Origin of the sequence: Ensifer adhaerens (genome assembly GCF_002007205.1) — a bacterium.
In the GTDB taxonomy this organism is placed as follows: domain Bacteria; phylum Pseudomonadota; class Alphaproteobacteria; order Rhizobiales; family Rhizobiaceae; genus Ensifer; species Ensifer adhaerens_D.
This window is the reverse complement of sequence record NZ_LAZS01000001.1, coordinates 1-113,706: the sequence shown is the minus strand read 5'-3', so window position 1 is coordinate 113,706 and position 113,706 is coordinate 1. Positions and strand designations below refer to the sequence as shown.

104 protein-coding genes (1 of these 104 only partly in view) are annotated in these 113,706 nt (G+C 63.6%); 51 read left to right on the top strand and 53 right to left on the bottom strand.

Annotated features, from left to right (window positions below; all coding sequences use genetic code 11):
- The 3 genes from XB14_RS00515 to XB14_RS00505 form a co-directional block, all read left to right on the top strand.
- Window positions 1–754, top strand: the 3' portion of a protein-coding gene (locus XB14_RS00515; RefSeq protein ID WP_077959683.1) for a WD40 repeat domain-containing protein. 236 nt of this gene lie to the left of the window's left edge; 754 of the gene's 990 nt are visible here — the last part of the coding sequence; the start codon falls outside the window, past its left edge; its stop codon occupies window positions 752–754.
- A gap of 10 nt (window positions 755–764) precedes the next feature.
- A complete protein-coding gene (gene cysE, locus XB14_RS00510) occupies window positions 765–1,592 on the top strand; it encodes a serine O-acetyltransferase (RefSeq protein WP_077959682.1) in 828 nt (275 codons plus the stop codon).
- 251 nt (window positions 1,593–1,843) lie between these two features.
- A complete protein-coding gene (locus XB14_RS00505; RefSeq protein WP_419178553.1) occupies window positions 1,844–2,980 on the top strand; it encodes an MFS transporter in 1,137 nt (378 codons plus the stop codon).
- A gap of 15 nt (window positions 2,981–2,995) precedes the next feature.
- Here XB14_RS00505 and XB14_RS00500 read toward each other — a convergent pair whose 3' ends face one another.
- The 3 genes from XB14_RS00500 to XB14_RS00490 form a co-directional block, all read right to left on the bottom strand.
- Complete coding sequence (locus XB14_RS00500) at window positions 2,996–4,183, bottom strand: ZIP family metal transporter (protein ID WP_077959680.1); 1,188 nt, start codon at window positions 4,181–4,183, stop codon at window positions 2,996–2,998.
- Window positions 4,180–5,307 carry a multicopper oxidase domain-containing protein gene (locus XB14_RS00495; protein ID WP_077959679.1) on the bottom strand — a complete coding sequence of 376 codons (1,128 nt, stop codon included), beginning with the start codon at window positions 5,305–5,307 and terminating at the stop codon, window positions 4,180–4,182. The genes XB14_RS00500 and XB14_RS00495 overlap by 4 nt, the downstream gene beginning before the upstream one ends.
- 309 nt (window positions 5,308–5,616) lie before the next feature.
- Window positions 5,617–6,063, bottom strand: a complete 447-nt coding sequence (locus XB14_RS00490) for a glyoxalase superfamily protein (protein WP_077959678.1) — start codon at window positions 6,061–6,063, stop codon at window positions 5,617–5,619.
- Window positions 6,064–6,331: 268 nt separating this feature from the next.
- On the opposite strand from XB14_RS00490, the gene XB14_RS00485 reads away from it, so the two are divergent.
- The 3 genes from XB14_RS00485 to XB14_RS00475 all read left to right on the top strand — a co-directional run bounded on the left by XB14_RS00485 (window position 6,332) and on the right by XB14_RS00475 (window position 8,146).
- Window positions 6,332–6,964: a LysE family translocator gene (locus tag XB14_RS00485; RefSeq protein WP_077959677.1), complete on the top strand. Its 633-nt coding sequence runs from the start codon at window positions 6,332–6,334 to the stop codon at window positions 6,962–6,964.
- Window position 6,965: 1 nt separating this feature from the next.
- Window positions 6,966–7,538, top strand: a complete 573-nt coding sequence (locus XB14_RS00480) for a hypothetical protein (protein ID WP_077959676.1) — start codon at window positions 6,966–6,968, stop codon at window positions 7,536–7,538.
- Between the two features lie 200 nt (window positions 7,539–7,738).
- Window positions 7,739–8,146, top strand: coding sequence for a VOC family protein (locus XB14_RS00475; RefSeq protein WP_077959675.1), 408 nt, complete (start codon window positions 7,739–7,741; stop codon window positions 8,144–8,146).
- A gap of 110 nt (window positions 8,147–8,256) precedes the next feature.
- On the opposite strand, the gene XB14_RS00470 is transcribed toward XB14_RS00475, so the two are convergent.
- From XB14_RS00470 to odc2, 3 genes are all read right to left on the bottom strand, one after another.
- Window positions 8,257–8,883 (bottom strand): LysE family translocator, encoded by a 627-nt coding sequence (locus XB14_RS00470; RefSeq protein ID WP_077959885.1) that lies wholly within the window; start codon window positions 8,881–8,883, stop codon window positions 8,257–8,259.
- 194 nt (window positions 8,884–9,077) lie between these two features.
- Window positions 9,078–9,668 (bottom strand): GNAT family N-acetyltransferase, encoded by a 591-nt coding sequence (locus tag XB14_RS00465; protein ID WP_077959674.1) that lies wholly within the window; start codon window positions 9,666–9,668, stop codon window positions 9,078–9,080.
- Window positions 9,669–9,756: 88 nt separating this feature from the next.
- Entirely contained in the window at window positions 9,757–10,896 is a 1,140-nt protein-coding gene (odc2, locus tag XB14_RS00460) for an ornithine/lysine decarboxylase (RefSeq protein WP_234803922.1), read from the bottom strand.
- Between the two features lie 452 nt (window positions 10,897–11,348).
- On the opposite strand from odc2, the gene XB14_RS32400 reads away from it, so the two are divergent.
- The 4 genes from XB14_RS32400 to XB14_RS00445 all read left to right on the top strand — a co-directional run bounded on the left by XB14_RS32400 (window position 11,349) and on the right by XB14_RS00445 (window position 14,299).
- Entirely contained in the window at window positions 11,349–11,570 is a 222-nt protein-coding gene (locus XB14_RS32400; RefSeq protein ID WP_143348166.1) for a hypothetical protein, read from the top strand.
- Window positions 11,571–11,591: 21 nt separating this feature from the next.
- Complete coding sequence (locus XB14_RS00455; RefSeq protein ID WP_077959673.1) at window positions 11,592–12,485, top strand: LysR family transcriptional regulator; 894 nt, start codon at window positions 11,592–11,594, stop codon at window positions 12,483–12,485.
- Between the two features lie 102 nt (window positions 12,486–12,587).
- Window positions 12,588–13,232 carry a DUF1007 family protein gene (locus XB14_RS00450; RefSeq protein ID WP_077959672.1) on the top strand — a complete coding sequence of 215 codons (645 nt, stop codon included), beginning with the start codon at window positions 12,588–12,590 and terminating at the stop codon, window positions 13,230–13,232.
- On the top strand, window positions 13,226–14,299 hold the full coding sequence (locus XB14_RS00445; protein WP_077959671.1) for a nickel/cobalt transporter: 1,074 nt from the start codon (window positions 13,226–13,228) through the stop codon (window positions 14,297–14,299). The genes XB14_RS00450 and XB14_RS00445 overlap by 7 nt, the downstream gene beginning before the upstream one ends.
- A gap of 15 nt (window positions 14,300–14,314) precedes the next feature.
- Here XB14_RS00445 and XB14_RS00440 read toward each other — a convergent pair whose 3' ends face one another.
- The 4 genes from XB14_RS00440 to XB14_RS00425 form a co-directional block, all read right to left on the bottom strand.
- Window positions 14,315–14,521, bottom strand: a complete 207-nt coding sequence (locus XB14_RS00440; RefSeq protein ID WP_034786975.1) for a hypothetical protein — start codon at window positions 14,519–14,521, stop codon at window positions 14,315–14,317.
- A gap of 41 nt (window positions 14,522–14,562) precedes the next feature.
- The gene (locus tag XB14_RS00435) at window positions 14,563–15,258 is read right to left on the bottom strand and encodes a GNAT family N-acetyltransferase (RefSeq protein WP_077959670.1); all 696 of its coding nucleotides are present in this window, start codon (window positions 15,256–15,258) and stop codon (window positions 14,563–14,565) included.
- 120 nt (window positions 15,259–15,378) lie between these two features.
- Window positions 15,379–16,092, bottom strand: a complete 714-nt coding sequence (locus XB14_RS00430; protein WP_077959669.1) for a tellurite resistance TerB family protein — start codon at window positions 16,090–16,092, stop codon at window positions 15,379–15,381.
- 205 nt (window positions 16,093–16,297) lie between these two features.
- The gene (locus XB14_RS00425) at window positions 16,298–16,936 is read right to left on the bottom strand and encodes a 2-dehydro-3-deoxy-phosphogluconate aldolase (protein ID WP_077959668.1); all 639 of its coding nucleotides are present in this window, start codon (window positions 16,934–16,936) and stop codon (window positions 16,298–16,300) included.
- 201 nt (window positions 16,937–17,137) lie between these two features.
- Between XB14_RS00425 and XB14_RS00420 the strand changes: the two genes are divergently transcribed.
- The 3 genes from XB14_RS00420 (at window position 17,138) to XB14_RS00410 (ending at window position 19,571) form a co-directional block, all read left to right on the top strand.
- Window positions 17,138–17,611 (top strand): CYTH domain-containing protein, encoded by a 474-nt coding sequence (locus XB14_RS00420; RefSeq protein WP_077959667.1) that lies wholly within the window; start codon window positions 17,138–17,140, stop codon window positions 17,609–17,611.
- Window positions 17,608–18,516, top strand: coding sequence for a CHAD domain-containing protein (locus tag XB14_RS00415; protein ID WP_077959666.1), 909 nt, complete (start codon window positions 17,608–17,610; stop codon window positions 18,514–18,516). The genes XB14_RS00420 and XB14_RS00415 overlap by 4 nt, the downstream gene beginning before the upstream one ends.
- 98 nt (window positions 18,517–18,614) lie before the next feature.
- Complete coding sequence (locus XB14_RS00410; protein WP_077959665.1) at window positions 18,615–19,571, top strand: rhodanese-related sulfurtransferase; 957 nt, start codon at window positions 18,615–18,617, stop codon at window positions 19,569–19,571.
- Between the two features lie 293 nt (window positions 19,572–19,864).
- On the opposite strand, the gene XB14_RS00405 is transcribed toward XB14_RS00410, so the two are convergent.
- From XB14_RS00405 to XB14_RS00390, 4 genes are all read right to left on the bottom strand, one after another.
- On the bottom strand, window positions 19,865–20,272 hold the full coding sequence (locus XB14_RS00405) for a GFA family protein (protein WP_234803921.1): 408 nt from the start codon (window positions 20,270–20,272) through the stop codon (window positions 19,865–19,867).
- A 113-nt stretch (window positions 20,273–20,385) separates the two neighbouring features.
- Window positions 20,386–21,162 (bottom strand): MetQ/NlpA family ABC transporter substrate-binding protein, encoded by a 777-nt coding sequence (locus XB14_RS00400; RefSeq protein WP_077959664.1) that lies wholly within the window; start codon window positions 21,160–21,162, stop codon window positions 20,386–20,388.
- 37 nt (window positions 21,163–21,199) lie between these two features.
- Entirely contained in the window at window positions 21,200–21,865 is a 666-nt protein-coding gene (locus tag XB14_RS00395) for a methionine ABC transporter permease (RefSeq protein WP_077959663.1), read from the bottom strand.
- A complete protein-coding gene (locus XB14_RS00390) occupies window positions 21,855–22,937 on the bottom strand; it encodes a methionine ABC transporter ATP-binding protein (RefSeq protein WP_077959662.1) in 1,083 nt (360 codons plus the stop codon). Before XB14_RS00390 ends, XB14_RS00395 begins: the two co-directional genes overlap by 11 nt.
- A gap of 414 nt (window positions 22,938–23,351) precedes the next feature.
- Between XB14_RS00390 and XB14_RS00385 the strand changes: the two genes are divergently transcribed.
- Entirely contained in the window at window positions 23,352–24,224 is an 873-nt protein-coding gene (locus XB14_RS00385; protein WP_077959661.1) for an NAD-dependent epimerase/dehydratase family protein, read from the top strand.
- A 79-nt stretch (window positions 24,225–24,303) separates the two neighbouring features.
- Here the strand turns inward: XB14_RS00385 and XB14_RS00380 are convergent, their stop codons facing one another.
- The 4 genes from XB14_RS00380 to xylA form a co-directional block, all read right to left on the bottom strand.
- On the bottom strand, window positions 24,304–25,671 hold the full coding sequence (locus XB14_RS00380; RefSeq protein ID WP_077959660.1) for a GH1 family beta-glucosidase: 1,368 nt from the start codon (window positions 25,669–25,671) through the stop codon (window positions 24,304–24,306).
- A 148-nt stretch (window positions 25,672–25,819) separates the two neighbouring features.
- On the bottom strand, window positions 25,820–27,001 hold the full coding sequence (locus XB14_RS00375; protein ID WP_043618457.1) for a Gfo/Idh/MocA family protein: 1,182 nt from the start codon (window positions 26,999–27,001) through the stop codon (window positions 25,820–25,822).
- 250 nt (window positions 27,002–27,251) lie between these two features.
- Window positions 27,252–28,304: a sugar phosphate isomerase/epimerase family protein gene (locus XB14_RS00370; RefSeq protein ID WP_077959659.1), complete on the bottom strand. Its 1,053-nt coding sequence runs from the start codon at window positions 28,302–28,304 to the stop codon at window positions 27,252–27,254.
- A 326-nt stretch (window positions 28,305–28,630) separates the two neighbouring features.
- Entirely contained in the window at window positions 28,631–29,941 is a 1,311-nt protein-coding gene (gene xylA, locus XB14_RS00365; protein WP_077959658.1) for a xylose isomerase, read from the bottom strand.
- 142 nt (window positions 29,942–30,083) lie between these two features.
- On the opposite strand from xylA, the gene XB14_RS00360 reads away from it, so the two are divergent.
- Window positions 30,084–30,446 (top strand): nuclear transport factor 2 family protein, encoded by a 363-nt coding sequence (locus XB14_RS00360; protein WP_077959657.1) that lies wholly within the window; start codon window positions 30,084–30,086, stop codon window positions 30,444–30,446.
- 35 nt (window positions 30,447–30,481) lie between these two features.
- Here the strand turns inward: XB14_RS00360 and xylB are convergent, their stop codons facing one another.
- The 5 genes from xylB to XB14_RS00335 form a co-directional block, all read right to left on the bottom strand.
- Window positions 30,482–31,936: a xylulokinase gene (gene xylB / locus XB14_RS00355; RefSeq protein ID WP_077959656.1), complete on the bottom strand. Its 1,455-nt coding sequence runs from the start codon at window positions 31,934–31,936 to the stop codon at window positions 30,482–30,484.
- A 62-nt stretch (window positions 31,937–31,998) separates the two neighbouring features.
- Window positions 31,999–33,036 carry a LacI family DNA-binding transcriptional regulator gene (locus tag XB14_RS00350; RefSeq protein WP_077959655.1) on the bottom strand — a complete coding sequence of 346 codons (1,038 nt, stop codon included), beginning with the start codon at window positions 33,034–33,036 and terminating at the stop codon, window positions 31,999–32,001.
- Window positions 33,037–33,199: 163 nt separating this feature from the next.
- Window positions 33,200–34,315, bottom strand: a complete 1,116-nt coding sequence (locus XB14_RS00345) for a metallophosphoesterase (protein WP_077959654.1) — start codon at window positions 34,313–34,315, stop codon at window positions 33,200–33,202.
- Between the two features lie 88 nt (window positions 34,316–34,403).
- Window positions 34,404–35,993, bottom strand: coding sequence for a DHA2 family efflux MFS transporter permease subunit (locus XB14_RS00340; RefSeq protein ID WP_143348165.1), 1,590 nt, complete (start codon window positions 35,991–35,993; stop codon window positions 34,404–34,406).
- 147 nt (window positions 35,994–36,140) lie between these two features.
- Window positions 36,141–37,352 carry an HlyD family secretion protein gene (locus XB14_RS00335; protein ID WP_077959652.1) on the bottom strand — a complete coding sequence of 404 codons (1,212 nt, stop codon included), beginning with the start codon at window positions 37,350–37,352 and terminating at the stop codon, window positions 36,141–36,143.
- Between the two features lie 190 nt (window positions 37,353–37,542).
- On the opposite strand from XB14_RS00335, the gene XB14_RS00330 reads away from it, so the two are divergent.
- From XB14_RS00330 to XB14_RS00320, 3 genes are all read left to right on the top strand, one after another.
- Complete coding sequence (locus tag XB14_RS00330) at window positions 37,543–38,208, top strand: TetR/AcrR family transcriptional regulator (protein WP_419178554.1); 666 nt, start codon at window positions 37,543–37,545, stop codon at window positions 38,206–38,208.
- Between the two features lie 111 nt (window positions 38,209–38,319).
- Window positions 38,320–39,159, top strand: coding sequence for an AraC family transcriptional regulator (locus XB14_RS00325; protein WP_077959882.1), 840 nt, complete (start codon window positions 38,320–38,322; stop codon window positions 39,157–39,159).
- A 113-nt stretch (window positions 39,160–39,272) separates the two neighbouring features.
- Entirely contained in the window at window positions 39,273–40,022 is a 750-nt protein-coding gene (locus tag XB14_RS00320) for a TerC family protein (protein WP_077959650.1), read from the top strand.
- 237 nt (window positions 40,023–40,259) lie between these two features.
- On the opposite strand, the gene XB14_RS00315 is transcribed toward XB14_RS00320, so the two are convergent.
- Window positions 40,260–40,640: a VOC family protein gene (locus tag XB14_RS00315; protein WP_077959649.1), complete on the bottom strand. Its 381-nt coding sequence runs from the start codon at window positions 40,638–40,640 to the stop codon at window positions 40,260–40,262.
- Between the two features lie 226 nt (window positions 40,641–40,866).
- Complete coding sequence (locus XB14_RS00310; RefSeq protein WP_077959648.1) at window positions 40,867–41,214, bottom strand: ArsR/SmtB family transcription factor; 348 nt, start codon at window positions 41,212–41,214, stop codon at window positions 40,867–40,869.
- Window positions 41,215–41,469: 255 nt separating this feature from the next.
- Here XB14_RS00310 and gltX point away from each other — a divergent pair, with 255 nt between their 5' ends.
- Window positions 41,470–42,927: a glutamate--tRNA ligase gene (gene gltX, locus XB14_RS00305; protein ID WP_077959647.1), complete on the top strand. Its 1,458-nt coding sequence runs from the start codon at window positions 41,470–41,472 to the stop codon at window positions 42,925–42,927.
- A 10-nt stretch (window positions 42,928–42,937) separates the two neighbouring features.
- Entirely contained in the window at window positions 42,938–44,434 is a 1,497-nt protein-coding gene (gene lysS, locus XB14_RS00300; RefSeq protein WP_077959646.1) for a lysine--tRNA ligase, read from the top strand.
- Between the two features lie 100 nt (window positions 44,435–44,534).
- On the opposite strand, the gene XB14_RS00295 is transcribed toward lysS, so the two are convergent.
- Window positions 44,535–45,194: a hypothetical protein gene (locus tag XB14_RS00295; RefSeq protein ID WP_077959645.1), complete on the bottom strand. Its 660-nt coding sequence runs from the start codon at window positions 45,192–45,194 to the stop codon at window positions 44,535–44,537.
- Between the two features lie 245 nt (window positions 45,195–45,439).
- Between XB14_RS00295 and XB14_RS00290 the strand changes: the two genes are divergently transcribed.
- The 11 genes from XB14_RS00290 to mnhG all read left to right on the top strand — a co-directional run bounded on the left by XB14_RS00290 (window position 45,440) and on the right by mnhG (window position 58,482).
- Window positions 45,440–46,393: a nucleoside hydrolase gene (locus tag XB14_RS00290; protein ID WP_077959644.1), complete on the top strand. Its 954-nt coding sequence runs from the start codon at window positions 45,440–45,442 to the stop codon at window positions 46,391–46,393.
- Between the two features lie 93 nt (window positions 46,394–46,486).
- A complete protein-coding gene (locus XB14_RS00285) occupies window positions 46,487–47,497 on the top strand; it encodes a ligase-associated DNA damage response exonuclease (protein ID WP_077959643.1) in 1,011 nt (336 codons plus the stop codon).
- Window positions 47,498–47,500: 3 nt separating this feature from the next.
- Window positions 47,501–49,120 carry a cisplatin damage response ATP-dependent DNA ligase gene (locus XB14_RS00280; RefSeq protein ID WP_077959642.1) on the top strand — a complete coding sequence of 540 codons (1,620 nt, stop codon included), beginning with the start codon at window positions 47,501–47,503 and terminating at the stop codon, window positions 49,118–49,120.
- A 78-nt stretch (window positions 49,121–49,198) separates the two neighbouring features.
- A complete protein-coding gene (locus tag XB14_RS00275; protein ID WP_077959641.1) occupies window positions 49,199–49,384 on the top strand; it encodes a DUF3008 family protein in 186 nt (61 codons plus the stop codon).
- Between the two features lie 132 nt (window positions 49,385–49,516).
- A complete protein-coding gene (locus XB14_RS00270) occupies window positions 49,517–52,156 on the top strand; it encodes an EAL domain-containing protein (protein ID WP_077959881.1) in 2,640 nt (879 codons plus the stop codon).
- Between the two features lie 283 nt (window positions 52,157–52,439).
- Window positions 52,440–55,391 (top strand): monovalent cation/H+ antiporter subunit A, encoded by a 2,952-nt coding sequence (locus tag XB14_RS00265; protein ID WP_143348164.1) that lies wholly within the window; start codon window positions 52,440–52,442, stop codon window positions 55,389–55,391.
- Window positions 55,391–55,738: a Na+/H+ antiporter subunit C gene (locus XB14_RS00260; protein ID WP_034787081.1), complete on the top strand. Its 348-nt coding sequence runs from the start codon at window positions 55,391–55,393 to the stop codon at window positions 55,736–55,738. Before XB14_RS00265 ends, XB14_RS00260 begins: the two co-directional genes overlap by 1 nt.
- On the top strand, window positions 55,731–57,347 hold the full coding sequence (locus tag XB14_RS00255; protein ID WP_077959639.1) for a monovalent cation/H+ antiporter subunit D: 1,617 nt from the start codon (window positions 55,731–55,733) through the stop codon (window positions 57,345–57,347). The genes XB14_RS00260 and XB14_RS00255 overlap by 8 nt, the downstream gene beginning before the upstream one ends.
- 3 nt (window positions 57,348–57,350) lie before the next feature.
- Entirely contained in the window at window positions 57,351–57,836 is a 486-nt protein-coding gene (locus XB14_RS00250; RefSeq protein WP_077959638.1) for a Na+/H+ antiporter subunit E, read from the top strand.
- Window positions 57,833–58,114, top strand: a complete 282-nt coding sequence (locus XB14_RS00245) for a K+/H+ antiporter subunit F (protein ID WP_077959637.1) — start codon at window positions 57,833–57,835, stop codon at window positions 58,112–58,114. Before XB14_RS00250 ends, XB14_RS00245 begins: the two co-directional genes overlap by 4 nt.
- Complete coding sequence (mnhG, locus tag XB14_RS00240; protein WP_077959636.1) at window positions 58,111–58,482, top strand: monovalent cation/H(+) antiporter subunit G; 372 nt, start codon at window positions 58,111–58,113, stop codon at window positions 58,480–58,482. The genes XB14_RS00245 and mnhG overlap by 4 nt, the downstream gene beginning before the upstream one ends.
- A gap of 34 nt (window positions 58,483–58,516) precedes the next feature.
- Here the strand turns inward: mnhG and cobM are convergent, their stop codons facing one another.
- Both cobM and cbiE read right to left on the bottom strand, forming a co-directional pair.
- Window positions 58,517–59,278 (bottom strand): precorrin-4 C(11)-methyltransferase, encoded by a 762-nt coding sequence (gene cobM / locus XB14_RS00235; protein ID WP_077959635.1) that lies wholly within the window; start codon window positions 59,276–59,278, stop codon window positions 58,517–58,519.
- 16 nt (window positions 59,279–59,294) lie between these two features.
- Window positions 59,295–60,536, bottom strand: coding sequence for a precorrin-6y C5,15-methyltransferase (decarboxylating) subunit CbiE (gene cbiE, locus XB14_RS00230; RefSeq protein ID WP_143348163.1), 1,242 nt, complete (start codon window positions 60,534–60,536; stop codon window positions 59,295–59,297).
- On the opposite strand from cbiE, the gene XB14_RS00225 reads away from it, so the two are divergent.
- A complete protein-coding gene (locus XB14_RS00225) occupies window positions 60,505–61,290 on the top strand; it encodes a cobalt-precorrin-6A reductase (RefSeq protein WP_077959880.1) in 786 nt (261 codons plus the stop codon). The two genes, cbiE and XB14_RS00225, sit on opposite strands and share 32 nt — an antisense overlap.
- Here XB14_RS00225 and XB14_RS00220 read toward each other — a convergent pair.
- The 6 genes from XB14_RS00220 to ung all read right to left on the bottom strand — a co-directional run bounded on the left by XB14_RS00220 (window position 61,269) and on the right by ung (window position 66,445).
- Entirely contained in the window at window positions 61,269–62,033 is a 765-nt protein-coding gene (locus XB14_RS00220) for a precorrin-3B C(17)-methyltransferase (protein WP_077959633.1), read from the bottom strand. The genes XB14_RS00225 and XB14_RS00220 overlap by 22 nt on opposite strands.
- On the bottom strand, window positions 62,030–62,767 hold the full coding sequence (locus tag XB14_RS00215; RefSeq protein ID WP_077959632.1) for a precorrin-2 C(20)-methyltransferase: 738 nt from the start codon (window positions 62,765–62,767) through the stop codon (window positions 62,030–62,032). The genes XB14_RS00220 and XB14_RS00215 overlap by 4 nt, the downstream gene beginning before the upstream one ends.
- Window positions 62,764–63,396 carry a precorrin-8X methylmutase gene (locus XB14_RS00210; RefSeq protein WP_077959631.1) on the bottom strand — a complete coding sequence of 211 codons (633 nt, stop codon included), beginning with the start codon at window positions 63,394–63,396 and terminating at the stop codon, window positions 62,764–62,766. The genes XB14_RS00215 and XB14_RS00210 overlap by 4 nt, the downstream gene beginning before the upstream one ends.
- A 2-nt stretch (window positions 63,397–63,398) precedes the next feature.
- On the bottom strand, window positions 63,399–64,760 hold the full coding sequence (gene cobG / locus XB14_RS00205) for a precorrin-3B synthase (RefSeq protein WP_077959879.1): 1,362 nt from the start codon (window positions 64,758–64,760) through the stop codon (window positions 63,399–63,401).
- 108 nt (window positions 64,761–64,868) lie between these two features.
- Window positions 64,869–65,639: a precorrin-6A synthase (deacetylating) gene (gene cobF, locus XB14_RS00200; protein ID WP_077959878.1), complete on the bottom strand. Its 771-nt coding sequence runs from the start codon at window positions 65,637–65,639 to the stop codon at window positions 64,869–64,871.
- 101 nt (window positions 65,640–65,740) lie between these two features.
- Window positions 65,741–66,445: a uracil-DNA glycosylase gene (ung, locus tag XB14_RS00195; RefSeq protein WP_077959630.1), complete on the bottom strand. Its 705-nt coding sequence runs from the start codon at window positions 66,443–66,445 to the stop codon at window positions 65,741–65,743.
- Window positions 66,446–66,678: 233 nt separating this feature from the next.
- Between ung and modA the strand changes: the two genes are divergently transcribed.
- From modA to modC, 3 genes are all read left to right on the top strand, one after another.
- A complete protein-coding gene (modA, locus tag XB14_RS00190; protein WP_077959629.1) occupies window positions 66,679–67,470 on the top strand; it encodes a molybdate ABC transporter substrate-binding protein in 792 nt (263 codons plus the stop codon).
- 165 nt (window positions 67,471–67,635) lie between these two features.
- Window positions 67,636–68,337, top strand: a complete 702-nt coding sequence (gene modB, locus XB14_RS00185) for a molybdate ABC transporter permease subunit (RefSeq protein WP_077959628.1) — start codon at window positions 67,636–67,638, stop codon at window positions 68,335–68,337.
- A complete protein-coding gene (modC, locus tag XB14_RS00180) occupies window positions 68,334–69,407 on the top strand; it encodes a molybdenum ABC transporter ATP-binding protein (protein WP_077959627.1) in 1,074 nt (357 codons plus the stop codon). The genes modB and modC overlap by 4 nt, the downstream gene beginning before the upstream one ends.
- Before the next feature lie 34 nt (window positions 69,408–69,441).
- On the opposite strand, the gene XB14_RS00175 is transcribed toward modC, so the two are convergent.
- On the bottom strand, window positions 69,442–69,840 hold the full coding sequence (locus tag XB14_RS00175) for a winged helix-turn-helix domain-containing protein (RefSeq protein ID WP_077959877.1): 399 nt from the start codon (window positions 69,838–69,840) through the stop codon (window positions 69,442–69,444).
- 184 nt (window positions 69,841–70,024) lie between these two features.
- Between XB14_RS00175 and XB14_RS00170 the strand changes: the two genes are divergently transcribed.
- The 6 genes from XB14_RS00170 (at window position 70,025) to XB14_RS00145 (ending at window position 77,947) form a co-directional block, all read left to right on the top strand.
- Window positions 70,025–71,356, top strand: a complete 1,332-nt coding sequence (locus tag XB14_RS00170) for an NAD(P)/FAD-dependent oxidoreductase (RefSeq protein WP_077959626.1) — start codon at window positions 70,025–70,027, stop codon at window positions 71,354–71,356.
- A 327-nt stretch (window positions 71,357–71,683) separates the two neighbouring features.
- Window positions 71,684–72,916, top strand: coding sequence for a 3-methyl-2-oxobutanoate dehydrogenase (2-methylpropanoyl-transferring) subunit alpha (locus XB14_RS00165; protein WP_077959625.1), 1,233 nt, complete (start codon window positions 71,684–71,686; stop codon window positions 72,914–72,916).
- 1 nt (window position 72,917) lies between these two features.
- Window positions 72,918–73,931 carry an alpha-ketoacid dehydrogenase subunit beta gene (locus tag XB14_RS00160; protein ID WP_077959624.1) on the top strand — a complete coding sequence of 338 codons (1,014 nt, stop codon included), beginning with the start codon at window positions 72,918–72,920 and terminating at the stop codon, window positions 73,929–73,931.
- Window position 73,932: 1 nt separating this feature from the next.
- Entirely contained in the window at window positions 73,933–75,231 is a 1,299-nt protein-coding gene (locus XB14_RS00155; protein WP_077959623.1) for a dihydrolipoamide acetyltransferase family protein, read from the top strand.
- Window positions 75,232–75,238: 7 nt separating this feature from the next.
- Window positions 75,239–76,633 (top strand): dihydrolipoyl dehydrogenase, encoded by a 1,395-nt coding sequence (lpdA, locus tag XB14_RS00150; RefSeq protein ID WP_077959622.1) that lies wholly within the window; start codon window positions 75,239–75,241, stop codon window positions 76,631–76,633.
- A gap of 132 nt (window positions 76,634–76,765) precedes the next feature.
- A complete protein-coding gene (locus XB14_RS00145; RefSeq protein ID WP_077959621.1) occupies window positions 76,766–77,947 on the top strand; it encodes an acetyl-CoA C-acyltransferase in 1,182 nt (393 codons plus the stop codon).
- Window positions 77,948–78,069: 122 nt separating this feature from the next.
- Here the strand turns inward: XB14_RS00145 and purU are convergent, their stop codons facing one another.
- The 5 genes from purU to hmgA form a co-directional block, all read right to left on the bottom strand.
- A complete protein-coding gene (purU, locus tag XB14_RS00140; protein ID WP_077959620.1) occupies window positions 78,070–78,954 on the bottom strand; it encodes a formyltetrahydrofolate deformylase in 885 nt (294 codons plus the stop codon).
- 190 nt (window positions 78,955–79,144) lie between these two features.
- Entirely contained in the window at window positions 79,145–79,783 is a 639-nt protein-coding gene (maiA, locus tag XB14_RS00135; RefSeq protein WP_077959619.1) for a maleylacetoacetate isomerase, read from the bottom strand.
- 29 nt (window positions 79,784–79,812) lie between these two features.
- Window positions 79,813–80,829, bottom strand: coding sequence for a fumarylacetoacetate hydrolase family protein (locus XB14_RS00130; protein ID WP_077959618.1), 1,017 nt, complete (start codon window positions 80,827–80,829; stop codon window positions 79,813–79,815).
- Window positions 80,830–80,898: 69 nt separating this feature from the next.
- Window positions 80,899–81,768 carry an MBL fold metallo-hydrolase gene (locus tag XB14_RS00125; RefSeq protein ID WP_077959617.1) on the bottom strand — a complete coding sequence of 290 codons (870 nt, stop codon included), beginning with the start codon at window positions 81,766–81,768 and terminating at the stop codon, window positions 80,899–80,901.
- Window positions 81,765–83,132: a homogentisate 1,2-dioxygenase gene (gene hmgA / locus XB14_RS00120; protein ID WP_077959616.1), complete on the bottom strand. Its 1,368-nt coding sequence runs from the start codon at window positions 83,130–83,132 to the stop codon at window positions 81,765–81,767. Before hmgA ends, XB14_RS00125 begins: the two co-directional genes overlap by 4 nt.
- Window positions 83,133–83,308: 176 nt before the next feature.
- On the opposite strand from hmgA, the gene XB14_RS00115 reads away from it, so the two are divergent.
- Window positions 83,309–83,773, top strand: coding sequence for a MarR family winged helix-turn-helix transcriptional regulator (locus tag XB14_RS00115; protein WP_077959615.1), 465 nt, complete (start codon window positions 83,309–83,311; stop codon window positions 83,771–83,773).
- A gap of 4 nt (window positions 83,774–83,777) precedes the next feature.
- Here XB14_RS00115 and XB14_RS00110 read toward each other — a convergent pair whose 3' ends face one another.
- Window positions 83,778–84,257: an Lrp/AsnC family transcriptional regulator gene (locus XB14_RS00110; RefSeq protein WP_065797834.1), complete on the bottom strand. Its 480-nt coding sequence runs from the start codon at window positions 84,255–84,257 to the stop codon at window positions 83,778–83,780.
- A 131-nt stretch (window positions 84,258–84,388) separates the two neighbouring features.
- Here XB14_RS00110 and hppD point away from each other — a divergent pair, with 131 nt between their 5' ends.
- The gene (gene hppD, locus XB14_RS00105; protein ID WP_077959614.1) at window positions 84,389–85,501 is read left to right on the top strand and encodes a 4-hydroxyphenylpyruvate dioxygenase; all 1,113 of its coding nucleotides are present in this window, start codon (window positions 84,389–84,391) and stop codon (window positions 85,499–85,501) included.
- A gap of 141 nt (window positions 85,502–85,642) precedes the next feature.
- Here hppD and XB14_RS00100 read toward each other — a convergent pair whose 3' ends face one another.
- From XB14_RS00100 to XB14_RS00070, 7 genes are all read right to left on the bottom strand, one after another.
- Window positions 85,643–86,599: a glycoside hydrolase family 26 protein gene (locus XB14_RS00100; protein ID WP_077959613.1), complete on the bottom strand. Its 957-nt coding sequence runs from the start codon at window positions 86,597–86,599 to the stop codon at window positions 85,643–85,645.
- 23 nt (window positions 86,600–86,622) lie between these two features.
- Entirely contained in the window at window positions 86,623–87,138 is a 516-nt protein-coding gene (locus tag XB14_RS00095; protein ID WP_077959612.1) for a DUF995 domain-containing protein, read from the bottom strand.
- Window positions 87,139–87,183: 45 nt separating this feature from the next.
- Window positions 87,184–89,148, bottom strand: coding sequence for a glycosyltransferase (locus XB14_RS00090; RefSeq protein ID WP_077959611.1), 1,965 nt, complete (start codon window positions 89,146–89,148; stop codon window positions 87,184–87,186).
- Entirely contained in the window at window positions 89,145–90,128 is a 984-nt protein-coding gene (galE, locus tag XB14_RS00085) for a UDP-glucose 4-epimerase GalE (RefSeq protein ID WP_077959610.1), read from the bottom strand. The genes XB14_RS00090 and galE overlap by 4 nt, the downstream gene beginning before the upstream one ends.
- 1 nt (window position 90,129) lies before the next feature.
- The gene (locus XB14_RS00080; protein WP_077959876.1) at window positions 90,130–91,155 is read right to left on the bottom strand and encodes a UDP-glucuronic acid decarboxylase family protein; all 1,026 of its coding nucleotides are present in this window, start codon (window positions 91,153–91,155) and stop codon (window positions 90,130–90,132) included.
- 553 nt (window positions 91,156–91,708) lie between these two features.
- Window positions 91,709–92,509, bottom strand: a complete 801-nt coding sequence (locus XB14_RS00075; protein ID WP_077959609.1) for a helix-turn-helix transcriptional regulator — start codon at window positions 92,507–92,509, stop codon at window positions 91,709–91,711.
- A gap of 1,049 nt (window positions 92,510–93,558) precedes the next feature.
- Window positions 93,559–94,485, bottom strand: a complete 927-nt coding sequence (locus XB14_RS00070; protein WP_077959608.1) for a siderophore ABC transporter substrate-binding protein — start codon at window positions 94,483–94,485, stop codon at window positions 93,559–93,561.
- 251 nt (window positions 94,486–94,736) lie between these two features.
- Between XB14_RS00070 and XB14_RS00065 the strand changes: the two genes are divergently transcribed.
- The 3 genes from XB14_RS00065 to XB14_RS00055 are packed head-to-tail and all read left to right on the top strand — an operon-like array spanning window position 94,737 to window position 97,394.
- Window positions 94,737–95,681, top strand: a complete 945-nt coding sequence (locus XB14_RS00065; protein WP_077959607.1) for an ABC transporter permease — start codon at window positions 94,737–94,739, stop codon at window positions 95,679–95,681.
- On the top strand, window positions 95,671–96,639 hold the full coding sequence (locus XB14_RS00060) for an iron chelate uptake ABC transporter family permease subunit (RefSeq protein WP_077959606.1): 969 nt from the start codon (window positions 95,671–95,673) through the stop codon (window positions 96,637–96,639). The genes XB14_RS00065 and XB14_RS00060 overlap by 11 nt, the downstream gene beginning before the upstream one ends.
- Window positions 96,636–97,394, top strand: coding sequence for an ABC transporter ATP-binding protein (locus XB14_RS00055; protein ID WP_077959605.1), 759 nt, complete (start codon window positions 96,636–96,638; stop codon window positions 97,392–97,394). The genes XB14_RS00060 and XB14_RS00055 overlap by 4 nt, the downstream gene beginning before the upstream one ends.
- Before the next feature lie 128 nt (window positions 97,395–97,522).
- On the opposite strand, the gene XB14_RS00050 is transcribed toward XB14_RS00055, so the two are convergent.
- Window positions 97,523–100,621: an efflux RND transporter permease subunit gene (locus XB14_RS00050; RefSeq protein WP_077959604.1), complete on the bottom strand. Its 3,099-nt coding sequence runs from the start codon at window positions 100,619–100,621 to the stop codon at window positions 97,523–97,525.
- A complete protein-coding gene (locus XB14_RS00045) occupies window positions 100,618–101,775 on the bottom strand; it encodes an efflux RND transporter periplasmic adaptor subunit (RefSeq protein WP_077959603.1) in 1,158 nt (385 codons plus the stop codon). The genes XB14_RS00050 and XB14_RS00045 overlap by 4 nt, the downstream gene beginning before the upstream one ends.
- Window positions 101,776–102,044: 269 nt before the next feature.
- Here XB14_RS00045 and XB14_RS00040 point away from each other — a divergent pair, with 269 nt between their 5' ends.
- A complete protein-coding gene (locus XB14_RS00040; protein WP_077959602.1) occupies window positions 102,045–102,644 on the top strand; it encodes a TetR/AcrR family transcriptional regulator in 600 nt (199 codons plus the stop codon).
- Between the two features lie 103 nt (window positions 102,645–102,747).
- Here XB14_RS00040 and XB14_RS00035 read toward each other — a convergent pair whose 3' ends face one another.
- Window positions 102,748–103,791 (bottom strand): class I SAM-dependent methyltransferase, encoded by a 1,044-nt coding sequence (locus XB14_RS00035; protein WP_077959601.1) that lies wholly within the window; start codon window positions 103,789–103,791, stop codon window positions 102,748–102,750.
- Window positions 103,792–104,104: 313 nt separating this feature from the next.
- On the opposite strand from XB14_RS00035, the gene XB14_RS00030 reads away from it, so the two are divergent.
- Window positions 104,105–106,105 carry a putative bifunctional diguanylate cyclase/phosphodiesterase gene (locus tag XB14_RS00030; RefSeq protein WP_077959600.1) on the top strand — a complete coding sequence of 667 codons (2,001 nt, stop codon included), beginning with the start codon at window positions 104,105–104,107 and terminating at the stop codon, window positions 106,103–106,105.
- Window positions 106,106–106,404: 299 nt separating this feature from the next.
- Entirely contained in the window at window positions 106,405–108,174 is a 1,770-nt protein-coding gene (locus XB14_RS00025; protein ID WP_077959599.1) for a hypothetical protein, read from the top strand.
- On the opposite strand, the gene XB14_RS00020 is transcribed toward XB14_RS00025, so the two are convergent.
- Window positions 108,175–109,326, bottom strand: coding sequence for an AI-2E family transporter (locus XB14_RS00020; RefSeq protein WP_077959598.1), 1,152 nt, complete (start codon window positions 109,324–109,326; stop codon window positions 108,175–108,177).
- Window positions 109,327–109,640: 314 nt separating this feature from the next.
- On the opposite strand from XB14_RS00020, the gene XB14_RS00015 reads away from it, so the two are divergent.
- Complete coding sequence (locus tag XB14_RS00015) at window positions 109,641–111,023, top strand: DUF3300 domain-containing protein (protein WP_077959597.1); 1,383 nt, start codon at window positions 109,641–109,643, stop codon at window positions 111,021–111,023.
- Window positions 111,024–111,044: 21 nt separating this feature from the next.
- Window positions 111,045–112,085: a DUF2950 domain-containing protein gene (locus XB14_RS00010; protein WP_234803920.1), complete on the top strand. Its 1,041-nt coding sequence runs from the start codon at window positions 111,045–111,047 to the stop codon at window positions 112,083–112,085.
- Window positions 112,086–112,289: 204 nt separating this feature from the next.
- Here the strand turns inward: XB14_RS00010 and XB14_RS00005 are convergent, their stop codons facing one another.
- Window positions 112,290–113,372: a sensor histidine kinase gene (locus XB14_RS00005; protein ID WP_077959596.1), complete on the bottom strand. Its 1,083-nt coding sequence runs from the start codon at window positions 113,370–113,372 to the stop codon at window positions 112,290–112,292.
- Between the last annotated feature and the right edge of the window lie 334 nt (window positions 113,373–113,706).

Genomic DNA, 113,706 nt, shown 5'->3' with positions numbered 1-113,706 from the left:
ACTCGTCGCCGAGGCGCCGCGCAAGTGGATCGCCCAGGTTGCCGCGGGTCCGCAAGGGGCGGTCGCCTATGCCTATGGCAAGACCACCCATGTGCGGCTCGCCGACGGAACGACGAAGGAATTTACCGAGGAGCGCACGGTCGAGGGCCTCGCCTTCGCGCCGAAGGGTCTGCGCGTCGGCGCGGCGCGCTACAACGGCGTGTCGCTGCACTGGGTCGGCACATCGGGCCAGCCGATCGATCTCGACTGGAAGGGTGCCCATACCGGTGTCACTTTCTCGCCCGACGGCCGCTTCCTCGTCACCACGATGCAGGAAAACGCGCTGCACGGCTGGAAGCTCGACGCCAAGCCCGGCGCCGAAGCGCGCCACATGCGCATGACCGGCTATCCGGCCAAGGTGAAGTCGCTCTCCTGGTCGGCCAAGGGCAAGTGGCTCGCCTCCTCAGGCGCTTCGGCTGCTATCGTCTGGCCCTTCCAGGGCAAGGACGGCCCGATGGGCAAGGCGCCGCTGGAACTCGGCACCCGCGCCGACATCATGGTGACCTCCGTCTGCTGCCATCCGGCCGAAGACATCGTCGCCATCGGCTATCAGGATGGCATGATCCTCGGCGCACGCTTTGCCGACAGCAAGGAAGTGCTGCTGCGCCGTCCGGGCAAGGGCGCCATCACCGCCATGGCCTGGAACAAGGACGGCCGGCAACTCGCCTTCGGCTCGGCCGAGGGCGACTGCGGCGTCGTCGATATCGCCGGATAACGGGTGGCGCATGACCGCATTGATTGAGACCCAGCACTACGAAGGCGCGCTCGCCGCTCCGCTCGCCGATGGCGATGCCTGGAAGCTGGTGCGCGCGGAAGCCCGCGCGCTGGCGGCGCGGGAGCCGGTCATGGCGCCGGCTCTGGCGCTGATCACCGATGCCCGGTCTGATGCCGAGCTGCTGGCAGGCGTTCTTGCCGCTCCGCTCGCTGTCGCGCGCGTCGACGAGCGGGCGCTTGCGTCCCTGCTGGCGGACGTTTTCAGCGCCAACCCGCAGCTTCTGCTCGCAACCGAAGCCGATCTCCAGGCGGTGAAAGAGCGCGACCCGGCCTGCCCGGGGCTTTTGCACGTCCTCTTGAATCTCAAGGGTTTCCAGGCACTGCAGACCTATCGGGCGGCACACCAGCTCTGGTCCGAGGGCCGCAGGGAAGTCGCCAGCTGGCTGTCCAACCTCGCCTCTCTGGTCTTCGGGCCCGACATTCATCCGGCCGCCTGCATCGGCAAGGCAGTCATGCTCGACCACGGATCCGGCATCGTCATCGGCGAGACCTCCGTCATCGAGGACCAGGTCTCGATCCTGCAGAACGTCACGCTTGGCGGTACCGGCAAGGAAACCGGCGACCGGCATCCGAAAATCCGCCGCGGCGTGATGATCGGCGCCGGCGCCAAGATCCTCGGCAATATCGAGGTCGGCGCTTTTAGCAAGGTCGCCGCCGGCAGCGTCGTCCTGAAATCCGTGCCGCCCCGCACCACGGTCGCGGGCGTTCCGGCAACGGTCGTTCGCATTCACCGGGTCGACGAGGTACCGGCGGCCGAGATGGACCAGACGATCGTCTGATCCGAGGCGAAGCCGCTTGCCGGCGTCGCGGGCTATGGCATGGCGACCGGTGGTCCGGGGAAGGCACCGCCCCAAATGCGCTGTGCCAGCCGGGTGCCCCTTTCCGTTTCGAGCAACACGAGATAACTGGAGTTCCTGACTTCCCGAAATCTCTGCCGCTTCGATCAGGATCACCGATGACGCTTGCCTCCCAACGCTCCCGTTCGGCTCCATCGATCCCAGGCACCGTTTGGTTGCTCGGGTTCGTCAGCATGCTCATGGATATCTCCTCGGAGATGGTCCAGACGCTGCTGCCGCTCTACCTCGTCAGCGGTCTCGGCGCGTCTGCCGCCATGGTCGGATTGATCGAGGGCCTGTCCGTTGCCGTCGCCACGGTGACGAAGTTCTTTTCCGGCGCCTTTTCCGACCTCACCCGCAACCGCAAGCACCTGGCGACCTTCGGCTATGGCCTGGCGGCGCTATCGAAGCCGCTCATTCCGCTTGCGGACTCACTGACGATGGTCGCAGGCGCAAAGTTCCTCGACCGGGTCGGCAAGGGCATTCGCGGCGCCCCGCGTGACGCGCTGATCGCCGACGTCACGCCGCCGGAGATCCGCGGCGCGAGTTTCGGCTTACGCAAGTCGCTCGACACCGTCGGCGGCTTCGTCGGCCCGTTGGTCGCGATCGGCCTGATGCTCTTAACCGGCGGAAGCTTCACCACCGTCTTCTGGATCGCGGTCATACCCGCCTTCCTCGCCGTCTTCCTGCTCGCGGCCGCCGTGCGCGAGCCGAAGGCCGCGGAGGAAGGAAAACGCAAGACCGGCCCCAGCCTCAAGGATATCGCCTTGCTGACGCCGGCCATCTGGCTCGTCGTTGCTGTCGCGTCCGTGTTGACCCTTGCCCGTTTCAGCGAGGCGTTCCTGCTCTTGCGCGCCGGTGACGTCGGATTCTCCATCGCCTGGATCCCGATCACCATGGTCGTCATGCATCTGGTCTATGGTCTCGCCGCCTATCCGGTCGGCATCCTCTCGGACCGCGTCGGCCGGCGCGGCCTGCTGGCCGTGAGCCTCGTCTTCCTCGTCGCGGCCGATCTCCTGCTGGCGACGACCGACAGCATCGGCCTCTTCCTGGTGGCGATCGTGCTCTGGGGCCTGCATATGGGCTTTTCCCAGGGCATTCTCGCCACGCTCGTTGCCGATACGGCGCCCGCCAATCTGCGTGGCAGCGCCTTCGGCCTGTTCAACCTCACGACCGGAGCAGCCGTGGTCGTCGCCAATCTCGCGGCCGGGCTGCTCTGGGACGGATATGGTGCGGCCGCGACCTTCGTCATGGGCGCGATTGTCAGCACTGCCGCGCTGCTTGCTCTTCCGCTTCTGCCGCGGAGCTATCGGAGCGTTCCGCACGCGTAGGCGAGGCGGAATGGCTCAGATCTTCACGAGCGCGGCGGTCAGGTACATGAAGGCAGCACCTGCCGCGAGCCCGGCCAAAACAGGCGGCGTCAGGAAGACGTCGGCCCGCCGATCGCTCTGGCGCATCAGATAGGCACCGACCTCGACGATCACCTGCAGGATCGCACCGGCCCCGACCGCGAGCGCCAGAGCCGACCACTGTGCCGAGGTCGCGAGGCTGCCGAGCCACATGCCGATGACGGCCGGTCCGCCGGCAAGCAATGTGAGCCCGACGAATACCCAGGCAGATGGCCTCTTCTTCAGGATCGGCGCGGCGATACCGATGCCTTCGGTGACGTTATGAAGCGCAAAGCCGAGCACCAGGAACGTGCCGAGCCCGGCCGAGCCGGCGGCAAAGGCGGCGCCGATCGCCAGTCCCTCGCCGAGATTGTGCAGGCCGATGCCGAGCGCGATGTAGGTGGAGAGCGCCAGTCCGGTCGGCGCACCGCTTCGCCGCCCGATCGCCATCAGAAGCAGGAAACTACCGAAGCCCGCCAGCACCACCATGACGGGCCCCTGGAAGATCGCCGCCGCCTCGCCGGCAAGTTCGAGCGCCTCGCCGCTGGCATCGACCAGCAGGAAGCCGAGCAGGCCGATCGTCAATGACAGCAGGAAGGCCATGCCTTCGCGACCGACGCCGCGCAGCACCGGGTAGAACATCAGGCCGACCGCCACCGGCACGATCCCGACGATGATCCCGACCACGGCCTGCAGCCGCAACTGGCCTGACGTCGCCTGCGGTGTCGGCACGGCGACGGCAATGTCGTGCGCAAAGGTGGCGCCGGAGTTGGTCACCACGTTCACGGCATGCGCCTCACCAACCATCCATGGGAATGGCAGCTTCAGCCACGCGGCCCTCCCCCGCGCGATCGGTCCCGGCGGGTCCTGGGTGAATTGCCAATAGGCGTCGTCCACCTGGACCTGCGCCACCGTCATCGGTTCCGATCCGCCGGCTCGAACAAGCAGACTGAGGCCGCTGTCGTCGAGCACGGTCCTTTCGAAAGTCAGGTTTTCGACGGGGGGCGCACCATTGCGGAAGCCCGACAACGGATCGGTCGACACGAGCCAGGCAACGGCGATGCCGAAGACGATGAGAGGCAACGCCAGCCACACCAGGTTGGTCTTTGCCGCGCGGATGGCGGCTCTCGGCAGGGTCTCGTTCATGCGAGCGCCTCCACCACATCGAACATGCCGACCCAGCCGAGTTCGGTGAACTCGGTCTGGTGCGGATGGAACATGTAGAGCCCGGCTTCGTGCTCGGCGAAGGTGAACTCCAGAATGCCGCGCTGCGCCTGGCACTGGGTGATGAGATCGACGGTTTTCAAGGTCGGCGTCAGCGTCGTGCCCTGATCGAAATAGTCGAAGAAATTGGCGTGCAGGTGGAACGAGTTGATCGGGTCGAACTCGATGACGTTGATGAGATAGATGCGCACCGGCTTGCCCTTCACGATCCGGATCGGCCGCTTCATGAAGGCGTGCGCGACGGTGTTGACGGCATAGAACTCGTTCTCGGCATCGAAATTGGTGTCGAAGGCGTTCATCACCATCACCAGTTCCTGCCAGCCGGCATTCTCCGGCGTGCCGAGCAGCCGGGAGCGGGCGACGTCGGCATGCTCCGGCCGGCGCTCCGGGTCCGGATCGATGACGAAGGCGCCGTACATGCCCTTGTGGATGTGCCGGCGCAACGGCATGGCGTGGCAATGATAGAGGTGGCAGCCGAAAGGCTTGGCATCGAACTCGTAAGTGAACTCGTCACCGGGATCGACCATGCCGGCGCCCGGCACACCGTCCATGCGCGCCGCGTGAATGCCGTGGAAATGGATCGAATGCGGATGCGAAGCGTAGTTGCGAAAGACGATCCGCAGCCGCTCGCCCTCCTTGGCCCGCAATGTCGGTCCCGGCACGCGGCCGTTATAGGTCCAGGCGGGAAACTTGATACCGGGCGCGATCTCGATCTCGCGATCCTCCGCCGTCATCTCGAAGGTGCGCAGCGTCCGCCCGTCCGGCAGCGTCGACACCGTGCCCGTGTCCCAATCGGTCAGCAGCTCCGTCGGGTCGAAGCCGTTGGCGGCGCTGTCGACATCGCCGACCGTCATCATCGCGCCATGCCCCATGGCCAGCATCGGAGCCTGCCCGGCCGTTTCCGCCTGAGCGGCATGGCCGGCATGGCTCGCCGGCTGCTGCCCCAATGCGGCGCTGGTGCAGATTGCCGTCCCGCCTGCCGCAGCAAGCCCGCCCATCAGCAGACTGCGCCTTCGCAGCAGTTCCGGTCTCGTCGGCTTGTCCATATTCCCCCCTCTCCTGCATCGGATGTCACGAGCGCCGGCCTGCGCCTGACCCAGGTCCGCAATGGCTACATGCTTCTGCAAATCATTTGCAACAACATCAATAATGCAAATGCAACTCATTCGCAACTAACTTGCAGGGCGCGCGATTTTCCGCAGGGGCCGGCAGGACCGCCCTGCCAACGCGCCGCCCTGTCATCGGCCCTGAAACGAAACCGTCCCCGGAAGGCGCTGGCCTCGGGGACGTTGAGCGGAACCTGGCACACGGACCGGAAAAGGGAGCCGTGCGGTTAGGGCGAGCGGGCGCCGGCCTCACCATTCGAGTTCGAGTTGCGACCGCCCGTTCGAGGTCTTCTCGACCGTTCGTCCCGTTTCGTCGACGGTCGCAACGACCCTCTGGCGAAAGGCCGAAAAGCTTTCGAAGGTGACGACATCGACCGGCTCGTCGAACTTCATCGTCAGGCGATAGCGTCCCGGCTGGGTCGCGATCGCATGGACGCCCAGGATCTCGCCCTCGAAGGGCTGGCCGAGATAATGGCCTCTCACCCGCGACCCGAGCATCCAGGGATCGAAGGCCGGGCGGTTGCCGACGGCCGCATGCAGCGTGTTCCAGTCGCGATAGCCGTATTGCGCGGCGATCAGTTCTAGCGAGCGGGAATGGCCGATGGTTTCGCCTTCGGATGCAAGGCGGGAGCGCAGGCGCTTGGCCTGGTCTTTCAGGGCGTCAAGTGAAGGAAGCGTGGTTGATCCGCGCGTCATGAGAAGGTCTCCTCAAGCGGCATGCATTCGTTGGAGATGGGAGCCCGCATTGCCACCGGTTCGCATGCCGTTTCGGCTGACCGTGTCTTAAAGAAGGACTTCACCAAAGCATGACGCTCGCGGACGGCAGGGACCTTCACCCTGACGCCTCCATAGGCGATGCCGCCCCGACTGTCAAACCTGCCGCGGAACTGGCACCCGCGCGAAAGACGATTGCGCACGCGCAAAAGCTGTGGGACGACTACCGGAGACCATGAGGGAGGACATCATGACCGACATGACGATACTCGCATTCGCGCTGGTTGCCTTCATCGGCATCGCGACACCGGGCCCGACGGTCCTGCTCGCGCTCACCAACGGCTCACGCTACGGCGTGCGGCGTGCAACCGCCGGCATGATCGGCGCCGTGCTCTCCGATTTCGTGCTGATCGGCGCGGTCGCGCTTGGCCTTGGCGCGCTGCTGGCGGCCTCCGAATTCTGGTTCACGGTCGTCAAATGGGTGGGCGCGGGCTACCTCGCCTTCCTCGGCATCATGCTGCTACGATCGAAAGGGACGATCCAGGTGGCGAACGAAGCCGGCAGTGCCGCTCCCGTTTCCTCTGCCGCGATTTTCCTCAAAAGCTTCCTGGTCGCTGTCACCAATCCCAAGGGCTATCTGTTCTTCACCGCCTTCCTGCCGCAGTTCATCGATCCTGCAGCACCGCAGGCGTCGCAATACGCCATGCTCGCGCTCGTCTTCGCCGCCGTCGATTTCATCGTGATGTTCGGCTACGCGCTGCTCGGCGCGAAAGCCGCAGCCTTCCTCAAGCGCTCCGGCGCCATCTGGCTCGACCGGCTCTGCGGCGGCGCGTTGCTGGCGCTCGCAGGCTCGCTCGCCCTCTATCGCCGCGCCACCGCCTGAGATGCTGTTTCGCCAGAACGTGCTCGCCGGCATCGCCAGCGGCGACGTGACCCTGGCCTTCCGCCGCTGGACCAAGCCGACGGTGAAGGCCGGCGGCAACTTGCGCACCGCAATCGGGGTTCTCGCCATCGATGCGGTAGACGAGATTGCGGAGGGCGCGATCACCGATGGCGAAGCCCGCAGGGCCGGCTTTGCTGACCTCGGCGCTCTTTTGAAAGAGCTTGCCGTTCGCGCCGAGGGCCGCTGCTATCGCATCGCCTTCCACCGGACCGGCGACGATCCACGCATTGCGCTACGGGAAACGGCCGACGTCGACAGCGAAGGACGGGCAGAAATCGACCGCAAGCTCGCGCGTTTCGACCAGAGTGCGGGCATTCCCTGGACAAGCCCGGTGCTGCAGCTGATCGCCGCCCGGGACGGGACGACGGCGGCCGAATTGAGCGCCGCCATCGGGATGGAGAAACTGAAGCTCAAGGCGCGCATCCGCAAATTGAAGGAACTCGGCCTGACCGAAAGCCTTGACGTCGGCTACCGGCTGTCGGCGCGCGGGCGCGCCTATCTCGACAACGACTAGCCCACATAAAAAGCGGATGGCGCCGAGAACACCGAGTTTGCGCATTCGCTGCAACGGGAAGCCGACCCGACGCAGGACTACAGCGCCAACACCATCGTCGCGCGGATCGGCGGATCCTTCTGATCCGATTGCCGCCCTTGCATGGCTGGAGCAGGTGTGAGACCACCTGCCTTCGAACCGGGCAAAGCGAGGAGACCAGCATGATCGGCTACACCATGGTCGGAACGACGGACCTGAGGCGCGCGGAGCGCTTCTACGATCCGCTGATGGAACTGATCGGCCAGGAGCGCTGCTATTGCGACCAGCAGGTTTCGTCCTGGGGCCGAAAGGACGACGGCAAGGCGCCGCGCTTCTTTGCGTGCCACCCCTTCGATGGGAAACCCGCCTCGGTCGGCAACGGCGCCATGACCGCATTCCTGGTGGAAAGCGCCGGCATCATCGACCGCCTGTTCGATATCGCCATGGAACGCGGCGGCAGCGAAGAAGGCAAGCCGGACTTCCGCCCGCAATACGGCGAAGGCTTCTACGCTGCCTATGTGCGCGACCCCGACGGCAACAAACTTGCCTTCGTCTGCTACGACGCCCGCAAGTCCGGCAGCACATCCTGACCCGCCCTAGAGCATGTCGCGCAAAAGTGCGCAGCGGTCTTGCGATAACGACATGCGACAAATCAATAACTTAAAGCGCTCGGAGCGAATCTGAAAGATCGTGACGCGCTTTAGCGGCGCGTCGACCAGCCGAACCAGATCGCCACGGCTGCCAGCAGCAATGCAAGCACGCGCCGCACCAGCCGTTCGCGTGACGGTGAGTTGAGCACCGGTTCCAATGCGCCTGCCAGAAGCACGATCGCGGCATGGACCGCGGTCGCGACGCCCACATAGATCGCCGCGAGCGTCAGGTTCTGGGGCAACAGCGGCCGGGCATCGTCGACGAAGGTCGGAAGCACGGTGACGAAGAACAGGGCCGCCTTCGGATTGAGCAGGTTGGTGATCAGGCCGCGCCGGAAATAGAAGGATGCGGGCTTGTCGCTCGGCCCCGCCTCCTCTCCATCGCCATTCCAGGCCTCGAAGGCGAGATAGAGCAGGAAGCCGACGCCCGCCCAGCGAAGCGCCCCATAGAGCACGTCCGACTGGCCGACGAACTCGGCAACCCCGAAGGAGGCGGCAAGCCCCACCAATGCCAGGCCGAGCGCCACGCCGGCAACGGTCGCCATGCCGGGCCGGCGCCCCTCCGAGGCCGCGACCATGGCGAGGTAGGCCATGTTCGGCCCCGGCGTCAGTTCGATGAGGAAGGATGTCAGCAGAAAGGGCAGCAGGGTCGCGGCCCCGAAAATGAACGGATCCATGCGCGAGATTTCCATCCGCCTGCAACGAGGCCTTGTCCGCAAGCACAGGGCAGCGCGGCGATGTTGTCAAGCGAGGCTGGCGATCCGGAAGGAGATGCCACTCCGATGGGCGCTTCTGCCCCCTCGCCGGCCGGTTCAGCCCGGAGAGGGGGTAGGGAAAAATCCGCCCCCCGCAGGGTTGGAGGCGGAAAGCGTCAGGCGGCCCGGCGAACCGGCGGCATCGCGAGCTTGCGACCACTGGCAACGATCAGGCCTGCCGCCCCTTCGAGCCAGTTGTCCTGGAGCTCGAGCGCCAGGAACCGGTCACGCTCGAACGGACCTGGCATGACAAGGTGCTGCGTGCGGCTCGTAAAGAAGCCGAAGCGCTCGTAATAGGCAGCGTCGCCGACGAGCAGGATCGCACCATGACCGCGGTTCTTGGCCGCCTCGATCGCCGCCCGCATCAGCATGCCGCCGATGCCCTTGCCTTCGTGGCCAGGGTCGACCGCAAGCGGACCGAGCAACAGCGCCGGCACGGCATGGCCTTCGCGGCTGACGCCGGCCTCGACGTTCCAGAGGCGGACGGTGCCAATCACGTGGCCGTCGGCATCGCGGGCGACGAAGGCAAGGCCCTCGGCCGGCAGCCGGCCGCTGCGCAGCTTTTCCGAGGACTTGCGGCGACGCTCAGGCCCCATGGCCCGGTCGAGCAGGTTCTCGCGGGCGACGACGTCACCCGGATTTTCGGCATCGATTACAAATGTGGTGGGCGCAAAGAATGCGCGCAGGGCGTCAACAACAGCGGCCATCGGGGCCTCCCGTCATCAAAACCGCTTCAGGCGGACCGAACGATAATTGTGAAATGGCGCTCCCGCCCGAAGGCGGGAGCAAGCCGGATCAGATCACATAGGCCTTCAGCGGCTCGAAGCCGTTGAAGGCGACGGCCGAATAGGTCGTCGTGTAGGCGCCGGTGCCTTCGATCAGAACCTCGTCGCCGATCGAAAGCGTGATCGGCAGCGGATACATGTTCTTCTCATAGAGCACGTCGGCCGAATCGCAGGTCGGGCCGGCGAGCACGCAAGGCTCCATCTCGTCGGCATCACGCGCCGTGCGGATCGGGTAGCGGATCGCCTCGTCCATGGTCTCGGCGAGACCGCCGAACTTGCCGATGTCGAGGAACACCCAGCGATGGGCGTCGTTGTCCGACTTCTTCGACACGAGCACGACTTCCGCCTTGATCACGCCGGCATTGCCGACCATGCCGCGACCGGGCTCGATGATGGTCTCCGGGATGTTGTTGCCGAAGTGCTTCTTCAGTGCACCGAAGATCGCCTGACCGTAGGCTTCCGCCGTCGGCACGTCCTTCAGGTACTTCGTCGGGAAGCCACCGCCCATGTTGACCATCTTCAGCTCGATGCCGCGCTTGGCAAGCTGAACGAAGACGCGCTTGGCATCCGAAAGTGCGGCATCCCAGGCGTCGAGCTTCGTCATCTGCGAACCGACATGGAACGAGACGCCGTAGGAGACGAGACCATGCTGATGGGCGTAGACGAGCACATCGACGGCCATCTGCGGGACGCAGCCGAACTTGCGCGACAGCGGCCATTCGGCACCTTCGCCATCGGTCAGCACGCGGCAGAACACGCGCGCGCCAGGGGCGGCACGGGCGATCTTCTCGACTTCCTCGTGGCTGTCGACCGCAAACAGGTTTATCCCAAGCGCATGAGCGCGGGCAATGTCGCGCTCCTTCTTGATGGTGTTGCCATAGGAAATGCGGCTCGGGGTCGCACCGGCATCGAGCGCCATTTCGATTTCAGCGACGGACGCGCAATCGAAGGAGGAGCCGAGACCGGCGAGAAGGCGCAGGATTTCTGGCGCCGGGTTGGCCTTGACGGCATAGTAGATCGAGCTGTCCGGCAGCGCGTGACGGAAGGCCTTGAAATTGTCGCGCACGACGTCGAGGTCGACAACGAGGCACGGGCCGTCGGGTCGTCGGGTGTTGATGAAGTCGATGATGCGAGCCGTGGTCATGGCCATATTCCCCTGATCCAAGATGCTCCGCTTTCGCGGAGGACAAAGGGCATACGCGCACATGCGCTGGAACCAGCCGGTGGAGACCCCGGAACCATGCATGCGCTCGATGCGCGAACGGTGAATCAAAGCCCGCCTAGGCTTCAATTCGGCTTTGTCTGCCATGGATTGGAGGGGATAACCCAACCGCACTTCCGGCAATGAAGGTGTGCCTCTTCAGTAACCCCGGCTGTTGGAAAGCCGGCAGACACCAGAAAGGCCCGCACCGTCGTTGCTTCAAGATGTCCTCGCATTTCCCGGTTGGCCGGAATAGCGACTGGAGGGGTTAGTTCCAGGTACCTTACCGATACCCTCACCTAATCGAGGGTCGGCGGACACCCACAGGCACGTGCGACTTTGGGCAAGGGCGTAGGTAAGAAAAAAGCCTGTCGTAATCAAGAGTTTTTTCGCGTCGGCAGTTGAATTTTTTTCCAGCCGGGCAAAACTGTCGGCGTTCACAAATCCTGAACGAAAAAGGCCGCATCGATCACCGTGATAAGGCGTTGAAAGAACGCTATTATTTCGGAAATCCAGCGCGAGCGGCAGAAACCGGCGCGATGGCGCAAGCGACGGGCAATCCGCCGCCGGCATCATCGAGGCGGAAACAGGCCATCGCCGGCGAATCGGCGAAGCACGATTGAGAGCACGAAAGAAAGATCGCCATGGACACACTCACCCGCATCCGCGCCTTTATCGATGTCGTGGACGCCGAGGGGTTCTCGGCCGCCGCAAGGCGCGTCGGCAAGTCGAAGGCGTTGCTTTCGAAATATGTGCGCGAACTGGAGGACGAGCTCGGCGCGCTGCTCCTCAACCGCACGACACGGCAATTCTCGCTGACCGAAGCGGGCCACACCTATTACCGCACCGCGTCGGAAATCCTGAAGGAGATCGACAACCTGGCGGACCTGGTGCGCGCCAACAATTCCGACCTCAAGGGACGGCTGCGCATCACCGCGCCGCGCACCTTCGTCGATGCGGAAATCGGCCAGTCGCTGGTCGATTTCGGCAAGCAGCATCCCGAGCTTTCGCTGGAAATCATCTCCGACGACCGCTTCGTCGATCTCGTCGAGGAAGGCTTCGACGTCGCCATCCGCATTACCCGGCTGGAAGATTCCACCCTGATCGCCCGCAAGCTCGACGATTTCCAGGTGCTGATCTGCGCCGCGCCCGAGTTTCTCGAAAAGACCGGCCCGATCGCCCACCCGACAGACCTTTCCAAGGTGCCCTGCATTCTCGATACCAACGGCCGCTCCTATTCCAACTGGCGCTTCGTCGAGCCTGATGGTTCGGCCTTCACCGTGCCGGTCAGCGGCCCGATCGAGGTCAACAGCCCGCTTGCGGCACTGCGCGCCGCAGTCTCCGGCATCGGCGTCTCGATCATTCCGGATTTCATCGCCCGCCCGAAAATCGCGACCGGCGAACTCGTGACGCTGTTCGACGATTTCCTGCCGCGCGACCGCGGCATCTATGCGATCTATCCGCACCGCCGCTACCTGCCGGCCAAGGTCAGGACCCTCGTCGATTTCCTGCACGCCTGGTTCCGCAAGCCCCGGTGAACGGGGAGCTAGCGCCGCAAAGTCCCAATTCCGTCCCATTTCCGGTACATTCCCGGAAACGAATCGCGGAGCGATCGCTCCAGCCGAAAGGATTGCCGCCACATGAGAACCAAACGCCTCGTCATGGCCGGCCTTGCCACCTTGCTTGCGCCGACGCTGGCCTTTGCCCATCCGCATATCTTTGCCGAGGCACGCCTCGAGGTGGTCTCCAACGACAAGGACGAGATCAGCGAACTCCGGAACGTCTGGCGCTTCGACGAACTGTTTTCGTCGAGCGTCGTGCTCGATTTCGACAAGAACTCGAATGCGACGCTCGATCCGGACGAACTGGCGGAAGTCGGCCAGACGGTGATGGAGTCGCTGTCCGAGTACAATTACTACACGACGATCCTCGACAACGGCAAAGCCATCAAGGTCAACAAGCCGGATCACATCACCGTCGACTACAAGGACGGTCAGCTCTTGATGATGTTCGCGGTCAAGCCGGCCGAGCCGATGCCGCTCAAGGGCAAGCTCTCCTTCGGCGTCTACGATCCGACCATGTACACGGCGATGGACTTTGCCACCGACGGCGACCTGACCGTCGTCGGCGACAAGATCAATGCCTGTGAGCACAAGGTCGTCCGCCCTGATCCCGACGAAGTCCTCGCCGAGAACAAGGACACCTTGACCGATGCCTTCTGGAGCGACCCAACGGGCACCGACATGTCGAAGCTCTTTGCAACCAGGATCGAGATCACATGCTGAACGCCCGCAGGATTGGACGTCTGGTGACGGCAGCGCTCATCGTCACGGCGCTCTCCGCCACCGTCGCAGCCGCCCAATCGCCGCTCGGCATCGGCACTGCGGAGCCCGCATTCAAGACGACCGGTTTTCTCGGCGGCTTCTTCGCCTGGGTGAACATGGAGCAGCAGGGCTTCTACCGGCTGATGACGGGCGCACTCAAAGGCATGCGCGAAAACCCCTGGCAGTTGTGGTCGCTGGTCGGGCTTTCCTTCACCTACGGCGTGCTGCACGCGGCCGGCCCGGGCCACGGCAAGGCGGTGATCTCGTCCTACATGATCGCCAACGAGACCGAGCTGAAGCGCGGCGTGCTGCTGTCGTTTCTGTCCTCGATCCTGCAGGGCGTGGTCGCGATTCTCCTGATCGGCGCCGTCTACCTGCTTTTGCGCGGCACCTCGATCAGCATGACCGATGCGACGCGCTGGCTGGAGATCGCCAGCTACGCGCTGATCGCCGCATTCGGCGGCTGGCTGCTCTTGCGCAAGCTGCGCTCGATGCTGCGACCGGCCGTTGCCCTCTCCCCGGCTGGCGGTGCGCCTGCGCTCCACGCTCACGACCATCATGATCAAAGTCACGATGAGCACGGGCACCATGCGCATGCGCACCATCACCATGACCACGGCAGCCACGCCCATCACCACGGCGCTGGCGAAGTTTGCGCCAGCTGCGGACACGCGCACGCGCCTGACCCGTCCATGCTCAAAGGCGATCGTTTCGCGCTTCGCGAGGCCTGGTCAGCGGTTATCGCGGTCGGTCTGCGCCCCTGCTCCGGCGCCCTGATCGTGCTGTCCTTCGCGCTTCTGAACGGCCTTTATCTCGGCGGTGTTCTGTCGGTCTTTGCCATGTCGATCGGCACGGCGATCACCGTCTCGATCCTTGCGACCATGGCGGTGACGGCCAAGGGCGTTGCGCTCCGCTATGCGTCGAGCACGACGTCGGCCGCCCGCATCTCGAACGGCATCGAGATATCAGGCGCATTGCTCGTTCTCCTGCTGGGATTGGTCCTGCTCGGCGCCGCTCTGCAGAGCTGACGCCGGCGCGGTGGTTCAGAGCCCGCGCTTGCGCTGATAACGCGCCCGGAGCCAGAACAAGAGAAAGAAGCCGAGCACGAAGATCACGCCGAAGGCGGCAGCAAGCCAGGGCGAGATGTCGCCGAGCTTGAGCATGATCGACGGCAGCACGAAGAAGCCGAGACCGGCGACGACGAGAATGATCGCAGCGGCGATCGCCGGTGACTTTTCCTTGTTCTGCATGACTTCCCTGCTGTTGTCTGCTGCGGCGTGGCACCAGGCGCCTATTTCGACGCCTGCCGCTCCAAGTCCGAACGTATATCGTCAAGCCGCCGCTTCTGGCGACCGTCCTCATCGAAATTATCAGCTGAAAGCCAGGTTTCGAATGCGGCATTGAGCAGCGGCCATTCGCTGTCGATCATCGAGAACCAGGCCGTGTCCCGGTTGCCGCCCTTGGAGATCATGTGCTGGCGGAAGATGCCTTCGAAGGTAAACCCAAGACGCGCGGCGGTCTTGCGGCTCGCCATGTTCTCGCTGTGGCATTTCCACTCGTAGCGGCGATAGCCGAGATCCTCGAAGACGTGTTTTGCCATGAGGTAATGGACTTCGGTCGAGAGCGGCGAGCGGGCCATGGCGGCGCCATGGGCGACGGAGCCGACTTCCACGACGCCATTGGCGGGATCGGCGCGCATGTAATTGGCCATGCCGACGACGATGCCGGTCGCCTTGTCGCGAAAGACCTCCGTGACCCAGCCCGACTTTTCCTGCGCCGCCGTCAGCCAGGCATCGAAGCCCTCGATATCCCTAAAATCCGGCTGCGTGAAATACTTGAGCAGCGGATTGATCGCCATGCCGCCGAGACCATCCCAGAGGTCCTGCAGATGCCGGTCGCGCTCATAGGCCTCGAGCTTGACGAAACGCCCTTCGAGCGCGACGCCCTTCGGCGCCGGGCACCCTTTCCAGTTCTTCAGATCCCGCATCGGCCGCTCCTCCAGTCGTTGCCATCTGGAATAGGCCAGAGTGGCGGCCGAGACAAATTCAAACTGGTTATGGACCCTGTTCGATTTGGTGATGCACTGATGAGGCGCAGCCCCAAAATGCTAGGCCCTGGCCGGCATTTTGGCAGCCGATACCGTCGCCTCGATGTGGTCGACCAGCGCGTCGGGAAGGCCGAGGCGACCGGCGAGCAGGTCGAGATAGCCCCGCTCCGCACGGGTTTCCGGCTCGATCGTCAGGCGCGAGGCGGTGTAGATTTCCACCCGTTCCTCCTCGGTCTTGGCCGCGCCGACGATCGCGTCGATATCGACCGGGTTGGCAAGCTCGCCTTCGAGGAAGGCCGCGGCATCGGCCGAGAGGCCCGAGACCGACAGCTTGTCCATGATGTGCTGGCGCTCGGCCTCGTCGATGTGGCCGTCGGCACGCGAAGCGGCGATCATGGCGCGCACCAGCGTCAGCGCAAAATCATGACTGACGGCTTCGGGAGCAGAGGCGAAGCCGGAATCGGCCGGCGGCGGCAGCAGCTCCGGTTCGCCCTTGGCAACCGTTGCACCGCCCGGCGTGTTGCCGGCCTGATAGTTCTTGTAGGCCTGGTAGCCAAGACCCGCGATCGCCGCGAGGCCGCCGAGCACGGCGGCGTTGCCGGCCAGTTGGCGACCCGACTTGGTGCCGAGCAGAACCGCGGCGATGGCGCCGCTCGCCAGCGGATTGTCCTTGGCAAGCTGCGTCGCCTGGGTCGCGCGATCGCGCACCGTGCCGCCGGCACCGGGCACCTGCGATCCCAGAAACTGATCCAGCAATTTCCTCGCGTCGAACATCGGGTTTCGCTCCTTGTCGGTTCCGGGCGGTTGAAGACAAACGCAAGGGTGCGCCGCCCGCGCGCCCTTCGCCGAATGGATTGAGACATAGGAACGTTGCAGGGAAAATACAAATTCGCGCCAGAGGCGAGAGACACCATGCCGCCAAAGAAAAAGGCCGGGCTGTCACCCGGCCTTTCGAAAACGGTAAGGCGTTGCTTCGCGCTCAGCCCTTGAGCACGAAGGCTTCTGCCGCAAGCTTGGTGATGCCGGCCCAGTCGCCCTTGGCGACCAGATCCTTCGGCGCGACCCAGGAGCCGCCGACGCAGACGACGTTCGGCAGCGTCAGATAGTCGCGTGCGTTGGAAAGCGAGATGCCGCCCGTCGGGCAGAACAGCGTGCCGGCAAGCGGCGAGGACAGCGACTTGAGGTAGGCGGCGCCGCCTGCCTGCTCGGCCGGGAAGAATTTCATGACGTCATAGCCTTCTTCGCGCAGGCCCATGACTTCGCTTGCCGTCGCAGCACCCGGCAACAGCGGCACCTCGTGATCATTGGCGACATCAATCAGTTCCTGCGTCGTGCCGGGGCTGACGATGAACTTCGAGCCGGCTTCGACCGCGGCTTCGAACTGGGCGGCGTTGAGGATCGTGCCGGCGCCGGCAACGGCGCCTTCCACTTCGTTGGCAACGGCGCGGATCGCTTCGAGTGCTGCCGGCGTGCGCAAGGTGATCTCGATCGCCTTCAACCCGCCGGCAACGAGCGCGCGCGCCAGGGGAACGGCGGTCGCCACGTCGTCGATCACCAGCACCGGAACGACCGGCGCCAGTTTGAGGGTTGAAAGAAGCCTGTCGGATTTCGCGCTCATGCCGATCGTCCTTTTTAAAACGATTGAATATGCCCCCGCATACCCCGGCAAGCGCCGCTTGTCGAGGCCGATGGCTGCAAGACAGTCGCGCTGAATATAAGATAAGTATAAAATGGCATCGACAACAAAGAGATGGCTTGAGCCTTCCCGGGAAAGCTATAGGTTGATCGCGGTCGAACCTCTCGAAATGGCAGGATATCCATGGCGAAGGAGATTGAGCGCAAGTTCCTGGTCGCTTCCGACGGCTGGCGGGAGCAAGCGGACAAGGGCATAGACCTCAGGCAGGCTTATGTCGTGACCATGGACGACCGCTCGCTGCGCGTGCGCATCCACGGCAACAAGTGGGCGCGTCTCACCATCAAGATCGGCAAATCGGCGCTGGTCAGAAACGAATACGAATACGACCTGCCGATGGACGATGCACACGAGATGCTGACGCAAGCGGTCGGCATCGTCATCGAGAAAAGGCGCTACCGGGTGCCACACAAAGGGTTCACCTGGGAAGTCGACGTCTACGAAGGCGCGCTGAAGGGGCTGATCGTTGCCGAAGTGGAGTTGAAACGCGAAACGGACCTGCCGGCGCTGCCCCATTGGATCGGCCGCGAAATCACCGGTGACCGCCGCTACTCCAACCAGTCTCTCGCCATCGAAGGACTGATGGAACCGCAACCATGACCTATGCCTTCCAACCCGGACGGCCCTTTTCCGAAGACTTCCGCGCGATCGCCGCCGAACAGCTCACACAAGCGGTCACGACGCTCGAGGATCGGCCTGACGGCGTGCACGAGGCGATCCACGACGCCCGAAAGAATTTCAAGCGCCTGCGCGCGCTCTACCGTCTCGTCGCAGCGGACGCACCGCTTTTTCAGAAGCATGAAAATGCGCGCATCCGCGACATGGCGCTCAACCTCTCAACCGTTCGGGACGCGGCAGCGCTGGTCGAAAACGCCCATTACCTCAAGGCGGCGGCGTGCAGCGAAGAGGAAGAACGGGCGCTCACCCATGTCTGCGAGCGACTGACGACACGCCGGGACCGCATCACCGCAAGCGTGACCGATATCGAGGACCGCGTGGCAGCCACCATCGTGCGCTGCGAACAGGCACTGCAGGCCCTTGGCCAGGTGACATTCGACGACCGACGCCGCAAGACCGCAAATCGGCTGACGAAGGGGTGGCGGCGTACGCTGAAGCGGGCCAGGCGCGCCAGGCAAGCCTGCGGCGAGACAGCGGAAGCGCCCGCGTTCCATGAGCTGCGCAAGAGGGCGCAGGACTATCGCATGCATCTCGGCCTTATGCGCGCGGTCTGGCCTTCGGCCCTGCAGGCCAAGCGCGTCGAGGCCAAGGCGCTGGTCGATACGCTCGGCCATCTCAACGATCTCGCGGTCATGACCCAGTTGATCAACGAGGATCCGGGCCTTGCCGGCAACAGCCAGGATCAGGCGCACCTCATCGCCGTCGTCATCGACCGACAGGGAAGCTTGCGCAAGCACGCTCTCGATCTCGCCGCGGAAGTCTTCCAGGAGGAACCGGACGACGAGAGCAGGACGATCCGGCTGCTCTGGCTTGACGCTGTGCACTGACTGAATGTGCTGCCCCGTAAGGCGTCACGCGCGACAGAGTCGCCCTTGCATGCCCCCGCGATTGCGCTTGGGTCGCGAAAGCTGTATTTGCACGGGCCATGACCGACATTTCCACGACACCGCGCCCTGAGACCCATGGTGAAACCCATGGGCAATTTCTGGTGGCTGCGCTCTATCATTTCGCAAGCTTTCCGCGCTTTGCCGATTTCCGCGCGCCGCTGCAGGCCGTCTGCGACGAAAACGGCGTCAAGGGCACGCTGCTGCTGGCCCATGAAGGCATCAACGGCACGATCGCCGGCACCGATACCGGCATCGCCGCGGTACTCGCCTTCCTGCGGGCACAACCGGAACTGAAGGCGCTTGAGCACAAGGAAAGCCGGGCATCGTCCATGCCGTTCCTGCGCATGAAGGTCAGGCTGAAAAAGGAAATCGTCACCATGGGCGTCGAGAACATCGACCCCAACAAGATCGTCGGCACCTATGTCGATCCGAAGGACTGGAACGCGCTGATCTCCGATCCCGATACGATCGTCATCGACACGCGCAACGATTACGAAACCGCGATCGGCATCTTCAAGGGCGCGGTCGATCCGAACACCAAAACTTTCCGCGAGTTTCCGGACTGGGTGCGCAACCACACCGGCCTGCACAACAAGCCGAAGATTGCCATGTACTGCACCGGCGGCATCCGCTGCGAGAAGGCCACCGCCTTCATGAAGGAGCAGGGCTTCGACGAGGTCTACCACTTGAAGGGCGGCATTCTGAAGTATCTGGAAGAAGTACCGCAGGAAGAAAGCCTGTGGGAGGGCGCCTGCTTCGTGTTCGACGACCGTGTCTCCGTGACCCACGGCCTTGAAGAAGGCGAACACACGCTCTGCCACGCCTGCCGCCAGCCGCTGACCACTGCGGACCTGGCTTCACCGCACCACGAGGACGGCGTCTCCTGCATCCATTGCCACGAGATCCGCACCGACGAGGACCGGGAGCGCTACCGCCAGCGCCAGAAGCAGATCGATCTTGCCAGGAAGCGCGGCGAGCGCCACCTCGGAAGCTGAACAGTTTCGGCGGGTTCGCCCCGTATCAGTGCGGTGAGGCCCCCTCATCCGCGCGGTGAGGAGCCCCTCATCCGCCTGCCGGCACCTTCTCCCCGCAAGCGGGGCGAAGGGGGACGCCGCACCGCCCCTTCCAAAGATCTAGCTCCAGCTTGTAGCACCTCTTTCCGGCCCGCCGGAAAACGAGGGCTCCGGCGCGTGACGGCCGCTTTGGGCACGTCCCCTCGCCCCGCCTGCGGGGGGAGGGCTAGTCCTCGGGTTAAACCCGAGGAGAGGGGCGATCCTGCTGCTGCGCCCTAACCCGGCAACGCCTCGCACTCCCCGAGCGTCAGCGCGCTACGGTCCCACGCATGGCGGCTGCGGGTGAAGATCGCGTCGGTCGGGCGAAACACCGAGGGGTCGTCCAGCGTGCCAGCATAGATCGACACACGCGGATCGTCCGGCGGACCGGAACCGTAGACCTGGCTGCCGCAGGTTTCGCAGAAATAGCGAACCGAGGGATTGCCGTTTTCAGCGCGCGTCTCGTAACCGCGGCCGGTTCCCGACATCGTCACATCGGCCCGCTCGAAGATCATGTAACAGCAATGACCGGTGCCTGTCGTGCGCTGGCAATCGCGGCAATGGCAGAAACCGGAAAAGAGCGGCTCACGGTTCAGCTCATACCGGATTGCACCGCAGAGACATCCGCCTTTCAAGACGCTCATGGTTCGTCCTCCTCGAAGTGCCAGGAGGATAGCCAAGCAAGCCATGCGGTCAAAGAAAAACCGCGCGCCGCAAGTTGCAGCGCGCGGTCCATGTTTCTCTTTACCAGAGACGCTTACCAGCTCGGGATCAACGCACCCTTGAAGGTGTCGTTGATGAAGGCCTTCACCTTTTCGTCGTGGTAGGATTCGACCAGGGTCTTCACCCACGGAGCATCCTTGTCCGCCTTGCGCACGGCAATCACGTTGGCGTAGGGCGACTTCTCGCCTTCGATCGCGATCGCGTCCTTTTTCGGGTGCAGGCCGGCTTCCATCGCGTAGTTGGTGTTGATGACGGCGGCATCGACGTCCTGCAGCGAGCGCGGAAGCTGGGCGGCATCGAGCTCGGCAAAGGTGATGTTCTTCGGGTTCTCGGTGATGTCGGCAGGCGTCACCTTCAGGCCAGCCTCTTCCTTGACCTTGATCAGGCCCTTGGAAGCGAGAACGAGCAGCGCGCGGCCGCCATTGGTCGGGTCGTTCGGGATGGCGATCGTCGCGCCGTCTGTGAGCTCGTCGAGGCTCTTCACCTTCTGCGAATAGACGCCCATCGGCGTAGTGATGGTGGTGCCGACGCTGACGATCTCGAAGCCGCGATCGGCGATCTGGTTGTCGAGATAGGGCTGGTGCTGGAACGAGTTGGCGTTGAGGTCGCCGTCAGCAAGCGCCTGGTTCGGAACGACATAGTCGGAGAATTCGAGGATCTCGATGTCGAGGCCCTTCGGAGCCGCGACTTCCTTCACCTTCTCCATGATCTGGGCGTGTTCGCCCGGGGTGACGCCGACCTTGATGGTTTCGGCGAGCGCCGTGCCAGCGGAAAGAGCGGCAATCGCCGCCGCGATGATAAGCTTCTTCATGGACGTCTCCTTGTTCACGTTCAGTCTTGGGAGGAAATCAGGTCTTGCGGTTTTTCTTGTCGAAGCGCCGCGCCAGGCCATCGCCGGCGCTCTGGACGAGTTGCACCAGCACGACCAGCACGATGACGACGACGAGCATCACGTCGGGCATGAAGCGCTGGTAGCCGTAGCGGATGCCAAGGTCGCCAAGCCCGCCGCCGCCGACGGCGCCGACCATGGCCGAATAGCCGATCAGGCTGACGGCGGTCATGGTGAGCGCCAGCGTCAGCGCCGGCCGCGCTTCGGCAAGCAGCACCTTGAAGACGATCTGCATGGGGGTCGCCCCCATGGCGCGCGCCGCCTCGATCAGGCCCTTGTCGATCTCGCGGATCGCCGCTTCCACCAGCCGCGCGACAAAGGGAATGGTCGCGATCGTCAAAGGAACGATCGCCGCCTTGGTGCCGATCGAGGTGCCGGTCAAAAGCCGGGTGAAGGGAATGATGGCAACGACCAGGATGATGAAGGGGGTCGAGCGCGTGGCATTGACGATCAGCCCGACGACGCGGTTGAGCGTCGGTGCCGGGAACAGCTCGCCCTTGCCGCTGGTCGCAAGAAAGATGCCGATTGGCCCGCCGATCAGCGAGCCGATCAGGCCGGCGACGGCGACCATGTAGATCGTGTCGACGGTGGCGCCGCCGATGCGCAGGAGAATATCAGGCGACATAACCGAGCACCTCCGTGACCAGACCGTTTTCGACAAAGAAGCGTTCGGCGCGACCGGACGTCTCGGCATCCGCGCCATAGGCGACGACCAGCGAGCCATAGGGCGCGCCGCCGATCTCGTCGATCGTGCCGGCGATGATGTTGACCTCGGCGCCGACAGACTTGATAAGTTGCGAGATCAACGGCTTCTCGGCCGCAGCACCGAAGAAGGTGAGCCGTACGACTGCGCGATCGCCAGCGGCCGGCTGCGGCTTCAAGGCGCGGGCCACGGCGTCGGGCAGCTTCGAGCCCGGCAGGCCCGAGAGCAGCGCCCGCGTCGTCTCGTGTTTCGGATGGGTAAAGACATCGAAGGTGTGGCCGCGCTCGACGATGCGGCCATGATCGATGACGGCGACATCAGAGGTCACGGCCTTCACCACTTCCATCTCGTGGGTGATCAGCAGCACCGTCAGGCCGAGCTCGGCATTGATGCGCTTCAGGAGTTCGAGGATCGACTGCGTCGTCTCCGGATCGAGCGCCGAGGTCGCCTCGTCCGAAAGCAGTAGCTTCGGCTCGGTCGCAAGCGCCCGGGCGATACCGATGCGCTGCTTCTGGCCGCCCGAGAGCTCGGCCGGATATCGTCCATGCTTGTCGGCAAGACCGACGAGATCAAGCAACGGCCGCACGCGCTGTTCGATCGCGCGCTTGTCCATGCCAGATATTTCCAGCGGCAGCGCGACGTTGCCGAAGACGGTGCGCGAGGACAACAGATTGAAGTGCTGGAAGATCATGCCGACGGAACGGCGAAGGGTACGCAGCGCCGCCTCGTCGAGCCCACCGACATCGACGCCATCGACCAGCACCTTGCCGCCCGACGGCTTTTCCAGCCCGTTGACCAGCCGGATCAGCGTCGACTTGCCGGCGCCGGAACGGCCGATGATGCCGGTGATCGAACCACGGTCGACAGTCAGCGCGACCTTGTCGAGCGCGGTGAAGGCGCCGCTTTGGCCGGAGGCAGGAAAATGCTTGGAAACGCCGTCGAAAACGACGGCCGCGTCAGCGGGTGGCGTGGCGTTTTGGCTGGAAACGCTCATCGTTCGGAAATCCCCGAATGAGGCGCAGTCGGAATGTGCGGGTACATAAGTGCTCTCGGATGTTCAAAACTCATGATCCCGGGCCTGGCCGGGATGGAACGCGCGTCTGGTCAGGCCGACATTCGACAACGCATTCGGAACAGGGAGCACTTCTCTAACATCAAGCAACCAGTCAGTTCAACTTTGGTGCCGCATGGCTCGCACGCGACATAATCTACGGCTCTTATGGGGAATTGCCACGCCCTTTAACAGGCATGTTTTTTCCGAATTTGGCGAGGAGCGGCAAAACCATGCTCTTTTGCTGCGCGGCGCGCCGTCATCCCGCAAATCGCCATCTTGGATATCCTTGTTCGGGCGGACTGTGCCCGACCGCATTTCATGCTAACGGGCAGGAACAGGATTACGAGGTGAGAAATGCGCATCGTCTTGACCGGAAGTTCCGGCCGCATCGGCCGGGCTATCTATAACGCGCTTGCCGCTGCGGACCACGAGGTCGTCGGCATCGACCGCGCGCCCTTCGGCACGACGGCAATCGTCGGCGATCTCGTCGACGGCGAATTGTTGGAGCGAGCCATGGAGGGGGCGGATGCCGTGATCCACACCGCCGCGCTGCATGCCCCGCATGTGGATGCGGTCGCCGACCAGGAATTCGAGCGCGTCAACGTGATGGGCACGCATCTGGTGATCGCGGCGGCGCAGGCCGCGGGCGTCGGCCGCATCGTCTTTACCAGCACGACGGCGCTTTATGGCCATGCGGTCACGGAGCGCGGTTGCGCCTGGATCACCGAGGAAACGCCGCCGAAGCCGCATACCATCTACCACCACACCAAGCTTGCGGCCGAAGCCCTGCTTGAGAACGCCGCCGATCGCGCTCTGCACGTGCGGGTGCTGCGCATGTCGCGCTCGTTCCCGGAGGCCGCCGACCGCGTCGCCAGCTACCGGCTGCACCGGGGCATCGATGCCCGCGACGTCGCGGCCGCGCACGTAGCGGCGCTCGACAATGGTGGGCCTGCGTTCCAGCGCTACATCATCTCCGGCGAAACGCCCTTTCTTCCGACCGACTGCCGTCGTCTGGCGGAAGATGCCGCAGGACTCCTGGTGGAGCGTGCGCCAAAACTGAGCCAGGCTTTTGCCGAGCGCGGCTGGGCGCTGCCCGCAACCATCGACCGGGTCTACGATCCGAGCGCTGCGATCGAGAAGCTCGACTGGAAACCGCGTTATGGCTTCAAGGAAGTGCTGGCCCAGCTCGACCGGCAGAGCCTGGAAGTCCTGCCGGTCCGCCAATGAGCCTGCGATACCTCGGGAGAGCCGCTTCGTGCCCCCCGAGGTATGACCGATAGGCTATCTGGAAGCCCACGCCCGATTGTCAGGCGTGATTGCCCTTCGGGAACTGTTCGGCCAGAGCCTTGTACCACTCGCCGCTCTTCTTGATGGTGCGGACCTGGGTGTCGTAGTCGACATGCACGATGCCGAAACGCATCTTGTAACCCTCGGCCCATTCGAAGTTGTCCATCAGGCTCCATGCGAAGTAGCCACGCATCGGATAGCCCTCGGAAATCAGGTCCGCCGTGACAGACAGATGATCGGCGATGTAGTCGAGCCGCGGCTGGTCGTCGACGATGCCGTTTTCGACGCCCATGTTGTAGCAGGCGCCGTTCTCGGTGATGTAGCAGTCGGGCAGTTGGTACTTGGCGTTCAGCGTCTTGACCAGTTCACCGAGCGCCGGAGCGTAAACCTCCCAGCCGATATCCGTCTTCACTTCGCTCACAGGCTTGGCGTTGACCGTCGCCGGGTACTCTGCGCCCTTGGCCGGATCGGCGCTGACGCGCATCGGCGTGTAGTAGTTGAGGCCCCACCAGTCGAGCGGCCGCGAGATCGTCTCCATGTCGCCATCTTCGATCGCGGGCATGCGATGGCCAAGCGCGCTCAGGAGGCTTTCGGGATACTCGCCTTTGAAAATCGGACCGAAGAAGACCCCGTTGTGGAAGTCGAAGGCGCGATCGGCGGCTGCCTTGTCGGCCTTGCTGGCACTGCCCGGATAAACCGAATGCGCGTTGATGACGATCCCCGCAGGCAGGTTCGACCGCTCGGAGCGTATGGCGTCGACGCCGAGCCCGTGCGCGAGATTGGTGAAGTGCAGCGCGTGCAGGGCTGCGTCCATGTTGCGCTCGCCCGGCGCATGGATGCCATAGAGATGGCTGAGCCACACCGAGCACCAGGGCTCGTTGAAGGTGGCAACGGCATCGAGCCGGTCGCCGAGGCGGGCAATCACCGTCTTGGCGTAGCGCTGGAAGGCGTAGGCCGTCGTGCGCGCCGTCCAGCCGCCATCGCCCATTAGCGCCAGCGGCAGGTCCCAATGGTAGAGGGTGGCATAGGCCTTGATGTTGCGGGCCTTCAGCCCATCGACGAGACGATCGTAAAAATCGAGACCCTTCTCGTTGATCGGGCCGGTGCCCTCAGGGATGATGCGCGGCCAGGCGATCGAGAAGCGGTAGGCGTCGACGCCGAGGCTCTTGATCAGGTCCAGATCCTCGTCGAGCCTGTTGTAGTGGTCGCAGGCGACGTCGCCGTTGTGACGCCCGTAGACACGGCCCGGCATGTTGGAGAAGGCGTCCCAGATCGAGGGCTTGCGCCCGTCCGCCTTGGTGGCGCCTTCGATCTGGAAGGAGGCGGTCGCCACCCCGAATACGAAATCGCCCGGGAAGCGCTCAGCCAGGATCTTGGGATCGGTCATCTCTTTGTCTCGTCTCGTTCCGGCCCCGCCGCCGGCGGGACCTCGTTGTTTTCTCGTGTTCGCAGGCCGACCTAAAGCCGTGCCTGCAGATGTCAACTCGCGAAAAAGGGCGGGAAAGCCCGCCCTTCCGCCCGGTTGAGGCGTCGCATCACACCTTTACCCACGCACCATTTCGTTTGGATGACTGGACGCAGGCGTCGACGAAGACCATGCCCTTCATGCCGTCGTCGATGGTCGGATAGGTGACGGCCGGATCGATCTTTTCGCCTTTGCGCTTGGCAAAGATCGCGCGCGCGGCTTCCGTGTAGATGTTGGCGAAACCTTCGAGATAACCTTCCGGATGGCCCGACGGAATGCGGCTGACGCGGTTTGCGGCCGCACCGGCTCCGGCGCCGGCGCGGGTGAGCAGGCGCTTCGGCTCACCGAACGGCGTGTACCAGAGATAGTTCGGGTCCTTCTGCGTCCATTCAAGCCCGCCCTTGGTGCCGTAGACGCGCACCATCAGACCGTTCTCGTGCCCGGGCGCCACCTGGCTGCACCAGAGCAGCCCCTTGGCGCGCTCGCCGTCCTTCGCCTTGAAGCGCATCATCACATGGGCGTTGTCGTCGAGCTGGCGGCCGCCAACGAAGCTGTCGAGATCGGCAGCGAGTTCTTCGAGTTCGAGACCCGAAACGAAGGCGCCGAGATTATAGGCGTGCGTGCCGATATCACCCGTCGAGCCGCCGGCGCCCGAGCGCGCCGGATCGGTGCGCCAGGCCGCCTGCTTCTGGCCCGACTGCTCGATGTTTTCGGTGAGCCAGTCCTGCGGGTACTCCATCTGCACCAGCCGCACCGCACCGATCTCGCCATTGGCGACCATCTCGCGCGCCTGCCGTACCATCGGATAGCCGGTGTAATTGTGCGTCAGCACGAACAGCGCATCGCTCTCGTCCGCCGCTTTCTTCAGCTTCTTCGCGTCGCCAAGCGTCGAAGTCAGCGGCTTGTCGCAGATCACGTGGATGCCGCGCTTCAGGAATTCCTTGGCCGCAGCGTAGTGCACATGGTTCGGCGTGACGATCGCCACCGCCTCGATGCCGTCTTTCAGTTTCGCCTCGCGGATCGCCATCTGCTTGAAGTCGGAATAGACCCGCGACGGATCAAGTCCGAGTTCGCGGCCTGAGCTTTCCGCCTTTTCCGGCGTCGACGACAGCGCGCCGGCCACCAGCTCATAGTGATCGTCGAGACGGGCTGCGATGCGATGCACCGCGCCGATGAAGGCGCCGGAGCCGCCGCCCACCATGCCGAGCCGGATGCGACGCTCGCGCTTCTCGCTCGTTCCTTCGATTGCCATAATCTTCTCCCCTGTTCGTTCCGTGTTGTTCGTTTGCTTCTTCGGGCTCGCCCCTCATCCGCCTGCCGGCACCTTCTCCCCGCTTGCGGGGCGAAGGGACGATGCGGCACCCGCTCGCACTCGTCATAACCGCAACACCAGCCTCAGCAATCCGAGCCCAGCCGTAGTCCGCGTCCCCTCTCCCCGCCTGCGGGGAGAGGGTTAGGGTGAGGGGCAGTCGGTCAAAAGCCCAGTGAGGGCAACCCCGTCCTCAGATTCCCAGCATCCGCCGGTTGGCGGCATCATCTGTGCCGGCGCCGGCAAAGTCGTCGAAGGCCTTCTCGGTGACGCGGATGATGTGATGCTTGACGAAGTCGGCACCCTCGCGCGCACCGTCCTCCGGATGTTTCAGCGCGCATTCCCATTCGACCACCGCCCAGCCGGCGAAGTCGTTGGCCGCCATCTTGGAAAACACCGCGCCGAAATCCACCTGGCCGTCGCCGAGTGAGCGGAAGCGACCGGCCCGGTTGACCCAGCCCTGGTAGCCGCCATAGACGCCCTGGCGTCCGGTCGGGATGAACTCCGCATCCTTGACGTGGAACATGCGGATGCGGTCCTTGTAGATGTCGATGTTGTCGAGATAGTCGAGGCACTGCAGCACGTAGTGGGAGGGGTCATAGAGCATGCAGGCGCGGGCATGGTTGCCGGTGCGCTCCAGGAACATCTCGTAGGTGATGCCGTCGTGCAGGTCTTCGCCCGGATGGATCTCGTAGCAGATGTCGACGCCGCAATCCTCGGCGTGGTCGAGGATCGGTTTCCAGCGCTTGGCCAGTTCGTCGAAGGCGGTTTCGACGAGGCCCGCCGGCCGCTGCGGCCAGGGATAGACAAAAGGCCAGGCAAGCGCGCCGGAAAAGCTCGCCATCGCATCGAGGCCGAGGTTTTTCGAGGCCGTCAGCGCCAGCTTCACCTGCTCCACCGCCCAGGCCTGCCTTGCTTTCGGGTTGCCGCGCACTTCGGGCGCCGCAAAGCCGTCGAAGGCCTCGTCATAGGCGGGATGCACGGCCACCAGCTGGCCCTGAAGATGGGTCGAAAGCTCAGTCACTTCGACACCGTTGTCGCGGGCCGTGCCGGCAAACTCGTCGCAATAGGCCTTCGAGGTCGCGGCCTTTTTCAGATCGATCAGCCGCCCGTCCCAGCTCGGCACCTGCACGCCCTTGTAACCGCAATCGGCGGCCCATTTGGTGATCGCATCCCAGGAATTGAACGGTGCCGCATCGCCGGCGAATTGCGCAAGAAAGAGCCCTGGCCCCTTGATGGTCTTCATGCTGATTTTCCTCCCGATGGAACGGCCGAAATTGGTGTTGGCCTTGTCCTGACAGCCGGCATGAAAGGCGATTGCACGCCTTTGTTTTCTCCCAGAACTGCCGGATCTGAAACGTTGCAGGCGCCGAAGCTAGCAGATTTTCAGCGAGGGGCAACAGCGCAGGACCGGATTCCGAAAAGTTTTGTAATCGATTTCATTGCGAACGGCATTGCGCCAGCCACGGCACGCCCTTGCTGCAGAAATCCGCAACATCAATCATCGCCTCCCGTGCGCGTCGACGAAGAGAAAGGGCGCTTTCGAGGCGCCCTTTCGATATCCATCTCCGCTCAGACGTAGCGGTTGACGACGTTTTCGAGCAGCTCCTGCTTGCCCGATTTCGGCTGCGGATTGAGGTCCGACTTCAGCACCCAGGCCTCGATCTCTTCCAGCGAGAAGCCGCCGTCGAGCATCTTCTTGGCTTCCGGCACCTGCCAGCCGGCATAGCGGCTTTCGAGCGGTGCGGAGAGCGCCTTGTCCTCGATCATTTTTGCCGCTGCCTTCAGGCCACGCGCGCAGCAATCCATGCCGCCGATATGGCCGATCAGCAGGTCCTCCGGATCGATCGACTGACGGCGCAGCTTGGCGTCGAAGTTCGTGCCGCCGGTCGCAAAGCCACCGCCGGCAAGAACCTGGTAATAGGCGAGCGCCATTTCCGGCACGTTGTTGGGGAACTGGTCGGTGTCCCAGCCGGACTGGTAGTCGTTGCGGTTCATGTCGATCGAGCCGAAAATGCCGAGCGCATTGGCAAGCGCCAGCTCGTGCTCGAAGGAGTGGCCGGCGAGGATCGCATGGCCCTGCTCGATGTTGACCTTGACCTCGTTTTCCAGGCCGTAGTTCTTGAGGAAGCCGTAGACCGTCGCGACGTCGTAATCGTACTGGTGCTTGGTCGGTTCCTGTGGCTTCGGCTCGATCAGGATCGCGCCCTTGAAGCCGATCTTGTGCTTGTACTCGACGACGAGGTTGACGAAACGGCCGAGCTGGTCGAGCTCGCGCTTCATGTCGGTGTTGAGCAGCGTCTCGTAGCCTTCACGACCGCCCCAGAGCACGTAGTTCTGCCCGCCGAGGCGCTTGGTGGCGTCAAGGCAGGTTTTCACCGTCGCGGCTGCGAAAGCGAAGACATCCGGATCCGGATTGGTCGCCGCACCCGACATGTAGCGCCGGTTGGAGAAGAGGTTCGCCGTGCCCCAGAGCAGGTTGACGCCGGTCTCGGCCTGCTTCTTCTCGAAGTGATCGACGATCTCGTTGAGGTTCTTCGTGTTCTCGGCGAAGCTCTTGCCTTCCGGACGCACGTCTGCGTCGTGGAAGCAGTAGAAGGGAACGCCGAGCAGGTCGAAGAATTCGAAGGCGACGTCGGCCTTCAGCTTGGCCGCAGCCATGTCGTCCTTGAACCAGGGGCGCTCGAAGGTCTGGCCGCCGAAGGGGTCGCCGCCCGGCCAGACGAAGGTGTGCCAGTAGGCAACGGCGAAGCGCAGGTGGTCTTCCATGCGCTTGCCGAGCACGACCTCGTCCTTGTTGTAATGGCGGAAGGCGAGCGGGTTGGCGCTGTCCGGTCCTTCATACTTGATCTTGGCGATATCGCCGAAAAAGCCAGTGCTCACGGGTCTTGCTCCTCTTTCAAGAGTGGTGTCGGCCGGCGTCGCCCATGCGATAGTCGCGGCCATTACGTGGAAGGTAATTGGTTTCATTCCCTCGGCCAGCGATACCGGAAGCATCGAAACGCCAAACGAAAGGAACACTTCGATGCACGACTTCAACGCCATCGCTAGAGCCTACATCGCCGCCTGGAACGCCACCGATGTCGCAAGCCGCGCGGCCCTGATCGAGAAGGCCTTCACCGCAGACGTCGCCTATCGCGACCCGATCATGCAGGGCGACGGCCATGCCGGCGTGGATGCGCTCATTGCCGGCGTGCACGGACAGTTCCCCGGCTTCCGCTTCACGCTGAAGGGTGTCGCCGACGGCTACGCCGACACGATCCGCTTTTCCTGGGCGCTCGGGCCGGAAGGCGTTCCCTCTGTCATCGAAGGCACGGATGTCTGCCAGATCGAGAACGGCCGCCTGAAGACGATCACCGGTTTCCTCGACAAGGTGCCGGCTCGCTGAGCACAAGGCACCGGAACGAAGCGTGGGGCGCCGTATCACGACACGGCGCCCTTGATTGCCGGATAGAGCCGGCGGTAGCGCTGGTAGCTCGCCTCATAGGCCGAAACCAGCGACGCCTCCGGCGCAATGGTCTCGGCCGTCTGTGGGGCGTAGCAGGTGGCAACGGGATCGGCACCGGTCGCGGCGATGAGGCCAAGGCGGGCCGCCCCGAAGGCAGCACCGAAATCGCCGTCGGCGGGCAGATCGACCGGCAGGTTGAGCGCCGTGGCGATCGATTTGAGCCAGTAGCGCGAGCGCGAACCACCACCGATCGCCGTTACCCGCGAGAGCGTCGTGCCGGCGGCGCGAAGGGCTTCCAGGCTATCGCGAATGGCGAAGGAAACCCCTTCCATCACCGCCTGGGCCAGCACCACGCGGCTGCTTTCATGCCCGAGCCCGACGAAGGCGCCGCGGATCGCCGCGTCGTTGTGCGGCGTGCGCTCGCCCGAGAGATAGGGGAGGAAGCTGACGCCCGAGGGCGCCTTGAGGTTGTCGCCGAGCTCGGCGCTCAAGTCCGCCGCACTGCGGCCGGCGATACCGGAGTACCAGTTCAGCGCATCGGTCGCCGACAGGATGACGCCCATCTGGTGCCAGGTATTCGGCAGCGCGTGGCAGAAGGCATGCACGGCGCTTTCCGGGTTGGGCAAGTAGCTTGCATTCGCCGCGAAGAGAACACCCGAGGTACCGAGCGAGACGAAGGCATTGCCCTCGCCGACCGTGCCCATGCCACAGGCAGAAGCCGCATTGTCGCCTGCACCGCCGGCAACGACGACGTCATCGGAAATACCCCAGCGCGCGGCCAGTTCCGAACGCAGCTTCCCGGCCGCATCGGTTCCCTCGACCAGGCTCGGCATCTGCTTTTCGTCCATGTCGGTGGCGGCAAGCAGGCTTTGCGACCACTGCCGCTTGCCGGTATCGAGCCAGGCAGTGCCGGCACTGTCGGACATTTCCGACATGTGCTCGCCGGTGAGCCAGAGGCGCAGATAATCCTTGGGCAACAGGACCCAACGCACTTTCGCAAAAATCTCGGGCTCGTTGGCGCGCACCCAGGCAAGCTTCGGCGCGGTGAAGCCGGGGAAAACGATATTGCCGGTGATCGTGCGGAACTGCAGATCCGCATCGAGCGCTGCCGCCTCGCGAAAGCTGCGGGTGTCGTTCCAGAGGATGCAGGGCCGCAGGACCCGATCATCGGCGTCGAGCAGCGTCGCGCCATGCATCTGGCCGGAAAGGCCAATACCGCGCACCGCCGAAAGCTCCGCCGGGTGCGCCGCCTTCAGCCCTGATATCGCCTCTTCGGTGGCGCGCACCCAGTCGGCCGGGTCCTGTTCCGACCAGCCGGGATGCGGCCGCGAGACGTCCAGCGCGCCGGAGGCCGAACCGACGATGCGCTGGCCGCCATCGATCAACATTGCCTTGACGCCCGAGGTGCCGAGATCCAGTCCGAGATACATGCTTGCCTCCAATGGTCGGCTCCAGACCGCTTGCCCGTCTGGAGCCGCGCCGTTCCAAGTCTTTACGCCGGATCGACCGGCAGGTTGTCCTTCAGGAAAATCTCGATGCGGATGCGCTCCTGCGCCGAAATCACCGAAAGCCCGTCGGCACGGGCCTTCAGCACGCGGATGGCGCTGCGCACCTCATGGCCGGCATCCTGATTGAGGAGCGCGTCGATCGTGCCGGAAAGAAGTGCTGCGCGGCTGTGCGGCGTCAGTTCATGGGCGATGGCGCAGACGGCCTTCTCGCGACCTGCCTTTTCCAGTGCCGCGATCAGGCCGCGATTGCCGGCGCCGAGGCTATAGATACCGGCAAGCTCCGGGTGATCGGCGAGCAGGCTGGAGACGAGGCGATCGACCTCGGCCGGATCGTCATGTCCTTCGACGACGGGCAAAAACTGGCATCCGGGCGCACTCTCCGCCATAGCCGCACCAAAACCTTCGAGGCGGTCGCGGTGGTCGCGCACCAGCATCGAGCCGGCAACGATCGCCACCGGACCGTTTCGGCCACCGAGGAAACGCCCCATCAGCGTGCCGGCGGTCCGGCCGGCAGCAACGTTGTCGACACCGGCGAAATGATCGCGCGACGATCCTGGCAGATCGGAGACCAGTGTCACGACAGCAACGCCCTCTTCCCGCAGCCGATCGACGGCCGCGACGACCTCGGGGGCATCGATCGCCACCACGGCGACGCCGGCAGGCTCGAGACCACGCGCCTGCTCCAGCGCCCGCCCGAGAGCCGCTGCATCGAAGGCTGGAACGGTAAATACGGTAATTGCGGTCCGCTCGACGGCGGAGCGTAGCCTTGCCGCCTCCACCTCGGCCGCAAGGCCGCGCATGAAGGTGTTGTCGCCTTCCGGCAGGATGAAGACCAGCGGATAGATGCGGCTCTTGGCGAGGTTGGCGGCAGCGACATCACGGACGTAGCCGAGCGTCTCGATGGCGCGCTCGACCTTGTCGCGGGTGACGCCGCGCACGCCCGGGCGGTTGTTCAAAACCCTGTCGACGGTCGCGAGACTGACCCCGGCCCTGGCGGCGATATCGTGAACGGTCGGACGCATGTTTTCCTCCGGGCTCTGCCTTTAGAGGATTTTTTGATGTACGTAAATCAGAAATCCTCAACAATCATGAATCCGGACACGATACGGCAGCGCGAAACGCCGGCAAGAGCTGCGTAATAAGTTGATAAAGCTCGATTTTTCGGAAAACTTTCGGAGGCGGCCGTCAGCCGAGCCGTTTGCTGAAGGCATCGGTAAAGACCACCTCGCCATGGGTCTCACCGGCCTGCGCCAGCACCACATCCATGAAGCGATCGGTAACGCGCACGAGGGCAAAGCCGCCCATATATGCCGCCTTCGGCTTGATGAGATCGAGCCCGTCCTGCCGGTAGATCATTGCCGTCTCGTGCTGGTGGCCGTGGAACAAGCCGATGACGTTGCTGCCCTTGATGGTATCGAGCAATGCCTGGCGCTGGCCGATGCTCCACCAGTGCGGAGCGCCGTCGCCTTCGTCGTCGAAGGTTTTCGCTTTCGCATCCCAGACCTCGGCCGAAAAGGCGTCCCAGCCATAATGCTGGAAGAGGATCACCGGCCGGCCGTCGCCGGCATAGGACGCCAGATCCTGCTTCAGCCAAGGCAGCGCATTGACCGCACCCTTGGTCTCGTCGCCACCGAAGCGCTGCAACTGCACCAGATGCAGCCCGCTCCAGTCCCAGGAATAACAATCCGAAAGCGGATCGTAATTGGTGACCGGTATCGGCGGCTTGTAGAACACCGTCTGCCGGTGATTGAGCTCGACATAGTCGCGCAGTTCGCGGCGATACCAGTCGACATGCGGCGGCGGCCCGTCCTGGTCGAGGTCGTGGTTGCCGAGGCCGACATAGACGGGCATGTGGACATGGTCCGGCCCTGTCCCCTCCTGGTAACGGCTGGAGAATTGTTGCAATTGCCGGCCCTCGCGCGGCTGGCGCACCTGGCCGCCGCCATCGTCGGTAATGTCGCCGCCAAGCACCAGCCCGAGTGGCTTGCCGATCTCCCGCCCGGCGCTTGCAAGCCCGCTCGGCTTGCCGGCAACCGTCGCCGGCCAGCGCAAGCCATGCACGGCGTTCAGCGCCGCCACGTGGCGCAGCAGATTGGCGTCCGTCTTGCCTTCAGCCGCGCAGTTGGGAGCAAGTCCTTCGATCGAGACGAGGCAGGCGTGGATGTCATTGGAGAAAAGGAACGTCGCGTCGATGGCGGGAATGGCAGCGCGGCTTCGGGAGGTTGCCAGCGCCGCCCCGAAACCGGCAAGACCCGCAACGAATGATCGCCTGGATATGCCGTCAAAACCCGATCGCCGCATGCCGCTCCCCCTCTTACACTTGGGACAAAGTGTGCAGCAAGGCGCGGTTCGCGTAAACCGAGAGCCGCGTCCTGCTTGAGAGGGGGAGCTAGTGGCCGTCGCCGCCCGGCCCGACGCCTTGCGGCTTCTTGATCATCATCACGCCGAGGATCAGCGACAGGAACAGCACCGTCAACAGCATGAAAATGTCGCCGAAGGACAGGATGATCGCCTGCTGCTGCGCCATGCCCGCAAGCTGCTTGATCGCGATCGTCGTGCCATCGAGGCCGTGGGCGTTGAAGTTGGCGGCCATGTTGTTGAACCGCTCCATCGCCTCCGGATTGCCCCACTGCACGTGCTCGGCAAGCCGCGCATAGTGGAAATCCTGGCGCTGGGTCAGGATCGTGTTGATGACCGCAAGCCCGACGGCACCGCCGAGGTTGCGGGTCAGGTTGAAGAGGCCCGAGGCGCCGCGCATGCGCGCCGGCGGCATGGTGCCGAGCGCGATGTTGTTGATCGGCACCATGCACAGCATCAGCCCGACGCCGCGCAGGATCTGCGGGATGAACAGCTCGTAGAAGTCCCAGTCGGCCGTCAGGTGGCCCATCATCCAGGTGCCGGCGGCAAAGCTGGTAAAGCCGATCGTCATCAGCACGCGCGGATCGAGCTTGCCCGAAAGAATGCCGGCGACCGGCGCGGTTACGAACATGGCGAGACCCGAGACGAACATGGTCTCCCCGATCATCAGCGAATCGTAACCGCGAATGCGCCCGAGATAGAGCGGATAGAGATAGGTCAGGCCATAAAGGCCGATGCCCATGACGAAGGAGAACATCGAGCCGAAGGCGAAGTTTCGGTTGGCAAAGGCCCGGAGATCGACGACCGGAAAATCCACCTTGAAGGCGCGGTAGAAGAACACGATCGCCGCCAGCGCCGAAGCGACCGCGCCGATGACGATATGCTCGTCGTTGAACCAGTCGTTGGCATTGCCCTCTTCCAGCACGTATTCGAGCGCGCCGAGGAAGATCGCCATCGAGGCCAGGCCCCACCAGTCGAACTTCTTGAAGAGGCCAAGCTCCGGCTTGTCGAAGTCAATGAAGGTCCAGGTGAGCGTCGCAACGATGATGCCGGGAATGACGTTGACGAGAAACAGCCAGTGCCAGGAGAAGGCATGGCTGAGATAGCCGCCGACCGTCGGGCCGATCGTCGGCGCCAAGGTCGCGATCAGGCCGATGATCGGCGAGACGATGTTGCGCTTCGACGGCGGGAAGATGGTGAAGGCGGCCGCAAAGACCGACGGGATCATGCCGCCGCCGATAAAGCCCTGGATCGCACGGTAGACGATCATCTGGTCGATGTTCGTCGCCGTCGCCGCAAGCGCGCTTGCCGCGGTGAAGCCCGCTGCCGAAACCGAAAACAGCACGCGCGTCGAGACGATGCGCGCCAGCGTGCCCGAGAGCGGGATCATGATGACTTCGGCGATGAGGTAGGAGGTCTGCACCCAGCCGATCTCGTCCGAACCGGCCGAGAGACCGGCCTGGATTTCGGCAAGCGAGGCCGAGACGATCTGGATGTCGAGGATCGCCATGAACATGCCGACGACCATGGCGAAGAAGGCGATCAGCCTCTTCGGATCCATATGTTCCTCGACCTTCGGTGCGGCGGCCGCCACCGAGCCTGCTGTTGCCGTTGCGGCCATCTCAGCCACTCCTTGCATGGGCGCCCCTGGCGCCAGCGTTCTGGACATGCGCGTTTCGCCGCGCCGGCGTTCCGGACTTGACCGCGCTCCGTGGCGCCGGGGTCTCGACAAAAGGCGCGCCCGAGGGCGCGCCGGCATTTCGTCCGCTTACTTGGTCGCGGCGACCTTGGTTCCATCGGGCGCCGTGCGCGTGTCGACATCGACGACGACGCTCAGCCCCGCCCGCAGATGGCCTTCCGCCAGGACGTCGGCCGGCAGGGTGATGCGCACCGGCACGCGCTGGATTACCTTGGTGAAGTTGCCGGTGGCGTTTTCAGCCGGCAGCAGCGAGAAGACCGAGCCGGAAGCCGGCGAAATCGAGGCGACCGTGCCTTCGATCGCGTGATCCTCATAGGCGTCCACATGCACCTTCACCTTGGAGCCTGGCACCAGATGGGCGATCTGCGTCTCCTTGAAGTTGGCGTCGATGTAGAGCTGGTCGACCGGAACAAGCGCCGCAAGCCGCTGGCCGGCCGAGACGAGGTCGCCGACCTGCACCGCGACATTGCCGACGATGCCGTCATAGGGCGCCTTCAGCACGGTGAAGCCGAGGTCGCGGTTGGCCTTGTCGCGCGCAAGTTCCAGCGAGCGGATCTCGCTTTCAGCCTCGGTGCGCTGCGCTTCAAGCACCGTGATGCTTGCATTGGAAGCGGCGATGTTGGCGTCCGCCCCGGCAAGGTTTGCCCGTGCCTGGTCGAGCGCCACTTCGGCGTTGTCAAGCGAAGCGACGGTACCGACGGCCTTGGACTGGAGGTCGCTCGCGCGCTTCTGCGCGAGTTCGGCGCCGCGCACCGTCGCTTCGAGAGCCTTTTTCTGCGCTTGCGTCTGAGCAAGGCTCGCCTTGGCACCGGCAATCTGCGCATCGAAGCGGCTGAGCGCCAGCTTCTGGGTGGCGATCTTGGCTTCCGCCTGCTCCGCAGCAATGCGGTAGTCGCCATCATCGAGCGTGACCAGCGGATCGCCCGCCTTCACCTTCTGGTTGGCGACGGCGTCGACCTTGGCGACATAGCCCGATACCTTCGGCGAGATCGTCGCGATGTCGCCTTCGATATACGCGTCATCGGTGGAGACCATGAAGCGGCCATTGGTCCACCAGTCGTAGCCGTACCAGCCGCCGGCCGCCAGAAGCGCGAGACCGAGCACCGGGAGGATGGGCTTGCGCGCCTTCTTCTGCGGCGCGGTGGCTTCCTTTGTCGGGGCCGGCGCGGCCGCCTGCTCCGCGGCAGGCGCCTTTGCCTCAAGCGCGGTTTCCTGCTGCACTTCAAAATTCTCGTCGACGGGACGGACGCGGGCAGCGCTGGACGTGTTGGATGCGGACATTGGGCACCGGCCTGGTTAAGGATTGCTGAACGAACTGAACCGTTCGGTTCGATTGAACTTGACATAAGCCCTTTCTGGACGCATATCAAGAGGAAATCGAACCGCGTGGTTCGATGACTGAAATTTAATATGAGCAGGACGGAAACAAGCGACCATCATGAGCGGGGCAAAGACCGGAACCCAGGACGTCATGCAGCCGGCAGCCGGCATGGAAGAGGATCTCTGTTCGGGCGGCGGCCGTCATGCCGCCGGCGAGGATCCAGCCAAGCGTGAACAGATCCTCGAAGGCGCGCGCCGCGCGTTCCTGAGCCAGGGCTTCGACGCCGCCAGCATGAACGACATCACCCGCGAGGCCGGCGTCTCCAAGGGCACGCTCTACGTCTATTTCGAGAACAAGGAAGACCTGTTCAAGGCGCTGATCATCAAGGGCAAGACCCGGGTGGTCCAGACCGCCAAGCACGCGCTCAACGACCATGACGACGTCGAGGAATCGCTCTACGATTTCGGCGTGACGCTGACGACGAGCATGACGGCGGAAGAAACGATCCGCTCCATGCGCATGGTGATCGGCGTCATCGACCGCATGCCGCATCTGGCCGAACGCTTCTTCAGCGAGGCGCCGGAGAACGGCTATACGGTCTTGAAATCCTATCTCGATCGCCAGGTTCCCGCCGGCACGCTCGACATCGAAAACACCGAAATGGCCGCCCGCCAGTTCATCGAGATGGCGCAGGCCGGGCTGTTCAAGCACCGGCTGTTCGGCGGCATGTGCTCCGCGCCGCCGAAGGAACAGATCGAGGCGACGGTCACCGCCGCCGTGCGCGTCTTCATGTCCGCCTACGGACCAAAGAAATAGAACGGCCGAAGCCGAACTCTTGGCGACCGTCCGGCGTTACAATCCAGCAATTGCGATCAAGCGCGCCTTGAGGCAACACCCTATCACCGGGGCGCTGCCAAGGGAGTGATGATGAGTGCCATCGGTCGAGCGGTCTGGTTCATCGAGAGCCATTTCGCAAAGGACATTTCGCTGGATGAAATCGCGGGGGCCGCGGGCCTTTCGCGCTTTCATCTCTCGCGCGTTTTCGGGCTGGTCACCGGCCGATCGATCAGCGCCTATATTCGCGGCCGACGGCTGAGCGATGCCGCCCGGGCGCTGGCCGATGGGTCCATCAGCATTCTCTCGGTAGCCCTCGATGCGGGCTACGGCTCGCACGAGGCTTTCACCCGTGCCTTTCGCGACCAGTTCGGCGTGACGCCGGAAACGGTGCGCAAGCAGAGGCATGTTCGAAACATCGCACTGATGGAGCCCTTAAGGATGGACGACACCCGCCTCTTGAAGATCGACCCGCCGCGCTTTGAAGACAGCCCACCGCTGCTGCTCGCGGGCCTTTCGGAAACCTATGCCTATAGCCGCACGGAGGGCATTCCGTCGCTCTGGCAGCGGTTCAACCGCCATTTCGGCAATATTCCCGGCCAGAAGGGCAACGTCGCCTATGGCGTTTGCAACGAGAGCAACGGCGAGGCCGGCACCTTCCGCTACATGGCGGCCGTGGAAATGAGCGACACGGGCGATCTGCCCGAGGGCTTTTCGACGCTGAAGCTGCCGAGGCAGCGCTATGCCGTGTTCCTGCATCGCGGCCACATCTCGGCCATCGCCAAGACCGCCGACCATGTCTTCGGCACCTGGCTGCCCGAGTCCGGCCTTGAGCACGGCGAAACGCCCGATCTCATCGAGCGCTACGACGAACGCTTCGATCCGCATTCGGGCATGGGCGTCGTCGAATTGTGGATTCCGGTCAAATCGTAAACGGTAAAGCGCCGCTGCAATAGAGTGGCGGCGCTTGTCACGTCCGCAATGTTTCTTAAATACTTTCGGCGATTCTTGCGCGACGACGCGCCACCCAAAAAGAAAGATCGCCGATGCAGGACATCCTGTTGCTAGCCCAAGACCCCGCCGCCTGGGTCGCCCTCGTCACCCTCGTCGTCATGGAGGTGGTTCTCGGCATCGACAACCTGATCTTCATCTCGATCCTCACCAACAAGCTACCTGTCGAGCATCGCGAAAAGGCCAGGCGCATCGGTATCGCCCTTGCCCTCGTCATGCGCCTAGCGCTGCTCGGCACGGTCGCCTGGATCGTCAAGTTGACGACGCCGGTGTTCGAAGCCTTCGGCCACGGCTTCTCCTGGAAGGACATGATCCTCATTGCCGGCGGTCTGTTCCTCGTCTGGAAGGCGACCAAGGAAATCCACCACAACGTCGATCCGGCCGATCATGGCGAGGACTTCATCGCCTCTTCGGCGATCAACAGCTTTGGCGCTGCGATCGCCCAGATCCTGCTGCTCGACCTCGTCTTCTCGGTCGACAGCATCATCACCGCCGTCGGCATGACACCGCACCTGCCGATCATGGTCATCGCCGTCATCGCCGCCGTCACGGTCATGCTCGTTGCCGCCAACCCGCTCGCGAACTTCATCGAGAGGAACCCGACGATCGTCATGCTGGCGCTCGCCTTCCTCCTGATGATCGGCACGACGCTGATCGCCGAAGGCATGGGCCTGCACGTGCCGAAGGGCTACATCTACGCCGCCATGGCCTTCTCGGCGCTGGTCGAAATCCTCAACATGGTCGCGCGCAATGCGCGGCTGAGGAAGGCCGGAAAGCTCGACTGACGAGCCTAGGCGCAGAGATTTCACTAGAAAAAGGCCCGCATCCAAGATGCGGGCCTTCTGCTTGCGGGAGTTCTAGAAGACGCGGAGCCCGGCTGGCCGGCCGTCAACCGCGAGCCATCAGCGGCAAGACAAACGGGATCGTTTCCCCTTGCCGCCCAGCTTGCCGGGGTCGAACCCCACGCCTTCTGGTTGGAAAACGCACCTCTTCAGGAAACGTTCCGATCCGATTTCAACCCTTCAAGCGTCCGGGCGATGGCCGACCTCGACCAGGATGTTGCCGGGTATCACCGTGTAGAAGACATAGGCGCCATGCCGATCGGCAGGCGGGATCACCTGGGCACCGGATTTGCACACCAGTTGGTAGGCGTCGTCGACCTCGGCCCGCGTCGGCAGCAGAAAGCCGATGTGGTAGGTCTGGGCACCGAGGCTCACCTGGTCGCCGCCGCCAAGCGCCGCGATTGGCGGGCTGACGACAAGCACCAGGCCAGAGCCGTCCGTCAGGCGATAGAAGGCGTCCTTGCCGCGCTTTTCGACCAGCGTCAGGCCGAAGTGATCGATGAGGAAGGACGCCGTTTCGGCAACGATGGGGCTATGGAGGTCGATATGGTTCAGTCGCATGTTCACAGTCTCCGTGTTCGAGTAACGCGGCGGACTGCGTCGATTGCATACAACCCGCCGCGGACCGATGCGATTGCATCGGAACCACGTCGCGGGTTCGAACGGGACGTTCGAGCAGAGCTTCGTTTAAGAAACCGAAGGGACCGGGCTTACCATATCCGGTCCTGCCTTTTTCGACCTGCTCTGCTTAGCCTAGAACGGGCGAGGACGGAAGCCGGCGGCGCGATCAGTTTTTGCCAGCGCCGGGATCGATCTTCTGCAGCTCCTGCAGATAGGCGTCGAGACGGTCGAACTTCTGCTCCCAGAAGCGGCGATAGCCATCGAGCCAGCTGTTGACGTCCTCCAGCGGAGCGGCTTCAAGCTTGCACGGCCGCCACTGCGCTTCGCGGCCGCGGCTGATCAGCCCGGCGCGCTCGAGAACCTTGAGATGCTTGGAGACTGCCGGCAGGCTCATTTCGAAGGGCTCCGCCAGCTCGCCGACCGAGGCTTCTCCGAGCGCGAGGCGGGCGAGGATCGCCCTGCGCGTTGGGTCGGCCAGGGCTGAGAGCGTCGTCGACAAGCGATCTTCCGGCATTTTCTAAAAAACCTTTCAGTTAAATAACCTTTTGGTTCATTACCGCCCACCGTAAGCGGTGTCAACAAAAACCGGCGTGATCCGGTTTCCGTTGACATAACCGGCGTTCTATGGTCTCACGCGAGCCTATTGGAATAGCCTGCCGATACCGCAAATGCGGCACCCTTGCGGGCCTTTCCTTCCCATAAAATGCGCGCCCGGCGGCCGGCTTCTTCTCCGGCAAGGGGCGAGAAGCACGTCAGACGGGCAAAGACCATGGCAAATTCAGCAGTCCGGGTACGCATCGCACCCTCCCCCACCGGCGAGCCGCATGTCGGCACCGCCTATATCGCTCTGTTCAACTACCTCTTTGCGAAGAAGCACGGCGGCGAGTTCATCCTGCGCATCGAAGACACCGATGCCACCCGCTCGACGCCGGAGTTTGAACAGAAGGTGCTGGACGCGCTGAAATGGTGCGGGCTCGAATGGTCGGAAGGTCCTGACGTCGGCGGCCCCTATGGCCCCTATCGCCAGAGCGACCGCAAGGACATGTACCGCCCTTACGTCGAAAAGATCGTCGAGAACGGTCATGGCTTCCGCTGCTTCTGCACGCCCGAGCGGCTGGAGCAGATGCGCGAGAGCCAGCGCGCCGCCGGCAAACCGTCGAAGTATGACGGCCTGTGTCTCCACCTGTCCGCCGAAGAAGTGACCTCGCGCGTTGCCGCCGGCGAGCCGCATGTCGTGCGCATGAAGATCCCGACCGAGGGCTCGTGCAAGTTTACCGACGGCGTCTATGGCGACGTGGAAATTCCGTGGGATGCCGTCGACATGCAGGTCCTCTTGAAGGCCGACGGCATGCCGACCTACCACATGGCCAACGTCGTCGACGACCACCTGATGAAGATCACCCACGTCGCCCGCGGCGAGGAGTGGCTGGCCTCGGTGCCGAAGCACATCCTGATCTATCGCTATCTCGGCCTCGAGCCGCCGGTCTTCATGCACCTGTCGCTGATGCGCAATGCCGACAAGTCGAAGCTGTCGAAGCGCAAGAACCCGACGTCGATCTCCTACTACACCGCCCTCGGCTACCTGCCCGAAGCGCTGATGAACTTCCTCGGCCTGTTCTTCATCCAGATCGCCGAAGGCGAGGAGTTGCTGACCATCGAGGAACTGGCGGCCAAGTTCGACCCGGAGAACCTGTCCAAGGCCGGCGCGATCTTCGACATCCAGAAGCTCGACTGGCTGAACGCCCGCTGGATCCGCGAGAAGCTATCGGAAGAAGAATTCGCCGCCCGCGTCCTTGCCTGGGCGATGGAAAACAACCGACTGAGAGAGGGCCTGAAGCTCAGCCAGTCGCGCATCTCGAAGCTCGGCGAGCTGCCTGATCTCGCAAGCTTCCTGTTCAAGTCCGATCTCGGCCTGAAGCCCGAAGCCTTTGCCGGCGTCAAGTCGACGCCGGAGGAACTGCTCGAAGTCTTGAACACCGTTCAGCCGGATCTGGAAAAGATCCTCGAATGGAACAAGGAATCGATCGAAGCGGAACTGCGTGCGGTCGCCGAGCGCATGGGCAAGAAGCTGAAGGTGATCGTGGCGCCGCTGTTCGTCGCGGTTTCCGGCTCGCAGCGCTCGCTGCCGCTGTTCGACAGCATGGAAATCCTCGGCCGCGCCGTGGTCCGCCAGCGCCTGAAGGTCGCCTCCCAGGTGGTCGCCTCCATGGTCGGCAGCGGAAAGTAAGGAGAGCAAGATGAGCGACAAGACCGAGACCACTGGCCTCTCCTCCGATGCAACGGAAGTGCGTGCGCAAAAGCTGAAGTTGCTGCGCGAGCAGATCGGCGACGTCTATCCGGCGCATTTCCACCGGACGATGACCAATGCCGAACTCATCGCCAAGTACGAGAGCCTGGAGCCGGACACCGAGACGCAGGACGTCGTGACCGTTGCCGGCCGCGTCTATTCCTCGCGCAATTCCGGCATGTTCATGGACATCCATGACGCCTCCGGCAAGATCCAGATCTTCAGCCACAAGGACGTGACGAGCGAAGAGGCCCGCGGCCTGCTGCCGATGATCGACATCGGCGATATCATCGGCGTCACCGGCGTGGTCCGCCGCACCAAGCGCGGCGAGCTGACGATCAACGCCCAGGCGATCACCATGCTGACGAAGTCGCTGCTGCCGATGCCCGAGAAGTGGCACGGCCTTTCCGACATCGAAATTCGCTACCGCAAGCGCCACCTCGACATCATGACCAATGAAGAGTCGAAGCTGCGCTTCCAGCAGCGCAGCCGCATCGTCTCCGGCATCCGTCGTTTCATGGAAAATGACGGCTTCATGGAAGTCGAAACGCCGATGCTGCATTCGGTCTATGGCGGCGCCACCGCCGAACCGTTCAAGACGCATCACAACACGCTGAAGCTCGACATGTTCCTGCGCATCGCGCCGGAACTCTATCTGAAGCGCACGCTGGTCTCGGGCCTCACCGACAAGGTCTTCGAGATCAACCGCAACTTCCGCAACGAAGGCGTCTCCACCCGGCACAATCCGGAATTCACCATGATGGAGTGCTACTGGGCCTATGCCGACTACGAGGACATCATGGACCTCGTCGAGCGGCTGTTCGGCGAGCTTGCCATGGCGATCCACGGCTCGACCGAGTTTGCCTATGGCGACAAGGAAATCTCCTTCAAGGGTCCGTTCCGCCGCGTGCCGATGCCTGAGGCCGTCAAGGAAGCGACCGGCATCGACTTCCTTGCGCTGAAGACCGACGAGGAAGCCCGCGCTGCCGCCAAGGCTGCCGGCTTCGAGGTCGAGAAGGACTGGACCTGGGGCGAGTGCCTCGCCTTCATCTTCGAGGAGAGGGTCGAAGGCACGCTGATCCAGCCGGCCCACGTCACGCATTTCCCGAAGGACATCTCGCCCTTTGCCAAGGAAGTGCCGGGCGAGCCGCGCCTCGTCGAGCGTTTCGAGACCTATTGCAACGCCTGGGAACTGGGCAACGCCTTCTCGGAACTCAACGATCCGGAAGAGCAGCGCGCCCGCATGGTCGAGCAGCTGGAGCAGGCGCATGCGCGCGGCGAAAAGGCCAAGCAGCTCGACGACGAGTTCCTTGATGCCATCGACCAGGGCATGCCGCCGGCCGGCGGCCTCGGCATCGGCGTCGACCGCCTGATCATGCTCTTGACCAACGCGCCGTCGATCCGCGACGTCATCCTCTTCCCGGCCCGCCGCCAGAAGGCTGACTGATCGGCAGCGGCCTTGTCACGAACAGGAAAGCCCGGCGCTCCCACGCCGGGCTTTTTTGATTTCGGATGTATCTTCGGGCTGCCGGAACGCAAGCCCCGCCTCAGTGCCCTGCAGGCGCCTCTGCGGTCTCGGCCGGCTTGGCCTCATGCTCAACGGCGGCGCCCTCGGCCGTCGCGGCTTCGGCCGGATCGGCCGACGGGTCGATACAGGATGATTGATCGTCCATGGCCGCCATCATCGTGCGGATGTCGCCCATCGAGAGGTCGACGATCTTGCCATGGAAGGCACCGACGGAGTTTGCCGTGCCCTCGTTATAGGACGCACGGAACGTCTCGCTCATGCCCGGAACGCTCTGCGGACCGGGCGCGAAGAGCACCTCCGCGCCGATCGCGGCACCCCGCACGTCGGCCCGGCTTTCGGGGCCGGCGGAATCGAGCACGACGACCTGATAGAGATCTGCCTTTTCTGCCTTCGCCAAGGCGCCCACGACGCGCAGCGCCGTGCGCATGCGGCTCTTGCCATCGGCGCGATCAGTCTTGACGTGCATGCGGATCCAGCGCTGGCCGTTATGGCCGAGCTTCAGCGTGCGGATGGTCGTGCATTCGAGGCCGGAGGTCTTGGGCTCGGAGATACGCGCCATCAGCGCATCGCGGCTGACATAGACGGCAGCGCCGCCCGAGGCGGCAGAAACACCGAACGCCGCCGCGAGAATGACGAGCAGTCTCTTCGATGGCCTGATCTTGCCGAGGATAGCCTTCACGAGGGTGACTCCGCCGTCATATCCAGAAATTAAGGGAAGCCCAAAGGCTGTGCCTGAAGACTAGGCTCACGACCTTTCGGAAAGTTTAAATTGCGACGGCCAAAGTTCGGCAGCTTCGCCGCGAAAGGTCTGGCATGCACAAGACCGGGTCGGCGCGTCCCTTGGCCGACGGGTGATTGACATTCACGGCCATCTTGCCTCCATTGCGGGCCGTCAAACACAAGAACAAGAAAAGAAGAACCAGAATGCATAAAGTCATCTTTGATACGGATCCGGGCATCGACGATGCGATGGCGCTGCTGTTCCTGCACCGTCACCCGGCCATCGACCTGATCGGCATCACCACCGTTTTCGGCAATGCCTCGGTCGAAACCACCACCCGCAATGCACTGTTCCTGAAAGAGCGCTGGGGCATCGATGCGCCGGTCGCCAAGGGCCTCGACAAGACCTTCAATCCGGACCGTCCGCATGTCGGCTGGCCGACCTTCATCCACGGTGATGACGGTCTCGGCAACATCGACGTGCCCGAGACGGTCGACCTGCCGGTCGACCCGCGCCCGGCGCACCGCTTCATCATCGATACCGTTCGCGCCCATCCCGGCGAAGTGACGCTGATCGCCGTCGGCCGCATGACCAACCTGGCGCTGGCGCTGCGCGAGGATCCGGAGTTCGCGGCCCTCGTGCGCGAAGTCGTCATCATGGGCGGCGCCTTCGACGTCAACGGCAACATCACGCCGGCGGCCGAAGCCAACATCCACGGCGACCCGGAAGCCGCCGACGTTGTGATGACGGCCCAGTGGCCGGTCACAGTCGTCGGTCTCGACGTCACCACGAAGACCGTGATGACCAAGGCGATGATCTCCGATATCGCCGAACGCGGCGGTGACGCCGGCAAGCTGCTCGCCGACATCTCGAAGTTCTACGTCACCTTCTACGAGCAGCATGTGCCCGACGGCATGGTCGTTCATGACAGCTGCGCCTGCGCCTATGTCGTGGCGCCTGACCTCTTCACCGTCAGAAGCGGTGCGATCCGCGTCGTCTGCGGCGGTATTGCCGACGGCCAGACGATCCAGAGCCCCGACAACAGGCTGTTCCCGCCGAGCCCCTGGGACAACCTGCCGAGCCAGAAGGCCTGCATCGACATCGATGCCGCCCGCACGCTGAAGCTGATCAGCGACACGCTGGTTCTCGGTGGCTGAAGCGATCGCGGCGCGGCCATTGTTTCCGTCGCGCCTCGAAAAACTTGATCAGGATGGCTGGCGGACGCCTATTCGCCGGCTATCTTTCAGTCCATGAAACCGGACGCCCTGCTCTACCCCGCCCCCAAAGGCCTCTATTGCCCGATCGGCGATTTCTACATCGACCCGGTTCACCCAGTCGAAAGGGCGCTCATTACCCATGGTCATTCCGATCATGCCCGCGCCGGCCACGGCCAGGTGCTCGCCACCCGCGAAACCCTCGACATCATGCGTATCCGCTACGGCGACGGCTTCTGCGGCACCGGCCAGGCGGTCGAACTTGGTGAGAGGCTGACGCTCAACGGCGTCGAGGTGGGCTTCCATCCGGCGGGCCACGTGCTGGGCTCGGCGCAGATCTCGGTTCGCACGGGCGGCACCCGCATCGTCGTGTCCGGCGACTACAAGCGGCGGCGGGATCCGACCTGCGCCGGCTTCGAGCCGGTCGCCTGCGACGTCTTTATCACCGAAGCGACCTTCGGCCTGCCGGTCTTCCACCACCCGGACGACCGGGCCGAGACGCGCAAGCTGCTGACGTCACTTGCACAATTCCCGGAGCGGACGCACGTGGTCGGCGCCTATGCGCTCGGCAAGGCGCAGCGGGTGATCGCGCTGCTTCGCGAACAGGGTTACCACCAACCGATCTTCATCCACGGCGCCCTGCAGCGGCTCTGCGACTACTATCAAAGCCAGGGCATCGGCCTCGGTGAGCTGCGCCCGGCAACGCTTGCCGCCGATGAAAAGCAGGATTTCAGAGGCACGATCGTGATCGGTCCGCCGGCCGCCTTCGCCGATCGATGGTCGCGGCGCTTCGCAGATCCGATCGCCATCTTCGCCTCCGGCTGGATGTTGATCCGGCAAAGGGCGAAGCAGCGCGGCGTCGAGCTGCCAATAATCATCTCCGACCATTGCGACTGGCCCGAGCTGACCGACACGATCACCGAGATCGCACCGGCCGAGGTCTGGGTCACGCATGGGCGCGAGGAAGCGCTCGTGCGCTGGTGCGAGATCAAGGGCATCGCCGCCCGCCCCTTGCATCTCGTCGGCTACGACGACGAGGGAGAGTGAGCGATGCGCGCCTTCGCCGAACTGCTCGACCGTCTCGTCTTAAGCCCGCAGCGCAACGCCAAGATCCGGCTGCTTGTCGATTACTTCCGCACCGCGCCGGACCCGGATCGCGGCTACGCGCTTGCGGCAATCGCCGGCACACTGTCGCTCAACACCGTCAAGCCGGCGATGATCCGCGATCTGCTGCTCGAACGCATGGACGCCGTTCTCTTCCAATATTCCTACGACTATGTCGGAGACCTCGCCGAAACGGTGTCGCTTGTCTGGGAGCCGCCCGCTGGGTCCGTGCATTCGGATATCCCCTTGGGTGAGGCCATCGAGCGCCTGCAGAAGACCGGACGCGCGGATGTGCGCAGCGTCGTGCGCGACATGCTGGACCATCTGGACACCTCGGCGCGCTTCGCCTTTCTCAAGCTGGTGACCGGCGGCCTGCGCATCGGCGTATCGGCGAAACTCGCCAAACAGGCGCTGGCCGACATGGGCGGCAAGGATGTGGCAGAGATCGAGACGCTCTGGCACGGCCTGTCGCCGCCCTACCTGCCGCTCTTTCGCTGGCTTTCGGGAGAAGCGGAGAAGCCCGCGCTTTCGACACCCGCCGTCTTCCATTCAGTGATGCTCGCCAATCCGGTCGGCGAAGGCGATCTCGACGCGCTCGATCCCAGGGATTTCGCGGCCGAATGGAAATGGGACGGCATCCGCGTGCAGCTTGCCAATATCGGCGGCGTCCGACGCCTTTACTCCCGCAGCGGCGACGAGATTTCCGGCGCCTTTCCCGACGTACTGGAGGCCGCCGACTTCACCGGCGTGATCGATGGCGAACTGCTCGTCGGCGGCACAGCGCGCACCAACCGCGCAACCCGAACTTTCGCCGACCTGCAACAACGGCTGAACCGCAAGACTGTCAGTTCCAAGCTCCTTGAGGCCTATCCCGCCTTCATCCGCGCCTACGATATCCTCTTTTCAGGCGAAGCGGACGTTCGCCCGCAAGGCTTCCTCGAACGACGGGCGATGCTCGCCGACCTCGTCGAAAACGCCTCGCCGCAGCATTTCGACCTGTCGCCGCTGGTGCCGTTCTCCTCTTGGGAAGAGCTTGACCGGCTGCGCGCCGACCCGCCCGATCCCGTGATCGAGGGGATCATGCTGAAACGGCTCGATTCTCCTTATACGCCGGGCCGCGTCAAAGGCCCGTGGTTCAAGTGGAAACGCGCGCCCTTCAACATCGACGCGGTGCTGATGTACGCCCAGCGCGGCCACGGCAAGCGCTCAAGCTACTACTCCGATTTTACTTTCGGCGTCTGGGCCGCCGTCGACGGAACGGAAACGCTGGTGCCGGTCGGCAAGGCCTATTTCGGCTTCACCGACGCCGAACTGGAAATCCTCGACCGTTTCGTCCGCGACAACACGACCGAGCGCTTCGGGCCGGTCCGCGCCGTGCGCGCCGAGCCCGATTTCGGTTTCGTCGTCGAGGTCGCCTTCGAGGGCATCAACCGCTCCACCCGACATAAGTCCGGCGTCGCCATGCGCTTCCCGCGCATCGCGCGCCTGAGACAGGACAAGCTGCCACGCGATGCCGATCGTCTGGAGACGCTGCAGGCGATGATCGAAGCGCGCGAGAACACATAGGAGCGCCTGCGAAGATCGAGGGAACACTGGCGACGGCTGCGCGTTGGGACCGGACCACCAACCGAAAGGCTAAGTACCATGCCAGCAAAGTCGAAAGCCCAGCAGCGTGCGGCGGGCGCCGCGCTTGCCGCCAAGCGCGGCGAAGTCAAGAAATCGAGCCTTAAGGGCGCGTCGCGCGAGATGGAAAAATCCATGAGCGAAGGTGAACTCGAAGATCTTGCCGAAACCAAGCACAAAAAGCTGCCCGAGCGCAAAGGCGACTGAGGCCCGAAGGAATAATAGCGGAACCTAAAACAAGGTTTATTAAGACCCTTTTGGGATTATCCGGCTCAAGACATAGCCATTCGCGTGCCGCCGGGGTGTTTCGTGCCTGCCAGACATGCTTTCAACCTCGGAATAAAAAGGCTCTCGAGGGTTCTGACGCCAAGCTATCTTCCAGCGATCATTGCCGCCTTCGTGGTTGTGGTCGCCGGCATCCTTGCGGACAATCAGAACCAGGTGGTCGACGAGGCGCGCCAGCGCGCGCGCGTTGCCGAGGAACTCAACCCCATCCGTTCCAAGCTGGAGACCAACGTCAACGGCAACATCCAGCTTGTACGCGGGCTGATCGGCACGCTCGTCACCGAGCCGGCAATGGATCAGCAGCGTTTCGCCGCGCTGTCGCGCAGCGTCTTTACGGAACGCTCGCAATTGCGCAGCATCGCGGCTGCGCCCGATCTGATCGTCTCGCTCGTCTATCCGCTCGAACAGAACCGCAGGGCGCTCGGCCTCGACTACCGCAAGAACGAAGCACAGCGCGCCGCCGTCATGCGGGTGAAGGACACCGGCCAGATGGTGCTTGCCGGGCCTGTCGATCTCGTCCAGGGCGGCAAGGGGCTGATCGGTCGGTTCCCCGTGTCGATCGACGCCGGCGGCGGCAGCAACCGCTTCTGGGGCATCGTCTCGGCCGTCATTGACGTGGACCGGCTCTATCGCGACAGCGGCCTTTCTTCCGAGAAACTAGGCATCGACGTCGCCATTGCCGGTCGGGACGGCACGGGCATAAAGGGCCCGGTCTTTTACGGCGACCCCAGGATTTTCCGCGATGCGCCAGTCGAAATGACCGTGCTTCTGCCCGGTGGGTCCTGGCATATCGCAGCCGTTCCGAAGGGCGGCTGGCCGACGACGGCGGGCAATGCCTGGCTCATCCGCGGCCTCATCGTCATCGGTGGGCTGATGATCATCCTGCCGATGGTGCTGACCGGGCGCCTTTTGAGTGAGCGGCAAGGCAATATTCGTGCCCTCAGGCATAGCAAGGCGCAGCTACAGGAACTCTCCCATCGGCTGAAAATCGCGCTCGACTCGTCCCAGATCGGCATCTGGGAACTCGACGTCGCCAGCAAGAAGCTGCTCTGGGACGACCGGACCAAGGAGCTCTATGGGCAAAAGGCGTCGCTACGTCAGGCCTATGACGACTGGAAGGACGCGCTGCACCCGGATGATCTCGACCGCGCCGAACTGGAATTTGCCGAGGCGCTGGAAACCGGGCTCGCCTACAATTCCGATTTCCGCGTCCGCCTGGCCGACGGCAGCACGCGCCACATCCGGGCCAACGGTTCCTTCTATATCGGCGCCGACGGCCACCGGAAGATCGTCGGCGTCAACTGGGACGTGACCGCCGACTTCGAGACCCGCGAAACGCTGTTCGAAGCCAAGCGCACGGCCGAGGCGCACAGCGCCGAACTCGAGGCAGCGCGCCATCGCATGGAGTTCAACGCGCTGCACGATCCGCTGACCGGGCTGCCGAACCGCCGGTTCCTCGACCAGGTCCTGGCCGATCGCGACCGGCATTTTGCTCCCGGTGCGAGGCTCAGTATCTTCCACATGGACCTCGACCGGTTCAAGCAGATCAACGATACGCTCGGCCACGCGGCCGGCGACGAGATCCTCAGGCATGCCGCCGAACTCCTGCGCGGGAACGCCGATGAAAAGGACTTCGTCGCCCGCATCGGCGGCGACGAGTTCGTGCTCGTCCGCCAGGACGGCGGCATCGAGCCCGATGCCCGGCTGGCGTCACGCATCATCGAGGCGATGAGCGTGCCCGTCCGCTACAAGGACCAGGAGTGTCGCATCGGCGTCAGCATCGGCATCGCCGCCCAGAGCCAGGCGAGCGAAGAGCTGTCGCAGGTGCTCGTCAATGCCGACATCGCGCTCTATGAGGCCAAGCGCCGCGGCCGCAATCGCCACGAGATCTTTACCGGCGAACTGAAGACGGCGGTCTTCAAGACCAAGCAGACCGCCGACGAGATCCTGCGCGGGCTCGAGCACAACGAGTTCATCGCACATTTCCAGCCGCAATTCTGCCCGCGCTCACTGGACATAACAGGTGTCGAAGCGCTGGCGCGCTGGGATCATCCGACCAAGGGCCTGCTCGGTCCGCATACGTTCCTGAAGACGGCGGAAGACATCAACGTGGTGGCCGCGATCGACCAGGCGATCCTGGAGCAGGCGCTGTTCCAGATCTACCGCTGGGAAGCGAGCGGCATTCATATCCCGAAGGTCTCGGTCAATCTTTCCTATGCCCGGCTTCACGACGAAAACCTGATCGATCGCCTGGAACAGTTGCAGATCCCGGCGGGCCGCCTGTCGTTCGAACTCCTGGAATCGATCTCCTTCGACGAAAGCGACGTGACGGTCCTGTCGAACATCCGCCGGATCAAGGAACTCGGCATCGACATCGAGATCGACGATTTCGGCACCGGCTACGCCTCCATCGTCAGCCTCCTGAAACTGACGCCGCGACGCTTGAAGATCGACCGCCAGCTCGTCCTGCCGATCCTCAAGTCGCCGGCGGAAAAGCGCCTGGTCGAATCCATCATCGACATCGGTACGTCGCTCGGCATCGAGGTAATCGCCGAAGGCGTCGAAACCCTCGAACACGCGGCCATCCTGAAGGAACTCGGCTGCCACGGGTTGCAGGGCTATGCCTTCGCCCGACCGATGAGCGCCAATGACCTTGCGACCTTCGCCTTCGAGCGCCGCTGGCTGGCAGCCTGAGATGCACTTCAGGGTCTGTTAAAAACGCAGGTGCGTGCATTTTTCGCACGCTCAAGGCTTGGCAGCCGTGCCGCGAATCGCCATAAAAACAATTGCCTGCCTCCGCTTTTGGGAATGGCGGCATCACCTGCGGCAGTCGCTGATGCGACCGCCCTTTCGGGCCTCTAGCGTGTCCCGCTTCAAGTGGAACCACTGAAAGCGGAAAAGATGCTCTAGAATCAAAATCCTGATGCGTCCCTTGTGCATTCTTTTGGAAAGCACGGCGCTCGGGTGCCCGCTCTCCATGAACCCGAACGAAGGGAACGGTACGATCGAATACGCGGGAAAATTGCTTTCTGTCTTCATTCTCGCCCCATTTGCGGGAAGCCTCCTTGCAATCTTCTTCCCGCCCGATCAGCGCGGCGCGACGGCCTGGTTCGCCGGCACCATTGCGCTTCTGTGTTTCCTTGTCGCCGCCAGCCTCTACCCCTTCGTCACCTCAGGCGGCGTGCTGCGCTACGACATCGCCTGGCTTCCGGAACTCGGCCTCAACTTCACGCTCCGGATGGACGGCTTCGCCTGGCTTTTCACGGTTCTGGTGACCGCGATCGGCGTACTCGTGGTGCTTTACGCCCGCTACTACATGGCTGCAGAAGACCCGGTGCCGCGCTTCCTGTCGCTGTTCCTCGCCTTCATGGGCTCCATGCTCGGCGTCGTGCTGTCGGGCAACCTCATCCTGCTTGCCGTCTTCTGGGAGCTGACGAGCATCGTCTCCTTCCTCTTGATCGGCTACTGGCATCACAATGCGCACGCCCGTGACGGCGCCCGCATGGCGCTGACCGTCACCGGCACCGGCGGCCTCTGCATGCTTGTCGGCCTTCTGCTGATGGGCCGCATCGTCGGCAGCTACGATCTCGACGTGGTGCTCGCCTCGGGCGACCTCATCCGCAACTCGCCGCTCTACATGCCGGTCTTAATCCTGGTGCTGCTCGGCGCGCTGACGAAGAGCGCGCAGTTCCCGTTCCATTTCTGGCTGCCGCACGCGATGTCGGCACCGACCCCGGTCTCGGCCTATCTGCATTCGGCAACCATGGTAAAGGCCGGCGTCTTCCTCTTGGTGCGCCTCTGGCCGGTCATGGCCGGCACCGAGGCCTGGTTCTGGATCGTTGGCCTTGCCGGTCTTTCGACGCTGCTGCTCGGCGCCTATTTCGCCATCTTCCAGCAGGACCTCAAGGGCCTGCTCGCCTATTCCACCATCAGCCATCTTGGCCTGATCACGGTTCTCCTGAGCCTCGGCAGCCCGCTTGCCGCCGTCGCCGCCGTCTTCCACATCGTCAACCACGCGACCTTCAAGGCGTCGCTGTTCATGGCGGCCGGCATCATCGACCACGAGACCGGTACGCGCGACATGCGCAAGCTCGGAGGGCTGATCAGGTACATGCCTGGAACGGCGGTGCTCGCCATGGTCGCCAGCGCGGCCATGGCTGGCGTGCCGCTCTTGAACGGCTTCATCTCGAAGGAAATGTTCTTCGCCGAAGCGATCGAAACGCACCAGGCCAACATTCTCGATACGATGACGCCGTATGTCGCGACGCTCGCCGGCATGTTTGCGGTCACCTATTCGCTGCGTTTCATCCACAGCGTCTTCTTCGGCAAGATCCACGAGGATCTTCCGAAGGTGCCGCACGAGCCGCCGCGCTGGATGCGCGTGCCGATCGAATTCCTGGTGCTCGCCTGCCTCGTCGTCGGCATCATCCCGGCGATCACCATCGGCCCGTTCCTGCACACGGCGGTCGTCTCCATTCTCGGCGCCAACACGCCCTATTACAGCCTGTCGGTCTGGCACGGCTGGAACCTGCCGCTGATCATGAGCTTCGTTGCGCTTGCCGGCGGTGTCGGCCTCTATTTCCTGATGCGCAACTACCTTGCGACCAGCGTCGAAGGCCCGCCGATCTTCCGCCTGCTGCATGGCCAGCGCATCTTCGAGCGGGTGCTGGTGACGCTTTCGTGGAAGTGGGCACGCGCGCTCGAGCAGAACCTCGGCACAAGGCGGCTGCAGCCGCAGATGCGCTTCCTCGTCTTCATCGCGATCGCCGCCGGCGCGCTGCCGCTGCTTTTCAATCATTTCGAACTGCCGCCGCTTCTCGTGCGCAGCATCGATCCGGCCTTCGCCCTCCTCTGGGCGGTCGGCATCGCCTGCGCCATCGGGGCCGCGATCCTTGCAAAGTTCCACAGGCTGGCGGCACTCGTGCTGCTCGGCGGCGCCGGGCTCACCACCTGCCTCACCTTCGTCTGGCTTTCGGCGCCCGACCTTGCCGTGACCCAGCTCCTCGTCGAGATCGTCACGACCGTGCTCATTCTGCTCGGTCTTCGCTGGCTACCGAAGCGCATCGAAGACACCCAGGAAAATGAGCTGCTTTCGCTCAAGGTCCGTTTCCGCCGTCTGCGAGACTTCCTGCTGGCGGTCGTCGCCGGCGGTGGCGTGGCGCTCATTGCCTATACGATGATGACCCGCCCGATGCCCGAGACGATCGCCAGCTATTTCCTCGAGCGCGCCTACAAGGAAGGCGGCGGCACCAACGTCGTCAACGTCATCCTCGTCGATTTCCGCGGCTTCGACACGCTCGGCGAGATCGCAGTGCTTGCGATCGTCGCGCTCACGGTCTTCGCCCTGCTCCTGCGTTTCCGCCCGCAGGCAGACAGCCTGGAGGCGCCGGAACAGCAGCGCGTCCAGAACGCCTTCGACGACGATCATCCTGATCGCAGCAAGGGCGACAGCGTCGCCGAATACCTGTTCGTGCCGTCGGTGATCATGCGCTGGATGTTCCCGGTCATCGGCATGCTGGCAGCCTACCTGTTCCTGCGCGGCCATGACCTGCCGGGTGGTGGCTTTGCCGCCGGCATCGCCATGTCGATCGGTTTCATTCTGCAATACATGTCCGGCGGAACCCGCTGGGTCGAAGAACGGCTGCGCATCCATCCGCTGCGCTGGATGAGCATCGGGCTTCTGGTGGCCGCCGCCACCGGCATCGGTTCCTGGTTGTTCGGCTATCCGTTCCTCACCTCGCATGCGCAGTACGTGACCCTGCCGATCGTCGGCAAGTTCCCGCTCGCAAGCGCCCTTTTCTTCGATCTCGGCGTCTTCTCGCTGGTGCTCGGCGCAACCGTGCTGATCCTCATCGCGCTTGCCCACCAGTCGATCCGCGCGCCGCGCGCCCATGCCCGCGCCACGCGGAGCGGAAAGGAGGCCCGCTGATGGAAATCATCCTCTCTGCCGCGATCGGCGTTCTCACGGCTTCCGGCGTCTACCTGCTTTTGCGCCCGCGCACCTACCAGGTGATCATCGGCCTCTCGCTGCTGTCCTATGCGGTCAATCTCTTCATCTTCGGCATGGGACGCCTTCGCGTAAACGCGCCGCCGGTGCTGGAACCCGGCGGCGTCGGCGATCTCAGCCGCTTCACCGATCCGGTGCCGCAGGCCCTCGTGCTGACGGCGATCGTCATTGGCTTTGCCATGACCGCGCTCTTCCTCGTCGTGCTGCTCGCCTCGCGCGGCTTCACCGGCACCGACCACGTCGACGGCCGGGAGCAGCGCCATGACTAACTGGATGCACCACCTGCTGATCCTGCCGATCCTGCTGCCGCTGATGGTCGGCGCCGCGATGATCCCGATCGACGAGCGCAACCGCATGGCAAAGGGCGTGATGGGCTTCGTCTCGACGCTCGCCCTCTTCATCCTCTCGATGGTGCTGATGCGCATCGCCTCGACGGACGGCGTGCCCGCCGGCAGCGGCGTCTACCAGCTCGGTAACTGGCCGGCACCCTTCGGCATCGTGCTGGTGCTCGACCGCCTCTCGGCGCTGATGCTGTGTCTCACGAGCGGATTGGCGCTGGCCGCCCAGGCCTATTCGATCGCCCGCTGGCACACGTCGGGCCATCATTTCCATTCGCTGTTCCAGTTGCTGATCGCCGGCCTCAACGGCTCGTTCCTGACCGGCGACCTCTTCAACCTCTTCGTCTTCTTCGAGATGATGCTGGCGGCGTCCTATGGCCTGCTGCTGCACGGCTCCGGGCCGCTGCGCGTCAAGGCGGGGCTGCACTACATCGCGATCAACCTTGCCGCCTCCTCGCTCTTCCTGATCGGCGTCAGTCTGATCTACGGCGCAACCGGCACGCTCAACATGGCCGATCTTTCGATGAAGCTGGCGACGCTTTCGCCGGACGATCGCCAGATGGTCGAGGTCGGCGCCGGCGTGCTTGGCGTCGCCTTCCTGGTGAAGGCCGGCATGTGGCCCTTGAGCTTCTGGCTGCCGACCGCCTATGCGGCTGCGACGCCACCGGTCGCCGCCGTCTTCGCGATCCTCACCAAGGTCGGCATCTACGTGATCCTCAGGCTTTCGCTGCTGGTCTTCGGCGCGAGCGCCGGCGCCTCGGCCGGCTTTGGGCAATCGGTTCTGCTTGCGGGCGGCCTGTTGACGATCGCCTTCGGCGCCATCGGCGTGCTTGCCTCGCAGGCAATGGGCCGCCTGGCCGCCTATTCGGTGCTGGTTTCCTCCGGCACGCTGCTCGCCGCCATCGGCCTCGGCCATCCGAGCATGATTGCCGGCGCGCTCTTCTATCTCGTCAGCTCGACACTGACGATCGCCGCCTTCTTCCTGTTGATCGAACTGGTCGAGCGCGGCCGCGACGCCGGCGCCGACGTTCTGGCGGTGACGATGGAAGCCTATGGCGATGCCGACGAGGACGAGGAGGAAGAAGAGGCCGGCGCGGCGATCCCCGGCACGATGGCGATCCTCGGCCTTTGCTTCTGCCTTTGTGCCCTGCTGTTGGCCGGCCTGCCACCGCTCTCCGGCTTCGTCGCCAAGTTCGCCATCCTCGGCGGCCTCTTTGGATTGTCGGGCACCGAAACTGCGCCGGCGGTCTCCGCAGCCGACTGGACCTACGTCACGCTGCTGATCGTCTCGGGTCTCGCCGCGATGATCGCCATGAACCGCGTCGGCATCCGCACCTTCTGGGCGTCGATCGAAAACACCGTGCCGCGCGTCGTCGTCATCGAGATCACCCCCGTCGTCGTGCTGCTCGCCGCCTGTATCTTCTTGAGCCTGCAGGCCGGGCCGGCCATGCGCTACATGCAGGCGACGGCGGATTCGCTGTTCGACCCGACGGGTTACACGGAACGGGTGCTCACTGCGCCCCGGGCGGGAGGGCAATAGGCGATGCGCACCTGGTTCCCCTATCCGCTGCTTTCCGTCGGGCTGCTCCTCGTCTGGCTCCTGCTCAATCAGTCCGTCGCCCCCGGCACCATCATCATGGGTACTTTACTTGCGATCGGTCTCGGCTGGGTGACGCTGAAGCTCGGCCTCGTGCACTCGCACCCGCGCAGGATCCTGTTGATTGTGCGCTTCGGCTTCACCGTCGCCCTCGACGTGATCCGCTCGAACATCGCCGTTATCGCCGTCATCCTGCGTGGCCAGCGCCGGCCGCCGAATCCGGGCTTCCTGACCATCGATCTCGACCTGGATGACGAAAACGCCTTGGCGCTGCTTGCCTGCGTCATGACGGCGACGCCCGGAACGGCCTGGCTCGAATACGATCGCCACCGCAAGTCCCTGCTCTTCCACGTGCTCGACATGGAGAACGAGGATGTCTGGCTCGATACGGTCAAGCGCTATGAGACCGCCCTGAAGGAGATATTCGGATGATGGAACTTTCAATCATCTGGTCGATCCTGGTTGCCCAGATCATGCTCGGCCTGGCGATGGCCTTCGCCTTCTACCGCATGGTGCGGGGACCGCGCGCACAGGACCGCATCCTCGGCCTCGACACCCTCTACATCAACGCCATGCTGATGCTCCTGACCTTCGGCATCCGCTCGGCCAACTCGCTCTATTTCGAGTCCGCCCTGATCGTCGCGCTGATCGGCTTCGTTTCGTCGATCGCCTTTGGCAAGTTCCTGATGCGCGGGGAGATCATCGAATGAGCCATCTCACCGATCTTCCGGTCTGGGCGGCCGTCATCGTCTGCGGGCTTACCGTTCTCGGCGCTGCAGTGGCGCTGATCGGCTCCGTCGGCCTCATCAGGTTTACCAGCTTCTACGAACGCCTGCATGCGCCGACGCTCGCGACCAGCGGCGGCGTGCTGATGATCTGTACCGCCTCGATCATCTGCTTTGCCGTGCTGCAGAGCCGCTGGGTGTTCCACGAAATCCTGATCATCGTCTTCGTCGTCGTCACCACGCCGGTGACGCTGATGCTGCTCGGGCAGGCAGCGCTTTATCGCGACCGCGTCGAGGAACAGCGCGGCGTCCCGCTCAAGCAGCGGCCGCCGCGCGAAGAACAAGCAGAGTAACTTTCAGGCCCACAAGGCCTCAGATGGTCGCGGTCTACTCGCCGCGCCCTCGGAAGCGCCGCTGATAGGCGGGATCGTAGAGCGAGCTTTCACGGAAATCGGAGGCTTCGAGGCCGGGGCCGACGAAGATCAGCGCCGTGCGCTCGATCGGCTCTTCCGCCACCCTAGCGGCGATGTCACCGAGCGTGCCGCGCACCACCCGCTCGTCCGGCCAGGAGGCCTTGACGACGATCGCGACGGGGCAATCGGCGCCATAGAGCGGCGTCAGTTCCTCGACCACCTGCTGAAGCGCATGGATCGCAAGATGGATCGCCAGCGTCGAGCCGGTCGCACCGAAGGCGGCGAGCGTCTCGGTGTTCGGCATCGGCGAGGCGCGGCCGGAGACACGGGTCAGCACCAGGCTCTGGGCGACCGCCGGAATGGTCAGTTCACGCCCGAGCGCCGAGGCGGCCGCCGCAAAGGACGGGACGCCCGGCGTCATCGTATAGGCGATGCCGTTCTTCTCCAGCCGGCGGATCTGTTCGGCCACCGCACTCCAGACGGAGAGATCGCCGGAATGCAGCCGCGCCACGTCAAGTCCGTCGGCCTCCGCCTTCACATATTCCGCCTCGATCTCGTCGAGCGACATCGGCGCAGTATCAATGATACGCGCGCCCGGCGGGCAATACTGCAGCAGCTCCGGCGAAACGATCGAGCCGGCATAAAGGCAGACTGGGCAACGCCCGATCAGGTCGCGCCCGCGCACCGTGATCAGATCTGCAGCGCCCGGGCCTGCGCCGATGAAATGTACCGTCATAGGCTACTCCAAGAATTTAGATCTTCGTCCAGGACCATTGCGTCACCGGCATGGCAGGCCGCCAGCCGGTCATTTCGCCGACGGGTCCGGCCCGGGCGATATCGATGCGGATCAGCGTGCCGCCGAGGCGCGCATGATAATCGAGCAGCACCCTTTCCATGTCCGTCGTCACCGCATTGGCGACGAGACGGCCGCCGGTGCCAAGTGCTGCGATCGCCGCTTCCATCACCCCGTCTTCGCTGCCGCCGCCGCCGATGAAGATTGCGTCCGGCTGCGGCAGGCCGGCAAGGGCCGCCGGCGCCTCGCCTTCGACCACCGTCAGCCCGGGCACGCCGAACATCGTCGCGTTGCGGCCGATGCGGACGGCCCGTTCCCGCGACACCTCGATGGAGATCGCCTGCATCGTCGGGTCGGCCAGCATCCATTCGATGCCGATCGAACCGGAGCCACCGCCGATATCCCAGAGCAGTTCGCCCTTGCGCGGCGCGAGTGCCGACAGCGTCAGCGCCCGCACCTCGCGCTTGGTGATCTGCCCGTCATGTTCGAACAGCGCGTCGTCGCGGCCGGCCGCCAGCGGCAGCACGCGCGCACCCTCGTCGGCTGTCACCTCGATCGCGCAGACATTCAACGGATGCACGAGGCCGAGCATGAAGCGCGACGCGATCTGCGTCGTTACCCGTTCGCCGGCGCCGCCAAGCGCTTCGAGAACCGTCAGCCGCGACTGACCGAAGCCGCTTGAAACCAGAAGCTCGGCCAGGTCCCTCGGACCCGCGCCGTCGGAGGTCAGCGTCAGCACCTTTGCACCCGGATGAAGGTGCGGCCGAACCAGGTCGAGCGGGCGTCCATGCACGGAGACGAGCGTCGCATCCTGCAGCGCCCAGCCGAGCCGCGAGGCAGCAAGGCTGATCGACGACGGCGCCGGCAACGTTCGGATTTCGGCAGAGGCGATGCGGCGCGCCAGCGTCACGCCGACGCCAAAGAAGAAAGGGTCGCCGGAGGCAAGCACCACGACAGGCGTGCCACGGCGGGCAACGATCTCGACGACCGAGCGTTCGAGCGGGCTCTGCCAATGATGAGCCTCACCCGTGATGAGGGAGGCCGCGAGCTCCAAATGCCGATGGCCGCCATAGACGACGGGCGCCTCGGAAATCAGCCGCTTGGCCTCGTCGCCGAGACCGGCTACACCATCCTCACCGATACCGATGACGGTCAGCCAGGGGGAGACGATGGCGGGTTCGCCGTTCGACACGTCAGCCATGGAAAAACCTCGCATTCTCATTCTGGGCGGCACCACCGAGGCGCGCGAACTGGCGAGCCGGTTGGCCGAAGATGTCCGCTACGACACCGCTATCTCGCTTGCCGGCCGCACCGCCGACCCGCGGCCGCAGCCGGTCAGGACCCGCATCGGCGGTTTCGGCGGCGCCGATGGACTGGCGCATTTCCTGCGTGAAGAAAGGATCGCGCTGCTGGTCGATGCGACGCATCCCTTTGCCGCACGCATTTCGCACAATGCCACTGAGGCGGCGCAACGAACCGGAATTCCGCTGCTGGCACTTCGCCGACCGGAATGGCAATCCTTGCCTGGCGACCGCTGGACGCTCGTCGACAGCGTTGTTGAAGCGGTGAGCGCGCTTGGCGATCGAAGGCGTCGCGTGTTCCTCGCCATCGGCCGGCAGGAGGCTTTTCATTTCGAGGTCGCGCCGCAACACAGCTACGTCATCCGCAGCGTCGATCCCGTCACGCCGCCGCTGAACTTGCCCGACCAGGAGGCGATTCTCTCGACCGGCCCCTTCAGGGAAGCGGACGAAGCCGCGCTGCTGACGAGCCGGAAGATCGACGTGATTATCGCCAAGAACAGCGGCGGAAGCGCCACCTACGGCAAGATCGCGGCAGCGCGCCGGCTCGGCATCGAGGTGATCATGGTCGAGCGGCGCAAGCCCGCTGATGTGCCGACTGCCAGCACGTGCGACGAGGCGCTCGACCGCATCGCTCACTGGCTCGCCCCCGCGTAGAAGCGCGGCGTGTAGACGAGATCCGGCTGGCCCTCACGCTCGACGATGCGCGTTTCCGGGGAGCCGATGATGACGCAGGTCGCCATGTCGGCGCGATTGGCATCGGCCTCGCCAAGCGGCATCACCGCGATCCGCTCGTCCGGCCGTCCGGCGGCGCGGCCGAAGATGACAGGCACCGTTGCCGGCAGGATGCCGCGCAGGATCTCGAAGGCTTCTCCGAGTTGCCAGGGCCGCGCCTTGCTGATCGGATTATAGAGCGCGATCACGAAGCCCGCCTCCGCCGCCAGCCGTAGCCGCCTTGTGATGACATCCCAGGGCTTCAGATTGTCCGAGAGCGATATCGCACAGAAATCATGGCCGAGCGGCGCGCCGATCCGGGCGGCAACCGCGAGCATCGCAGTCACCCCGGGGGTGATCACCAGTTCGACCGATTTCCAGTCCGAAGGCCCCTTGTCGATCGCCTCGCAGACGGCCGCCGCCATGGCAAAGACGCCGGGATCGCCGCCCGAGACCATGCAGACCTTCACGCCTGCCGCCGCCCGCGTCAGCGCAACCTGCGCCCGATCGAGTTCTTCGCGGTTGTCCGAGGCGACACGTATCTGATCCGGTCTGAGGTTCAGCCGGTCGAGATAGGGAAAGTAGCCGTAAAACTCCTGAGCGGCCGCCACGGCTTCCGCCGTTTCCGGCGTCATCTGCTTGGGGCTGCCGGGGCCGGTACCGACGACATAGAGCGTACCGGTCATGGCCGGTCCTTCCAGCCGGGAACGAGCACCAGCGAGAAATAGGGCGCCTCGTCGTCGGCCTTTTCCGCAAGAGCCGTCATCGCCGCGTTTTTCATCGTGCCGCGCTCGACATAGACGGCCTGGGCGAGGCGGCCGGAGGCGGCAAGTGCCCGGCGGATCTTCGGCAAATTGCGCCCGACCTTCATGATGACGGCCGCCTCTGTATCCTTCAGCCGGCGCCCAAGCTCGGCCTCGGCCATGGTACCCGGAAGCACGGAGAGCACGTCGTCGCCCTGCACCAGCGGCAGGCCGGCAAGCGACCAGCAGCCGGACATCGCGGTAATGCCGGGGATCACTTCGACCGGGAAACGATTGGCGAGCCGCACATGCAGGTGCATGTAGGAGCCGTAGAACAGCGGATCGCCTTCGCTGAGCACGGCAACCGTGCGTCCGGCGGCAAGATGCACGGCCACGGCTTCGGCCGACGCGTTGTAGAAATCGGTGATCTGGCTCTTGTAGGCGCCGTCGTCCTTGTCGATCTCGGTCGTCACCGGATAGTAGAGCGGCAGTTCGACGAGGTCGGGCTTCAGCAAGCCCTCGACCACCGCGCGGCCGTTACCGCTTCGCCCGGCCTTGGCGAAGTAGGCAAGCACATCGGCTTGCCCGAGCGCCTTCACCGCCTTGACGGTCAAAAGCTCCGGATCGCCGGGGCCGGTTCCAACGCCGATCAGGCGTCCGACGCCAGCGCCGCTCACAGGCCCGGCCTCGCGAGAGAATTGAGCGCTGCGGCGGTCATGGCGCTGCCGCCGAGGCGACCGCGGACGATGGCGAAGGGAACGCCATAGGAGTTTTCAGCGAGCGCATCCTTCGATTCCGCCGCGCCGACGAAACCGACGGGCATGCCGAGGATCGCCGCCGGCTTCGGCGCGCCGTCACGCAGCATTTCGAGCAGGAAGAACAGCGCCGTCGGCGCGTTGCCGATCGCGACGACCGAGCCCGCCAGGCGCTCGCTCCAGAGCTTCAGCGCGGCGGCCGAGCGGGTGTTGCCGATCTCGGCGGCAAGTGCGGGCGTGCGCGGGTCGCGCAGCGTGCAGATCACCTCGTTGCCGGCCGGCAGGCGCGCGCGCGTGACGCCGTGGGCGACCATCTCGGCATCGCAGAGGATCGGCGCGCCGGCCTTCAGCGCCGCGCGGGCCGAACTCACGAAATCGGGAGAAAAGACGAACTGCCTTGTCGCCTCGACGGAACCGCAGGCATGCACCATGCGCACCGCCAGATCCGCTTCCTCCTCGGAGAAGCCCGAGAGATCGGCCTCGGCGCGGATGATGGCGAAGGAACGCTCGTAGATGGCGTTGCCATCGCGAATGTAATCATACTCAGGCATGTCTATCCCTGTTCGAACGCTGCCGAGACGCGCGCAGCTCCGAGCCGTGTAAGACAGGACTGCGCCGATTCGCCAGCGTCTTTGTTTTGCCGCACCAGCAGGCCGAGCCGGGCAAGTGCGGATCCCATTCCATTCTCATCGGTGTAGGCGCTTGGCAAGCCGTTGGCAGCCCCATTTACGACAAGCCCGTATCCTGATGACGCACCGACGAGCGTCAGCTCCGACGGTTTCGGCCGGGCGCAACCCTTGGCGCAGCCCGAGAGATGCACGGTGAGCGAGCCGTCGAGCAGATCGGGAGCCGCGTCGATGAGGCGTTGCGCCATGCCCTTGGTCTCCATCCATGCGGAGGCGCAGCCCCTGCTGCCGGCGCAGGTGGCGATCTCATTTCGCGGGTCTTCTTCAGCGATGCGAAAGCCGCGCGCTGCCGCCAGGCCCAGCGCCACGCCCGCGGTCTCGTGGCGAAGGCCGAGCACGAAGAAGGCATGCCCCGGTGCAAGCCGGATCGCGTGGGCGCCAAGCTCCTGAAATTGATAGAGGAACGCCGCCAGCACGGAAGCCTCCACCTGAGCAAAGGCAAGGCCGAGGCCAAGAACGATGCCGGCGTCACCCAGCGCGTGAATGCCGGGTATTGCGGCCGACCTCATAACGGCCGGACGTTCGGACACTGCGTCGCAGCGACAGAGGACGCGGATTTCCGCCGCGTCGAGATTACGCCCGCGTGCGGTCGTACCGAGGCTCGCCAGTTTTTCGAGAATGGTGATCAAAGCCGGCATGACCGCATCGCCGGCAAATGCCCCGACGATCGATGCCTTCGCCGCCGTGCCGCCGAGCGACAGCAGCCATACGGCGCCGCCGGGCGTCGAAAGCGCCTGAAGGCGAATGTCGGCAACGACGGCGCCGAGACCGAAGCGGCCGCCACCGTCGATGACGACGGATAGCTTGGGAGCGAGCGTCAACGGCAGCTGGCGCGCGCGCAAGGCTTCGCGAAGCTCAGTGGCAATCGGCCGAGGATCGGCAATCTCGTCAGGGTCGATGCCGGTCAAGGGCGGCACTTCGATCGCAAGGCCTTCGGCAATGGTGATCTCCGCGTCGTCGATCGCCTGCGCCAGCACCGGCACGGACGCCTCGGTCAGCCCGCGAAGCTGCAGGTTTCCACGCGCGGTGATCTCGAGGATGCCGTTGCCGTAGCGCTCGGCAGCGGCGGCGATGGCGATGACTTTCGGAATGGTCAAGCTGTCGTCATCAGGCCTGAGCCGCACGAGCAGCCCGTCACCGGTCTGCATCGGTGCGGCGAGCGACGGACAGGCGCCGCGACGCATGGAAGCGGCGGTTTCTCCGGTCGATGGAAGGGCGCAACTGCTCATCAAATCCGTCATCACCTGAGGTTCTCCTCCCTGAAGAAGCCTCTTAAGACGCTATAACACAGCCGCAAACCTTGAGTGAGATCAAACACGACGCCGATCTGTCTGCCGTCATTGCTCGAAGTCGGCGCCCTTGCGCAGGAGATAGATGTCCATGATCCATCCCATTTTCGCGCGCGCTGCGGCCCGGGTTTCAAGGATCCTGTCCTTCACGTCAGCCACGCGGCCGGAAATGACGATCTCATCCGGCGTGCCGAGATAGGCGCCCCAGAATATCTCCGCCTCGGGATCGTCGATCCGCTGGAACGCCTGTTCGCCGTCGAGCATGACGACCGATGTCTGGCTCTTTTCCGGAAAACTCTCGTGCAGCCGACGTCCGGTGGTGATTTCCACGGGCTTGCCGACGAGGTTCAGCGGAATGCGGTGGCTGGCGCAAAGCGCCTGCAGGCTGGTGATCCCCGGAATGACGTCGTAGTCGAAGGCAACCTGCCCGCGTGCCTTGACCCGCTCGACGATGCGGATGGTGCTGTCGTAGAGCATCGGATCGCCCCAGACGAGAAACGCGCCAGTTCCCTCTTCGCCGAGTTCACTAGACAGAAGTTCTTCGTAGATCGCGGCGATCTGGGCGTGCCAGTCGTCGACGCTGCCGTCATAGCTGACGCCCTCGGTGCGGCGCACCGGCACGGCGAATTCGACGGTGCGGCTGTCGCTGCGGGTCACGTAGCGGGCGCAGATGTCGCGGCGCACCTCGGCAAGCTCGGTCTTCTTGGAACCCTTGGTCGGGATGAAGAGCACATCGGCGCGATTGAGCGCATTGATCGCCTGTACAGTCATATGCTCCGGATTGCCCGAGCCGATGCCGATGATCAGAATTTTGCGCATGCCCGCCTCCACCTGTTTTTCACTGGCGTCTTAGGCGTATAGCTGCCGCCGGTGCAAGACCTCGCCGCGACAGCAAGGCGGCCAGCAGCGTCAACGCAACCCTAGTTCACTTCGGCAACGGGATTTTCCGGCAGGCGCCAGTCGATCGGGTCGAAACCCTTCGTTTCCAGGAAAGCGTTGGCCTGGGAGAAATGGCGGCAGCCGAGAAAACCGGAATGGGCCGACAAGGGCGACGGATGCGGCGCACGCAGCACCAGATGGCGCGAGCGGTCGACGAAGGCCGCCTTCTTCTGCGCGTAGGAACCCCAGAGCATGAAGACGACGGGATGGTCGGCCTCGTTGACCGCACGGATGATCGCATCCGTGAACTTTTCCCAGCCACGGCCCTGATGCGAGGCGGCGTTGCCGCGCTCCACCGTCAGCACGCTGTTCAACAGCAGCACGCCCTGCCTCGCCCAGCTTTCGAGGAAGCCGTGGCGCGCCGGCGGGATACCGAGATCGCTGTTCAGCTCCTTGTAGATGTTGACGAGCGACGGCGGCGTGCGCACGCCCGGGCGCACGCTGAAGCAGAGCCCGTGCGCCTGGCCGTCACCGTGATAGGGGTCCTGGCCGAGAATGACCACGCGCACCTTGTCGAGCGGCGTCAGATCGAGGGCGCGAAAGTACTCAGGCCCGCGCGGGAAGATCTGCCGGCCCTCGTCTTTCTGGGCGAGCAGGAACTGCTTGAGATCGGCCATGTAAGGGCTGGCGAATTCCGGCGACAATGCTGCCTTCCAGCTTTCCTCGATCTTCACCGCCGTTTCCATTGGACCGCCGCTCCATCACTTGGGTTCGATGGCCGCAATTTAGGCCGTCAGACCGCCATCGCAAGCACTAACGCCGCCGCACATCGGTTGTTGCACCGGTTTTGCTTCGCCCCCGCGCGCCGGGCAACCGGCTACCCCGTTTGAAGAGCATTGTATTTCAATAGATACAACGGTAATCAGGAGGAGATATCGTTGTATCCTAAGAGATATCGCGCATCGTTGGAGGGAAATCGATGATCAAGAGAAGAGACTGGCTGAAGGGCCTGGTGCTGACGCTCGGGCTTGCCTGGGCCGGCGCAAACGTGCTGCCGGCATCCGCGCAGGCCGAAGAGAAGGTGACGGTCTTTGCGGCCGCCAGCCTGAAGAACGCGCTCGATGCGATCAATGTCGAGTGGCAGAAGGAAAGCGGCAAGGAAACGACCGTTTCCTACGCAGCCAGCTCGGCCCTTGCCAAGCAGGTGGAACAGGGCGCGCCCGCCGATGTCTTCATCTCTGCCGACCTCGCCTGGATGGACTATCTCGCCGAAAAGAAGCTGATCAAGGACGACACCCGCGCAAACCTGCTCGGCAATCGCATCGTGCTCGTTTCCGGCAAAGCTGACGCCGCCCCGGTCGAAATCAAGCAGGGCTTCGACCTCACAGCCGTCCTCGGTGACGGGCGTCTGGCGATGGGTGCGGTCGATTCCGTTCCGGCCGGCAAGTACGGCAAGGCAGCGCTCGAAAAGCTCGGCGCCTGGAAGGCGGTAGAGCCCAAGGTCGCCGGCGCTGAAAGCGTACGCGCTGCCCTCCTTCTCGTCTCGCGCGGCGAAGCGCCCTACGGCATCGTCTACCAGACCGACGCCGCCGCCGACCCGGGCGTGAAGGTCGTCGGTACCTTCCCGGAGGACAGCCACCCGCCGATCATCTACCCGATCGCGATCACGGCGGAGAGCAAGAGCCCTGATGCCGCCGCCTATGTCGACTTCGTCAAGTCGGCGAAGGCTGCAGAGCTCTTCGAAAAGCAGGGCTTCACGGTCCTGAAGTAACCGACCAGAAATAGGCGCTAGTGCCGTCTGTCCAGAGGCAGGCGAAGCATCTAACGTCATGTTCGCGTCGCCCGCGCCCAAACGCGGGCGACGCGATCATTTGTCAGAGGCAGTGGTGAGCGGACAGCCACACCTCAAACGCCTCGTATTGGGGAGCGATATCCATTGGACTGGCTGGCAGTGAGCGATGCGGAATGGACGGCGATCCTCTTGAGCCTGCGCGTCGCAACCGTCGCGATGATCTGCAGCCTGCCCTTCGCGCTCGTCGTCGCCATGCTGCTCGCGCGCGGGCGCTTCTGGGGCAAGACGCTACTGAACGGCCTCGTTCATCTGCCGCTGATCCTGCCGCCTGTTGTGACCGGCTTCCTGCTGCTCCTGCTCTTCGGCCGACGCGGACCGCTCGGCGCCTTCTTCGCCGACTATTTCGGCCTCGTCTTTTCCTTCCGCTGGACGGGTGCCGCCCTTGCCTGCGCCGTCATGGCGTTCCCGCTGATGGTGCGCAGCATCCGCCTGTCGATCGAGGCGGTCGACCGCAAGCTCGAGGACGCCGCCACCACGCTTGGCGCCAGCCCGGTCTGGGTGTTCGCCACCGTCACGCTGCCGCTGATCATCCCCGGCATCATCGCCGGCATGATCATCGCCTTTGCCAAGGCCATGGGCGAGTTCGGTGCGACGATCACCTTCGTCTCCAACATTCCCGGCGAGACGCAGACGCTTTCGGCCGCCATCTACACCTTCACCCAGGTTCCGGGCGGTGACGCCGGCGCCATGCGGCTGACGATCATTTCGGTCATCATTTCCATGGCCGCGCTCATCTTCTCCGAACTGTTGGCGACGTTCGCCGCGCGCCGGGTGGCGGCCCAATGAGCCTCACCGTCGAAACCCGTCACCAGCTCGGCAATTTTTCGCTCGACGCCGCCTTCACCTCGGACGGTGGCGTGACGGCGCTGTTCGGTCGCTCCGGCTCGGGCAAGACCTCGCTGATCAACATTATTGCCGGGCTTCTCAAGCCGGAGAGCGGTCGTGTCCTGCTCGATGGCGACGTCATCGCCGACAGCGATCGAAGGATCTTCACGCCGGTGCATCGCCGCCGGTTCGGCTATGTCTTCCAGGAGGCGCGGCTGTTCCCGCATTTGAGCGTGCGCCGCAACCTCGCCTATGGCCGCTGGTTCGCCGGCAAGAGCGGTTGGGGCAGCGACTTCACCCGCATCGTCGACATGCTCGGCATCGGCCATCTGCTTGAGCGCAACCCTTCTGCCCTTTCCGGCGGTGAAAGGCAGCGCGTCGCGATCGGCCGCGCCTTGCTGGCGGCCCCGCGCCTGCTTTTGATGGATGAGCCGCTGGCCGCACTCGATGAGGCGCGCAAGGCCGAAATCCTGCCTTATCTCGAACGGCTGCGCGACGATGCCGGCATTCCGATCGTCTATGTCAGCCACTCGGTTGGCGAAGTCGCGCGACTGGCGCGGCGCGTCGTCGTGCTCGAAAACGGCCGGGTTACCGCATCGGGTGCGGCCGCCGAAGTGTTGAGCGCGCCTGCTGCCACGCTTGCCACGGGTCGGCGCGAAGCCGGTGTTCTCCTGGAGGGGGAGGTCGAAGGAACGGATCCGACCCACGAACTGACGACCGTCCGGGTCGGGCGGGAACGGCTGCGCATTGCTGGCGTCAGCGCGACAGCCGGCAGCAGGCTTCGCCTGCACATCGCCGCCCGCGACGTCATGCTCGCGACGACGAGACCGGTGGAGATCAGCGCACTCAACGTGCTCGAAGGGCGCATTCTCACTTTGACGTCAGACGAAGACGGCAGCGTCGATGTGCGGGTGAATTGCGGCGATGCGACGATTGCCGCCCGCATCACGCGCTTTTCGCGCGACGCGCTGCAACTCGTTCCCGGCAGAACCGTCTATGCGATCATCAAATCGGTCGCGATCGATCACTAGAGCGCCGCGCGTTCATGTGAACGCACGAAGGATCCTAGGCCTTTTTGGAGGCAATCTCGGCAGCATCGGACGATGCATCGCTGCTCCGAACGGAGTCGAGCCAGGCGAGATCCTCGGCGATCGCAAGGCGCGCCTTCTCCTCCATCTCGCGGTAGCGGCGGATCAACGCTTCGCCGAACGGGGTTACCAGCGCTCCGCCACCCTGCTTGCCGCCGCGCTGCGTATCGACCGACGGCTCGCTGAACATCCGGTTCAAGGCATCGACGAGCAGCCAGGCGCGGCGGTAGGACATATCCATCGCCCGCCCGGCCGCCGAAATCGATCCGGTCTCGCGGATCAATTCGAGCAGCAGGATCTTGCCACGGCCGAGCCGGTCGGCGGGCGGAAAATCGATGCGCAGGACGGGGCGAAGATCGGGTCGGCTCTCACTCATGGGCGCGAGCATAGAAGCTCGGCACGAAAACCGAAAGTCCGCCCGGTGACGGGGTGGACCAGCTTTCCCAAACAAAGTGCGCCGGCAAACCCAAGCTTTCGGGCAAAGGCCAGACAGCGGGCTTGATCTCGCGGCGGCGGCATGCACCGATGACCGCATTGCTCCTGCCCGAAAGTATCTCCCCATGCCCGGCCCCACGCTCGATCCCATCGCCTCCGATACCACCCTGCCCGCCAGGGCCGACGTCGTCATCGTCGGCGGCGGCATCATCGGCGTCAGCGCCGCTCTTTTTCTCGCCGAGCGCGGTATCGATGTCGTCGTCTGCGAGAAGGGTATGCTCGGCGCCGAGCAGTCGAGCCGCAACTGGGGCTGGGTGCGGGTCATGGGTCGCGACGAACGCGAGATCCCGCTGGCGATCGAGGCGCTGAAAATCTGGGATACGCTCGACGCCCGCGTGGGCGGCGAGACCGGCTTTCGCCGCAGCGGCATTCTCTACATCTCAGAAAACGAACGCGACGTCGCCAATCGCGACGCCTGGCTTGCGATGGCAAGGCCCTATGGCGTCGATAGCGTTCAACTCGGTTCCGACATCACCGAAGCGATGATGCCGGGTGCCGCAATCCGCTACGAGGGCGGGCTCTTCACGCCGAGCGACGGGCGAGCCGAACCGCAGAAGGCCGTGCCAGCGATCGTTGCCGGTGCGCGTCGTGCCGGAGCCCGAATTCTCACCGGCTGCGCCGTGCGCGGCGTCGAGAAGGCCGCCGGCCGGATCTCCGCCGTCGTCACCGAGCGGGGCCGCATCGAGACGTCGACCGTCATCGTCGCCGGCGGCGCCTGGTCCAGGCTGTTCCTCAAAAGCCTCGGCATCCGGCTGCCGCAGCTGAAGGTGCGGAACACGGTGTTGAGAACCGGGCCGGTCTCCGGCGGTCCGGAAGGGGCCGGCGCCACCGCGACCTATGCCTATCGCAAGCGCCTCGACGGCGGCTACACGATCGCCGATGGCGCTGCCAACCTGCACGCGATCGTGCCTGACAGCTTCACCTTCTTCCGCGATTTCCAGCCGGCGCGAAAAGCGGAAGGCGACGCGGTTCAGGTGGGCCTCAGCGCCCAGAGCTGGAACGAACTGTTCGAGATCGGCATCGTGCCACTCGACCGTCCCGGCGCCTTCGAGCGTCACCGCGTGCTCGATCCCAACCCGGATTCGCGCCGCGCCTTGCATGCCCTCGACGCTGCGGCAAAGGCCCTCCCGCTTTTACGCGAGACGAAAGTGCAGCAGATCTGGGCCGGTCTGATCGACGTGACGCCGGACGCCGTTCCGGTGATCTCACCGGCAGAGGACGTTCCGGGGCTCATCATCGCGACGGGATTTTCCGGCCACGGCTTCGACATCGGGCCGGGCGCCGGCCACCTCGTCGCCGACCTCGTGACCGGCGCAAAACCGATCGTTGATCCGGCACCGTTCCGGCTCTCGCGCTTCCTCGACGGCACGCCGATCACGCTCGCCCCGCCGGTCTGACCACCATCACCGGCGGATAGCCGCGAAAGAAAATTACCGGCAACGACCGGCAGGAAGATGTGCGACACAACGCGTGGGCGCACTCCCGGCAGGATTCTATCTTTCTTCGCCTGCCCCTGCCCCGCGACACGGAAAGACCTTCATAAGCCCCGGAACTCGTGGCAGTCTGTGAGCATTCCCGTCGGGAGAACGGGGCTTGGAGGAGTGCGTGTAGACCTTGGCAGAGGAGCCTTATGGGTCCGATCGCATGCCTTCGCATATGTCGGCCCCGGTTCTCCCGCTTCAAGATTTGGTGCGCTGCGCACTCCGGAGGAGGCCGGAAACCGCATGAGCGATCTCGATCGACTTAGTCTGCATGTCCCCGAACCCGCCGTTCGGCCCGGCGGCCAGCCGGATTTCTCCAACGTCAAGATTCCGAAGGCCGGCTCCGTGCCGCGCCCGGAAGTGGACGTCGCGCCGGAGGAGATGCGCGACCTCGCCTATTCCATCATCCGCGTCTTGAACCGTGACGGCGAGGCGGTCGGCCCCTGGGCCAGGCTGCTGTCGGATGACGAATTGCTCTCAGGCCTCCGGCACATGATGCTGCTGCGCGCCTTCGACGCACGCATGGTCATGGCGCAGCGCCAGGGCAAGACCTCGTTCTACATGCAGCATCTCGGCGAAGAAGCCGTCAGTTGCGCCTTCCGCAAGGTGCTGGTGAAGGGCGACATGAACTTCCCGACCTACCGCCAGGCGGGCCTGCTCATCGCCGACGGCTATCCCATGGTCGAGATGATGAACCAGATCTTCTCGAACGAGAGCGACCCTCTGCGCGGCCGGCAACTGCCGATCATGTATTCCTCCAAGGAGCATGGCTTCTTCACCATCTCCGGCAACCTCGCCACCCAGTATGTGCAGGCGGTCGGCTGGGCGATGGCGTCGGCCATCAAGCGCGACACCAAGATTGCCGCCGCCTGGATCGGCGACGGCTCGACGGCGGAATCGGACTTCCACTCGGCGCTCGTCTTTGCCTCCACCTACAAGGCGCCCGTTATCCTCAACATCGTCAACAATCAGTGGGCGATCTCGACCTTCCAGGGCATCGCCCGCGGCGGCTCCGGCACCTTTGCCGCCCGCGGCCTCGGCTTCGGCATCCCGGCCCTGCGCGTCGATGGCAACGACTATCTCGCCGTCTACGCCGTCGCCAAATGGGCGGCCGAGCGTGCAAGGCGCAATCTCGGCCCGACGCTGATCGAATACGTCACCTACCGTGTCGGCGCCCATTCGACCTCCGACGATCCGAGCGCCTATCGCCCGAAGACGGAATCCGAGGCCTGGCCGCTCGGCGACCCGGTCCTGAGATTGAAGAAGCACCTGATCCTGCGCGGCGCCTGGTCGGAAGAGCGTCATGCGCAGGCGGAAGCCGAGATCACCGACGAAGTGATCCAGGCCCAGAAACAGGCCGAAGGCCACGGCACGCTGCATGCCGGCGGCAAGCCGTCGGTGCGCGATATCTTCGAGGGCGTCTATGCCGAGATGCCGCCGCACATTCGCCGCCAGCGGCAGAAGGCAGGATACTGATATGGCCAGAATGACAATGATCGAAGCCGTGCGCAGCGCCATGGACGTATCCATGGAGCGCGACGACAATGTCGTCGTCTTCGGCGAGGACGTCGGCTATTTCGGTGGCGTCTTCCGCTGCACGCAGGGGCTCCAGGCGAAATACGGCAAGACCCGGTGTTTCGACGCGCCGATCAGCGAAAGCGGCATCGTCGGCACCGCGATCGGCATGGCGGCCTATGGCTTGAAGCCCTGCGTCGAGATCCAGTTCGCCGACTACATGTACCCGGCCTATGACCAGATCACCCAGGAAGCCGCCCGCATCCGCTATCGCTCCAACGGCGATTTCACCTGCCCGATCGTGCTGCGTATGCCGACCGGCGGCGGCATCTTCGGTGGCCAGACGCACAGCCAGAGCCCGGAAGCGCTGTTCACCCATGTCTGCGGCCTGAAAGTCGTCGTGCCGTCCAATCCCTACGACGCCAAGGGCCTGCTGATCGCCTCGATCGAGGATCCGGATCCGGTGATGTTCCTGGAGCCGAAGCGGCTCTACAACGGCCCCTTCGACGGCCATCATGACCGCCCGGTCATTCCCTGGTCGAAACACGATCTCGGCGAAGTGCCGGAGGGCCACTACACGATCCCGATCGGCAAGGCGGAAATCCGCCGCCAGGGCTCCGCCGTCACCGTCGTCGCCTATGGTACCATGGTGCATGTAGCGCTCGCGGCTGCCGAGGAAACCGGCATCGACGCCGAGGTGATCGACCTGCGCAGCCTGCTGCCGCTCGATCTCGACACGATCGTCAAGTCGGTCGAAAAGACCGGCCGCTGCGTCGTCGTGCACGAGGCGACACTCACGTCCGGTTTCGGCGGCGAAGTGGCAGCCCTCGTGCAGGAGCATTGCTTCTACCATCTCGAAGCGCCCGTCGTGCGCGTCGCCGGTTGGGACACGCCCTACCCGCACGCCCAGGAATGGGACTATTTCCCCGGCCCCGCGCGTCTCGGACGCGCGCTCGTCGAAGTGATGGAGGCCTGACATGGGCGAATTCGTAATCAAGATGCCCGATGTCGGCGAAGGCGTGGCCGAGGCAGAACTCGTCGAATGGCACGTGAAGCCGGGTGACCCCGTGCGCGAGGACATGGTGCTCGCTGCCGTCATGACCGACAAGGCGACCGTCGAAATCCCCTCGCCCGTCACCGGCACGGTGCTCTGGCTTGGCGCCGAGGTGGGCGACACCGTCGCAGTGAAGGCACCGCTCGTGCGCATCGAAATATCAGGCGAAGGCGAAACGGCTGCTCCCGTGGAAGAGACGCCGTCCGCCAAGGTGGAAGAAAAGCCCGCAGTGAAGGCGGAGGCGCCCGCGCCGGTCGCCAAGCCGGCCCAGCCCGCCAAGGTCGAGGTTAAGGCACCGGCCACGAACGGCGTTCATGCCAACGGCGCGCAAGCCGCCGGCGAACGGCTGGAAAAAGCGCTGGCCTCGCCGGCCGTGCGCCTGCGCGCCAAGGAAAGCGGCGTCGATCTGCGCCAGGTGACCGGCACCGGTCCGGCCGGCCGCATCAGCCATGACGATCTCGACCAATTCATCGCCCGTGGCGCCCAGCCGGTGTTGGCACAGGCCGGGCTGCAGCGCAAGACCGCCGTCGATGAGATCAAGGTGACCGGCCTTCGCCGCCGCATCGCCGAGAAGATGTCGCTTTCGACCTCGCGCATTCCCCACATCACCTATGTGGAAGAGGTCGACATGACGGCGCTCGAGGACCTGCGGACGACGATGAACCGCGACCGCAAACCCGATCAGCCGAAGCTGACCATCCTGCCCTATCTGATGCGCGCGCTGGTCCGCACCATTGCCGATCAGCCCGCCGTCAATGCGACGTTCGACGACGGTGCCGGCATCATCTGTCGCCATCACGCCGTGCATATTGGCATCGCCACGCAGACACCGGCCGGTCTTACCGTTCCGGTCGTGCGCCATGCCGAAGCGCGCGGCATCTGGGATTGTGCCAACGAGCTCAATCGCCTCGCGGACGCTGCCCGCACCGGCACTGCCACCCGCGACGAGCTCACCGGATCGACGATTACGATTTCTTCGCTCGGCGCGCTCGGTGGCATCGTCTCCACCCCTGTTATCAACCACCCGGAGGTGGCGATCATTGGCGTCAACAAGCTTGCCGTCCGCCCGGTCTGGGACGGCACGCAGTTCGTGCCGCGCAAGATCATGAACCTGTCCTCGAGCTTCGATCACCGCGTCATCGACGGCTGGGATGCGGCCGTTTTCGTGCAGCGGCTGAAGACCCTGCTCGAAACGCCGGCGCTTATTTTCGTGGAGGCCTGAGGCGATCATGAAGGAAATTTCCTGCAAGCTGCTCGTCATCGGCGCCGGCCCCGGCGGCTATATCTGCGCGATCCGGGCCGGCCAACTCGGCATCGATACGGTCGTCGTCGAAAAGGCCAAGGCCGGCGGCACCTGCCTCAATGTCGGCTGCATTCCATCCAAGGCCCTCATCCACGCGGCGGAAGAGTTTCATAAGCTGCGCTCGGCCGCTTCCGGCCGCAGCCCGCTCGGCCTGTCGCTCGCCAATCCGACAATCGACCTCGCCCGCACCATCGCCTGGAAAGACGGCATCGTCGGACGGCTGAACGGCGGTGTCATCGGCCTTCTGAAGAAGGCGGGTGTCAAGGCGGTGATCGGCGCGGCCCATTTCGTCGACGGCAAGACCGTCGATGTCGAGACCGAGATCGGACTGCAGCGCATCCGCGCCGAGACGATCGTCATTGCCACCGGCTCGGCGCCGGTCGAGCTGCCCGACCTGCCTTTCGGCGGGTCGATCATTTCCTCGACCGAGGCCCTGTCGCTGAAAAGCGTGCCGAAGAGCATCGCCGTCATCGGCGGCGGTTACATCGGTCTCGAACTCGGCACCGCTTTCGCCAAGCTCGGCAGCCACGTGACCGTACTCGAAGCGCAGCCGCGCATTCTGCCGCTCTATGACGCCGATCTGACGAAACCGATCGGCAAGCGCCTCGGCGAACTCGGCATCGAGGTCTTCACCCAGACGGTCGCCAAGAACTACTCCGCCGAAACCGGCAGCCTGCAAGCCGAACACAACGGCCGCGCCATCGATGTCGCCGCCGAAAAGGTGCTTGTCACCGTCGGCCGCAAACCCGTGACCGAAGGTTTTGGTCTCGAAGAAATCGACCTCGACCGCACCGGCCGCTTCATCCGCATCGACGACCAGTGCCGCACCTCGATGCGCGGCATCTACGCGATCGGCGACGTCACCGGCGAGCCTATGCTGGCGCACCGCGCCATGGCGCAAGGGGAAATGGTGGCGGAGATCGTCGCCGGCCACAAACGCAGCTGGGACAAGCGCTGCATTCCGGCCGTCTGCTTCACCGACCCGGAAATCGTCACCGCGGGCTTGTCGCCCGACGAAGCGCGGGCCAGCGGCATCGAGATCAAGATCGGCCAGTTCCCCTTCCAGGCGAACGGCCGCGCGATGACGACGCTCGCCGAAGACGGTTTCGTGCGCATCGTCGCCCGCGCCGACAACCACCTGGTGCTCGGCATCCAGGCGGTCGGCCACGGCGTCTCGGAACTCTCGGCAAGCTTCAGCCTGGCGATCGAAATGGGCGCGCGGCTCGAAGACATCGCCGGCACGATCCATGCGCATCCGACGCAGTCGGAAGCTTTCCAGGAGTCGGCGCTGAAGGCGCTGGGGCACGCGCTGCATATCTGAGCGGAGCGCGTTCTCGCTCCGTAGGCAGCCCCTCATCCGGCTGCCGCCACCTTCTCCCCGCACGCGGGGAGAAGGGAATGCGTGGCACCCGCCTCGCTCCAACCATTGCCTTTTGCCGTATGGGAGAAAGACATGAGCAGAACTGATCCGATCGTCATCGTTTCGGCGGCACGCACCCCGATGGGCGCCTTTCAGGGCAGCTTCAAGGATCTGACCGCGCCGGAAATCGGCGCCATCGCGCTCAAAGCCGCGCTTGAGCGCGCCGGTCTCGATGCGGTGGACGAGGTGATGATGGGCAATGTGCTGCCGGCCGGCATCGGAGAGAACCCGGCGCGCCAGGCAGCCCTTGGCGCCGGCCTCGGCAAGGAAACGCCGTCGACGACCATCTCCAAGGTCTGCGGCTCCGGCATGAAGGCGCTGATGCTCGGCCACGACGCGCTCCTTTCGGGCAGCGCATCGGTGCTCGCCGTCGGCGGCATGGAGTCGATGACCAACGCCCCCTATCTGCTGCCTAAGGCGCGCGGCGGCTTCCGCCTGGGGCATGGCGAGGTCAAGGATCACATGTTCCTTGACGGCCTCGAAGACGCCTATTCCGGCCGGCTGATGGGCACCTATGCCGAGGATACGGCCGAGCACTACCAGTTCTCGCGCACCGATCAGGACGGCTTCGCCCTGCGTTCGCTGGAGCGCGCAACCCGCGCGGCCGAAGATGGTTCCTTTGCCGCGGAAATCGTGGCGGTCAGCGGCGCCGGCAAGCGCCAGACCGCCAATCTCGACCGCGACGAGCAGCCGACCAAATCGGATCCGGCAAAGATCCCGAAGCTCAAACCCGCCTTCCGCGACGGCGGCAGCGTGACGGCGGCCAACTCCTCGTCGATATCAGACGGGGCTGCGGCGCTGATCCTGATGCGGGCCAGCGAGGCGGAAAAACGCGGCCTGACACCGCTTGCGATCGTCGCCGGCCATGCCGGCCACGCGCAGGAACCGGCCTGGTTCACGACAGCGCCGATCGGCGCGATCGACAAGCTGTTGACCAAGCTCGCCTGGGAGAAGGGCAGCGTCGGCCTTTATGAAATCAACGAGGCCTTCGCCGTGGTGGCGATGGCCGCGATCCGCGATCTCGGTCTCTCGGACGACATCGTCAACATCAACGGCGGCGCCTGCGCGCTCGGCCATCCGATCGGCGCGTCCGGCGCCCGCATCATCGTGACGCTGCTTCACGCCATGCGCGCCAAGAACGTCAAGCGCGGCATTGCCTCGCTCTGCATCGGCGGCGGCGAGGCGACAGCGGTCGGGCTGGAGCTGCTGCAATAGCGTAATACGCGACGAAGGAAACGGCGCGCGGTCTCCGATCGCCTCGCGCTCCAGCCTACGAGAAACGCCGCCGGTCAAACCGGCGGCGTTTCTCGTTTTCAGCAGGCGATTTGCCTTGCGCCTCAGCCCATGCGCTCGGAGGCGTAGGAGCCCGGGCTCGGCGGGAAGACGACGACGCGGTTGCCGTTGATGAAGCAGCGATTGTGGATATGGGCGTGCACGGCGCGCGCCAGCACCTGGCTTTCGACGTCGCGGCCGATCGAGACATAGTCTTCGGCGCTCTGGGCGTGGGTAATGCGAGCGATGTCCTGCTCGATGATCGGGCCTTCGTCGAGGTCGGCGGTGACGTAGTGCGCCGTGGCGCCGATCAGCTTCACGCCGCGCTCATAGGCCTGCTTGTAGGGGTTGGCGCCCTTGAAAGACGGCAGGAAGGAGTGGTGGATGTTGATGATGCGGCCCGACATCTTCTTGCAGAGTGCGTCCGAAAGAACCTGCATGTAGCGGGCAAGCACGATCAGCTCGGCGCCGGTCTGGTCGACCAGTTCCAGCAGCTGGGCCTCCGCCTTCGGCTTGTTCTCCTTCGTCACCTTGATGCAGTAGAAGGGGATATCGTGGTTGACGACCACTTTCTGGTAATCGAAGTGGTTGGACACGACGCCGACGATGTCGATCGGCAGCGCGCCGATCTTCCAGCGGTAGAGCAGGTCGTTGAGGCAATGGCCGAAACGCGACACCATCAAGAGCACCTTCATGCGCTCCTCGCTGTCGCGGATCTCGGCGTTCATGTCGAAACGCTTCACCACCGCTTCGAAGCCTGCCTTCAACTCGTCGAGCTTGGCGCCCTCCTGGCTGATGAAGGTGAGCCGCATGAAGAACAGACCGGTTTCGAGATCATCGAACTGCGAACTGTCTGAAATGTAACAGCCCTTTTCGGCGAGATAGCCGGTGATCGCGGCGACGATGCCACGGGTGGTCTTGCAGCTGACGTTCAGCACATAGCTTTTCATCGGTAGGTCTCTCGCTCCAGAGGTTTTTCCGGCCCCCCTTATACGGCCAGTCATACAAAAACTAGCGCGGCCTTTTCGCCGCCGTCGATCCATTCGCGACATTCGCTTGACGGAACTGGCCAGACGCGACCAGCCCCAATCGCGATCGCTGGATGAAGCGGGAGAATGGAGGGCGGAAGGCCCCGCGGCCTTAGCGCGGCGTGCGGTCCGGATGAGCGCGCGCGAAAGCTTCGATCTCGGCGCAGTGCTGGTCTATCGCGACAAGCCGCGGGCAGGCCGAAAGATCGACGTCCCAGCGGCGGGCGTTATAGACCTGAGGCACCAGGCAGAAGTCCACCATGGTCGGACTGTCCCCGTGGCAGAAACGGCCGGTCGCCGGATGGTCGAGCAGGCGTTCGAAGGCGGCAAGCCCCTCGCCAACGAACTTGCGCATCCAGTTGCGCCGTGCCGCCTCTCCGTCCTCGGCATTGGCCATCACGTAGGAAACAACGCCGAGATTGCAGGTCGGATGGATATCCATGGCGATCGCGTAGGAGAGCATGCGAACCCGCTGCCGTCCCATGGCATCATCAGGCAGGAAGCCGGTATCGACCCGCGTTTCGGCGAGGTACTCGATGATGGCGAGCGATTGCGTGAAGCGCTCGCCATCGATCTCAAGCACAGGCACGAGGCCTTGCGGGTTTCGGGCAAGATGCTCCGGCTGTTTGTGCGCCTTTGCGAGCAGATCGACCGGCACCGGACGATAGTTTTCGCCGAGGCTATTGAGCGCAATGCGCACCCGATAGCTCGCCGACGAGCGCCAGTAATCGTAAAGCACGGTCTCGCTCATGCCTTTGCCCGTCCTTGTCAATCGGCCGTTCAGGCCCTGCTGTAGGCTTCGACGGTCTGCTCGATCGCGCCGAAGATCGAATGGCCGGTCCTGTCCTTCATCTCGATGCGCACGACATCGCCGGCCCTGAGGAACTGCGTCTTCGGCGCACCGCCGACGATCGTCTCGATCATCCGGAGTTCAGCGATGCAGGAATAGCCGGCGCCGCCTTCCGCGACCGGCTTGCCCGGGCCGCCATCGAGCTTGTTGGAAACCGTGCCCGAGCCGATGATCGTGCCGGCGGAAAGCGGCCGGGTCTTCGCCGCATGGGCAACCAGTTGCGCGAAATCGAAGGTCATGTCGATGCCGGCATTGGCGCGGCCGAACGGCTTGCCGTTGAGGTCGACGCAGAGCGGCAGGTGCAGCTTGCCGCCGTCCCAGGCATCGCCCAGTTTATCCGGCGAAACGGCGACCGGTGAGAAGGCCGACGACGGCTTTGACTGGAAGAAACCAAAACCCTTGGCGAGTTCGGCCGGGATCAATCCACGCAGCGATACGTCGTTGACCAGCATGACCAACTGGATCGCCGCCCGCGCCTCTTCGATGGTCGCACCCATCGGTACGTCGTCGACGATGACGGCAACCTCGGCCTCCATGTCGACGCCGAAGCTTTCGTCGGCAAGCGGTATCGGATCGCGCGGCGCGATGAAGCTGTCTGAACCGCCCTGGTACATCAGGGGATCGGTCCAGAAACTGGCCGGCATCTCGGCGTTGCGCGCCTTGCGCACCAGCTCGACGTGATTGACGTAGGCCGAACCGTCAGCCCATTGGTAAGCGCGCGGCAACGGCGACAGCGCGTCATGTTCATGGAAGCGGCTCGTCGGCTGCGAACCGGTCTCGATCCCCTCGGCCACGCGCGCAAGCCGCGGACCCGCATGCGCCCAGTCGTCGAGTGCTGCCTGCAGCGTGCGGGCAATGTGCCCGACCTCGGAGCAGCGGGTCAGATCGCGGGAGACGACCACGAGCTTTCCGTCGCGCGTACTGTCCTTGAGTGTCGCCAGTTTCATGCAGTCCTCCCTCTCAATCTTCTCATTGTTCCAGACCGAAGACCGCTTCGCGGCCGTCGCGGAATTTCTTTACGCGGACGAATCGTCCGCAATCTTCACAACAAGGCCGTCGGCGGCGATCGTCAAGGCGCCCGCCCAGTTTTTGCGAGCCGCCGCAATCCAGTGGACCTCAGATATCTCGGGGTCGTCGGCGGGGATGAGGTGATGCAGCACCAGCCGGCCGACGCCGGCAGCCGTCGCGATCGCCGCCGCCTGTTCGGCGAAGCTGTGGCTCGCGAGCAGATGTTCCTTCAGCCGCGCGCCATTGCCGGTACGCGCCACCAGCCGGTCGACGCCTTCGGCAAGCATCGCCTCGTGCACGAGAATGTCGGCGCCTTTGGAAAAATCGGCAAGCGGCGGAAAATGGGCCGTGTCGGACGAGAATACGACCGAGCCTTCCCCATGGTCGAAGCGGAGCGCAAAACAGTCTGTGACCGGCGGATGGTCGACCCGCAACGATGAAAGCGTCAGGCCGTTTTCAGAGAAGATCTCGCCTTCGGCGAACTCGATGACCTCGACCAGCATCCGCAGGTTCGGCCGGCCCTCATCGACGATGCGGATGTCGATGTCGAAGGCCATCGATTGCAGGAAGCCCTGCCAATAGGCGCGGGTACCTGCGGGGCCGAAGACGCGTACCGGCTGCGACAACCCCGCGGTCCAGGCCGTGTGAATGAGCGGCCCCAGTTCCAGCACGTGGTCCGAATGCAGGTGGGTAACGACGATCAGGTCCAGCGTCTTCAGCGCCACACCGGCATCGGTCAGCCCGCGCGTGACGCCAAGGCCGCAATCGACGACGACAGTCCGGCCGCCGATGTGAAGTAGAGAGGACGTCGGCCACGGGCCGCCCGGCCGGATCGCCGGACCGCCCTTGCTGCCGAGCAAAACCAGGCGTGAACTCAAGACCAATCGCCTTCCGGCGTCCCGTTGAACCGCTTCTTGAGATCCGTCCAGCAGTCGATGTAGTTGTCCTGCAACGTCTCCAGTTCGGCGGCGTAGCGGGTCAGTTGCTGCGGGAAGCGGGTCTCGAACATGAAGGCCATCGTATGGTCGAGCTTCACCGGTTTCAACTCACTGTTTGTCGCCTTGTCGTAGCCCGACGCATCGGGCCCATGCGCCAGCATCATATTATGCAGGCTCATGCCGCCGGGCACGAAGCCCTCCTCCTTGGCGTCATAGCGGCCGTAGATCAGCCCCATGAACTCGCTCATGATGTTGCGGTGGTACCAGGGTGGCCGGAAGGTGTGTTCGGCCACCAGCCAGCGCGGCGGGAAGATGACGAAGTCGATATTCGCCGTGCCCTCTTCGCCCGAGGGCGCCGTCAGCACGGTGAAGATCGACGGGTCCGGATGGTCAAACAGGATGGCGCCGACCGGCGAGTAGGTCTTCAGGTCGTACTTGTAGGGCGCGTAGTTGCCGTGCCAGGCGACGACGTCGAGCGGCGAATGGCCGATCTCGGTCATATGGAAGCCGCCACACCATTTCACATGCACGCGGCATGGCGTTTCCTTTTCCTCGAATGTGGCAACCGGCGTCTTGAAATCGCGCGGATTGGCCAGGCAGTTTGCGCCGATCGGACCGCGATCCGGCAGCGTGAACTTGGCGCCGTAGTTTTCGCAGATGTAGCCGCGCCAGATCTTCTCCTCGCCAAGCCGCGTCACCTTGAACATTGTGCCGCGCGGCACGATGCAGATCTCCGAGGGCTCGACATTCATCTTGCCGAGTTCGGTGAACACCTGGATCGCGCCCATTTCCGGAACGATCAAAAGCTCGCCGTCGGCATTGAAGAAATAGTCGTCCACCATGTCGGCATTGAAGGCATAGGCGTGCGCCGCCATGCCTGAGTGCGTCGGCGCATCGCCGGCCGTCGTCATGGTGCGGATACCCTGAAGAAAGTTCAGCTGCTCCGTCGGCGCCGGCAGCGGGTTCCAGCGCAGTTGACCAAGCGCCAGCGAATGCTCGGCCGCATGCGGCGCCGTCTTCCAGTGTGGATAGTCTATTCTGCTGAAGCGGCCGGTGTGGCGAACGCTCGGGCGGATGCGGTAGAGCCAGGAGCGCTCGTTGGTGCCGCGCGGTGCTGTGAAGGGCGAGCCGGACAGTTGTTCGGCATAGAGCCCGTAGGCGCATTTTTGCGGGCTGTTCTGCCCCTGCGGCAAAGCGCCGGGCAGGCTCTCGGTCTCGAAATCATTGCCGAAGCCGGGGATGTAACCCAGTGCTTCGCCTGTCTTTACCTGTGCCTCGGCCTGTTTTCCTGCCTTGTCCAGCATCGTCGATCCTCCTCCTCTTGGGCGCCCCGCTTCGGCTTGTCGAAGCGACCTCTAAAAAGGTTCGGCGCAATCCCAAATACCGCGGCGACGACCTTTTCCCAGATGGACGGAGGCGCCGCATTCGGCATATTAGTTGCAATCGTAACTATCGATTTTGTAACTATCAAGGATGCCCGATGGCCGCCGATGGCTTCGAACTCAGTGCCTTCCTCCCCTATCGGCTGAACCGCGCCGCCGAATTCGTCGCGCTGCGCTTTGCCGCCCAATACAAGGCACGCTACCAGCTCACCCGCCCGGAATGGCGCACGCTCGCAGCGCTTGGCAGCACCAGCCGTCCGATGACGGCGACCGAGGTCGGCGCCCACTCGGCCATGCATAAGACCAAGGTCAGCCGCGCCGTCGCGGCACTCGAAAAGCGCCGCTGGCTGACCCGGCGGGAAGACGCAGGCGACCGCCGCATCGAACATCTGGAACTGACGAAGACGGGCATCCGGGCCTATGGCGAATTGACGGAACTTGCCGCCCGCTATCAGGCGGAACTCGATACGCTGATCGGCCCGGCCGGGATGCAGGCACTCGCCGTCGGGCTGGACGCCGTGGAACGCGCCATCGGAAGGTTCGAACTCCCGCCGTCTGCCTGAGTCCTCAGCCTTTCATCCGCTCGGGGATCGGCACGCCTTCGAAACTCTTCAGCGTTTCGAGCACGATGGACGTCTTCACGTGCTGCACGCTGTCATGCGGCAGAAGCACGTCGTTGACGAAGCGCGACAGACCCGCGAGGTCGGGCGTCACCACCCGGAGGTGATAGTCCATTTCGCCGGTCAGGGCATAGGCCTCCAGCACCTCCGGCAGGCCGGAGATCAGCTTGCCGAACCGCTTGGCATTGTCGCGATTGTGGGTAGCGAGCGTCACCGAGATCACCACCATCAGATCGAGACCGAGCTTCTGCCGGTCGATCTGTGCCTGATAGCCGGTGATATAGCCTTCCGCTTCGAGCCGGGTGCGTCGCCGCGAGCATTGCGACGGCGAAAGCGCAATGCGTTCCGACAGTTCGTTATTGGTCAGATGCCCGTCACGCTGCAATTCGCTGAGGATCTTGAGATCGAAGCCGTCAAGTTGCTCCATTCGTGCATCCTAATTGAGTATTTTGCATGTTTCGTGCGCCATTCTGTCTAAACCGCGCAAGAATACAAGCATCATGCATGGGAATTGCGTCATACTCCAGCAAAGTTTGGAAGAATAAGAGGAGACTTCCGATGGGCCCCTTCCCGCATGACGCCCCGCCGGCAACCATTACCGCTGACAACCCCGCCGGCACCGACGGCTTCGAATTCGTCGAATTTGCCCATCCGGAGCCGGAAAAGCTCGCCGAGCTCTTTACCCGCATGGGCTACAGCCCGGTCGCCAAGCACAAAAGCAAGAACATCACCGTCTGGCGGCAGGGAGACATCAACTACATCCTGAATGCCGAGCCCGGCTCGCATGCCATGCGCTTCGTCGACGAGCACGGCCCTTGCGCCCCGTCCATGGCCTGGCGCGTCGTCGATGCCAAACACGCCTTCGACCACGCGGTCTCCAAGGGAGCGATCCCTTACGAAGGCAATGACAAGTGCCTGGATGTTCCGGCGATTGTCGGCATCGGCGGTTCGCTGCTCTATTTCGTCGAGACCTATGGCGCCAAGGGTTCCGCCTATGAGGCCGAGTTCGACTGGACCGGCGAGCGCAACCCGAAGCCCGAAGGCGTCGGCTTCTATTATCTCGACCACCTGACCCACAACGTCTATCGTGGCAACATGGACAAGTGGTGGGCGTTCTATCGCGAACTCTTCAACTTCACGCAGATCCATTTCTTCGACATCGACGGCCGCATCACCGGCCTCGTCAGCCGGGCGATCACCTCGCCCTGCGGCAAGATCCGCATCCCCTTGAACGAATCCAAGGACGATACGAGCCAGATCGAGGAATATCTGCGCAAGTACAAGGGCGAAGGCATCCAGCACATCGCCGTCGGCACCGAGGGCATCTACGACGCCACCGACAAGCTCTCCGACAACGGCCTGAAGTTCATGCCGGGCCCGCCGGAGACCTATTACGACATGTCGCACGACCGCGTGCACGGCCATGACGAACCGATCGACCGGATGAAGAAGCACGGCATCCTGATCGACGGCGAAGGCGTGGTGAACGGCGGCATGACGAAGATCCTGCTGCAGATCTTCTCGAAGACCGTGATCGGCCCGATCTTCTTCGAGTTCATCCAACGCAAGGGCGACGAGGGCTTTGGCGAAGGCAACTTCCGCGCCCTATTCGAATCGATCGAAGCCGACCAGATCCGTCGCGGCGAACTGGGGCCGCAAGCGGCCGAGTAAGGTCCGGGATCGACCGGGCGGCAGTCCCGACCACAAGAGCCTCTCGCCTCAAGCGAGGGGCTTTTTCTGTTGGAGGCCTGAGGCCTTCCGCAAGGGGCAGCCGCATCGAGCATGCTCAAGGGGCACGCCTGGGCGAGAACCTCAGTTCGTAGGCTCGTTGACCACCCGCCAGTTCGGCCGGCCAAGGTCATGCGGCCACTCGATCACGTCGCGGTCGTTGAAGTAGACGACCTCGGCGAGATTGGGGAACTGCGGATCCGCTTGCGTTGCGGCGCTCATCCAGGGCTGCATATAGGTCTGGCTGCCTTCCCATCCGAGCTCGGCGACCCAGATGGGCTTGTTGTACTTGGCCACCAGGTCGTAACCGGGCTTCAGCGCTTCGGTGAAGGTTTTCGGCGCGCCGTACTCGATCTTGTCGAACGGTTCGAGCCCGAAGACCGAAAGCCCGACGAGATCGACGTAATCATCACCCGGATAATAGTCGCCGAGGTTCGGCAATCCCTTGGGCGACCACATGATCTGCGCCTTCGGCGCCTTCTTGCGCACGATGTCCATCGCGTGCTTGTAGGCGCTTATCCAGTCCTGAGGCTCCCAGCCGGCCCAGGAGAAGCGACCGGACGTGTCTTCCATTTCCTGGCCCCACCGCACGATGACAGGGCTTTTCAGTCCGGCGATCACATCGGCGATCGCTTCCATGTTGGCATCATACTCGCCTCTGAGCATCCGATCGCGAAGCTGCGCCGGCGTGAGTTTCCAGTCGAGCGACCAGGACCAGGGCTCGATGGTGATCAGCAGGTTGCGATTGCGCTGAAGCGCATACTCGTCGGCAATCTGAAGAGAGGCGAGATCCACGTCTTCCCAGGGAAGGAACAGGGCTTCCGTCGAAACGTCGCTCTGGGCGCCGAAATCGCCATGCGGATCATAGGCGCCGAACTTCGTTCCGCCCGGGTGAATGACGGGACGTTTGTCGATCATAGTCTGCCCGGCAGTGGTCGCAGGATTGGCTTGCTCCTGCGCCAACGCGGATACCAAGCTTGCACCAAGATCCAGCTGGAGAGCCAGAGCCGTGCATAGCGCGAATGCCAATTTGCGTTTCATTTCATCCTCCTGCGGCAGAACCTCTATTTCTTGGCCAGGAACTGTTCCTTCAGCCGTAATGCCCTGGCCGTGATGTTGTCGTGGGCGACGAACTTCTTGTACTCGTCACCGGCCCGAGGCTTGGCGTGGCTGAAGACGTACCACTTCCCGTTCGGCACTTTGCGTTGATAGACCGTGTCGCCGATCCGGGCGTGACCGAAGCAGCTCCGGGCCCTGCCGGCGTTGGCAGCGGTCGTCCAGGTGGCCTGCATGCACATCATGCCGAGGTCGCTGACGTACCAGTTGCCTTCGGCGAAGGACCGGTCGCCTTTGCCCTTGTCGACGAACGCGACGAGCTTGCGGCCGTGTGCGGTGAACCGGGCGCCGCCGGTCGACCATTCCCAGGTCTTGTTTCGGTAGAGCGAATAGACCTCATAGGCACTGAGAGGCGTGGGCTTGACTTCCATCTTCGCCCGGACCGGCTCGGCGCCCAAGTAGACAGCGACCGCTACCATCGGCACCAGCAGCGGAAGAACCATGACTTTCAACGACCCTTTCATTGCTTTTCTCCTTGGATACCAAACAAACTCGACTGCTCGCCGTCGTCATGACGGCACATGAAAGCGACCGACCTTTTTCGTCGTCATCGTCTCCCTGTTACTCTGCTGGCTGACATTCAATGCACTGACTTCGCCGCGCCAACCGCCATCGCCCGGTTGTGAAAACCCTCTCCATTTCAGGCGGAACCGGACGGTCTTGAGATTGGTGCCACTCCCGGCGCCGGCGACCGTGTACCGCGTTTCGGTGAAGCTCACGAAATTGAGGCCATGCGACAGCGCCTGCGTTGCCTCGGCCCCGTGGCGTACGGCCGATTGAGCCGAGAGCACCGAGACCAGCACCAGGCAGCCGGTCGTCGCCACCGTCATCGTCGAGCGCGGGATCAGCGCCAACCGGTTTTCGCGTGCGTGGCAGATGTGGATCACCGCCACCAGCCCCGCATAGATGAGCGCGTTGACGCCGGCGAAGAGGTAAAAACCACGTGCCGTGCCGGCATCGGAAATCACCCAGGCGACCAGCGCCGACACCAAGGCGAGCACGAGATAGGGCATCAGCACCCGCACAGGCAGAGGTGCGGCAGCCCCGCCGCCCTTCGGCGTGATGCGAAAGTCAACGAAGGACCCGGTCAGGTGATCGCGCACCGCCGCAAGGCAGCCGAGCAGCGACCAGGGCCAGCGGGCAAACAGGAACAGCGTGCCTTCCCAACTCAGAACGCGCGCGTCATAGGGCCGGAACGTACCCGTCGAGCGCCAGAAATAGGCAAGCGCGATCAACACCAGCGACAGCGGCGCAAAGTGCAACAGGAATTCCGGATAGGTGACGGCCACGAAGGTCCGCCCGGCAATCAGCGCCGCGATCGGCATCAGGAACATCAGCGCCATGAACGACGAAAACAGCGGATACCAGAGCTGTGAAAACAGGAACTGGAACTTCAGTCGCGGCGGCAGCTTCGGCACGTAGACCGGCGAGTATTTCAACAGGATCGTGACGAGGCTTCGCGACCATTGAAATTCCTGGACCACGAGGTCGGCGAAGTTCGCCGGTCCGTCGCCATGGGCGATCGCGTTCAGCGCATGCACGCCCCGCCAGCCATGGGCATTCATCATCAGCGTCGTAGAGTGGTCTTCGGCAAGCTCCGGCCCCAGCCCGCCGATCTGCTTCAGCGCCTTGGTCCTGACGGCATAATGCGAGCCGATGCACAGCGGCGCCCAGCCATTGTTGTAGCCGGCCTGCAGCGAGCCGTGCATGCTCGCCTCCGCATGGAGCCTCCCGCGCGCTGCCCAGCTGGTGGCGGCGTTGGCATCGCAGATGCTCGGCGCCGAGACATAACCGACCGACGGATCGTTGAACGGACGCAACACCTCTGAAAGGTAGGTGGTCTCCGGCACGTGGTCGGCATCGAACTGGGCGACGAAATCGTAGCGCTCGTAGCCATAGTGATCGTAGAAATAGGCGAGGTTTCCCTCCTTGCACCGGGTCCGGCGCGGCCAGGAGGCGCGATGGTAGTCTGCGACGCCCTTTCGCGTCGAGATCATCACCCCGCGCGCCGCGCACCAGGCAATCGTGTCCGGCGACGGATCTTCGTCGGCGAGCCAGACATCGAACTCGCAGCCGGTCTGGTCGAGCATGGCGAGCAGCGTCTTGCGCACGACCGAAAAGGGTTCCGAAGGCGCCTTGGTCACCACCATCGCCACCCGTCCCTGCGGCACCGGGCCGGCGCTTGCCGCCATGACCTTCGCGCCGGAAAAGATCACGATGAAATAGACCGGCAGCAGCGTGATCCACCCGATGACGACCGTTATCAGCACATAGGACGGCCAGTCGACAACGTGGGCAGGATCAAGCCACCACTGCCAGAAATACAGGAGGGCGCCAAACCATGCGGCAATGCCGAGGACATGGAGCAGCCGCAGCCGGCCCGAAAACAAAGCGGCTGGCGCCGAAGCGGCCTTCCGGCTCTGCCCGAGGGCGATCGTCTCATCCGGTTTCGCAGTTTCCAGCGACCAGTTCATGAGCGCACCTCCAGGCCGAAGCTCGGCGCGGCCGTCGCGATGATCGTGTCGATGTCCGAGAGCTGCGGGCGGAAGCCCAGCCTCTGGCGCGCCCAGTCCGTGTCGGCATAGAGAACCGGCGGATCTCCGGGCCGCCGTGGCAGCATCCGCACCGGAACGGATCGCCCGGTGACCCGGTCGATGGCCGAGAGAACCTGCCGGACCGACGTTCCATGGCCCGAACCGAGATTGGCGTGAAGGACCTCGCCGCCGTCACGCAGGTAGTTCACAGCTGCCACATGCGCGTCGGCAAGATCGGTCACGTGGATGTAGTCGCGGATGCAGGTACCATCCGGTGTCGCATAGTCATCGCCGAAGACGTCCAGCCTTTCGATCCGGCCGGCCGCCGCCATCAGCGCGCGCGGAATGAGATGCGTTTCCGGATCGTGCTTTTCGGTGAGCTCACCTTCCGGATCTGCGCCCGCCGCATTGAAGTAGCGCAGCGACACCGAGCGGATGCCGTAGGCGCGGGCATAGTCGCCAAGCATCAGCTCGATCATCAGCTTGGTGCGCCCGTAGGGATTGATCGGCAGTTGCGCCATGTCCTCGGTAATCGGCAGGCGCGGCGGTATGCCGTAGGTGGCGCAGGAACTGGAAAAGACGATGCGTCCCAGTCCGTTCGCCCGGCACGCTTCCAGAAGCGCGATGCTGCCCGCCACATTGTTGGTGTAGTATTTTCCGGGATCTTCGACCGATTCGCCGACATAGGCGGAAGCGGCAAAATGGATGAGGCAGTCGGGCGAAAAGGTCCGGATTGCCGTCGCCAGCCGTTCTTTGTCCTCGATCGCCCCCTCCACGAAGGGGCCCCATTTCACGTTGGTCCGATGTCCCGTCGAGAGATTGTCGTAGACGACGGGAACGATGCCCTGCTCAGCCAGGCGCTTGCAGGTGTGGCTGCCTATGAAGCCGGCTCCGCCGGTGACGAGTGCGACGCGGGACATGTCATACCGCCTCTCCGGCCACGGCGCGATCTGCCGCACCGAGGCGCTCGTCGAAATGGGCAATCGTGCGCTCGAGGCCCTCGCGCAGCATCACTTTCGGCTCCCATTCGAGCTCGGTACGTGCCTGCGTGATATCGGGCCGCCGCTGGCGGGGATCGTCGGTGGCCGCCGCCTGGTGCACGATGCGCGAGCGTGAGCCCGTCATCGAAAGCACCATTTGCGCGAGCTCCAGAACCGTGAACTCTCCGGGATTGCCGAGATTGATCGGCCCGGTGCAAGGGTCGGGCGAGACCGAGAGACGAAGGAAACCGTCGATCAGGTCGTCGACATAGCAGAAGGACCGGGTCTGATGCCCGTCACCATAGATCGTCAGATCCTTGCCACGGAGAGCCTGGACGACGAAGTTCGAGATGACCCGCCCGTCGTCGGGGCGCATGCGCGGACCATATGTGTTGAAGATGCGCGCGACCTTGATCTTCACACCGTGGGTCCGGTGATAATCGAAGAACAGCGTCTCGGCCGACCGTTTGCCTTCGTCATAGCAGGCCCGCGGGCCGGTCGGGTTGACGTTGCCGAAGTAGACTTCCCGCTGCGGACTGGTCAGCGGATCGCCATAGACTTCCGAAGTCGAGGACTGGATGACGGTGGCGCCGGTGGCCTTGGCGTTTTCGAGCGCATGAAGCGCGCCGAGAACATTCGTCATCAACGTTCCGACCGGATCGGCCTGATAGTCCGGCGGAGATGCTGGAGAGGCAAAGTTGAAGATGACATCGGCATCGATCAGATAGGGCTTTCGAACGTCATGATCGATGATGTGGAGGTGGGGGTCCTGCGCCAGATGAGAGAGATTTTCGCGCCGGCCAGTCGAAAAATTATCAAGACAGATGACCGTATGACCCAGGGAAAGAAGTCTTTCGCAAATGTGAGATCCGAGAAAACCACTTCCACCCGTTACTAGTATTCTCTTCGGTATTCCCGCAATCTTCTTAAGAAACTCCCGCTGTCCGGCCACGGACAGCGGTCCCATGACGACCTTTCGCATGCGCACCTCCAATTATTAAGCTCACCATTTTCGTTGGTGATTTGGAGACGGGATGCGAGCGCAATAGATAATAAAAAAACTCTCTTTATTACAATGACACGCACAACCCGACTGAAAATAAACTATTCAAAATTCAATCAATATTTTTTCAGGTTTTCAATTTCAATATTAGCTAATTATCAAATACCAACCATCCAGTCAATATGCGTGGAATACATTTCCAGTAAATAATCCAAAATTACAACAAACTACTATTGACATAATCATATGTGGTTACATTTTGGCCAATCATGTCCAAAAGTAACGAAGCGTTCACCACTATGTTCTAAGGTAGATTACGGTGTGATCTTCGGGATTTCACGTACCTGTCGCAGAGACATGCCGCAGCCGGACCGCCCGGCCATTCGCCGGGCAGGTGCAAAGCAGCATTTGATTTTGGGGACAGCCCCAGGAAACCTTGCCTGGGGCTGAGAAGGACCTGCCGCGCCTTCACCGGCACCCAGGCCCACAGGCAGACAAAGTCTGCCTTACGTCACGCCTAATTCTTCCAGCGCGAGAGGATGACGTCGCCGTTGCGCTCCGTCGCCGCATCGTGGGTGAAGTAGCGAGACGCCGCTTCCGTCCGGTTGCGAACGTTCATTTTCTTATAGATGTTGCGGACGTGAACCTTGACGGTGTTTTCCGACAGCCCGAGCCGATCCGCGATGATCTTGTTCTGCGTCCCTTTGCAGATCAGATCGAGGATCTGGACCTCGCGTGTCGTCAGGCCGTCCGGGCCCGCATCGCGTTTGCGCCGTCCCGTACCCGGGACGGTGGCCTGACCCGGGGCTTCCCCGCGCCTGCCGTAGAGGCTGGTCGCCGCGAAAGGCTCGGGAGAAAGCCGCCGCAGCAGGGCTGCCGGGAAATGTTCGCCCCCCTTCATCAGTAAATCGATGGCGGCAAGGCAGACGTCGAGATTGAGATTCAACGGCAGGACGCCATGGATCAGGCGTTCTTCGACGAAGCCCGCAATCGACGGGTCGAGTTCTTCGGCATTCTCCACCACCAGGCCGATCGATGCCCGCGGGTGGAACTCGTGAATGGTCCGCAAGATAGCCGGAAAGGATTTGGGAGGCATCCGGTACAGCATGATCAGCGTGACATCGACGAGACTGCCATCAAGCAGATTGTCCGGGTCGGAGAAGCTGACGATATCGTGCCCTTGAAACCTGGACCCGACGGCCTGCATCAGGCATTCGGCGAACAGGTCGATCTTGGCAAGCATTACGATCTTTTTCTTTTGTGACAAAGCCTTGTTGTTATCTTCAAAATCACTCACTTTGGAGCTTCCAGGATACATTACGCCCTCCTAGGATTTTTCCATTTATTTTTATGGGTGCCCCGGTTTGCCCGTCGGCACGCCCGATTCTCAAAAAATTTATTCGGAACCACTTATGCGTCACGATTTTTCCTGCGCGATAAAATTCGCGATAGCTAATGTAACGTAAAGATCTCCGCAACGAAACAGCCCAAAAGGATTAGTGAGGCGCCAGACAGGCACTTAAATCGTTATAAATCGAACCATCTTTGGGTTATATTGTAGATGTTCCGTTTACCAAGGCGCGGAATGCCTCAAAAAACAAGTGGCTAGGATACCTCCGCCAATGCGGATGTCCTAGGCGTTTCTGAGAAGGGGCGCCTCACGGGAGGCGATAAATGGATTAGTTGAGCCGCGCCGCGCGACGGCGCCTAACCCCCTTTTCGGTTCCGATATACCTGGGAATACTTAGTAAGGACTAGGCAGTCCTCCATTTGTCATCGACGAGCGGCTACGGCCCTGCACAAACGGCGAACGACACAAGGGAACGGGCCGGCGGATGGCTCTGAAAAAGCTGGGATTTTCCTCGTCGCGACAAGGGCTTGCCGTCGATGGTTAGGCGAGAAAGAGCCAGTAATTACAAACCACTAACTAGAATTGGTATCTTCCGCGCCGCCACATTTGGAGTCAAATTGGATGTTCGTTCTGGAAGGATCAAAAAAGGACCCGGCGAGCGCCACCAAGCGCTTCCAGGCGAAAGAACCCGTCCTTCTGGAGAGTTGCGCCAGCGTTCCCCTGAGTAAGCGTAAAGCAAGTAGAGATACTGACAGCTCGGATTCCGGGCGCACATTGCGTGTAGATGTAAAAAAGAAATCAATTTAACAAAAAAGCGAAAATCTCTAAATCAAGATATTATTCGTTTCTCCAAAAGGAGCCAACACCGGAAAAATACCGTAAGAGTTAAGGGTATTTGGTGTTGGCTTCCTTCTATCCAAAATCCGCTCCAGCCCCGAAAATTGTGTCCGACGAGGTCGGACAACCCGCGAAGGCTGCAATCGGCGACACCGCGGAACGGGTCGCCGATGCGATCACTATTTGCTCAGCGCCTGCGTCAGTTGATCGACAATATCCTGCTGCGACTTCAGCCCCGACGCCGTCAGATAAAGCTTGGCGGAGTCGAGATAGACGACATGGCCGTCCTTCCAGGCTTTGGTCTGACGCACGAGCTCGTTGTCGAGCAGGGCCGCTGCCGGCTGTGCCTGCTGGCCGATGGCCGCATCGCGATCGACGACGAAGATCCAGTCAGGGTTGGTTTCGAGGATATATTCGTAGGAAACCGCCTGGCCGTGGGTCGCCACCTGCAGCGCCGGATCGGCCGGCTTGATGCCGAAGACGTCGTGCAGCGCGCCGAAACGCGATCCCTTGCCATAGGCGCTGATCTTGCCGCCGGTCGTCAGCAGGATGAGACCCGTCCCCTTTCCGGCCGCAAGACCGCGCAGCGTCTCGATCGAGGCATCGAGCTTGGCAATGCTTGCCTTGATCTCCGCGTCCTTGCCGAAGATCTGGCCAAGGATTGCTGCATTCTTCTTGACGCTGCCGATCAGGTCGTTGTCGTCCGAGGTCAGGTCGATCGTCGGCGCGAGTTTTGCGACTTCGGCATATTTTGCCTGCGACCGCCCGCCGACGATGACGAGGTTCGGTTCCGCCGCGTTGATGGCTTCGAAGTCGGGTTCGAACAGCGTGCCGATCTTCGCATAGCTGTCGGCCTTGTACTTTTCGAGCGACGGCGGGACGGCCGACCCGGGAACGCCGGCGACGGGAACGCCGAGCATATCAAGCGTCTCCAGCATGCCGAAATCATAGACCAGCACCGTCTTCGGATTTTTCTCCACTTCGGTGACGCCGCTGCTGTGTTCGATCTTCAGTGTTTCGGCAATCGCCACCGATGCGCCGCCGATCGTCAACGCGGCGGCAACGACCAGGCTGCGCAGACCATTAGAGAAGGGAGATATATTCATGACTATTTACCTCATGTTTTCTTTTCCTCCCTAGCGCGAATTTGCCAGGAGGGCAATGCGCGCATTCTGCCTCGTTGCGCACGCGCAAAACTTGACGAAGCCGATCATATATATGAGTAAGGCGAGCCTTCGATCGAGCACCCTCCTGGCGGCCGCAAGCCCGGGGTTCGGTTGCGACGGCGACGGGAAATACAGCCACGGGATATGAGTGCAGTGGTCGAACCGAAACGCAGCTGGAGAATGACGGAACGATGAGGCCGGTCCTGTTTGCCATCCCGGTCGTCCTGTTGCTTGCCGCCGTCAGCGTCTTCACCGGTGTCGGCAGTCTTGCGTCCAGCGACGACGGCCGCGGCTGGCTTCTGGTCGTCGAAAGCCGCCTGCCGCGTACGCTTGCGCTGATGCTTGCGGGCGCAGGCCTCGCGGTCTCCGGCACGATCATGCAGATGCTGGCGCGCAACCGCTTCGTCGAGCCGTCGACCGCCGGCACCGCCGAGTCCGCCGCCCTCGGAATGCTCTTGGCCATGCTGATCGCACCGAACCTGCCGGTCGCAGGCAAGATGGCTTTCGCCGCCCTGACCGCCCTTGCCGGAACCGCCCTGTTCCTGCAGATCCTGCGCCGCGTCCCGCTGCGCTCGGCGCTGATGGTGCCGCTGATTGGTCTCATGCTCGGTGGTGTCGTCAACGCCGTCACCACTTTCATCGCCTATCGCTACGACCTGATGCAGTCGATGGGCGCCTGGATGTCGGGCGACTTCTCGGTCGTCCTGCGCGGGCGCTACGAACTGCTGTGGATCGGTTTCGCGCTGACGCTCGTCGCCTACGCGACCGCCGCGCGCTTCACCGTCATCGGCATGGGCGAGGCGATCGCCCGCAATGTCGGGCTCGACTACGACAAGGTGGTAACCCTCGGGCTCGCCATCGTCTCCATGGTCACGGCGACGGTGGTCGCCACCGTCGGCATGATCCCGTTCCTCGGCCTCGTCGTTCCCAACATCGTCAGCCTGATCCTGGGCGACAATCTCCGGCGCACCTTGCCGGTGATTGCCATCTCCGGTGCCGGGCTGGTGCTCGCCTGCGATATCATAGGGCGGATCGTGATTGCGCCCTACGAGGTTCCCGTCGGCACGGTCATGGGCGTGATCGGCAGCCTCGTCTTCCTTCATCTCCTGCTTTCGAGGCGGTCCCATGCAGGCTGATGCCAAGCGGATCTCTCCGTCGACCGTCCTCTTTGCGTCCGCAGCGCTGGCGCTCTTGTCGATGATCGCCTTCATGACCATCGGCGCCAAGGGAAGCTGGAGCTTCATCCTCTCCTTCCGCGGCACGAAGCTGATCGGCATGGTGCTGGTCGCCTATGCGATCGCCGTCTCGACGGTGCTGTTCCAGACGATTTCCGGCAACCGGGTCCTGACGCCGTCGATCATCGGCTTCGACGCCATGTATACGCTGCTGCAGACGGTCATGGTGTTTTTCCTCGGCGCAGCGGGCGCGGCAAGCGTCAACCCGCAGCTGCAGTTCGTGCTTGAAACCGCCGTGATGGTCGGCCTCTCGCTTCTCCTCTTCCGCGCCCTCTTTTCCGGCGGCAGCCGCAGCCTGCATCTCCTGATGCTGGTCGGCGTCATCCTCGGCGGCCTGTTCCGCTCGCTCTCTTCCTTCCTGCAGCGCGTGCTCGACCCCAACGATTTCATCGTCCTGCAGGACCGGCTGTTTGCAAGCTTCAACAGCATCGATGCCAATCTGCTCGGCATTGCCGCCACAGCCACCCTCGCCGTGACCTTCGTCCTGTGGCGGCTTTCCCCCACCTTCGACGTGCTCTCGCTCGGGCGCGAGGCGGCGATCGGGCTCGGTGTCGACCATCAACGTGTCGTGACGCTTCTTCTGGCGCTGATCGCGGTGCTGGTCTCGGTCTCCACCGCGCTGGTTGGCCCCGTCACGTTCTTCGGCCTGCTCGTCGCCAGTCTCGCCTGGCAGCTGACACCCACCGCCAGCCACCGCTTCGTGCTGCCGGTCGCCGTCTGCATCGCCATCGCGACGCTTGTCGGCGGCCAGGTCATGCTCGAGCGGCTGTTTTCCTTCAACACGGCGCTCAGCATCGTCATCGAGTTCTTCGGTGGCCTGGTGTTCATCTTCCTGCTTATCCGAGGCTCCGCGCGATGATCGAGATCCAAGAGGTAACGAAGTCCTATGGCGGCACCGCGGTCGTCGACCGGGTGTCGCTGACCCTGCCTTCCGGTGGCCTGACCTCGATCATCGGCCCGAACGGCGCCGGCAAGTCGACGCTTTTGTCGATCGTCAGCCGGCTGATGCCGATGGACACGGGCAAGGTGCTGGTCGATGGCCTCGACGTCAGCCGCGCCGCCGGTGACGTGCTTGCCCGGCGGCTTTCGATCATGCGCCAGGACAACCACATCACCGCGCGCCTCAGCGTGCGCGACCTCGTCGCCTTCGGCCGCTATCCCTATTCGAAGGGACGGCTGACGGCGGCCGATGCCGAACACATCGACCGCTCGATCGCCTATCTCGGGCTCGAACCCTACCAGAACCGCTTTCTCGACGAACTCTCCGGCGGCCAGCGCCAGCGCGCCTTCATCGCCATGGTGCTGTGCCAGGACACCGACTACATGCTGTTCGACGAGCCGCTCAACAATCTCGACATCAAACATGCGGTCGAGACGATGAAGCTGCTGCGCCGCCTCGCCGACGACTTTGCCAAGACGGTCGTCGTCGTGCTGCACGACATCAACTTCGCCTCCGCCTATTCCGACCGCATCGTTGCGATGCAGGGCGGCCGCCTCGCCTTCGAAGGACCGCCGCAGGACATGATCGTGCCATCGCGGCTGCAGGCGATCTTCGACGTCGACTGCCGCGTTCACGCCGTCGGCGACACGCGCCTCGTCAACTACTTCGATTAGAGCATCCCGCCTTCAAGTGTGCGTTCGTGTGAACGCGGCGAGCGCCTTGGCCCGGATGCGCGAAGCGCGCTGAACGGAATCCATGCAGCGCGCTTCGATAATGATCATTCCAGATAAAGGCCGATGCTCTAACCGGCGGCGCCGCGGGCGGCCTCCTTGCCGATCCGGGCCGCATCCTCTGCGTGATCCTCGTCGGTGACCGAGGAGAAACGCTTCAGCCAGCGACCCAGTTTCGTGTTGAGGTCGTCCATCACCGTGAACATCACCGGCACGAAGATCAGGCTCAGCATCGTCGAGGTGATCAGGCCGCCGATGACCGCGATCGCCATCGGCGCGCGGAAGGCGGCACCAGCACCGACACCGATGACCGCCGGGACCATGCCAGCCACCATGGCGATCGTCGTCATGATGATCGGCCGTGCGCGGGTGACGCCGGCCGTCAGCAGCGCCGTGCGCCGGTCGGCGCCCCCGTTGCGGCACTCGATCGCATAGTCGACGAGCAGGATCGAGTTCTTGCAGACAATCCCCATCAGCATCAGGATGCCGATCATCGACGAGAGGTCGAGTGCCGCACCGAACAGGATGAGAGCCAGTGCCGCGCCGCCGATCGACAGCGGCAGGGCCACCAGGATGGTCAGCGGCTGCAGGAAGTCCTTGAACAGCAGCACCAGAACCGCGGCCATCATGAGAATGCCGGCAAGCAACGCCAGGGCGAAGTTGCGGAACATCTCCGACATGTATTCGGCCTCGCCGTAGTTGGCCTGCGACACGCCCTTGGGCAGCTCGGTCATGGCCGGCAAGGCCGAGATCGCCTGGAAGGCGGTGCCGAGCGTCATGCCGTTGAGGTTGGCCTCGACGGCGATCAGCCGCTTGCGGTTGAGCCGTTCGACGCTGCTTTCCTCAGCCCCGAAGGATACGTCGGCGACGGAGGTCAACGGCACGAGGGCGCCGGTGTTGGTGCCCACCCTGAGGTCGCGCAGCGTATCGAAGTCGCCGCGCGCCGACTGGTCGAGCATCACCCGGATCGGCACCTGGCGGTTGCCGAGATTGAACCGCGCCGAGTTGCTCTCGCTGTCGCCCATCGTCGCGATGCGCGCAACGGTGCCGATCGAGGTCACCGACACGCCGAGCCTTGCCGCCTCGTCGAAGCGCGGCTTGACCAGGAGTTCCGGCGAAAGAAGCGGCTCGGTCGAGCGGACGTTGACCAGGCCCGGAAGCGCGCGCATCTCTTTTTCCAGGCGCCGCACCGCGTCCATCAACACCTCCGGATCGTCCCCCGTCAGATAGATCGAAAGATCCTTCATTCCCTCGGACGACGCAAACGTCGCCTGGATATCGGGCGTATTCGCCAGCAGGTCCTGCAGCGACAATTCGAAGGACTTGCGGTCGAGTTCTCGCTCCTTGCGCGGCTTCAGCTTGATGCGAAACGACACCTCGTTGAGATTGTCCGCCGTCGCCAGGACGCTCTCGACTTCCCTTCGCGCCTTGAGCTTGGCCACCAGATCATCGGAAATGCGCGCTGTCTCCTCGAGCCTCGTTCCGGGTGGCAGGGTGATCTTGAGCTGCGAGACATTGCTGTCGTTCGTCGGAATGAACCCCGTCGGCAGCATGCTCAGAAGCGCGATCGAGCCTATGAAAATGAGCGCGACGATCGAAAGCGCAGTCTTGCGATGGTCGAGGGTCCAGCCGAGCACGCCGCGATAGGTGTCGGCGATGCGCGACGGCTTGGCAGCATGGCCATGGCCGGGTTTCGGCCGCAGCAGATAGGCCGCCATCAAGGGCGTCAAAAGGCGTGCAACCAGCAGCGAGAACAGCACGGCAATGGCGACGGTCAGGCCGAACTGCTTGAAATACTGTCCGACCGCGCCGCCGATGAAGCTGACCGGCGCAAACACGGCGACGATCGTCAGCGTCGTTGCGACGATCGCAAGGCCGATCGCATCGGCCGCGTCGATCGCTGCAAGGAACGGGCGCTTGCCCATGTCGACATGGCGCTCGATGTTCTCGATCTCGACGATCGCGTCGTCGACGAGAATGCCGATCACCAGCGTCAGCGCCAGAAGGCTGATGCCGTTGAGCGTGAAGCCGAGCAGGTCCATGACCGCGAAGGTCGGCAGGATGGAAAGCGGCATGGCGAGCGCCGAGATCAGCGTCGCCCGCCAGTTGCGCAGGAAGGCGAAGACGACGACGACGGTCAGCAGCGCGCCTTCGATCAGGGCCGTGACAGCCGCATCGTAGCTCTCCTGCGTATACTCGACGAGAGAGATCAGCTCGGTCATCTCGACGCCGGGCATGCGCGCCTGGATCTCCTTCAGCCGCTCGATGACGGCCTCGGCGACGACCGTGTCGCTCGCTCCCTTGCTGCGCGAAACCGAGAAGCTCACGATGGGCTCGCCATCGAAATGGGCAAAGCTGCGCGGCTCGGAGGACGTGTCCTCGATCGTCGCGATGTCGGAGAGCTGCAGCCAGCGGCCGCCGGCGAGCGGGATCGAAAGCTGCCGGAGCTCATCCACCGAGCCGGCGCTGCCGACGGTGCGGATCGACTGCTCACGCCCGCCGATTTCTCCACGGCCGCTCGGGATGTTGGTGTTGATTTCCCTGAGCGCGGTGTTCACCTGGTCCGCCGTCACGCCAAGCGCCAGCAGCCGTTCGGGCTTGAGCGAAACCCGCACTTCGCGGCTGACGCCGCCGAGGCGCTGCACCTTCTGCACGCCGGGCAGCGTCAGCAGCTCACTGGTGATCGTATCGTCGACGAACCAGGACAGCTCCACTTCCGACATGTGGGGTGCGCGCACCGCGTAGTAGACGATGGCGCTGCCGTCGACGTCGACGCGCGAGACGATCGGCTCCTGGATGGACTGCGGCAGGTCGGCGCGGATCTGCGCCACGGCCTCGCGCACGTCGTTTGCCGCCCGGTCCGGATCCGTGCCGATCTTGAATTCGACCGTGGTCGTGGAGACGCCGTTGGTAATGGTCGAGCGGATATGGCTGACCCCGACCAGGCCGGAGGCGACCCCTTCGACGCGGCGCGTCACCTGCGTTTCCATTTCGGCCGGCTGCGCGCTCGGCTGCGTGATCGTCACCGTCACGACCGGGAAGGATACGCTCGGATTGGCGTTGACCGGCAGCCTCAAAAACGAGGCGATACCCATCAGCGTGAGCACGACGAAGAGAACGATCGTCGGAACGGGCTGTCGGATGGCCCAGGCGGAAATGTTGCTCGTCATTGCTTAACGCCCGTCTGCGTCGGCTGGACGTCTTTGGTTGCGACCGCTTCGCCTTCGCGCAGCGACGCCCCCGATTTGAGAACGACCCGCTCGCCCGTCGAAAGCCCCGAGGTGATCTCGACCTTGCCGCCCTGGCGCATGCCCGCCTTGACCGGCTTGCGCACGACCTGGCCGCCATCGACGACGAAGACCGAGACGACGCCATCCGGCGCGCCGAAGAGCAGAGCGGAATCGTCGACCATGATCGCCTTGCGCTCTGCCACGACGATCTCCGCCCGGCCAAACATGCCCGCGAAGGGCTGGCGTGCGGTCGAGAGTGTGACTTGCACGGTTCCGAGGCGGGTCTCGCGGTCGATCTTCGGGTTGATCACCCGCACGCGTCCCTCGATCCAGTCGTTGCGGCCCGAAAGCTTGACCTTCACCACCTGGCCGACCGCCAGCAACGGCAGCTCGGTTTCCGGCACCTCGGCCGCAAACTCGATTTCGCCGCCGCGAATAAGCTTGAGCAGCGGGTCCGAGCCGGCAAGCGCACCGGCGCGCGCGAACCGCTCCGAGACGATCCCTGCGACGGGCGCCAGGATCACCGCGCGATCGAGCCTGCGCCGTGCTTCCGCTTCGAGCGCTTCCGCCTGCTCGTAGTCGGCCCGCGCAACCTCGACCGCCTGCTCGGCAAGGGCGAGGGCCGAGACGCGTTCCTCGAGAATGGTCGCGGCCTGAAGGTGGCTCAACTGGCGGGCGCGGGCGAGTTTTCGCCGTTCCTGCCTCACCGTCTCTTCTTCCCGCGCCATCGCCGCACCGGCGCGCGCAACGCGGCCCTTGGCCTCGCGCAGCAGGTTCTCCAGCATGTCGGTCTCCAGACGGGCAAGCACCTGCCCCGCTGCAACCCGATCGCCGATCTCGACCTCGACACTGGCTATGCGCTGGTCGGTCAAGGCGGTGCCGACGGCAACTTCTTCACGGGCGACGAAGATGCCGGCAAAGGAGCGGGTCCATTGCTGGGGTCGGTTGTCGGTAACCAGCGTCGTTACCGTGCGGCTCACGGGCTGGACGGGAACGGAGGCTGCTGCCTCCCCCGAAGCGTGCGCCTGCCCGGTGGCCGCCGCGAACACGAGCAAGGCTGCGAGAGCGACGTTCAACTCAACTGTACGTCTCATTTCATTGGCTTTCCATTGGCGGGACCGGCTGCGGCATGATGCGCCTGCGATACCGGTTCCCGGGTCGGGCAAAGGGCGTCGGTTGATTATTAGATCATTCAATCTAATAATTGGACCATCAAACGCGACAATTGTAAGGCAGATCACACACGAGCATTGCGGGAAGATGGCGGAGATCGTGCGAGCAGTCGGCCTTGACACCGATCGGGCCCCTAACGAAATTAGAGCGGCTGATCTAATAATTGAATGGCCTGCAAGGAGAACCGGCGATGCGCAAGATCGACCCCGAAAAACACGCGGCCAGACGTCGGCTGATTCTCGATGCGGCGATCGCCTGCTTTTCGCGCAAGGGCTTCCACGGCACGTCCACGGCCGAGATCTGCGCCGAGGCAGGCATGAGCCCGGGAAATCTTTTCCATTATTTTCCGACCAAGCACACCATCATCGCGGCGATCGTGGAAGAAGAGCGTCAAGAAACGGCGGAGATTTTCCGAAAGCTGGGTGAAGAGGAAGATCTGTTCGCCGCATTGCTGGGCTTCATGGATAGCGTTCTCGAACTGGCGGGCGACCCTGCCTATGCGAGCCTCGCGCTCGAAATCGCCGCCGAAGCCGTGCGTGACGAGCGCATCGGCACGCTTGCCGCGACGAATGACGCGGAATTCCAGTTGGCGCTCGTGGCGCTGCTGCGCAACGCGGCCAGCCGAAACCAGATCGACCGGGCGATTGACGCGGAAGGTGCTGCCCGCTGGATCGCCGCGATCATCGACGGCATCTTCAGCAGGGTCGCGGTCGATCCCGGCTTCAAGCCGAAGGAAGAGGGCGTGATGATGCGACGCCTGTTGAGCCGCTTTCTGCGCGCAGATGACTGAGCACTTGTGACAAGCGAGACCGCAACGGCCCTTCGGCACATTGCGGTCTCCGGTTTTCCGGCCTGCCTCGGCTTGACGCAGAGGCAGGCTCGCCGAGACGATCTCAGGAATGCTTCTGGATGGTGCCGTAGACGATGTTCCGGTTGGCACCGAAGAAGACGCGCGCATCGATGGCGGACTTGCCGGCGCTCTTGTGGATGATGTTCCACATGTCCGCCTCCGAGCGCAGCAGCAAGGCCCAGTTCATGAATGTTTCCATGTAACCGTCGACACCGATGTCCTGGGCGAAGTTGGCGAAAAGGAAGACGCCGTTCGGCTTCAGCATCTGCAGGCAGCGGTGCGTCAGCTTGATGGCCACCTTGTCGGCCAGATAGTCGTAGAGGCCGGCCGCATAGATGAAGTCGAACTTGCCGAGCTTCTGGTCCCTGCCGAGCAGGCTGCGGACGGAGCCGTCGACCGCCTCGATCGCGGTACCGGAGAAGTCGCGGCTGATCGAGCCGACACTGAGAGGATCCTGATCGAGCGCCACCCAACGCTTGATCCGGCCTTCCTTAAGCGCCGCCGAGCGATTGGCTTCGCGAAGGTGACCGGCGGCGATCGTCAGGATCTCCGCCTGGCCACCGCGGCCCGTCGCGATCTCATCGACGTGGCGTGTCAGGATATCGCGACGCTCGCGCACCGCCACCGAGGAGGAGGCGTCCTTCGTGTAGTCATAAAGGGCGCGTCCGACCGGCGACGCCCTTTCGATTTCGTCGGCAACGCTCGCATGACCGTAGATGAAGTCGAGCAACTGCGCGTCACCCGAATATCCCCTGGGTTTGTCGAACGACCACCGCGTGAACGGATCCTGCAGGAAGTACTCCGAGACCGGGTGATCCTGTGCAAGGGGGATTAGCTCCTGCCACACGCTCGGGTGGTATTTGGCACGGGTCTGATGGAGGGAGGCGGCGAGCCGGTCGATAATTTTCGACGCATCCGTCCCTTGAATGAATTGTTCCTGAGCGACCCTGAGAATCAATGCGAGCTCGGCCTTGGCGGTCGAGAGCTGTTCGTCATGCCGTTCGCCCCGAGGCGAAACGAACTCATCAGCCATTGCCTTGGGAGTAATGAGGCTCTGACCGTCGAAAACAGTCTGAAATTGGCGCACGCGAGACCATCCGTTAAAGGTTTGTTAACAATAGTCGCGAAGATGCGCGCATTCCCGCTCGGATTGCAAGTTTTTGTATATAATAAGGTAAATACTGGAGGCTCACCCCTTTGGGTTATGCCGATTCGCAGATGCCCTGACCCATTAATTTAACAAAACTTAATGGACACCTCCTATCATGCCTCGCAGCGTTTCCCGCCCTTGTTGCACATGGGGTGCGGCAAACACGCAGGGAGTGTCCGAAACAACGTCCATTGATGGAAAAGCGACGACAGATTTCCGTTGAACGTGACGAAACTCGATGGATCAGTGCATGAAGCACACGTTGGCCGACGTAGTTGACATCGACCTACACAAGCAGCCGCACAGGCCGCACCTGGCTGAGCTTCAGACCCTCTATCGCATGGAGGGCGAGGCCGGTCGGCGCGCCTCGACCCGGCAGGGGCTGTGGGTTGCCGTTGCCGTCTACCTGCTCTTCATCATCCCGGACATCCTGCTCATCCCCGACGTCGCCTTCTACACGATCGTCGCGCGCCTCTTCGTCGGCATCGGCTCGCTTCTGACCTTCGAGATCCTGTTTCGGCTGAAGGCCCAGACCAAATGGCTCGACGGCACCTGCGCCGCAGCCCTTGTCTTCGGCTACATCGGCTGGCTCGTACCTGCCATGATGACGGCCGATACGAGCAGCATGTCCTATTACATGATCTTCGGCGCCATCTTCATGATGGGCGCCAATCTCTTCTTCAGCTTTCGGTTTCGCCTCTCGGTGGTCGCCTCCAGCATCGTGCTGGTAACGTTTTTCATCGCGCTGTCGTTCTTTTCCGAGCACGATCCCGCCTACCTGATTGCCTTCGGGACGTTCTACGTCTCCTGCTTCGTCTTCACCTCCTATGTGAACTGGAAGCTCAACCGCGAGCGCTACAAGGTTTTCCTCAACGCTTTCGAGGCGAAGATCCAGCAGAACGAAGCCTCTGAGCGGGGCATGGCGCTTCTGCGGCTGTCCAACACCGATCCGCTCACCGGTCTCGACAATCGCCGGGCCATCGACCAGCAGCTGCGCGACTACTGGAACGATTGGCAGAAGCTCGGCAAGAACTTCACCGCCATGCTGATCGACGTCGATTTCTTCAAGAAATACAACGACTGCTACGGTCATCAGGAGGGCGATCGCTGCCTCATTCTCGTGGCCAATGCGCTCGGCGAGGCGATCAGGGACTACAACGGCTCGCTCGGCCGCTACGGCGGCGAGGAGTTCATCGTCCTTGCCCGCCTGGATACGCGGGAGCAGGCGGCAGAGCTTGCGGAAGTCATCTGCCGTACGGTTGAAAACATGGGGCTGATCCACGAGCAGCGGCGCGACGGCGTATCCATCGTCACCGTCAGCGTCGGCGCCGCCTTCACCCGCAACCACACCGGCGCCAAACTCGAGAAGATCATCCACGAGGCCGACCGCGCGCTTTACGCCGCGAAAGCGAGCGGACGAAACTGCTCGAAGCTGTTCGACCCGAACGATCCGCAGAGCAGCGACGAGAGCGAAAACATCGCAGCACTGCTGAAGATCGCCATCGACCAGAACCTCGTGTCCCTCGTCTACCAGCCGATCATCAACGTGACGACCGGCGAGGTCGACGCGGTCGAGGCCCTCATGCGCCTGACGATGCTCGACGGCACGTCGGTCCCGCCGAGCCTCTTCATCCCGGTTGCCGAGCGGACCGGCGCCATACTCGATCTCGGCCGCTGGGCGATAAAGACCGTCTGCCGCGAACTTTTGGTCGACAACCACATCCCTCTCGTCAGCGTCAACGTCTCGCCGATCCAGTTGAAGACACCGGGCTTTGCGACGTCGGTCGCCGCGATCCTCGGAGAGACCGGGGTTGCCGGCAGCCGGCTCGCCTTCGAGATCACCGAAGGGCTCGAGATGGAGATGCACTCGGGCATCCTGCGCTGCATCAGCGATCTGGAGACCTTGGGCATCCGGATTTGGCTGGACGATTTCGGCACGGGTTTCGCCGGGCTCTCCTGGCTGCGCCTGATCGATTTCGACACCGTGAAGATCGACCGGTCGTTCCTGCACGATTGCGCGACGCCGAAGGGCCGCGCGATGCTGCAGGACATCATCGGGCTCGTGCGCAACCGCGGCCACAAGATCCTGATCGAGGGCGTGGAGACCGACGAGCAACTGGCCTTGATGCGGCGCTTCCGCATCGACCACGTGCAGGGTTTCCACATCGGACGCCCGGCACCTGCGGACATGTTCCGCAGCACACCAACCGACAAGCCATGCATCCCGCTCAGAAGTAGCGTCCGGTCCTAGAGGCCGCTTCGCTTGCCGCAATTGCGTGCGGCAGACGACGGAGGGGGCGTCGACCGACTGGAGTGCGCCCCCTGGTCTCCTGCTCGGCGCCGATAGATGATGCCCGCGAAAGAAAAGCGCGCTCAAGCTCCGCTTTTTCAAAGCCTTCGACGCAGTCCCCCGCACGCCTTCGTCGCCAAGCAATGCGTCAAAGGCGACGCGCGAATAGATGTTGCACTCCGGGCGGACAGGTGCGTAGGATACAGGAGTTTACACTGCCGCCGGATACAATCTCACATTGTGCCCATTGGAGGCGCCTGATGACCATCGGGGAACAGCAGGCTGTCGGCGTCGAGCCGACCACATCTCCGCCCAGCAGCGCGGACGTTCTGGCACAACTCGAGCGCATTCGCCTGAGCGCCGAGTTCGACGCTCCGGACCGCGACCGCAAGTTCCTCGCCTATGTCGTTGAGGAAACGCTGGCCGGCCGCGGCGAACGCATCAAGGCCTATTCCATCGCCACCGAGGTTTTCGGTCGGGATTCCTCCTTCGACCCGCAGACGGATCCGGCCGTTCGGATCGAGGCGGGCCGCATTCGACGGGCGCTCGAACGCTATTACCTCGTCGCCGGCCGCAACGATCCGATCGTGATCAGGATGCCGAAGGGCGCCTATGTGCCAACCTTCGAAAGGCGGGCCGACAGGCACCCCGCAACCGACAAGGCAAGCGCAACACCGTCGCAGGCATTGCCGATCAACCGGCGTTATCGCCGCCCCATCATGCTCGGGGCCGCGGCACTCGCCTGCGGCCTTGCCGGGCTGTCGGCAGGTTTTCTGCTTTTTCCGGGCAGCAACGCAGCGACGGGCGGTTCCGACGGGCCGAACATCCCGAAGCTGATCGTCACGCCTTTCGAGGACCTGTCGGGAACCCGGCAGTCGGCGATGATGGCGCGGGGGCTGACGGACGAAGTCGTCGGCAACCTTGCCAGGTTCAAGGAGATCGTCCCGGTCACCCGCGACGATCCGTTGCGGAAACCCGGCGATCGCGCCTATGCGCTGGAGGGTCGGGTAAGGTTTGAGGGCGAGCGGCTGCGGCTGGTCGTGAGGCTCGTTCAGCGATCCGACGGGTCCGTGGTCTGGGCGAACACCTACGACGAACGACTGCAATCCGGAGAGACCATCGATCTGCAGGCCAGGACTGCGGCCGCGATATCGAGCGCAGTGGCGGAGCCCTATGGCGCCGTCTCCCAGGCAAGCTCAGCCGAGCTCAGGCGCTCCGTCCCTGAGGAGTGGCAGGCCTATGCCTGCACGCTCACCTACTACGACCGCCGCGGCGACGCCGATCCGCAGTCGCGTCGCGCCGTCCAGGACTGCCTGCAGCGCGCGACTCGGCGATTCCCGACTTACGCGACCGCCTGGGCGCTTCTGTCGATGAGCTATGTCGATGCGCTTCGTAATCGCTTCGCCCCTTCGACATCGTCGGACGTGCTGGAGCAGGCAGGCGAAGCAGCGGCGCGCGCCGTTGAACTCGCCCCCCTCGACGTGCGCGCCCTCGAGGCGCAGATGCTGGTGTTCTTCGGTCGCGGTGACGTCGATGCGGCCTTGGCCGTCGGCGCCCGCGCGCGTGCCCTCAATCCCAACGACACTGAGCTTGCCGCCGCATACGGTCTCCGGCTCGCGCTTTCGGGCCAATGGGAAACGGGCTGCAAACTCCTGTCGGATGCCACCGCGCACAACCTCGGCCAGACCGGCGCTTTCGAGGTGGCGTTGGCAACCTGCGCCTATTTCGGAGGCGACTATGTCGCCGCCGAGCGATGGGTGCGCCTTGCCAATGCGGGCGCCGGCCCGGCCGACCGGGTCCTCCTGCTTGCGATTCTGGGCAAGCTCGGCAAGATAGACCAGGCGCAAGAAGAGCGAAGGTGGTTGGAAGCCAACGCCCCGGCCATCCTCGGTGATCTCGGACAGGTGATTGCCTTTCAGTTTCGCCGTCCCGAAGATCAGCACCGTCTGCTCGACGGTCTGCGCGCCGCCGGCGTTTCCGTGCCCGAGGCGGAGTATCAACAGGCAGGTGCCGGCAGCGCGATACGCTGATCAGATATTGCCGGGTTCAAGCTCGGGGTCGCGGTCCGAGGGATCGGGCGCGACCTTTTCCGGCGCCGCATCCGAGCGCGCCCAGACCATCAGCAGATCATGCACGACACTCAGCACGATCGGCCCGAGAAAGAGGCCGATCAGGCCATAGGACAGCGTGCCGCCAAGCACGCCGAGCAGGATGACCAGCGTCGGCGTCGACAGCCCGCGCGCCACCAGGATCGGCTTCATCACATTGTCGATGACGAAAAGCGGGATCAACAGAATCGTGAGCAGCAGCGCCGAGCCGAAGTCCATAGTAGCCCAGGCCCAGATCATCACGGGCAGCAACACCAGCGCGGGACCGATCTGAATGATGCAGAGAACGAGCACGACGAAGGCGATTGCACCGGGAGCCGGAACATCGAACAGGCTGAGCACCAACCCGCACAGAAACGCCTGCAAGAGCGCCACACCGATGACGCCGCGCGCCACGTTGCGGATCGTCGCGGTCGCGAGCTTGAGGAAACCGATGCCACGCTGGCCGCCGATCCTGCCGGCAAAACGCTGCGCCATTTCCGCCAGCCGTTCCGCGGAGCCAAACAGAAAACCTGCGATCAACACCGAGACCACGAAACTTAAGACCTCGGCGCCGACGCTCGCGACCTTGCCGAGCACCTTGCTGCCTGCCTGCATGAGCGAGGGCTCGAGTTTGCTCAGGAGAGCTTCGATGTTGCCCGACGCCATGCTCCAGGCCGTATGGATGCGCTCGCCGACGATCGGCAACTCCCGGATGAATTCCGGCGGGGCCGGTACGCGCAGCGAACCGTCGGCAAGCCTTGCGAGCAACGCCTGCAGCCCTTCGGCAAAACTGATCGCGAGGGCGGTCAAGGGGGCGACGATGACGGCAAGGCACGTCAGCGTAATCAGGAAAGCGGCGAGGCGCCGCGAGCCGAGCAGGCGCCCAAGCCGGGCGTAGGCCGGAAAGAGCGCCACCGCAAGGATTGCCGCCCATATCAGAATGATCGCGAAAGGCGCGATCAGCGTAAGCGACCAATAGGCCAGAAGTCCGACGATGCCGATCCTGGCAATATCCGTGATCTTCGCCTCGATGGAGGGCGATCCGGTCGACCCGTCACGGATCACATTCGTTCGGGAAGGATCCTCGTACATCTTAGCCCCTTCCCTTCCACGAACCGCCGACAACTGCAGCCCTGAGCGCCAGGCACCTTGCAGGCATTTCTACCGTCACGTGGATGGCACGCCGACGGCAACCGCGGGGCAGTAACATACAGTAGCATACGCCAGCCGGGCTTCCCGATCCGCTGGCCTCCTCTAGTGATTCCAATGACTGACGGCGGCGGGATAAGGGATTGCCGCGCGATCAGGTTGCCATAGCAATATCAAGAAGCGTCGACAGGGGGCTGTCCCGCGCGCATTCAAGCGCCCGCGCCACCGCCAGGCAGTACACGAGGGAGGCTGGATAGATGGTCAAAAAAACGATCATCGCGCTCGGCAGCGCAATCGCGGTTTTGATAACGACACCCGTCACGGCGGTTTTTGCACAGCAGACCGCAACGGCGCCGGCCGCTCAGGAACAGGCGGCTCCCGAGCCGCTCGACGAGGACGAGCTCGAGGTCCTGGTGGCGCGCATCGCACTTTACCCGGACGAGTTGGTGGCGCTCATTTCCGCCGCCGCGCTCTATCCTCTGCAGATCGTCGAGGCGGAGCGGTTCCTGGAGGCCCGCGAGAAGAAACCCGACATGAAACCGAAAGACGACTGGGACGGCAGCGTCATTTCGCTGCTGAACTATCCCCAGATCGTCAAGATGATGAGCGAGGATCTGGAATGGACCCAGTCCTTCGGCGACGCCATCGCCAATCAGCAGAAAGACGTGCTGATGGCCATCCAGCAACTGCGCGACGAGGCGGTCGCCAAGAACATCATCAAGACCGACGACAAGGTAAAGGTGGTCCAGGAGGGCGACAATGTCGTCATCCAGGCGGCAAACCCGGAAACGATCTATGTGCCGCAGTATCCGCCCGAGATGCTCTACGAGCCGAACTATGCGCCGGCCCCGATCGGCTACTATGAAGAGCCCTATCCGGCCTACTGGTATCCCGGTGCCGCCTTCTTCGCCGGCGCTGTCACGGGTGCCGCCTTTGCCGCGATCGTCGACTGGGATGACTGGGGTGTCTGGGGAGGCGGCTGGAACGGCGGCGACATCGATATCGACTGCGACAACTGCTTCAACAACATCAACGGCAAGATCAAGTGGAATGACGTCGACTGGAAGAATGTCGATCGCAGCAAGATCAAGTTTGACCGCGATCAACTCCAGAAATTCGACCGTAACAGCATCAAGAACAACATCAAGGCGAACGGCAACAACAACCTGCGCAACCGCGCCGCCGAGATCAATCGCGACCGACCGAACGCGCGGCCCGGTGGTGGTGGCGCCGGCCAGATCAGGGACGTGCGCAAGAGCACGCTCGAAGGGCTGAAGGCGCAGCAGAGACCGGCCGCCCGTCCCGGCGGCGGTGGAGGCGGGCAGGCGATCGCCAAGGCGCGCGCCGGTGATGGAAAGCCAAGCATCAATCGCGCCGGCGGCAACAAGCCTTCCCAGGTCAACCGCAGCGGCGGCAAGAAGAAGATGGCGGCTAAGGCGCAGAACCGGCCAAAGAAGCCATCGGGCCTTGGCAATGTCAATTCCGGACGGCGCGAGGTCGCTTCGTCGCGTCGTGGCGGCCAGAGCCTGGGCGGCGGCCATCGTGGCGGCGGGCGCCCGCAGATGAGCCGTGGTGGCGGCCGGCCGCAGATGCACCGTGGCGGCGGCGGGCGCGGCGGCGGTGGCGGCCGCAGACGTTGATCGGATCACAGGAGAACGACCATGACAAAGCTCTTCAATTCCCTTCTCCTGGGATCAGCGATGGCGCTGGTTCTGGTAGCGACGCCGATCGGCTCCGCCTATTCCCAGGACAAGCCGCCAGCAGATAAACCTGCTGGCGATCAACCGGCCGGAGATCAGCCTGCCGGAGATCAACCGGCGGCAGATCAGCCACCGGCGGACCAGATGGTGGGTGGCCTCGATGTCTATGCTGCTGCCGAGGATCCGCCGGTTTTCGACGATCCGGCGAAAGCCATCGATGAATTCAAGGCAAAGCTTGCCGCGGATGATTTCGACGGCCTGGCCAAGCTTTTGGGGCTGAATGCCGAGAAGCTGAAAGACAGCGAAGGGGTGAAGGATACGTTCGCTCTTATCCGCGAAGGCGCAGCCCGCAATGTCGTCGTTCGCGATCTGGAGGGTCGCAAGATCCTGCAGATAGGCGACCGGCTCTGGCCCTTGCCCTTCCCGCTCACCAAAGGCGATGACGGCAAATGGGCCTTCGATACCTATGTCGGGCTGGAGGAGATCGTCAATCGTCGCGTCGGTGAGAACGAGTTGCAGGCGATCGACACGGTCGAAGCCTATGTCGATGCCCAGAAGGAATACGCCTCTGAGGATCGCGACTCCGACGGCGTGCTCGAATATGCCCAGAAGCTGATCAGCACGCCCGGCCAGACCGACGGCCTCTACTGGCCGGCCGATCAGGGCGACGGCGAAAGCCCGGTCGGCGACGCGATCAGCGAAGCGGCCCTGGAAAAGGCCAAGGCCGGCGAAGGTTATTTCGGCTACCGCTTCCGCATCCTGACGTCACAGGGCGACAACATCGCCGGCGGCCGCTACGACTATGTGATCAACGACAACATGATCGGCGGCTTTGCCCTGATCGCCTGGCCGGTCACCTATGCGGAAACGGGCGTGAAGACCTTCGTCGTCAACCAGCAAGGCATCGTCTACGAGCGCGATCTCGGGCCGAGCACCGAAGCGATCGTGCCGTTCATCGACCGCTTCGATCCCGACGACAAATGGGCCGTCGTCGACGATTGACGAGGATTGCCACGGCCGGCATGAACGACAGCGCCGCCCGATCGGGCGGCGTCAAGCAATTGGCTCGCCGACTGGAGCGCCGTGGGTTCTTCCGAACGCACAAAGGACGCTCTAGCACTTTGATTCGAGAGCATCTTTCCGCCCGTAAGTGATTCCACGTGAAGGCAGGATGCTCTCGTCCGGCCGTCAGCCGCTTCCCCTGCCTCAAGCAAGTATCAAGGGCATATCGAGCGAGACCCGGAATTTGCGCGGCTCGATCGGGCCCGCTGTCAGCGAGGCTCCCTCCGGGAAATGGGTCCTGACACGGTGGGCGACATTGGCAAGGCCGATGCCGAGCCCCGGCGCCGCCCCCGCAGCACCGGCTGCGGCAACATCGTTTTCGACGATCAGGCTGAGCCTATCCCCGATCCTTGCCGCGCGGATCAGGATTTCGACATTGCCGGAGGAGCGCCCGACGCCGTGTTTGATCGCGTTTTCGACCAAAGGCTGCAAGATCAGGCTTGGAACCTTCGCATCCTCGAGTTCGCCGGGAATGTCTATCCGAACGAGCATCCGGTCCGAAAACCGCTCCTTCTCGATATCGAGATATTCTTTCTGCAGCGCCATCTCGTCAGCAAGCCTGAGCTCGCGCATCGGGTCGAGCTGCAGCGTCGAGCGCAGGAAACCGGAGAGCGACATGATCATCCGTTCCGCCCGCTCGGACGCTCCTTCTTCGACCAGGCCGGTGATGGAGTTGAGCGTGTTGAAGAGGAAATGCGGATTGATCTGGTATTGCAGCGCCCGCATTTGCGCCGCAAGCGCTTCCTCTCGCGAGGCGATCAGTTTCAGGTCGCGGTCGCGCACGTCCATGTGGTTGAGCAGCGCCACGAAGAGAAACGACCAGCCGAAGAAGATCGACATGCGATAGCAGACCGCATAGGCGTAATCCATGATATTGAACGGCACGACGACGGGCAACATGATCAGGCTGTAGAGATAAGCGTCGAGCAACGACATGCCGAGAGAGCTGACCAGCGACAGCAACAGGCACGCCGCGATTTGCCGGCCATAGCTCTGCCGCCGCATCCGGCTGAGCAGTTGCGCAAAGAGAATGGCGACGAGGACGAAGATCGCCTCAAGCACAAGCTTGCCGATAAAGGGTTTCAGCGGATTGTCCCCGATCGTGAGCCAGATCGGACTGCTGATCAGGAATTCGGCCGCCGCATAAATCAATGCCAGGCGTAGGGTGACCGCGCGAAAGCGGTTGCCATCCAGGAAGCTGTCGGTGGGAATGGTGATGTGCTTCATCAAACTTCTGTCGCGTTGAATTCAGACGGTTGTCCTGCCACCCCGCCGCCGGTGCAGAGACGACTATTTGAGAAAGCAAATAAAGAAATTTAGCAACTAAAAGGATCTGTCTGGCCCGTCTTTCCGCGCGAAGATTGCAGCGGAAACCGAGGAGATGGTTCAATCCGGCGGAAGGCCATGTGGTTCCGACGGCGCGAGGCGCAGGGCGAAATACAAGGGGCGCACTCGGATACGAAACGGAGCTCGGCTGCGGTCAACGAGATCGGCATGCTGCGGGTTTAGCCGGTGAATATGTGAAGGCCCGATCGGCAGCGAAAGTTCGCTCGCCGCGTTA

Bases quoted from the DNA above. Each gene is read 5' to 3' on its own strand.
- cysE (WP_077959682.1), top strand. From the start codon at position 765: ATGACCGCATTGATTGAGACCCAGCACTACGAAGGCGCGCTCGCCGCT.
- XB14_RS00505 (WP_419178553.1), top strand. From the start codon at position 1,844: ATGCTCATGGATATCTCCTCGGAGATGGTCCAGACGCTGCTGCCGCTC.
- XB14_RS00500 (WP_077959680.1), bottom strand. From the start codon at position 4,183: ATGAACGAGACCCTGCCGAGAGCCGCCATCCGCGCGGCAAAGACCAAC.
- XB14_RS00495 (WP_077959679.1), bottom strand. From the start codon at position 5,307: ATGGACAAGCCGACGAGACCGGAACTGCTGCGAAGGCGCAGTCTGCTG.
- XB14_RS00490 (WP_077959678.1), bottom strand. From the start codon at position 6,063: ATGACGCGCGGATCAACCACGCTTCCTTCACTTGACGCCCTGAAAGAC.
- XB14_RS00485 (WP_077959677.1), top strand. From the start codon at position 6,332: ATGACCGACATGACGATACTCGCATTCGCGCTGGTTGCCTTCATCGGC.
- XB14_RS00480 (WP_077959676.1), top strand. From the start codon at position 6,966: ATGCTGTTTCGCCAGAACGTGCTCGCCGGCATCGCCAGCGGCGACGTG.
- XB14_RS00475 (WP_077959675.1), top strand. From the start codon at position 7,739: ATGATCGGCTACACCATGGTCGGAACGACGGACCTGAGGCGCGCGGAG.
- XB14_RS00470 (WP_077959885.1), bottom strand. From the start codon at position 8,883: ATGGATCCGTTCATTTTCGGGGCCGCGACCCTGCTGCCCTTTCTGCTG.
- XB14_RS00465 (WP_077959674.1), bottom strand. From the start codon at position 9,668: ATGGCCGCTGTTGTTGACGCCCTGCGCGCATTCTTTGCGCCCACCACA.
- odc2 (WP_234803922.1), bottom strand. From the start codon at position 10,896: ATGGCCATGACCACGGCTCGCATCATCGACTTCATCAACACCCGACGA.
- XB14_RS00455 (WP_077959673.1), top strand. From the start codon at position 11,592: ATGGACACACTCACCCGCATCCGCGCCTTTATCGATGTCGTGGACGCC.
- XB14_RS00450 (WP_077959672.1), top strand. From the start codon at position 12,588: ATGAGAACCAAACGCCTCGTCATGGCCGGCCTTGCCACCTTGCTTGCG.
- XB14_RS00445 (WP_077959671.1), top strand. From the start codon at position 13,226: ATGCTGAACGCCCGCAGGATTGGACGTCTGGTGACGGCAGCGCTCATC.
- XB14_RS00440 (WP_034786975.1), bottom strand. From the start codon at position 14,521: ATGCAGAACAAGGAAAAGTCACCGGCGATCGCCGCTGCGATCATTCTC.
- XB14_RS00435 (WP_077959670.1), bottom strand. From the start codon at position 15,258: ATGCGGGATCTGAAGAACTGGAAAGGGTGCCCGGCGCCGAAGGGCGTC.
- XB14_RS00430 (WP_077959669.1), bottom strand. From the start codon at position 16,092: ATGTTCGACGCGAGGAAATTGCTGGATCAGTTTCTGGGATCGCAGGTG.
- XB14_RS00425 (WP_077959668.1), bottom strand. From the start codon at position 16,936: ATGAGCGCGAAATCCGACAGGCTTCTTTCAACCCTCAAACTGGCGCCG.
- XB14_RS00420 (WP_077959667.1), top strand. From the start codon at position 17,138: ATGGCGAAGGAGATTGAGCGCAAGTTCCTGGTCGCTTCCGACGGCTGG.
- XB14_RS00415 (WP_077959666.1), top strand. From the start codon at position 17,608: ATGACCTATGCCTTCCAACCCGGACGGCCCTTTTCCGAAGACTTCCGC.
- XB14_RS00410 (WP_077959665.1), top strand. From the start codon at position 18,615: ATGACCGACATTTCCACGACACCGCGCCCTGAGACCCATGGTGAAACC.
- XB14_RS00405 (WP_234803921.1), bottom strand. From the start codon at position 20,272: ATGAGCGTCTTGAAAGGCGGATGTCTCTGCGGTGCAATCCGGTATGAG.
- XB14_RS00400 (WP_077959664.1), bottom strand. From the start codon at position 21,162: ATGAAGAAGCTTATCATCGCGGCGGCGATTGCCGCTCTTTCCGCTGGC.
- XB14_RS00395 (WP_077959663.1), bottom strand. From the start codon at position 21,865: ATGTCGCCTGATATTCTCCTGCGCATCGGCGGCGCCACCGTCGACACG.
- XB14_RS00390 (WP_077959662.1), bottom strand. From the start codon at position 22,937: ATGAGCGTTTCCAGCCAAAACGCCACGCCACCCGCTGACGCGGCCGTC.
- XB14_RS00385 (WP_077959661.1), top strand. From the start codon at position 23,352: ATGCGCATCGTCTTGACCGGAAGTTCCGGCCGCATCGGCCGGGCTATC.
- XB14_RS00380 (WP_077959660.1), bottom strand. From the start codon at position 25,671: ATGACCGATCCCAAGATCCTGGCTGAGCGCTTCCCGGGCGATTTCGTA.
- XB14_RS00375 (WP_043618457.1), bottom strand. From the start codon at position 27,001: ATGGCAATCGAAGGAACGAGCGAGAAGCGCGAGCGTCGCATCCGGCTC.
- XB14_RS00370 (WP_077959659.1), bottom strand. From the start codon at position 28,304: ATGAAGACCATCAAGGGGCCAGGGCTCTTTCTTGCGCAATTCGCCGGC.
- XB14_RS00360 (WP_077959657.1), top strand. From the start codon at position 30,084: ATGCACGACTTCAACGCCATCGCTAGAGCCTACATCGCCGCCTGGAAC.
- xylB (WP_077959656.1), bottom strand. From the start codon at position 31,936: ATGTATCTCGGACTGGATCTCGGCACCTCGGGCGTCAAGGCAATGTTG.
- XB14_RS00350 (WP_077959655.1), bottom strand. From the start codon at position 33,036: ATGCGTCCGACCGTTCACGATATCGCCGCCAGGGCCGGGGTCAGTCTC.
- XB14_RS00345 (WP_077959654.1), bottom strand. From the start codon at position 34,315: ATGCGGCGATCGGGTTTTGACGGCATATCCAGGCGATCATTCGTTGCG.
- XB14_RS00340 (WP_143348165.1), bottom strand. From the start codon at position 35,993: ATGGCCGCAACGGCAACAGCAGGCTCGGTGGCGGCCGCCGCACCGAAG.
- XB14_RS00335 (WP_077959652.1), bottom strand. From the start codon at position 37,352: ATGTCCGCATCCAACACGTCCAGCGCTGCCCGCGTCCGTCCCGTCGAC.
- XB14_RS00330 (WP_419178554.1), top strand. From the start codon at position 37,543: ATGCAGCCGGCAGCCGGCATGGAAGAGGATCTCTGTTCGGGCGGCGGC.
- XB14_RS00325 (WP_077959882.1), top strand. From the start codon at position 38,320: ATGAGTGCCATCGGTCGAGCGGTCTGGTTCATCGAGAGCCATTTCGCA.
- XB14_RS00320 (WP_077959650.1), top strand. From the start codon at position 39,273: ATGCAGGACATCCTGTTGCTAGCCCAAGACCCCGCCGCCTGGGTCGCC.
- XB14_RS00315 (WP_077959649.1), bottom strand. From the start codon at position 40,640: ATGCGACTGAACCATATCGACCTCCATAGCCCCATCGTTGCCGAAACG.
- XB14_RS00310 (WP_077959648.1), bottom strand. From the start codon at position 41,214: ATGCCGGAAGATCGCTTGTCGACGACGCTCTCAGCCCTGGCCGACCCA.
- gltX (WP_077959647.1), top strand. From the start codon at position 41,470: ATGGCAAATTCAGCAGTCCGGGTACGCATCGCACCCTCCCCCACCGGC.
- lysS (WP_077959646.1), top strand. From the start codon at position 42,938: ATGAGCGACAAGACCGAGACCACTGGCCTCTCCTCCGATGCAACGGAA.
- XB14_RS00290 (WP_077959644.1), top strand. From the start codon at position 45,440: ATGCATAAAGTCATCTTTGATACGGATCCGGGCATCGACGATGCGATG.
- XB14_RS00285 (WP_077959643.1), top strand. From the start codon at position 46,487: ATGAAACCGGACGCCCTGCTCTACCCCGCCCCCAAAGGCCTCTATTGC.
- XB14_RS00280 (WP_077959642.1), top strand. From the start codon at position 47,501: ATGCGCGCCTTCGCCGAACTGCTCGACCGTCTCGTCTTAAGCCCGCAG.
- XB14_RS00275 (WP_077959641.1), top strand. From the start codon at position 49,199: ATGCCAGCAAAGTCGAAAGCCCAGCAGCGTGCGGCGGGCGCCGCGCTT.
- XB14_RS00265 (WP_143348164.1), top strand. From the start codon at position 52,440: ATGAACCCGAACGAAGGGAACGGTACGATCGAATACGCGGGAAAATTG.
- XB14_RS00260 (WP_034787081.1), top strand. From the start codon at position 55,391: ATGGAAATCATCCTCTCTGCCGCGATCGGCGTTCTCACGGCTTCCGGC.
- XB14_RS00255 (WP_077959639.1), top strand. From the start codon at position 55,731: ATGACTAACTGGATGCACCACCTGCTGATCCTGCCGATCCTGCTGCCG.
- XB14_RS00250 (WP_077959638.1), top strand. From the start codon at position 57,351: ATGCGCACCTGGTTCCCCTATCCGCTGCTTTCCGTCGGGCTGCTCCTC.
- XB14_RS00245 (WP_077959637.1), top strand. From the start codon at position 57,833: ATGATGGAACTTTCAATCATCTGGTCGATCCTGGTTGCCCAGATCATG.
- mnhG (WP_077959636.1), top strand. From the start codon at position 58,111: ATGAGCCATCTCACCGATCTTCCGGTCTGGGCGGCCGTCATCGTCTGC.
- cobM (WP_077959635.1), bottom strand. From the start codon at position 59,278: ATGACGGTACATTTCATCGGCGCAGGCCCGGGCGCTGCAGATCTGATC.
- XB14_RS00225 (WP_077959880.1), top strand. From the start codon at position 60,505: ATGGCGGGTTCGCCGTTCGACACGTCAGCCATGGAAAAACCTCGCATT.
- cbiE (WP_143348163.1), bottom strand. From the start codon at position 60,536: ATGGCTGACGTGTCGAACGGCGAACCCGCCATCGTCTCCCCCTGGCTG.
- XB14_RS00220 (WP_077959633.1), bottom strand. From the start codon at position 62,033: ATGACCGGTACGCTCTATGTCGTCGGTACCGGCCCCGGCAGCCCCAAG.
- XB14_RS00210 (WP_077959631.1), bottom strand. From the start codon at position 63,396: ATGCCTGAGTATGATTACATTCGCGATGGCAACGCCATCTACGAGCGT.
- cobG (WP_077959879.1), bottom strand. From the start codon at position 64,760: ATGAGCAGTTGCGCCCTTCCATCGACCGGAGAAACCGCCGCTTCCATG.
- cobF (WP_077959878.1), bottom strand. From the start codon at position 65,639: ATGCGCAAAATTCTGATCATCGGCATCGGCTCGGGCAATCCGGAGCAT.
- ung (WP_077959630.1), bottom strand. From the start codon at position 66,445: ATGGAAACGGCGGTGAAGATCGAGGAAAGCTGGAAGGCAGCATTGTCG.
- modA (WP_077959629.1), top strand. From the start codon at position 66,679: ATGATCAAGAGAAGAGACTGGCTGAAGGGCCTGGTGCTGACGCTCGGG.
- modC (WP_077959627.1), top strand. From the start codon at position 68,334: ATGAGCCTCACCGTCGAAACCCGTCACCAGCTCGGCAATTTTTCGCTC.
- XB14_RS00175 (WP_077959877.1), bottom strand. From the start codon at position 69,840: ATGAGTGAGAGCCGACCCGATCTTCGCCCCGTCCTGCGCATCGATTTT.
- XB14_RS00170 (WP_077959626.1), top strand. From the start codon at position 70,025: ATGCCCGGCCCCACGCTCGATCCCATCGCCTCCGATACCACCCTGCCC.
- XB14_RS00165 (WP_077959625.1), top strand. From the start codon at position 71,684: ATGAGCGATCTCGATCGACTTAGTCTGCATGTCCCCGAACCCGCCGTT.
- XB14_RS00160 (WP_077959624.1), top strand. From the start codon at position 72,918: ATGGCCAGAATGACAATGATCGAAGCCGTGCGCAGCGCCATGGACGTA.
- XB14_RS00155 (WP_077959623.1), top strand. From the start codon at position 73,933: ATGGGCGAATTCGTAATCAAGATGCCCGATGTCGGCGAAGGCGTGGCC.
- lpdA (WP_077959622.1), top strand. From the start codon at position 75,239: ATGAAGGAAATTTCCTGCAAGCTGCTCGTCATCGGCGCCGGCCCCGGC.
- XB14_RS00145 (WP_077959621.1), top strand. From the start codon at position 76,766: ATGAGCAGAACTGATCCGATCGTCATCGTTTCGGCGGCACGCACCCCG.
- purU (WP_077959620.1), bottom strand. From the start codon at position 78,954: ATGAAAAGCTATGTGCTGAACGTCAGCTGCAAGACCACCCGTGGCATC.
- maiA (WP_077959619.1), bottom strand. From the start codon at position 79,783: ATGAGCGAGACCGTGCTTTACGATTACTGGCGCTCGTCGGCGAGCTAT.
- XB14_RS00130 (WP_077959618.1), bottom strand. From the start codon at position 80,829: ATGAAACTGGCGACACTCAAGGACAGTACGCGCGACGGAAAGCTCGTG.
- hmgA (WP_077959616.1), bottom strand. From the start codon at position 83,132: ATGCTGGACAAGGCAGGAAAACAGGCCGAGGCACAGGTAAAGACAGGC.
- XB14_RS00115 (WP_077959615.1), top strand. From the start codon at position 83,309: ATGGCCGCCGATGGCTTCGAACTCAGTGCCTTCCTCCCCTATCGGCTG.
- XB14_RS00110 (WP_065797834.1), bottom strand. From the start codon at position 84,257: ATGGAGCAACTTGACGGCTTCGATCTCAAGATCCTCAGCGAATTGCAG.
- hppD (WP_077959614.1), top strand. From the start codon at position 84,389: ATGGGCCCCTTCCCGCATGACGCCCCGCCGGCAACCATTACCGCTGAC.
- XB14_RS00100 (WP_077959613.1), bottom strand. From the start codon at position 86,599: ATGAAACGCAAATTGGCATTCGCGCTATGCACGGCTCTGGCTCTCCAG.
- XB14_RS00095 (WP_077959612.1), bottom strand. From the start codon at position 87,138: ATGAAAGGGTCGTTGAAAGTCATGGTTCTTCCGCTGCTGGTGCCGATG.
- XB14_RS00090 (WP_077959611.1), bottom strand. From the start codon at position 89,148: ATGAACTGGTCGCTGGAAACTGCGAAACCGGATGAGACGATCGCCCTC.
- galE (WP_077959610.1), bottom strand. From the start codon at position 90,128: ATGTCCCGCGTCGCACTCGTCACCGGCGGAGCCGGCTTCATAGGCAGC.
- XB14_RS00080 (WP_077959876.1), bottom strand. From the start codon at position 91,155: ATGGGACCGCTGTCCGTGGCCGGACAGCGGGAGTTTCTTAAGAAGATT.
- XB14_RS00075 (WP_077959609.1), bottom strand. From the start codon at position 92,509: ATGTATCCTGGAAGCTCCAAAGTGAGTGATTTTGAAGATAACAACAAG.
- XB14_RS00070 (WP_077959608.1), bottom strand. From the start codon at position 94,485: ATGAATATATCTCCCTTCTCTAATGGTCTGCGCAGCCTGGTCGTTGCC.
- XB14_RS00065 (WP_077959607.1), top strand. From the start codon at position 94,737: ATGAGGCCGGTCCTGTTTGCCATCCCGGTCGTCCTGTTGCTTGCCGCC.
- XB14_RS00060 (WP_077959606.1), top strand. From the start codon at position 95,671: ATGCAGGCTGATGCCAAGCGGATCTCTCCGTCGACCGTCCTCTTTGCG.
- XB14_RS00055 (WP_077959605.1), top strand. From the start codon at position 96,636: ATGATCGAGATCCAAGAGGTAACGAAGTCCTATGGCGGCACCGCGGTC.
- XB14_RS00050 (WP_077959604.1), bottom strand. From the start codon at position 100,621: ATGACGAGCAACATTTCCGCCTGGGCCATCCGACAGCCCGTTCCGACG.
- XB14_RS00045 (WP_077959603.1), bottom strand. From the start codon at position 101,775: ATGAGACGTACAGTTGAGTTGAACGTCGCTCTCGCAGCCTTGCTCGTG.
- XB14_RS00040 (WP_077959602.1), top strand. From the start codon at position 102,045: ATGCGCAAGATCGACCCCGAAAAACACGCGGCCAGACGTCGGCTGATT.
- XB14_RS00030 (WP_077959600.1), top strand. From the start codon at position 104,105: ATGAAGCACACGTTGGCCGACGTAGTTGACATCGACCTACACAAGCAG.
- XB14_RS00025 (WP_077959599.1), top strand. From the start codon at position 106,405: ATGACCATCGGGGAACAGCAGGCTGTCGGCGTCGAGCCGACCACATCT.
- XB14_RS00020 (WP_077959598.1), bottom strand. From the start codon at position 109,326: ATGTACGAGGATCCTTCCCGAACGAATGTGATCCGTGACGGGTCGACC.
- XB14_RS00015 (WP_077959597.1), top strand. From the start codon at position 109,641: ATGGTCAAAAAAACGATCATCGCGCTCGGCAGCGCAATCGCGGTTTTG.
- XB14_RS00010 (WP_234803920.1), top strand. From the start codon at position 111,045: ATGACAAAGCTCTTCAATTCCCTTCTCCTGGGATCAGCGATGGCGCTG.
- XB14_RS00005 (WP_077959596.1), bottom strand. From the start codon at position 113,372: ATGAAGCACATCACCATTCCCACCGACAGCTTCCTGGATGGCAACCGC.